This window comes from Sphingobacterium chuzhouense, from assembly GCF_014692525.1.
In the GTDB taxonomy this organism is placed as follows: domain Bacteria; phylum Bacteroidota; class Bacteroidia; order Sphingobacteriales; family Sphingobacteriaceae; genus Sphingobacterium; species Sphingobacterium chuzhouense.
Window position 1 is genome coordinate 461,372 of sequence record NZ_JACNYL010000001.1, and the last position, 115,343, is coordinate 576,714.

General features: G+C 41.0%; 97 protein-coding genes and 1 pseudogene (1 of these 98 cut by a window edge). 36 read left to right on the forward strand and 62 right to left on the reverse strand.

Annotated elements, in window-relative coordinates:
* Positions 1–31: 31 nt before the first annotated feature.
* Complete coding sequence (locus H8B21_RS01995) at positions 32–1,648, reverse strand: DUF6377 domain-containing protein (protein ID WP_190312110.1); 1,617 nt, start codon at positions 1,646–1,648, stop codon at positions 32–34.
* An 11-nt stretch (positions 1,649–1,659) separates the two neighbouring features.
* Entirely contained in the window at positions 1,660–2,064 is a 405-nt protein-coding gene (locus H8B21_RS02000; RefSeq protein ID WP_190312111.1) for an RNA-binding S4 domain-containing protein, read from the reverse strand.
* Between the two features lie 141 nt (positions 2,065–2,205).
* On the opposite strand from H8B21_RS02000, the gene H8B21_RS02005 reads away from it, so the two are divergent.
* From H8B21_RS02005 to brnQ, 4 genes are read left to right on the forward strand one after another with little or no spacing between them, the layout of a single operon-like run.
* Positions 2,206–3,027, forward strand: coding sequence for a 2,3,4,5-tetrahydropyridine-2,6-dicarboxylate N-succinyltransferase (locus H8B21_RS02005; RefSeq protein ID WP_190312112.1), 822 nt, complete (start codon positions 2,206–2,208; stop codon positions 3,025–3,027).
* Positions 3,027–3,608, forward strand: a complete 582-nt coding sequence (locus H8B21_RS02010) for an L-threonylcarbamoyladenylate synthase (RefSeq protein WP_190312113.1) — start codon at positions 3,027–3,029, stop codon at positions 3,606–3,608. The genes H8B21_RS02005 and H8B21_RS02010 overlap by 1 nt, the downstream gene beginning before the upstream one ends.
* Before the next feature lie 18 nt (positions 3,609–3,626).
* Positions 3,627–4,466 (forward strand): dihydropteroate synthase, encoded by an 840-nt coding sequence (gene folP / locus H8B21_RS02015; RefSeq protein ID WP_190312114.1) that lies wholly within the window; start codon positions 3,627–3,629, stop codon positions 4,464–4,466.
* A 9-nt stretch (positions 4,467–4,475) separates the two neighbouring features.
* Positions 4,476–5,771, forward strand: coding sequence for a branched-chain amino acid transport system II carrier protein (brnQ, locus tag H8B21_RS02020; protein WP_223814776.1), 1,296 nt, complete (start codon positions 4,476–4,478; stop codon positions 5,769–5,771).
* A gap of 76 nt (positions 5,772–5,847) precedes the next feature.
* Here the strand turns inward: brnQ and H8B21_RS02025 are convergent, their stop codons facing one another.
* The 11 genes from H8B21_RS02025 to metG form a co-directional block, all read right to left on the reverse strand.
* Positions 5,848–7,569, reverse strand: coding sequence for an FAD-dependent oxidoreductase (locus H8B21_RS02025; protein ID WP_190312115.1), 1,722 nt, complete (start codon positions 7,567–7,569; stop codon positions 5,848–5,850).
* Between the two features lie 49 nt (positions 7,570–7,618).
* Positions 7,619–8,461, reverse strand: a complete 843-nt coding sequence (locus H8B21_RS02030; protein ID WP_190312116.1) for a phosphodiester glycosidase family protein — start codon at positions 8,459–8,461, stop codon at positions 7,619–7,621.
* 89 nt (positions 8,462–8,550) lie between these two features.
* Entirely contained in the window at positions 8,551–8,898 is a 348-nt protein-coding gene (locus H8B21_RS02035) for a hypothetical protein (protein ID WP_190312117.1), read from the reverse strand.
* Positions 8,895–9,956 carry a DUF4855 domain-containing protein gene (locus H8B21_RS02040; protein WP_190312118.1) on the reverse strand — a complete coding sequence of 354 codons (1,062 nt, stop codon included), beginning with the start codon at positions 9,954–9,956 and terminating at the stop codon, positions 8,895–8,897. The genes H8B21_RS02035 and H8B21_RS02040 overlap by 4 nt, the downstream gene beginning before the upstream one ends.
* A 38-nt stretch (positions 9,957–9,994) precedes the next feature.
* Positions 9,995–11,638 carry a DUF5018 domain-containing protein gene (locus tag H8B21_RS02045; protein WP_190312119.1) on the reverse strand — a complete coding sequence of 548 codons (1,644 nt, stop codon included), beginning with the start codon at positions 11,636–11,638 and terminating at the stop codon, positions 9,995–9,997.
* A gap of 20 nt (positions 11,639–11,658) precedes the next feature.
* Positions 11,659–12,480 (reverse strand): DUF1735 domain-containing protein, encoded by an 822-nt coding sequence (locus tag H8B21_RS02050; protein WP_190312120.1) that lies wholly within the window; start codon positions 12,478–12,480, stop codon positions 11,659–11,661.
* 28 nt (positions 12,481–12,508) lie between these two features.
* Positions 12,509–14,473, reverse strand: coding sequence for a RagB/SusD family nutrient uptake outer membrane protein (locus H8B21_RS02055; RefSeq protein WP_190312121.1), 1,965 nt, complete (start codon positions 14,471–14,473; stop codon positions 12,509–12,511).
* A gap of 12 nt (positions 14,474–14,485) precedes the next feature.
* Complete coding sequence (locus H8B21_RS02060) at positions 14,486–17,851, reverse strand: SusC/RagA family TonB-linked outer membrane protein (RefSeq protein WP_223814869.1); 3,366 nt, start codon at positions 17,849–17,851, stop codon at positions 14,486–14,488.
* A gap of 307 nt (positions 17,852–18,158) precedes the next feature.
* Positions 18,159–19,304, reverse strand: coding sequence for a FecR family protein (locus H8B21_RS02065; protein ID WP_190312123.1), 1,146 nt, complete (start codon positions 19,302–19,304; stop codon positions 18,159–18,161).
* A 92-nt stretch (positions 19,305–19,396) separates the two neighbouring features.
* Positions 19,397–19,999, reverse strand: a complete 603-nt coding sequence (locus tag H8B21_RS02070; RefSeq protein WP_190312124.1) for an RNA polymerase sigma factor — start codon at positions 19,997–19,999, stop codon at positions 19,397–19,399.
* 153 nt (positions 20,000–20,152) lie between these two features.
* Positions 20,153–22,222 (reverse strand): methionine--tRNA ligase, encoded by a 2,070-nt coding sequence (gene metG, locus H8B21_RS02075; protein ID WP_190312125.1) that lies wholly within the window; start codon positions 22,220–22,222, stop codon positions 20,153–20,155.
* Between the two features lie 105 nt (positions 22,223–22,327).
* Here metG and H8B21_RS02080 point away from each other — a divergent pair, with 105 nt between their 5' ends.
* Entirely contained in the window at positions 22,328–23,230 is a 903-nt protein-coding gene (locus tag H8B21_RS02080) for a S66 peptidase family protein (protein WP_190312126.1), read from the forward strand.
* 10 nt (positions 23,231–23,240) lie between these two features.
* Here H8B21_RS02080 and H8B21_RS02085 read toward each other — a convergent pair whose 3' ends face one another.
* From H8B21_RS02085 to H8B21_RS02160, 16 genes are all read right to left on the reverse strand, one after another.
* Positions 23,241–23,705 (reverse strand): ABC transporter ATPase, encoded by a 465-nt coding sequence (locus H8B21_RS02085; protein ID WP_190312127.1) that lies wholly within the window; start codon positions 23,703–23,705, stop codon positions 23,241–23,243.
* A 35-nt stretch (positions 23,706–23,740) separates the two neighbouring features.
* On the reverse strand, positions 23,741–24,277 hold the full coding sequence (locus tag H8B21_RS02090) for a DUF420 domain-containing protein (RefSeq protein ID WP_223814777.1): 537 nt from the start codon (positions 24,275–24,277) through the stop codon (positions 23,741–23,743).
* A 10-nt stretch (positions 24,278–24,287) separates the two neighbouring features.
* On the reverse strand, positions 24,288–25,007 hold the full coding sequence (locus H8B21_RS02095) for a photosynthetic protein synthase I (protein ID WP_190312128.1): 720 nt from the start codon (positions 25,005–25,007) through the stop codon (positions 24,288–24,290).
* Positions 25,008–25,028: 21 nt separating this feature from the next.
* Positions 25,029–25,409 carry a cytochrome C oxidase subunit IV family protein gene (locus H8B21_RS02100; protein ID WP_190312129.1) on the reverse strand — a complete coding sequence of 127 codons (381 nt, stop codon included), beginning with the start codon at positions 25,407–25,409 and terminating at the stop codon, positions 25,029–25,031.
* 37 nt (positions 25,410–25,446) lie between these two features.
* The gene (locus H8B21_RS02105; RefSeq protein ID WP_190312130.1) at positions 25,447–26,184 is read right to left on the reverse strand and encodes a cytochrome c oxidase subunit 3; all 738 of its coding nucleotides are present in this window, start codon (positions 26,182–26,184) and stop codon (positions 25,447–25,449) included.
* Positions 26,185–26,192: 8 nt separating this feature from the next.
* A complete protein-coding gene (locus H8B21_RS02110; protein WP_190312131.1) occupies positions 26,193–26,780 on the reverse strand; it encodes a cytochrome c oxidase subunit 3 in 588 nt (195 codons plus the stop codon).
* Positions 26,781–27,689, reverse strand: coding sequence for a heme o synthase (gene cyoE, locus H8B21_RS02115; RefSeq protein ID WP_190312132.1), 909 nt, complete (start codon positions 27,687–27,689; stop codon positions 26,781–26,783).
* A 72-nt stretch (positions 27,690–27,761) separates the two neighbouring features.
* Complete coding sequence (locus H8B21_RS02120) at positions 27,762–28,805, reverse strand: COX15/CtaA family protein (RefSeq protein ID WP_190312133.1); 1,044 nt, start codon at positions 28,803–28,805, stop codon at positions 27,762–27,764.
* A 34-nt stretch (positions 28,806–28,839) separates the two neighbouring features.
* The gene (locus tag H8B21_RS02125) at positions 28,840–30,717 is read right to left on the reverse strand and encodes a cytochrome c oxidase subunit I (RefSeq protein ID WP_190312134.1); all 1,878 of its coding nucleotides are present in this window, start codon (positions 30,715–30,717) and stop codon (positions 28,840–28,842) included.
* 61 nt (positions 30,718–30,778) lie between these two features.
* Positions 30,779–32,128 carry a cytochrome c oxidase subunit II gene (locus tag H8B21_RS02130; RefSeq protein ID WP_223814778.1) on the reverse strand — a complete coding sequence of 450 codons (1,350 nt, stop codon included), beginning with the start codon at positions 32,126–32,128 and terminating at the stop codon, positions 30,779–30,781.
* 44 nt (positions 32,129–32,172) lie between these two features.
* The gene (locus H8B21_RS02135; RefSeq protein ID WP_190312135.1) at positions 32,173–33,408 is read right to left on the reverse strand and encodes a quinol:cytochrome C oxidoreductase; all 1,236 of its coding nucleotides are present in this window, start codon (positions 33,406–33,408) and stop codon (positions 32,173–32,175) included.
* Between the two features lie 19 nt (positions 33,409–33,427).
* Entirely contained in the window at positions 33,428–34,057 is a 630-nt protein-coding gene (locus H8B21_RS02140; protein WP_317170355.1) for a c-type cytochrome, read from the reverse strand.
* Complete coding sequence (locus H8B21_RS02145) at positions 34,050–34,586, reverse strand: DUF3341 domain-containing protein (protein WP_190312137.1); 537 nt, start codon at positions 34,584–34,586, stop codon at positions 34,050–34,052. The genes H8B21_RS02140 and H8B21_RS02145 overlap by 8 nt, the downstream gene beginning before the upstream one ends.
* Before the next feature lie 6 nt (positions 34,587–34,592).
* Complete coding sequence (gene nrfD, locus H8B21_RS02150; RefSeq protein ID WP_190312138.1) at positions 34,593–36,077, reverse strand: NrfD/PsrC family molybdoenzyme membrane anchor subunit; 1,485 nt, start codon at positions 36,075–36,077, stop codon at positions 34,593–34,595.
* Positions 36,078–36,105: 28 nt separating this feature from the next.
* Positions 36,106–39,120, reverse strand: coding sequence for a TAT-variant-translocated molybdopterin oxidoreductase (locus tag H8B21_RS02155; protein WP_190312139.1), 3,015 nt, complete (start codon positions 39,118–39,120; stop codon positions 36,106–36,108).
* Positions 39,121–39,159: 39 nt separating this feature from the next.
* Positions 39,160–40,443 carry a cytochrome c3 family protein gene (locus H8B21_RS02160; protein WP_190312140.1) on the reverse strand — a complete coding sequence of 428 codons (1,284 nt, stop codon included), beginning with the start codon at positions 40,441–40,443 and terminating at the stop codon, positions 39,160–39,162.
* Between the two features lie 292 nt (positions 40,444–40,735).
* Between H8B21_RS02160 and H8B21_RS02165 the strand changes: the two genes are divergently transcribed.
* Positions 40,736–41,221: a methionine-R-sulfoxide reductase gene (locus H8B21_RS02165; protein WP_190312141.1), complete on the forward strand. Its 486-nt coding sequence runs from the start codon at positions 40,736–40,738 to the stop codon at positions 41,219–41,221.
* Here the strand turns inward: H8B21_RS02165 and H8B21_RS02170 are convergent.
* Positions 41,211–42,209 carry a LacI family DNA-binding transcriptional regulator gene (locus H8B21_RS02170; protein ID WP_190312142.1) on the reverse strand — a complete coding sequence of 333 codons (999 nt, stop codon included), beginning with the start codon at positions 42,207–42,209 and terminating at the stop codon, positions 41,211–41,213. The two genes, H8B21_RS02165 and H8B21_RS02170, sit on opposite strands and share 11 nt — an antisense overlap.
* A 78-nt stretch (positions 42,210–42,287) precedes the next feature.
* Between H8B21_RS02170 and H8B21_RS02175 the strand changes: the two genes are divergently transcribed.
* Positions 42,288–42,620 (forward strand): DUF493 domain-containing protein, encoded by a 333-nt coding sequence (locus H8B21_RS02175; protein WP_190312143.1) that lies wholly within the window; start codon positions 42,288–42,290, stop codon positions 42,618–42,620.
* A 68-nt stretch (positions 42,621–42,688) separates the two neighbouring features.
* Here the strand turns inward: H8B21_RS02175 and pnp are convergent, their stop codons facing one another.
* From pnp to H8B21_RS02190, 3 genes are all read right to left on the reverse strand, one after another.
* Complete coding sequence (gene pnp / locus H8B21_RS02180; RefSeq protein ID WP_190312916.1) at positions 42,689–44,863, reverse strand: polyribonucleotide nucleotidyltransferase; 2,175 nt, start codon at positions 44,861–44,863, stop codon at positions 42,689–42,691.
* Positions 44,864–45,034: 171 nt separating this feature from the next.
* The gene (gene rpsO / locus H8B21_RS02185) at positions 45,035–45,316 is read right to left on the reverse strand and encodes a 30S ribosomal protein S15 (protein ID WP_190312144.1); all 282 of its coding nucleotides are present in this window, start codon (positions 45,314–45,316) and stop codon (positions 45,035–45,037) included.
* An 80-nt stretch (positions 45,317–45,396) separates the two neighbouring features.
* On the reverse strand, positions 45,397–46,608 hold the full coding sequence (locus H8B21_RS02190) for a heparan-alpha-glucosaminide N-acetyltransferase domain-containing protein (protein WP_190312917.1): 1,212 nt from the start codon (positions 46,606–46,608) through the stop codon (positions 45,397–45,399).
* A 235-nt stretch (positions 46,609–46,843) separates the two neighbouring features.
* Here H8B21_RS02190 and H8B21_RS02195 point away from each other — a divergent pair, with 235 nt between their 5' ends.
* The 5 genes and pseudogenes from H8B21_RS02195 (at position 46,844) to bla (ending at position 55,614) form a co-directional block, all read left to right on the forward strand.
* Positions 46,844–48,043: an ROK family transcriptional regulator gene (locus tag H8B21_RS02195; protein ID WP_190312145.1), complete on the forward strand. Its 1,200-nt coding sequence runs from the start codon at positions 46,844–46,846 to the stop codon at positions 48,041–48,043.
* Positions 48,040–51,138: a SusC/RagA family TonB-linked outer membrane protein gene (locus tag H8B21_RS02200; protein ID WP_190312146.1), complete on the forward strand. Its 3,099-nt coding sequence runs from the start codon at positions 48,040–48,042 to the stop codon at positions 51,136–51,138. Before H8B21_RS02195 ends, H8B21_RS02200 begins: the two co-directional genes overlap by 4 nt.
* An 11-nt stretch (positions 51,139–51,149) precedes the next feature.
* On the forward strand, positions 51,150–53,039 hold the full coding sequence (locus H8B21_RS02205) for a SusD/RagB family nutrient-binding outer membrane lipoprotein (protein ID WP_190312147.1): 1,890 nt from the start codon (positions 51,150–51,152) through the stop codon (positions 53,037–53,039).
* Between the two features lie 103 nt (positions 53,040–53,142).
* A pseudogene (locus tag H8B21_RS20855) lies at positions 53,143–54,180 on the forward strand (alpha-L-fucosidase); the annotation flags it as partial.
* A 723-nt stretch (positions 54,181–54,903) separates the two neighbouring features.
* Complete coding sequence (bla, locus tag H8B21_RS20860) at positions 54,904–55,614, forward strand: BlaB/IND/MUS family subclass B1 metallo-beta-lactamase (protein WP_190312918.1); 711 nt, start codon at positions 54,904–54,906, stop codon at positions 55,612–55,614.
* A 328-nt stretch (positions 55,615–55,942) separates the two neighbouring features.
* Here the strand turns inward: bla and H8B21_RS02220 are convergent, their stop codons facing one another.
* The 7 genes from H8B21_RS02220 to H8B21_RS02250 all read right to left on the reverse strand — a co-directional run bounded on the left by H8B21_RS02220 (position 55,943) and on the right by H8B21_RS02250 (position 60,904).
* A complete protein-coding gene (locus tag H8B21_RS02220) occupies positions 55,943–56,590 on the reverse strand; it encodes a hypothetical protein (RefSeq protein WP_190312148.1) in 648 nt (215 codons plus the stop codon).
* A 156-nt stretch (positions 56,591–56,746) separates the two neighbouring features.
* Complete coding sequence (locus H8B21_RS02225) at positions 56,747–57,100, reverse strand: helix-turn-helix domain-containing protein (RefSeq protein ID WP_190312149.1); 354 nt, start codon at positions 57,098–57,100, stop codon at positions 56,747–56,749.
* Positions 57,101–57,102: 2 nt separating this feature from the next.
* Complete coding sequence (locus H8B21_RS02230) at positions 57,103–57,396, reverse strand: type II toxin-antitoxin system HigB family toxin (RefSeq protein ID WP_190312150.1); 294 nt, start codon at positions 57,394–57,396, stop codon at positions 57,103–57,105.
* A gap of 142 nt (positions 57,397–57,538) precedes the next feature.
* A complete protein-coding gene (locus tag H8B21_RS02235; RefSeq protein WP_190312151.1) occupies positions 57,539–58,810 on the reverse strand; it encodes a hypothetical protein in 1,272 nt (423 codons plus the stop codon).
* Between the two features lie 17 nt (positions 58,811–58,827).
* The gene (locus H8B21_RS02240; RefSeq protein ID WP_190312152.1) at positions 58,828–59,979 is read right to left on the reverse strand and encodes a hypothetical protein; all 1,152 of its coding nucleotides are present in this window, start codon (positions 59,977–59,979) and stop codon (positions 58,828–58,830) included.
* The gene (locus tag H8B21_RS02245) at positions 59,960–60,325 is read right to left on the reverse strand and encodes a HEPN domain-containing protein (protein ID WP_190312153.1); all 366 of its coding nucleotides are present in this window, start codon (positions 60,323–60,325) and stop codon (positions 59,960–59,962) included. Before H8B21_RS02245 ends, H8B21_RS02240 begins: the two co-directional genes overlap by 20 nt.
* A 12-nt stretch (positions 60,326–60,337) precedes the next feature.
* Positions 60,338–60,904, reverse strand: coding sequence for a hypothetical protein (locus H8B21_RS02250; RefSeq protein ID WP_190312154.1), 567 nt, complete (start codon positions 60,902–60,904; stop codon positions 60,338–60,340).
* A 588-nt stretch (positions 60,905–61,492) separates the two neighbouring features.
* Between H8B21_RS02250 and H8B21_RS02255 the strand changes: the two genes are divergently transcribed.
* Positions 61,493–62,245, forward strand: a complete 753-nt coding sequence (locus H8B21_RS02255; protein WP_190312155.1) for a hypothetical protein — start codon at positions 61,493–61,495, stop codon at positions 62,243–62,245.
* A 57-nt stretch (positions 62,246–62,302) separates the two neighbouring features.
* On the opposite strand, the gene H8B21_RS02260 is transcribed toward H8B21_RS02255, so the two are convergent.
* Positions 62,303–64,078, reverse strand: a complete 1,776-nt coding sequence (locus tag H8B21_RS02260; protein ID WP_190312156.1) for an aminopeptidase P family protein — start codon at positions 64,076–64,078, stop codon at positions 62,303–62,305.
* A gap of 103 nt (positions 64,079–64,181) precedes the next feature.
* Between H8B21_RS02260 and dacB the strand changes: the two genes are divergently transcribed.
* The 3 genes from dacB (at position 64,182) to ruvA (ending at position 68,555) form a co-directional block, all read left to right on the forward strand.
* A complete protein-coding gene (gene dacB, locus H8B21_RS02265; protein ID WP_190312157.1) occupies positions 64,182–65,606 on the forward strand; it encodes a D-alanyl-D-alanine carboxypeptidase/D-alanyl-D-alanine endopeptidase in 1,425 nt (474 codons plus the stop codon).
* Positions 65,607–65,691: 85 nt separating this feature from the next.
* Entirely contained in the window at positions 65,692–67,968 is a 2,277-nt protein-coding gene (locus tag H8B21_RS02270) for an NADP-dependent malic enzyme (RefSeq protein WP_190312158.1), read from the forward strand.
* A gap of 2 nt (positions 67,969–67,970) precedes the next feature.
* Entirely contained in the window at positions 67,971–68,555 is a 585-nt protein-coding gene (gene ruvA, locus H8B21_RS02275) for a Holliday junction branch migration protein RuvA (RefSeq protein WP_190312159.1), read from the forward strand.
* Positions 68,556–68,560: 5 nt separating this feature from the next.
* On the opposite strand, the gene H8B21_RS02280 is transcribed toward ruvA, so the two are convergent.
* From H8B21_RS02280 to H8B21_RS02330, 11 genes are all read right to left on the reverse strand, one after another.
* Entirely contained in the window at positions 68,561–69,475 is a 915-nt protein-coding gene (locus tag H8B21_RS02280) for a WD40 repeat domain-containing protein (RefSeq protein WP_190312160.1), read from the reverse strand.
* A gap of 14 nt (positions 69,476–69,489) precedes the next feature.
* A complete protein-coding gene (hisIE, locus tag H8B21_RS02285) occupies positions 69,490–70,074 on the reverse strand; it encodes a bifunctional phosphoribosyl-AMP cyclohydrolase/phosphoribosyl-ATP diphosphatase HisIE (RefSeq protein ID WP_190312161.1) in 585 nt (194 codons plus the stop codon).
* 18 nt (positions 70,075–70,092) lie between these two features.
* On the reverse strand, positions 70,093–70,845 hold the full coding sequence (gene hisF, locus H8B21_RS02290) for an imidazole glycerol phosphate synthase subunit HisF (RefSeq protein WP_190312162.1): 753 nt from the start codon (positions 70,843–70,845) through the stop codon (positions 70,093–70,095).
* Position 70,846: 1 nt separating this feature from the next.
* Positions 70,847–71,599 (reverse strand): 1-(5-phosphoribosyl)-5-[(5-phosphoribosylamino)methylideneamino]imidazole-4-carboxamide isomerase, encoded by a 753-nt coding sequence (locus tag H8B21_RS02295; RefSeq protein ID WP_190312163.1) that lies wholly within the window; start codon positions 71,597–71,599, stop codon positions 70,847–70,849.
* Between the two features lie 75 nt (positions 71,600–71,674).
* The gene (hisH, locus tag H8B21_RS02300; RefSeq protein ID WP_190312164.1) at positions 71,675–72,265 is read right to left on the reverse strand and encodes an imidazole glycerol phosphate synthase subunit HisH; all 591 of its coding nucleotides are present in this window, start codon (positions 72,263–72,265) and stop codon (positions 71,675–71,677) included.
* Between the two features lie 80 nt (positions 72,266–72,345).
* A complete protein-coding gene (hisB, locus tag H8B21_RS02305) occupies positions 72,346–73,473 on the reverse strand; it encodes a bifunctional histidinol-phosphatase/imidazoleglycerol-phosphate dehydratase HisB (protein WP_190312165.1) in 1,128 nt (375 codons plus the stop codon).
* A 4-nt stretch (positions 73,474–73,477) separates the two neighbouring features.
* Positions 73,478–74,536: a histidinol-phosphate transaminase gene (gene hisC / locus H8B21_RS02310; protein WP_190312166.1), complete on the reverse strand. Its 1,059-nt coding sequence runs from the start codon at positions 74,534–74,536 to the stop codon at positions 73,478–73,480.
* Positions 74,537–74,671: 135 nt separating this feature from the next.
* Positions 74,672–75,586 (reverse strand): ribonuclease Z, encoded by a 915-nt coding sequence (locus H8B21_RS02315; RefSeq protein WP_190312167.1) that lies wholly within the window; start codon positions 75,584–75,586, stop codon positions 74,672–74,674.
* Complete coding sequence (locus tag H8B21_RS02320) at positions 75,573–75,959, reverse strand: STAS domain-containing protein (RefSeq protein ID WP_190312168.1); 387 nt, start codon at positions 75,957–75,959, stop codon at positions 75,573–75,575. Before H8B21_RS02320 ends, H8B21_RS02315 begins: the two co-directional genes overlap by 14 nt.
* Before the next feature lie 9 nt (positions 75,960–75,968).
* Positions 75,969–76,916, reverse strand: a complete 948-nt coding sequence (locus H8B21_RS02325; RefSeq protein ID WP_190312169.1) for a phosphoribosylaminoimidazolesuccinocarboxamide synthase — start codon at positions 76,914–76,916, stop codon at positions 75,969–75,971.
* Between the two features lie 11 nt (positions 76,917–76,927).
* The gene (locus tag H8B21_RS02330) at positions 76,928–77,890 is read right to left on the reverse strand and encodes a PhoH family protein (protein ID WP_190312170.1); all 963 of its coding nucleotides are present in this window, start codon (positions 77,888–77,890) and stop codon (positions 76,928–76,930) included.
* Positions 77,891–78,112: 222 nt separating this feature from the next.
* Between H8B21_RS02330 and H8B21_RS02335 the strand changes: the two genes are divergently transcribed.
* From H8B21_RS02335 to H8B21_RS02410, 16 genes are all read left to right on the forward strand, one after another.
* Positions 78,113–78,898, forward strand: coding sequence for an SAM hydrolase/SAM-dependent halogenase family protein (locus tag H8B21_RS02335; protein ID WP_190312171.1), 786 nt, complete (start codon positions 78,113–78,115; stop codon positions 78,896–78,898).
* Position 78,899: 1 nt separating this feature from the next.
* The gene (locus tag H8B21_RS02340) at positions 78,900–79,448 is read left to right on the forward strand and encodes a hypothetical protein (protein WP_190312172.1); all 549 of its coding nucleotides are present in this window, start codon (positions 78,900–78,902) and stop codon (positions 79,446–79,448) included.
* A 54-nt stretch (positions 79,449–79,502) separates the two neighbouring features.
* Positions 79,503–81,341 (forward strand): ABC transporter ATP-binding protein, encoded by a 1,839-nt coding sequence (locus tag H8B21_RS02345; RefSeq protein ID WP_190312173.1) that lies wholly within the window; start codon positions 79,503–79,505, stop codon positions 81,339–81,341.
* Positions 81,342–81,433: 92 nt separating this feature from the next.
* Entirely contained in the window at positions 81,434–81,829 is a 396-nt protein-coding gene (locus tag H8B21_RS02350) for a hypothetical protein (protein WP_223814781.1), read from the forward strand.
* Between the two features lie 58 nt (positions 81,830–81,887).
* A complete protein-coding gene (locus H8B21_RS02355; protein ID WP_190312174.1) occupies positions 81,888–82,547 on the forward strand; it encodes a heme exporter protein CcmB in 660 nt (219 codons plus the stop codon).
* 39 nt (positions 82,548–82,586) lie between these two features.
* Positions 82,587–83,252, forward strand: coding sequence for a cytochrome c biogenesis protein (ccsA, locus tag H8B21_RS02360; RefSeq protein ID WP_190312175.1), 666 nt, complete (start codon positions 82,587–82,589; stop codon positions 83,250–83,252).
* Between the two features lie 20 nt (positions 83,253–83,272).
* On the forward strand, positions 83,273–83,470 hold the full coding sequence (locus tag H8B21_RS02365) for a CcmD family protein (protein ID WP_190312176.1): 198 nt from the start codon (positions 83,273–83,275) through the stop codon (positions 83,468–83,470).
* Positions 83,471–83,477: 7 nt separating this feature from the next.
* On the forward strand, positions 83,478–84,461 hold the full coding sequence (locus H8B21_RS02370) for a DUF6427 family protein (protein WP_190312177.1): 984 nt from the start codon (positions 83,478–83,480) through the stop codon (positions 84,459–84,461).
* A 131-nt stretch (positions 84,462–84,592) separates the two neighbouring features.
* Positions 84,593–85,915, forward strand: coding sequence for a porin family protein (locus H8B21_RS02375; protein WP_190312178.1), 1,323 nt, complete (start codon positions 84,593–84,595; stop codon positions 85,913–85,915).
* Positions 85,916–85,971: 56 nt separating this feature from the next.
* A complete protein-coding gene (locus tag H8B21_RS02380) occupies positions 85,972–86,523 on the forward strand; it encodes an LptA/OstA family protein (RefSeq protein ID WP_223814870.1) in 552 nt (183 codons plus the stop codon).
* A gap of 114 nt (positions 86,524–86,637) precedes the next feature.
* Positions 86,638–88,737 carry a peptidylprolyl isomerase gene (locus tag H8B21_RS02385; RefSeq protein ID WP_223814782.1) on the forward strand — a complete coding sequence of 700 codons (2,100 nt, stop codon included), beginning with the start codon at positions 86,638–86,640 and terminating at the stop codon, positions 88,735–88,737.
* A gap of 61 nt (positions 88,738–88,798) precedes the next feature.
* On the forward strand, positions 88,799–89,314 hold the full coding sequence (locus tag H8B21_RS02390) for a DUF2480 family protein (protein ID WP_190312181.1): 516 nt from the start codon (positions 88,799–88,801) through the stop codon (positions 89,312–89,314).
* 31 nt (positions 89,315–89,345) lie between these two features.
* A complete protein-coding gene (locus H8B21_RS02395) occupies positions 89,346–90,134 on the forward strand; it encodes a DUF3108 domain-containing protein (protein WP_190312182.1) in 789 nt (262 codons plus the stop codon).
* 5 nt (positions 90,135–90,139) lie between these two features.
* On the forward strand, positions 90,140–90,703 hold the full coding sequence (locus H8B21_RS02400) for a DUF3109 family protein (RefSeq protein WP_190312183.1): 564 nt from the start codon (positions 90,140–90,142) through the stop codon (positions 90,701–90,703).
* A gap of 108 nt (positions 90,704–90,811) precedes the next feature.
* A complete protein-coding gene (locus tag H8B21_RS02405; protein WP_190312184.1) occupies positions 90,812–91,783 on the forward strand; it encodes a polyprenyl synthetase family protein in 972 nt (323 codons plus the stop codon).
* A gap of 9 nt (positions 91,784–91,792) precedes the next feature.
* Positions 91,793–92,839 (forward strand): TerC family protein, encoded by a 1,047-nt coding sequence (locus H8B21_RS02410; protein WP_190312185.1) that lies wholly within the window; start codon positions 91,793–91,795, stop codon positions 92,837–92,839.
* On the opposite strand, the gene H8B21_RS02415 is transcribed toward H8B21_RS02410, so the two are convergent.
* The gene (locus tag H8B21_RS02415) at positions 92,836–94,113 is read right to left on the reverse strand and encodes a hypothetical protein (RefSeq protein ID WP_190312186.1); all 1,278 of its coding nucleotides are present in this window, start codon (positions 94,111–94,113) and stop codon (positions 92,836–92,838) included. The genes H8B21_RS02410 and H8B21_RS02415 overlap by 4 nt on opposite strands.
* Positions 94,114–94,512: 399 nt before the next feature.
* On the opposite strand from H8B21_RS02415, the gene H8B21_RS02420 reads away from it, so the two are divergent.
* Positions 94,513–96,183: a glutamine--tRNA ligase/YqeY domain fusion protein gene (locus tag H8B21_RS02420; protein ID WP_190312187.1), complete on the forward strand. Its 1,671-nt coding sequence runs from the start codon at positions 94,513–94,515 to the stop codon at positions 96,181–96,183.
* A 40-nt stretch (positions 96,184–96,223) separates the two neighbouring features.
* Here the strand turns inward: H8B21_RS02420 and H8B21_RS02425 are convergent, their stop codons facing one another.
* The 5 genes from H8B21_RS02425 to H8B21_RS02445 form a co-directional block, all read right to left on the reverse strand.
* Positions 96,224–99,238: a glycosyltransferase family 117 protein gene (locus H8B21_RS02425; protein ID WP_190312188.1), complete on the reverse strand. Its 3,015-nt coding sequence runs from the start codon at positions 99,236–99,238 to the stop codon at positions 96,224–96,226.
* Positions 99,239–99,329: 91 nt separating this feature from the next.
* On the reverse strand, positions 99,330–100,286 hold the full coding sequence (gene metF / locus H8B21_RS02430; RefSeq protein ID WP_190312189.1) for a methylenetetrahydrofolate reductase [NAD(P)H]: 957 nt from the start codon (positions 100,284–100,286) through the stop codon (positions 99,330–99,332).
* Between the two features lie 126 nt (positions 100,287–100,412).
* Positions 100,413–100,940 carry a ribosome maturation factor RimM gene (rimM, locus tag H8B21_RS02435; protein ID WP_190312190.1) on the reverse strand — a complete coding sequence of 176 codons (528 nt, stop codon included), beginning with the start codon at positions 100,938–100,940 and terminating at the stop codon, positions 100,413–100,415.
* 434 nt (positions 100,941–101,374) lie between these two features.
* On the reverse strand, positions 101,375–101,944 hold the full coding sequence (locus tag H8B21_RS02440) for a 30S ribosomal protein S16 (RefSeq protein WP_190312191.1): 570 nt from the start codon (positions 101,942–101,944) through the stop codon (positions 101,375–101,377).
* 125 nt (positions 101,945–102,069) lie between these two features.
* On the reverse strand, positions 102,070–103,068 hold the full coding sequence (locus H8B21_RS02445; protein ID WP_190312192.1) for an RHS repeat protein: 999 nt from the start codon (positions 103,066–103,068) through the stop codon (positions 102,070–102,072).
* A 129-nt stretch (positions 103,069–103,197) separates the two neighbouring features.
* On the opposite strand from H8B21_RS02445, the gene H8B21_RS02450 reads away from it, so the two are divergent.
* Complete coding sequence (locus tag H8B21_RS02450) at positions 103,198–106,596, forward strand: UvrD-helicase domain-containing protein (protein WP_190312193.1); 3,399 nt, start codon at positions 103,198–103,200, stop codon at positions 106,594–106,596.
* Positions 106,593–109,466 (forward strand): PD-(D/E)XK nuclease family protein, encoded by a 2,874-nt coding sequence (locus tag H8B21_RS02455; RefSeq protein ID WP_190312194.1) that lies wholly within the window; start codon positions 106,593–106,595, stop codon positions 109,464–109,466. The genes H8B21_RS02450 and H8B21_RS02455 overlap by 4 nt, the downstream gene beginning before the upstream one ends.
* On the opposite strand, the gene H8B21_RS02460 is transcribed toward H8B21_RS02455, so the two are convergent.
* A complete protein-coding gene (locus H8B21_RS02460; protein ID WP_190312195.1) occupies positions 109,467–111,551 on the reverse strand; it encodes a biosynthetic peptidoglycan transglycosylase in 2,085 nt (694 codons plus the stop codon). It lies immediately after the preceding gene.
* Between the two features lie 72 nt (positions 111,552–111,623).
* Between H8B21_RS02460 and H8B21_RS02465 the strand changes: the two genes are divergently transcribed.
* A complete protein-coding gene (locus H8B21_RS02465; protein ID WP_190312196.1) occupies positions 111,624–112,646 on the forward strand; it encodes a LacI family DNA-binding transcriptional regulator in 1,023 nt (340 codons plus the stop codon).
* A gap of 42 nt (positions 112,647–112,688) precedes the next feature.
* Here the strand turns inward: H8B21_RS02465 and H8B21_RS02470 are convergent, their stop codons facing one another.
* From H8B21_RS02470 to H8B21_RS02480, 3 genes are all read right to left on the reverse strand, one after another.
* Positions 112,689–113,987 (reverse strand): sugar MFS transporter, encoded by a 1,299-nt coding sequence (locus tag H8B21_RS02470; RefSeq protein ID WP_190312197.1) that lies wholly within the window; start codon positions 113,985–113,987, stop codon positions 112,689–112,691.
* Positions 113,988–114,003: 16 nt separating this feature from the next.
* Entirely contained in the window at positions 114,004–114,735 is a 732-nt protein-coding gene (locus tag H8B21_RS02475) for a glucosamine-6-phosphate deaminase (protein ID WP_190312198.1), read from the reverse strand.
* A 97-nt stretch (positions 114,736–114,832) separates the two neighbouring features.
* On the reverse strand, positions 114,833–115,343 hold the final stretch of the coding sequence (locus H8B21_RS02480) for a Gfo/Idh/MocA family protein (RefSeq protein ID WP_190312199.1). Its footprint extends 917 nt past the window's final position; the window shows 511 of its 1,428 coding nt (coding positions 918–1,428); its start codon lies beyond the right edge, outside the window; the stop codon is at positions 114,833–114,835.

Consider the following 115,343-nt stretch of genomic DNA (forward strand, 5'->3'; position numbering starts at 1 on the left):
AAAGAAAGTAAAAAGTAAATGGAATACTGTTTTAAAAAGAGCGAATGGTACCTATATCCCGAATTTTATCTTCAAATTCATCTTTCGAACCGGCGACTTTGTTGCGTACTTTCACACGATAGTTGTATACCGTTCGTAAAGAGTATCTAAGAAAAGACGCAATCTTAGCAGAGTCTGTTATGCCGAGGCGGATCAGGGCAAAGATACGCAACTCGGTATTTAGCTCACCTTTATTTGTAGCCATGCGCTCCTCCGGTCGAAGCAGCATGTTAAAATCGTCAATAAACGAGGGATATAAGTTTAGGAAAATAACGTCGAAATTGCGGTACAGATCTTCCAGTTCATGTTTCACAACGTCCTGCGATTTTAACATTTTGCCGATGTCGTCTAATTGCCCTTGCGTGAACTTCTTTCGTATAGCCGCACGTTGTTCTTCAATCTTATCGATATAGCTGGAACATATATCAAAAAATTGTGCGATGTATTCTTCTTTAATATGGTTGGCTTCCGAAAGGTCGGTATTGACGGACAACAATTGCTCGTTGAGCTTTTGTAATGATTGGTTGGCGTTATGTAGATCTACCCGTGCGATTTTCAATTTTTTAATTTGCTGATACAAAATAAATAGAACTGCGATCAACAACACGGTCAGTATACTAATAATAATCAAGTTCTGCCGTAACACGCGCTTTTGTTCTGCTTCCTTTTCTTGAAAAGAAGCGTTGATAATAGAGTAAAAGGAAGAGTTTTCCAGTGTTCGATAACGTACGTTAGAAAAAACTGCATCGTCAATGGCTTTCTGAATAAACACAAAAGCCCTATCGATATCTCCTAATTCATAATAGCACAATGCCAAGCTTTGTAACGAAGCATTGTCTTTCACCACCTGTTTGATATCGGTTATAGCCGAAATCGAGAAATAATACAGTTGTTTTTCGATTTCGCCTGCATTTTTATATATAATACCCATAAGATAGGCGATTACAGCACGCTCCGGCTGTTTATCAGTCGTTCGCCGGAGTAACTGTGCTAATATTTCCTTCGCTTTATCTTCTTCATTATGGAAAAGGTATTTTGTAGCTAGCGCTATATTGTAGTCTAATGATGAGGAATCCAGTACCGCCAGTAACGAATCCCGATACACTTCACTGCGCACAAAGTATTGCTCCGTATTGCTGCTTTGCCCATAATGACTATTAAATTCTGTAAAAGCATCAAAATAGGTCGGCAGTAACGTCGTTGCCAAGTTGTTTCGATTGATTTTATCTAACAAATTTTCGGATTCAATAAATTTACCGGCGGATGAAAGCAGACGAGCCAACAAAATGACGGCTTGGTTTGTCCGTACCGGATCATCCTGTTGTTCCAGTATATCTTTATATTGCCGTGTATAGCTGATGGCAGAATCAATCTGATACTTTCGGTATTCTTGAATAAGCTGGAATAGAAGATCCGTTCGTTGCGCTATCGCTTGGTTACGTCTTAAACGATTTTTTATTCCCTCTATTCTTTTCAGCTTATGCTGTTCGAAACGTTCACTGTTTCGAAGAGTCTGCTCCAATTCTCGTTGCACCGAATCTACATTGGTTTGTGCGAAACAAAAAAACCAACAGGAAAATAAAATAGAGAACAGGAGTTTAATATTCATAAAAAGGAGCGCTAGACTTCATCATCGTCCAACCAATCCGATTGCAGATCATCTATCTCACGACGGTCCTTCTTGGTTGGTCTACCCGTGCCGCGATCACGTTTTAACACCGGGGCATGAAATGCTGATTTATAAGCATAGGTTTCTTCTACCGGTGTATGGTCTTCATAGAACTGTACGGCTGTTTTGGCATCTACCCGTCTCTCCAATAACCCTATTACGTGAATCACTTTGCGTTCGATACCTTTTTGAATCGAATAAGTTTCTCCTACTTTTACGACATAAGAAGGTTTTACATTCTGTCCGTTCAGTTTGACCCTCCCCGCCTTACAGGCTTCGGTAGCCAAGCTTCTTGTCTTGAATATACGAATTGCCCACAAGTATTTATCTATCCGTAGTTTTTCCGTTACTGCCATAACACAAAAATAAGGTTTTCTTTCTCATTTTTGCTGTATAAATAGCGAAGTGCAGCGGTTTTTACAATTAGGTATTCGGGAATCAAAGCATTTTATATAAGTTTGTATTCGACCTTTCATTTTATAACATTATAATTAAAAATGGACTTACACAAATTGCAACAATTAATTGAGGATGCTTGGGAAAACAGGCAATTATTAGAATATAAAGAGCATTATGAGGCGATCAAAGTGGTGATTGACAAGCTTGACAAGGGTGAGATACGCGTGGCTGAGCCTATTGGTAGCCGTTGGCATGTAAACGATTGGATAAAAAAAGCAGTTATTCTTTATTTTCCTATCCAGGAAATGAAAGAAATAAACAACAAGCCCTTCGTTTACCATGATAAAATGGAGCTAAAGACCAATTACAAAGCACTTGGAGTACGTGTTGTTCCTGGAGCAAGTGCGCGTTATGGCGCTTATCTTTCGAAAGGTGTTATCATGATGCCTTCTTATGTTAACATTGGTGCTTATGTAGATGAAGGAACAATGGTAGATACGTGGGCTACTGTAGGTTCCTGTGCGCAGATTGGGAAAAATGTCCATTTAAGTGGTGGTGTGGGTATCGGCGGTGTCCTGGAGCCTGTACAAGCGGCCCCCGTCATCATTGAAGACAATGTATTTGTAGGTTCTCGAGCGATTGTGGTAGAAGGTGTACACGTGGAAACAGAAGCTGTTTTAGGTGCAAATGTGGTATTGACGGCGTCAACAAAAATTATTGATGTATCGGGACCTGAACCGGTGGAATATAAAGGTCATGTCCCCGCTCGTTCTGTTGTTATACCGGGTTCTTACACCAAAAAGTTTGCCGCTGGCGAATACCAAGTACCTTGCGCCCTGATTATCGGTCAGCGTAAAGAGTCAACAGACAAAAAGACCTCTTTGAACGACGCGCTACGCGACCACAACGTCGCTGTTTAATGAAACATACTACCGTACTTAGAGAAGATTTAAATAAAGCCCTTGAAACGTTGAAAAACGGAGGGCTTATTCTTTATCCTACAGATACCATTTGGGGTATCGGATGTGACGCCACCAATATAGAAGCTGTAGAAAAAGTTTTTGCCTTAAAAGGACGTGAGCAGCATAAAAGTTTGATTGTCTTACTACACAACGACAATCAACTCGCTGGTTATGTCAATGATATCCCTGAGGTTGCCTATGACTTGATTGAATACACAGAGAGACCTTTAACCATTGTATATTCGAATGCCAAAAACTTAGCACCGAATGTCATAGCCGCTGATGGTAGTATCGGCATCCGTATTGTACGCCACCCTTTTTGTGAGCAATTACTGCAACGGTTTCGCAAGCCTATAGTCTCTACATCTGCAAATATAAGCGGAGAAGCCTCCCCCTCCCATTTTGAAGAAATTTCCGAACCAGTCAAAGCCGGTGTAGATTATATCGTGGAGTACGGGCAATATGAAAAAGGGGATGGCAAGTCTTCCACTGTAATGAAACTAGATCCAAGTGGCAAATTTGAGTTTCTACGGAAGTAAAGTTGAGTGGATCCAATCATGAAGCATTTACAAACAACACCTACACAAACGATCAATGCAGGAGGACGTTTAATTACATTCGAAAACCCCCTCATCATGGGAATCCTGAATGTAACACCAGACTCTTTCTACGATGGCGGAAAACATAATAATGTCGAACAGGCTTTGGCACAAGCAGAGCGGCTTGTTATTGACGGAGCTGATATAATCGATATCGGTGGCTACTCTTCCCGCCCGGGTGCGCCTCCAGTCTCTCCGGAAGAGGAAATAAATAGAGCCATACCCGTTATCCGGGAATTGGTGAGGAGGCATCCCGACCTCATCCTATCTATCGATACTTTTCGTGCTGATGTTGCAGAGGCGTGCATAGAAGCGGGTGCGCATATTATCAACGACATTTCGGGAGGCACACTCGATAAGAATATGTTTGTTACGGTAGCGCGGTTACAGGTTCCATACATTTTAATGCACATGCGTGGCACACCGGAAACGATGCAGACCTTAACAGATTACGACGATGTCGTCATCGATGTCGCTACCGCATTGGGAGAAAAGATTTCCGCGTTACGTGCTTTAGGTGTTAAGGATATTATCCTTGATCCAGGTTTCGGATTCGCCAAGACCTTGGAACAAAACCATGAACTCTTGCATCGGGTAGATGAATTACACTATTTCGGTTTGCCTATATTAGGCGGAATTTCCCGTAAATCGATGGTTTACAAAAAACTGGGTATTACTGCAGAAGAGGCATTGGCAGGCACAATCGCACTAAACACCTTATTGCTTTCAAAAGGAGTACAATTACTCCGGGTTCATGATGTAAAAGAGGCTAAGCAATTGATTGCATTATTATTTTAGCATATTATTTTGAAAAGATTACGAGATATTACCACTATAGGTTTTGCCTTATTTGCTATGTTCTTTGGAGCGGGGAATTTGCTGTTACCTCCTTTTATCGGCCTGCAGATAGGCAACCATGTTTGGATAACCATCTTGGCATTTGGGCTTACGGGCATCTTGCTCCCTTTTCTGGGTATCTTATCCGTTACTAATTCCGGAGACAGCTTTGATGACCTCGGTCATCGTATCAATAAAAACCTTGCCGCTATTCTGGGATCCGTTATCATGATTTGTATTGGTCCGCTGATTGCTCTTCCACGAACCGCAGCGACAACATTTGAAGTAGGGGTACTCCCCTCTTTTCCGAATAGCAATCCGGTATGGACATCTATTCTCTTTTTTTCTATCACTTGGCTTTTTTCCATTGTACCCTCTAAGGTTGTAGACTTGGTGGGCAATATTTTAACCCCCTTCTTACTCTTTGTACTTATTATCTTAATTGGTATGGGTATCGCAAACCCAATCGCCGATCTACAACTGGAAATGCTCTCCTCACAAGAAGCATTTACGCTGGGGTTTATTGAAGGCTATCAAACCCTTGATGTATTAGCGTCCGTGATATTTGCCGGCATTATTATCTCTGCGACCAAAGCCAAAGGGTATGATAGCATTGCCGAAAAGAACAAAGTCGTCATTGCATCGGGAGCGCTCGCCGCGGCTTGTTTATTCTTTATTTACGGCGGATTAATCTACCTCGGTGCTACTTCCAATATCGAAAACACCGACATTAGTCGCTCAGCCTTGCTCATTCATATCTCGAACAGTATTCTCGGAAAGTATGGTACGCTAGCTATTGCCATCAGTATCGCATTAGCTTGCCTGACAACCGCCATTGCACTGACTACCGCCGTGGGTACATTCTTTAGCAAACTGACCAACGGCAAACTCGGTTATAAACTACTGGTAACAGCATCTTGTCTCGTCTCCGGAGTTCTTTCTGTCACGGGTGTGGACAATATCATCCAGTTTGCTTATCCGCCATTGGCTTTCGTCTATCCTATTGTCATTACACTGGTCTTGTATATCGTTATATTCGGCCGGTTCGTCAAAACCAAATTACCGTATATCTTGGCATTAATTGCCTCAACTGTCATAGCTGCATTAAATGTGATGAAGATACTGGGTGTCTTACATGCTGACATTTTAGCTTGGTTCAACCATATCCCTTTCTTTGCTTATGAGCTAGGATGGGTAGTGCCTTCATTTGTGTTTTTTGTTATTGGTATAATTATGGAATCACTATCCTTTCGACATAGCAGGTAATGCAAAACCATTGTCAATAGACAAAATGTCGATAACATCACTCAAGGAAATACACAGGACAACTATACTTTAATCTCTAACTTTTCCATGCTGTTTCTACCCCTTCAGCATGAAGAACATCTTGAAATGCAACCAATAATTCCTTATTACGACGAATCTCTTTAGGCAATACCTTTTTCTCCATAGAAAATGCCAGCAGCAGTCCAACAGCTTCGCCTATACTCCATTCTACAGGATGCAGCCGATAACAGCCATTCGTGATATGAGTTGTCCCAATATTTTTATTTGCAGGAAATATATTGTCCATTCTTATCGGCAATAATGCCCCTAATGGAATTTGAAAAGGTAGGGAAGCAAAGTCAACATAGTTGGCTTTCGTAGTCGGATGTAAGTCAATATGATAATATCCAACTCCTACACTATCATAAAAATAAGCCGCTTGAGTAGCATCTTCTCCAGCATTTGCCACCAGTGTTCTATTTTCCTTTCCAACATGTTCCTCCAATATGGTGAACAATGCTTTTATTCGACGCGATTCCCGAACATATGGATATTTGGCAAAACCATCTTCTGTACCCATAAGATCTTTACGCAAACGTAAGCCGCGCCATCCTTTCTTACCATCTGGTCTTGGCGCCTCTGTCTGCAACCAATAAAGTAACGACAAACCCAATTGCTTAGAAGAAGCTAGATGTTTTTTAAATTCCAAATCCGACACGCCTATCAAGTTCCCCAACATGTAATCATTTTGAGGCCAATTGACCAGGGTTATATCCCCTTGATAAAAATCAGGTTGAAAGTTAGAACGGCTTATAATCTTCCTATAATTCCATAGATTTAAAACCGAACCTGTAGACTTCCCAGTGGGATTAAACCCCAGTTTCTTGGGCTCCAATGTACGAGGATTAGAATACGACAAATCAAGTAGCCTGCCCGACCAGCTCGGTTGTATAGCGGGTATATATGCCGACCAAAAATGGTAATCTTCCGGTTTTTGCACAAAATCCTCCCCAGGCACATAATCCAATGCAAAACAAGTTGTAAAAGCTTGCTGATTATCGGGATCGCCTGTAAGTGGCGCATGCAGCTCATGTGTTTCCTCTTTAGATTCTGTTCCTATTACAAATTCAGTTCCTGTCAGTGGGAGTACATCGCCCAATTCAGTAGCGTCTACAAAATAAGGTGCCTCTAGCATGCATCGCTGGCCAGTTATCGATGACTGGACAATAATTTTCTTTACAAATGTATCTGAAACATCGGCCGAAATGGCTTTACAGTCCAATTGTAATATGAGTTGACCATTAGATTGATATGGAGCCAATAAGTCCATGAGAACAGCCAATGCAACTTTAGGCTCATGGCATATCCTAGAAACCAATCCACCCCCTGGGTTGAGTAGCGGGTTTGACTTTGCTTCTTCCGTAAGCGGATAGTTGTTTCGGTAGTAATTTCGGATTCTTTTCCTAAAATCCCGATATGACTTAGGAGCGCCATGGGTCTCAATCCATTGATGCTCATCTGCTGGTACACCTTGTTGAGTTAGCTGTCCACCTATCCAGTCAGTCTCTTCTGTTAATATCACCTTTTTCCCTTTTTTTAACAAAGAGAGAGTTGCTGCTACGCCACCTAAACCGCCACCAATGATAACGACATCCGCTCGTATAATTGATTCGTTAGCGTATTGCTCTATTATCATCTGATTACTTTGATCCCCCAGATGAGAGAAGCCTAATAATGGGGGAGCCATCATCGCACCGCCCACACAGGTTAAACCATTAATAAAATCTCGACGTTTCATTTTACGTATTTTTCGCTTTGGTTATTATCACAACAGCGTGTTTTTACTTCTAATTCTTTCTAATTATCGAAATCGCATTAGGTACAGGGCGAAACCAAGTTGTTCCAGCTGGCTGTCCCAACACGCTATTACCTATGACTAACATCGTTGAACCACCACCATCTAAGTTCACCGCATTTGTCACTTCAAAATGTTTCAGTAAATACGAGAGTTCTTCTATGGTCACACCATCAGACACAGGAGATCTGCCCTCCACTACAAGTATATAGAAAAAATCATCAGAATGTCCAATAGCTGACCTTGTTTCTCTATTATTTGGATTTCCAGACACAGAGTTTATTTGTTGTATAGCGCCATTTAGCAGGATTGGATAAGAAGCTCCTATTGCATTCTTCACATCATAACTGTTTCCTTCTTTTCCTTTCGGTTTAGACACTTTTATGTTAACCATATCCCCTTTTTTATATCGGTTGCAAACGGCCACACCCACTCCGTGACCAGACAGGACAATATGGCCCTCAGGAATGGCAATCCCACCATCGACAGCCATTGGATTATTGGAGATTACCTCGCACACAACATCGTCATAGCTTTCCAAGGTCTCCCAATCACCATCTATTGGTTTCAACAAAATTTCAGACCCCCACATATTGGCACCAGTTTTCGCACCTTTCACTGATGTATATAACACCAACTGATCCCCTAACCGTGGACCATTAATACTATTAACCGGATAATTGTCTTTATCTACGCTAATCGTATAATTTAGTTCATCTATAAAAAGTTTGTTGTCTTTTGTCACCCCATATGTTACAGTCCAGTCATTGTCCGCCGTTTTTATGATAGATCCATTGCTCACCATATTCCCCAAAAACGTACCTCCTTCTTCCATAATAAAAAAATCTCCGTTTATAGTTGCTAAAACAGTTTGATTGCCAATGCTTTCTCGCTTAGCGATGTCAAGGGGAGTTGATCTAGTTGTTAAATATTTCCGCCCAGTAAACTTTGAAAAGCGATATCCTCAGATAGTTTTCTTCTTTCTAAACGCACCAGATGCGCTAACAATTTGAACCCACCCTCAGTTTCTTCTTGTTCTATTGCTAATTTCATATAGTCCATTCCATCCGTTATACCCTCTTTTCTAAATGTACTGATGGGAAACTCCTGTGTACCAATTACGATTGTTTTACCATATTTTTCTCGATCCCCATCACTCCTAAGAACTTCTTCCGGTTCATCGTCTGATACAACTGGTGCTGGATTTTCTCGACTACAAGATACTGCAATACTAGCAAGCAGTATCATGAATATTATTTTATTCGCTGTCATTCCTTTACCAATCTATTGTAAACTTTTCTTTTCTTACGCTCGACGATTTCTGTCGCTAATATATCTGCGATCTCCCTATCTTTTATTTCAGTAGATGTAGCTAACTTATAAAACGAATCTCCTCCTTGATAATAGGCAATCGACGATGTTTTCCAGACATCGTTCTTATGAAACGACTCCATATATCTTTCCAAACGAAATCTTTTGTTTTCATCTGCTCGATAAAGAGCCCTATCATCAAATTCCATTTCCATCCCCATATTGAATTCTCTAGCTTTTGTACATGCTTCATCTATTCTCGTATCATCAACTTTGTTATTAAAAAAATGATTAGGCTGTAACCAAGCAAAATCAAACTTAAATTGTTTCCAATCAAAGTTGCCCGGCGCATTCCAGTAGGGTATCCAATAGAATTGGTGTGCCGTTGAACGGATGTAGTCCCCAATCGGTATTAAAATTTCTTTTCCATCTCGAACGTCTTCGTCAACCCAATAAAACCCTGCTAATTCTAAATTCTCCAATTGCTCTTGTTTAAATCTCGTCAAAAAAGTTTCAATATACCATTTGGATGCTTCTACACGATCTTCGATTTTTGAAAAATCCAGTTCCTTACTATGTAACCTGCCCCAATCTTTCTGATTACGGATGGGGGACGGAATTCCCACCACCAACTTATGTTTAAAATGTGGTTTACCCAAAACACCTATTGCATCTGCAATAACTTCATTCAAGGCGTGCAAAGCTTTGTTTTTCTCAAAATGTCGATCGATGAGCCACTCCCATTCTATTTTTCTTGCATTCAGTTTGTCGTATCCGGGGGCGTAATTACGTCCTTTGCCGTCTTTAAATTCTAAAAATAAAAAACCATCAAACAACCAATTTTTCTGTCCTTTTAGATTTTCATACATCACATAAGGTGCAAACCTCTCTTTGGTCCATTCGTAGGTATCCCTATGAATGCCCCCATGGTAAATTAAAGCCAAATCTACAATGTTTGTTTTTCCATACGATTGAGCTTCACTACGGAAAGGAAAAAGAGTAAACACAATAAACATCATAAAAGATGTCTGTTTTATTATAAAGGATTTATTCATAGTTATAAGGTATTAAAATCTATACAATCAAATTCATATGCCGTCACAGAACCATTGGTTAGCAAGCAATACATATACAATTTGTATCCGTCGTCCGATACATTCAAAACCACATCGCTGGTTCTATTTCCATTACTATTAGATACTAGATCCGTGGTTCGGAAAGCGAGAAGCTGCTCCAGAGGCTCTCCAACAAGACTTAAATTGTCTGGCTGGGTAACATCAAACAGGTAAAACTGTCCATCACGATCTCCCACTTTTCCAAAAGACACATAATGGGCATTATTAAACGCTGCAAAATCCAGCGCATTATTGTTTTCTAAGCCTAATCGTGAAGCAGGTAGTTCCGTTAAAATAGTATTATTTTTGAAGTCCCAGTACGAGATATTTCCTGGCTGACCTGTAACAATCAACGGATCATCCGCTTGATTGCCCAATGGGGCGACATCAGCCATCAACGTCCAAGCTGTTGAACCTGGAAATATTATTTTTTCAGGTTCCTGACTTACGATCCGCCCGTTTCTGACCGTCCATCTCAAGATTGTTCTTCCAGAATTACTAGCAGCAAGATAAATAAGGGCATCTCCTTCCAAATCTCCAGCAATCGACATTTTCCTACCGACCTGCCAAGCTTCATCCATCGTCCAACTGATAATCTTTATTGGATTTCCATCGAGGCTATTTTTCCATTTATATATTGCTAAGGAATTTCCGCGAGCCGTCACCAAGTTCGATATAAGCAACTGTCCTTTTTGATCGGCCGTTAAAAAAAAGTTCTGGAAATTCTCCTGCGTAATGCCCCCCATCGTCATTTGCCCAATCAACGTTCCATTAAATCGATTAATAATCTTATTTGGTTGTTCGCGAGTATTGACGATCAAGTGTTGATCCGATACGGCTATGGAAGTCGTCATATGGTTGACAGGGTCAATCCCCAATTCTCCAAGTGTCTTCGTCCACAATAAACGGCCGCTATTTGCACGAATGCCAAGTGGAATTTTGCTTGGGTTTGCAAACTGAACAGTATATGTTTTTTTTGTAACACCATCTTGTGCAGTTACCTCATATACTACCGGAGAATTAAAATCTTGTGGCACATCCAGAGTAGGAAAAATACTTGCTTTATTTGAAATCAATATCTTAGGCACCAAATTAGCGAGATCAGCTCCGCCGGCTATCAAATTTATTTTATTGCCTTGAATATATCCCTCTATATTCATCCCGGGCAAAGAGAAGCTAAGAAGTTCCGCCTCAACACTTTTCTTTATAACCCCTTTTACAATGTGCTTACTACTTTTCCCATCTCCGCGGTGGATAATAACAGGTATCTCCTTAGAAAGGTCTACAATACTTGTAGATTGACCGACAATCTCTATACGTGATGGATCTCTTGTAGCAAGTACTAACTTTGTTATATCCAATGGATTTTCGGAGTCCATCGGAAAATGTGTAGGAAATTCAAAAAAAATAGTATCCTTATATGGTGTGGAGTTTTTTGGATTAAAAAAACCTTTCCCATCCAAAAAAGTGATATAGATAGCTCCTGGATCTTTTTCCGATTCCGCATAGTTAACTTCTTCTTTACTACAAGACAAAAATTGACATATCAACAATGCGATTGCAATGGTTTTAATATATAGTCTCATTTCAAAAAAATTATGGTTGATTATAAATTAAAATTCAGCTCTATTTCCGCTTCATAAATACGACTATCGAACTCGTAACTGAATGACAGATCAAAGACTCCATAAAACCGTTGATGCTTCAGATCAAAATCACCCCGTATATGACTGCCTTTATCTTGAATCCTAAATCTATTGGTATTCCCCGATTCTTTTACAAGCAGTTCATCGCCTACCACTTCAATCCATAGCATCATATCATTAACATGACTAGGTATCTGGAAGATATTCGCAGTCACCGTTTCCGCCTGTAAAGCGTAATCGATTTTTTCCGTCTCCGTTTCGTTATATTTCAGATAATATTTTCCCGATGCCTTAAGCTTGCCTTGATACGGATTTCTATATTTCTTCAGTGTCATCAGCACTGTTTTTTTCTCTTCCAATATTTGTTGAGGTTGCCCTACCCGTAATGATATAGGAAGAATATAATTTTTCGCGATAAATTCTTCGTCGACCTGTTTAAAGTGTATATATGCTTTTTTCTCCAATTCATCCGGTCCAAAAGTAAAATTTACCGGTTCGATCGAATACATACTTTCGGGAAGCAATAACGCTCCTGAGTTGGACAACAGATATTGCGCATATGCATCGCTATCTACAAATAAGCTTACGTCTATCTGCCCTTTACTGTTAATACCTGACTTATATACTGTTAATTCATAAACAGATTCTCCTAAAAGTGGCTGTACTTCCACTACGCCGGAAAGTGGCAGATAAACCTTACTTCCGTATTCGATGCTATCCACTCCTTTGCTACAAGACATTATAGCTATTACGAGCGATAACGCAGTTATAATTTTTTTCATAATTTAATATATTAAGCTAGTAGATCAATTACCATCCGGGGTTTTGTACAATGGCCGGATTACGGTCTATTTCCGTTTGATGAATAGGAAACAAATTCATTTTCTTATCAAAGACCCTCGTCTCGAACGGCACTCTCTTATAAAACCCAGTAAATTCAAAACTATTGGTAGCTGCGTTTCCGGCATGTATATCCATTCCCCACATCTTTCCACCGTCGCCATATTTTCTTTTTGGGTCGCCATTATCCGGTGTGGCGGACAGTAGTCTACGTCGGGTAGTAAAGTATCGATCTCCTTCAAACGCTAACTCTACTTGTCTCTCTTGGAGAATATATTCTCTTTGTTGTTCTTTATCTCCTTTGATACCCGGATAAACATGGTATATGGAGGGAATACCTGCACGCTCTCGAATCATATCCCAATATTTCTGAATATCTGCATGGGACGGATCATACTCGTTGAGTGATTCGATATAGTCTAGCAGTACTTTTGCATATCGTATAAATGTATCGTGTCGTGGGGTGTTCACAAAAACCCGATCCCGCATATTGCTTTGTGGATCTGCATTCTTTAAAACCAGGTACCCTGTCTGTGGATAAAAGGTATACGACCCTGATTGTCTAGACATTCCGCCGTAATATAACTCTACCCTTCCATACCCATTTGCCTGCCTCACGGTACTGTTATTTGTAGAATAATAATCTCGTTTTACAATATCTGATGGTAACTGCGGGATAATCCGCTTGTTGTATAGCACGGATACATAAAAACGAGGCTCCCGATTCGCATACATATTCCATTCCCCAGGCCAATGCCCCCAAGCGTCCCCATTTCTGATCATTTCGATCATGTTGACACGATCATTCGTTACGTCAAAGTTACGAGGATTCCAAAATTCTCCTCCTTGTGTGGCGAATCCATCTTCGACATAACCTGAACTCGGATCATCAATCGTTTTACCATTTTTCATAAAAAAAGCATCAACTGCCCTTTGTGTAGGCCCCACACCTCCTAGGTTATTAGGACCTGGAGAGGTATGCACTTCCCAGCCATTATGATTAAAGGCCGCTTTGGCCCATATTATTTCACAATTCCATCTTCGAATATGGACATCACGCAAGGATTTATATGGACTAAACGTGGATCCATCTCCATTTTCATGATTTTTATATAGTCTGACGTTGGCATTCGCATTATCTTCAGCTGTTTTTATGACATCGTAGCTTGCATCTGCCGCCCGTTTCCATTTATTTTCGTCATAAACGATAGATGCAAGTGCCGTTCCATCATGATTTTTAAAATTTATATAATCCGAGTTACCATTCCACTGTGGACTTGCCGCCATTGTCAATACTTCCGCCTTTACTGCTTTGCAGACTATTTTAGTAGGCTTACCTAACCACTGTTTGTCATTTTGCCAATGAAGAGGCAAATCTCTTTCAGCTTCATCCATCATCTGAACAATATAGTTTACACATTCGTCATAAGGAGATCTAGGAAATTGGTTCCAATCCGTATCCAAGGGAGGAAGTTCCTTGATCAATACAACCGGACCGTATTGTCTAAGTAGCAACCAGTAATAATATCCTCTTAAAAATTTGACTTCCGCTTTGTATTGTGTTTTAAGTTGTTCGCTTAATTCGTGATTCCGATCTACATTATTTTCAAATACGAAAGAAGCACGAATGGCTCTATACCAATTCGGCCATTTCTCGTAAAATCCGCTGGTTGTTGTCCAGTTCCCTAAATTTATCTGGTAAGTGTTGTAAACATTCCACGTTAAATCAATCTCATCCGACAAGCCCAACCAAGGGTCGTCTTGATATAAATTGGATGTCGGAATCTGCGAATAGACGTTATATAGATACGCTTCTGTCTCCCGTCTGGATTTCCAGATCATATCATCTGTCTTCATATCATCAGGCTTTTTTTCCAGAAAATCGGAACAAGACACAAGTCCTAATAACATCAGTATAACTAAAATATTTTTCATCTTTCAGTACCTTTAAAATGTTGCTCTAAAACCAAAATTGAATTTTCTTTGTAATGGATAGTTTCGTCCGTCCGAAGATCCTGTTTCTGGATCCCACATTGTCCATGAGGAGAAGGTCGCCACGTTATTTGCCAACGCGTAAATTCGTAGATTGCTCACTTTCAATCGCTGTAAAAAAACTGGTTTTATCGAGTATCCCAATTCCATTTCTGTTAGCCTCAAGAAACTACCGTCATAAATTGTTCGTGTGGACCGTTGCCAGTTATTGGCCGACGTTCCATTGGCAATTCTTGGGTATTGAGCGTGCTGATTCGGATTATCCACCGTCCATCTATCTAATGCTTCTACGAATAAATTTCCTTTACCCACGCCTTGGTTAAACGGGATATAAGCTCCTCCCAGCGCATATGAAACACGCCCCTGTCCACGAAAAAACATTCCGATGTCGATGCCCTTCCAATCAAACTGGAAACCAAAACCATAGTTTATCTCCGGAAGGTTAGAGTATCCTATCGGAACTTCATCATCAATAGTAATAAGCCCATCTCCGTTAATGTCCTGATATTTTACATCACCTGGTCTGACAACCCCAAAAGTTTGTTCAGGGCTGTTGCTAATCTCTTCTTCACTTTCAAATAAGCCTAAAGCCATTAATCCAAACTGCTGCCCAAATTTGTGCCCCGTACGCATCCGATATTCGTAATTTTTCTGTGCCTCATCCTGCTCGAGTATTTTATCCTTCGCGTAGGTAAAATTACCATACAGCCGCACACCGCCCCATTCATAGCGTTTGTTTGCCTCAAGCGTTCCATCTATACCCTGGTTGATCATCTTTCCCATATTCGCAAAAGGATTTGAGTTGAATCCTGCTACCCAAGGTAATGAAGCCCGTTGCAAGAGAATATCCATTCTTCTTTCATAAAAATAATCCGCATCCAAACGGATCAAATCATTAAAAAAGGAGAGCTCAACCCCTACGTTATGTTTTAAGCCTTTTTCCCACGTTAGGTTAGTCACCCCTATTCTATCTTCACCTGTTCCTACATAACTTTGTCCATTCTCACCAAATACGTACCCTCCCAAACCAGAACCATATATAGATAAATAGCCATATCGTTGCCCTCCCGGAAGAGCTTCCGACCCTACCAGTCCCACAGATCCTTTTAGTTTCATTAAGCTTACCGCACTATTGGGCGACCAAAAACTTTCATTCGTTAGAATCCATCCGACCGCTGCGGCTGGGAAGAGACCAAATCGCCGCTCTTTTGGGAAATTTTCAGAACCATTATATCCCAAATTAACTTCGGCAAAATACCGATTATCAAAATCATAAGTCGCACGAGCCGCCAAGCCCTGTCTTCGATACGGCAATGATAAAATAGCAGATGCAGCATTACCATTTACAAAATCACGTTGATAATACATCGACATAGCACCTACATTATGCTTGCCAAAACTTCTATTGTATGTCAACTGTCCTTTTAATTCTTTTGCTCTGTTACTTCCTAAAGCACGGGAATATCCAAGAAATTCTTGTCCTTGGTCCACTTCGGTAAACAAAAGTTCGCCTGTTTCCGGATCACGTCCTCGAACACCATAGGTATAGGAGCCCTTACGACGCTGTATATCGGTTTGGTTATATGCATCAAATGAAAAAGAGAATCTAAATTTCAATCCATTTACAAAACTCCCCAAATCCTGATTTACAGAAATTTGGCTCATAAATTGGTTCCGAAACTCTGTATTAAAGCCGGATCCCAATAGTCGCTCCAACGGATTCTTCTCACCCACCTGTGTTGGAGCTCCCCATCCCCAGATATCTTTCCCATCAAGATCCTTTCCTATCGGTATGCGTACAGGGTTAGAAATAGGAGTCGCCAATGACGCCCAGTAAAAAAGCTCTCCAGCCGGTGTATAATCCGTTCCGTAGATATGGGAACCGACGCCGGGAGAGTGCAAATCCGTTAAACTACCCCCCACCTCCAATTCCACGGTTGTTGATTTAGTTAATGAAATATCAACATTAGATCTAAAATTATACCGTTGTAAAGACAGGTTTGATTTATATTCGTTTTCATCGCTGTTTCGTAAATTTCCAGACTCATTAATATAGCCAAATCCTACGAAATAACGTGCTACCTCCCCACCACCTCTCACATTTAAAGAAGCCTGAGAGTTATGAGAGGTTTTCTTATATATTTCGTCGTACCAATTCACATTCGGATACAGGTAAGGGTCTTCATAATTCCTTGTTTTTTCTATATATTCATCAGAATAATTATCCCTTCCCAGCGCCTCATTATATAGCATAGCATAATTTGCACCATCCAAAAAACGGGGTAGACCCGGTAGATCTGACAGGCCGTGCTCTGCACTAAATTGTATGACCGGCTTCTGTGCAATCCCTCTCCTAGTCGTAACCAGAACAACACCATTCGCCGCACGTACTCCATATACTGCCGTGGCGGACGCGTCTTTCAAAATAGAAACAGATTCGATCTCCTCAACAGAGAGATCCTGCATTTCTCTTTCTACTCCATCTACTAGAATCAGTGGACTTCGATTATCACTAAAGCTGGAAATTCCGCGAATCCATATTCCACCGTTATCTCTCCCTAACTCTCCAGTACGCTGAACCACAACTGCTCCAGCCATCTTGCCAGCCATAGCGTTAGTCAGCGAACGTTGTGGCATTCGCAGATCGTCCATTTTCACAGAAGATATCGCCCCAATCACGCTAGCCTTTTTTTGCTGCCCCATTCCCACAACCACAACTTCATCTAACGAAGACAAATCCTCTTGCATAATAATGTCAATGGTAACACCGTCTTCAACATCCCTCTCTAAACTCTTGTATCCTACATAGGAAAATAACAAACGATCACCTTTTTTTGCGTTAATCGCATAAGATCCACGTTCATCTGTAGAAGTAGCTGCCTCGGTTCCGACTACGGCGATACTCACCCCGCTGATCGGTCGACCATTTTCATCTAATACCCTTCCTCTAATAATTTGCTGTACAGCAGTCTCTATGAATTGTTTTTGCCATTCGTCAGATGTAGGTAGCAAGTTTTTTTTAGTTTCCTGAATTTCAATTGCTGAGATCACCTTACCTCTCACCACGAAACTGAAAGGTTGATTTTTGAAGAGCAAAGGCAAAACTTCCAATATATCCTTATTTGTCGCATGGAGTGTGACGGGTTTTGCCTTGTTAAAGAACTCGTTTTTAATAATGAACGAGTAACCTGTCTGCTTTTGTAGGTTCTGTACTACCGTTTTGAATGGCACACTTTTTACGTCAATATTGACTTTCTGTGCTGTCACGTTTCCATATACGGTAAATGAAAATAGGAGAGTCAAAATCAGAAATAACTTCATCACCAGTAACATTTTTTGTAAAACAAAATCTTTTAGCTGATTTCCCCGAAACACTTGAAACGAGAAGATAGAAAGCGCAAAGGCTTTTTTGCTGTAATTCATAAATGGATTATATCAGTACAAATACATCTACACTCCAAGAAAGAGCGACGCAAAATCTGCTTTCATTTGTAGCAGGTTTTACTTAAGTTTGTACTGTCAGATTTAAAATTTGATTACTTAACTCCGTAATTTAAATTATTGGCGATCGCCGGAAATAGGTCGAAATATTTCCGGCACTTTTAATTCGCGATATTAACCTATAAACTTACATAGTCGCTATCACCCTCCTTCCTTCTATCTTGAAGTTGACATTAAAATTCATTTCCAGAGCATCTAGTACTTCTGACAATTTGGTATCCCTATTTAATGCAACATAGGCCGTCACCGAAGGCCATGATTTGACTTCAAATATGACATCATACCATCTTTCTAGATGAGGGATAATCTCTTTCAGACTTGCCTCTGTTAGAATAATATATCCGTCTTTCCATGCAATAAATTCACCGGGATTGTCCACTTGGCCGATACTCGTTTTCTCCGTTTCCACTATGGACTGCTGACCAGGTTTTAATATTTTCTTTTCTAAAGTGCTATTATTCTCAATTTCTACACTTCCAGAGATAAGCGTGGTTATTTCTCCCGATTGTCCGGCGTAATTGCTGATGTTGAATTCTGTGCCCGTAACCCTTACCTTCTGCCCTTGCGACAACACTATAAATGGTTTTTCCGAATCATGCTTAATCTCAAAATAGGCTTCGCCAGATAATTGTACCTCCCGTATATCTCCTATAAACATCGTAGGATATTTTAAGGATGAGGCGGCGTTGAGCCACACATTTGTACCGTCTGGTAATTGAATTTGGTACTGCCCGCCTTTCGGAGTAGTCAATGTGGCGTAGTGGGATTTATTCTGCGTGAGCGGCGTGCCATCACTATATACTATTTGATCTGACACCACAATACCACTTTTGCTTTCATCGAGAACAACGCTTTCTCCATCGTCCAACGTGATTATAGCTCTATTTCCTCCAGGTAGCACATCATCGCCATATCTACTCTCCAACCTGTTTCTATCTGTCTGCCATTTAGAGTTGAATAGATACACTGCGGATCCTGCCATCACAAAAAGTAGAAGGGCGACTGCTATCTTTAATGGGGAATAAAGCGGGAGAATAGGTCTATCGATTTTTTTAAATAGTTTCTCACCAATCTCGTCAGCAAACTCTTGTACGCGTTTGTACTCTTCATCTAAAAGGGAACGATCTAATTCCTTTTCAATCATCTGGGTTAAACTAGATGTCTCCTCCTCTGGTAGATCAAAGTAAGTCAACAGCGTTTCAAGATCACTTTCGGAATAGTTGCCGGAAAGGTATTTCTCAAACAGATCGTTGATGTCAGATTGGTTATTCATCTTGCCCTTTATAAGCTAATACCCGCTATTCGGAAAATCCAAGTAGGCAGCAATTAAAAAAAAAGCAACACCCTGTATTTCAGCGAGAAAAATTAAGGTAAGTTGAAAATCAGAAAAAGACCAAACATACCGGACAAGAACTCCGGGTCTTTCGCCGTTAGGTCTCTTAGCACAACATTGGCATTGCGGATATGGGTGTTAACAGTTGTTTCACTAATCTGAAGAGCCTCACTGACTTCCCTATAGCTCTTCCCCTCTATCTTACACAATGTATAAATGGTCTTTTGTTGTGGAGATAACTTGTCGAGCAAGGATTGGAGCAGTTCCTTGTTTTCTCTATGGTTGAACAACTCTTCAATGTGGTTGTAATCCTCCTGCCAATGCGGTAACAGAAAATTCTTAAACTTCTGCTCATTTGCCGCCTTACGAAAAATATGTTTTGCCTTGTTCGCCGCTATCCGGAAAAGATAGGGTTTTAGTGAACGTTCAGTATCAATACTTTTCCGGTTCATCCACAAACTCATGAAAATATCCTGTATCACGTCCTCTACCAGTTCGCGCGATTTAAGCATCCGTAAAAGATTTCCTGTTAACTTAATTTTATATCGATTATAAATCTCTTCAAAAGCAGATTTATTCCCTTCTCGAAATCTTACTAACAGTTCTTTTTCATCAATAGTGTGATAGGATTTCATGATTAGCCATAACAAAGTATAGAGATAAAGGTAGAAAAGAAAAATTAAAAATGAAAACTATGTCGTCTAAGCGCATGCTATTTACGCCTATGTGACCACGATAGTATACTTCATGGTTATTCATCATTCCTCCAACGGAAGTCAGGGAATCAACTACCTCACGGAACTACCCGGTTTGATAGACGACGTTGGATTAACAAAATCCAATCTGCCATCCGCATCTTCCGCCATCAAAATCATACCTTGTGATGTAATGCCCTTAATAACGCGGGACTCCAGATTCACTAGGATGGATACTTGCTTACCCACAATATCTTCGGGACTGAAAAACTCAGCGATGCCAGAAACAACTGTGCGCTGATCGATACCTGTATCGATTTTAAGTTTCAACAATTTCTTCGTTTTGGCAACCTTCTCTGCCTCCAATATAGTACCCACACGGATATCCATCTTTAAAAAGTCGTCATAGCTGATATTCGCTTTTGCCGGTTCGGCGTGTGCAGCTACTGCCGCATTCTTCGCTTTAGCCTCTTCCAGTTTCTGCAATTGGAAATCCACTTGCTCGTCTGTAATCTTTTCGAATAGCAGTTGCGCTTCGCCTAGCACATGCCCTTCCGGGATAAGGTTTTGTTGCCCTGCTTGCGCCCAATCTTGCGATAAAAGGTGTAGCATTGCAAACAACTTACTAGCCGTTTTCGGTAAAAACGGCTGCGACAATACCGCTAGATTGGCGACAATCTGTGCAGCTACATACATCACGGTTTTGACGCGTTCCGGATTTTCCTTATACACTTTCCACGGTTCTTCATCCGCCAGGTATTTATTACCCAAGCGTGCCGCATTCATGAAATGGCTCAAAGCTTCCCGGAAACGATATTGTGCAATAGCCTGACCGATCAGTCGTGGATAGCTTGCCAAGTCGTCCAATGTAGCTTGGTCAGCATCCGTCAGTGTATCTCCTATAGAAACCCGACCTTCAAAATATTTTTGGGAAAGCACCATCACACGGTTCACAAAGTTACCTAAAATGGCAACCAGCTCATTATTTACACGTGCTTGAAAATCTTTCCATGTAAATTCACTATCGGATGTTTCCGGCAGAATCGACGTCAGTACATAACGTAATTCGTCCTGCTTTCCGGGAAATTCTTGCAGGTATTCATGCAGCCATACGGCATGATTTCGGGAAGTAGACAATTTATCTCCCTCCAGGTTTAAAAACTCATTCGCAGGAACATTTTCGGGTAATATATATTCGCCATGTGCATGGAGAATAGCAGGAAAAGTAATACAGTGAAAGACAATATTATCTTTCCCTATAAAATGAATCAAGGTCGAGTCATTTTCCGTATCAGCTTGTTTTTTCCAATACTTTTCCCAATCTTGATGATTATCAAGAGCCCATTGTTTCGTAGCCGAAATATACCCTATAGGCGCGTCTAGCCAAACATACAATTTCTTACCTTTCGCTTCCTCGAGCGGAACATCAACTCCCCAATCTAAATCACGTGTCATGGAACGTGGTTGCAGACCGAATTTCAACCAAGACTGGCATTGCCCGAAAACATTCGATTTTAACACCCCTTTTTTTCCTTCGATCAGCCACTTTTCCAACCAAGGTTGGTATTTATCTAATGGAAGATACCAATGTTTGGTCTCTTTCAATACAGGTGTTTTTCCACTCAACGTTGATTTAGGATTAATTAAATCCGTTGGATTCAACGAAGTACCACATTTCTCACATTGGTCACCATAAGCGCCTTCATTATGACAATGCGGACACGTTCCTACAATATAGCGATCAGCTAAAAATTGATGATATTCTTCATCATAATACTGTTCGGAAAACTTTTCTATAAACTCCCCCTTTTCATAGAGATTCATAAAAAACTCCTGCGACAGCTCGTGGTGCACTTGTTCCGATGTACGATGATAAATATCGAAACCAATACCAAACTCTTCGAAGCTCTCTTTAATCTGTTTATTGTACTTATCAATAATCTCTCGCGGCGTTATCCCTTCTTTCTTTGCTTTAATAGTAATAGCCGCTCCATGTTCGTCGGAACCACAGACAAATACAACATCTTTATGGTTCAAACGGAGGAAACGCGTAAAAATATCAGCGGGAACGTACGCTCCAGCGAGATGCCCGATGTGTAAAGGGCCATTTGCATAAGGCAAAGCCGATGTAATAGTAAAACGATTTTTAGATAAGATACTCAACGTATAACGATTTTTAAGTTGACAATAACAGTAAAAAAATAAACAAAATTCTTGTTTCTTTGGCAAAGATAACTCAAATTGCGCGTATAATAATAAGGGTTTGGCATGAAAACACCTGAATTTCTTAAGAAAGGCGATAAAGTTGCCATTGTCTGTCCAGCAAGCTACATTAAGGGCAATATAGAGGTTGCTCTAGCGGTCTTAAACAGCTGGGGGCTCGATGTAGAAGTAGGCAAAAGCGTTACCTCCCAATTTCACCAATTTGCAGGGACGGATGAGGTACGTAGACGGGATTTACAAGCTGCACTTGATAATCCGGAAATTAAAGCTATTTTCGCTGCACGTGGCGGGTACGGTACGGTCAGGATTATAGATCAACTAGACTTTAGAAAATTCAAAAAGCATCCCAAGTGGATTGTCGGTTTTAGCGATATTACCGTTCTCCATAGCCATATTCACAACAAAGTTGGCGTATGCAGTATACACGGACAAATGCCAAAAGCTTTTAGCAAAAGTACTCAAGCTGCCTTAACATCTTTAAAGAACGCTCTTTTTGGTAAAAAAAAGGATTTCAAATACAGTCAAACTACATTTCCTAACCGCTCCGGGAAAGGAGAAGGTCGCTTGATTGGCGGTAACCTCGCTATCCTTCATAGTATCCTCTCCTCTCCGTCCGATGGGAAATATGATAATAAGATTCTCTTCATTGAAGACGTTGGCGAACAACATTATAACATTGACCGTATGTTGTGGACGCTTAAGAGAGCTGGTAAACTTGTTAAGTTACAAGGGTTGATTGTAGGTGGCTTTACTTCCTTAAAAGATAGCGACCCTCCGTTTGGGCAACGGTTTGAAGAAATTATAATGGACAAAGTAAGAGAATATAATTTCCCTGTCTGCTTTGATTTCCCTTCTGGGCACATCGACAATAACCATAGTCTTATTTTTGGAAAAAAAATACAGCTAAGCGTAAAAGACAAAGAGTCTTCGATTAACTATTTGGAATAAACTAAAAGGGCTATAAAAATACCCGGGCATGCCAACTTGCTTTCATTGGCACTTCCCATTTTGTATCCAATTCCTCTACAGAAGTTAGCATATTATTGAAAACGAGAGCCGTATCTGGATCGATCTCCCCTTTCAACAACAAGTTTCGGAAATCATCTTGAGGTACTACTTGAATAGGTTTGTCCACACCTTGTCGAAAAGCTATTTGTAAGCGATCAAATAACGATATACCTAACGCTTGCTCTATTTTCTTTAAGAGATGAACCGATTTATCAATAGAACATCCCGTTACCATCGCTTGTTCCTCGTCTACCATCAGAACAATAAACAAGTCGTAACGAATTTCGAATGATCCAGCCAATTGATTGCCATGTGCAGTCCATTGTGTTACAAATTCCTGCAAGATTTGCTCTATTTTGCGAATCTCATCCTGCTGTAAAAAACGGTTGCTTTGATAAATCCAAACTCTTTTCATTTTTTTATTATTGTGAAGTTATTGATTTACACCTCTCAACTATAATAAGGTGAAATCATCAAATAGACAACAACTCCTGTTATTGCTACATATAGCCACATAGGATAGGTAATACGCGCGAGTTTTTTGTGTCGCTCATAGGCTCCTGCGATACCACGTACAAATGTAAACAGTACAAATGGTATGATTATAATAGATAAAAGAATGTGGGTTATCAATATAAAGAAATAAATATACCGTATTACCCCCTCACCACCATAAGAAGTAGATTCAGAAGTCATATGATAAGCAACATACATCAACAGGAATGCTATGGAACACCCCATACATACCTTGATAAGATTTTCATGTAATTTTACTTTACCTCTTTTGATGGCCGATATCGCTACAATCAACAATATAGCAGTAATCCCGTTTATAGTCGCATAAATTGGAGGCAAAAAGCTTAGCGGTTCTACATCATAACCCAATTTCCTCAAATTCACCCCAAATAGCACTGCTACCGCTAACGGTATAATGATAGAAAGCGCCACAATCCACTTTTTATACTTCTTCTCTTCTGCTGTCATCATATTGCTTAATTTATTTTTTTTCCACTTTCAATGGTTTATTCCGGATTTCCTCTACCGCAAGTAACTTTATTTCATCTTCCAAACGATCAACTTCTCCCTTTACACTTATATCGTAAAAACCACGAATACGGCTTTTGGAATCCAGCAACACCAATTGGTTACTGATCAAAAAGCGAGTGGAATCAGCCGGATCAGGCATGGCATCAATCAGCAATCGTTCCCGGGCGTATGTAAAAATATCGACGGAGGGGTTATACAGAACATGCCAGTGTTTTTGCGCCATATTTCTATATGGGTTTATAAATGCTTTCACATCAGCTTGCGTTTCCATACTGTCTACCGAAATAGAGAAAAAATTGATCATAGCATTTCCCTGAAAACGTGTTGCCAACATATCTACATGGTCCAGCATCAATCGCGAAAAAGCAGCATCTCGGGTATAAAAAAGATGCGCTACGCTAATACAGGTGTCCGGCGCAGGAAAACCTACTTTTGCACCTTCCGCATTTTCAAAATGAATATCGGGCGCTGTATGAAAAATAGTATCGGGATATTCTCTACCCCAATTTCGCTTCATCTCGCCACTCAACTGTTTTTCACCGAAAACAGGTAGAGAAGCGTATTCATTAAAGCCCAGTCTATTAACCGCTATATATAAAAATCCTGGCACAAGTAAGATTAATGCCAGGATAATTATCTTTGATTTACCCGTTTGAGTACGCTTACTCATTTAAAGCCTCCTCGTTATCACTTAATTATTCGGAAATAATGGATGTTCTTGAAGATGATATAATAAGAAATCCCCCTCAATTAGCATCAACACGATGAAGTAAACAATAAAAATAAATCCAACGCTCGCTGTCACGATAAAACTAGATTTCTCAAATTTCAAGTGCATAAAGTAAGCGATAATATAATAAGCTTTCAATAGCGTCAGCGCAATATAAATTACGTTGACAAACATTCCCTTTTGAATTATTCCCCAATGGTGTACAAATCCCAACGCGATTAAAAATTCTAAGGCGGTTAATGCAAGAAGAACAAAGAAAATTCTCCAGATTCCTTTTTTATCCATACCACCGTGATCGTGATGGTCATGTGCTGTAGCTATATTTTCGTGATGATTAGACATTTCCTTTTTATAGTATGTTAAGAATTTCCGAAATCAATTAAATCAAATAGAAGAATGTAAATACGAACACCCAGACCAAATCTACAAAGTGCCAATATAGACCCACTTTCTCTACCATCAAGTAGGTTCCTCTTCTTTCAAATGTGTTATTTAACGTCATACTTAAAACGATGATATTCAATAGAATCCCGATAGATACGTGGAACCCGTGAAAGCCTGTTATTGTAAAGAAAAGATTAGCAAACTGTAATGCGGCTGTATAAGATATATCCTTCGTAAAATAAGGTGCCAACGCTTCGGCCACCGCTTCGCCTTCTAAACCCGTAGCCGGGTTTCTACCAAACCAAAAGCCTTGATGATGTAAGTGTGTCCATTCGATTGCCTGACAGCCAACAAAGGCTAAGCCACCTAAGATTGTCCAAAGCATCCATTTCACGACCTCATCTTTCCTGTTCCGATGTCCGGCATCAACGGCCAACACCATAGTTACAGAAGACATAATTAGGATAAAGGTCATGAGCCCTACGAACACCAAAGGCTGTCCGGATTCGGCAATACCAGGAATAGATTGAAACACTTTATCCGCATCGATCCAAGTCGGCTGCGCAAATTTTTGCGCTCCATAGTAAATCAGAAACGCAGAAAATGTAAAGGCGTCTGACACTAGGAAAAACCACATCATGATTTTCCCATACTCCAAGTTCCAAGGCGACTTGCCACCACTCCAAGGGCCGTCTTTTACCTTATCCAATTGCGATACAGTTGTTGTACTCATTTTTACTATTATTGATTCAAAAGTAAGAAAACATAAATATAAATCCACAAAAGATCGAGAAAATGCCAAAAAATAGTGGCTAAATTCATGCGGAATTGGTTATCCGGAAATGAGATAGGTTTCATAGTCCCCCATAAACATCTTACCAATACGATCAAACCCGCAATAATATGTGCCAAATGCATCCCCGTAAACACATAAATAAACGACTGTGATGCATTATTATTTACAAAATAAATACCTCTATCTGCTAATACAGACCAAGCATCTGTCTGCAATACAAAAAATGCGACGCCCAATGCAATAGTCAATAACAAATACAGTTTTTGCTGGCCTACTTGCTCTCTTTTTGTTGCACGATAAGCCAAATGCAACGTTATGCTACTTATTAAGATAACAATTGTGCTATATATAAAAGTATCAGGCAAAATTGTCTTTATTCCTTTGTCTACTCCACTAGCTGTATACACGATGAACCCACTGGACAATGCGGCAAACATCATAAACATACCAATCATACCCAACCAAAGGTTAAATTTCTTGGCCTTTCTTGATTGAATCAATTCTTCTGTTGTATAATCGTCCGTATGCTCCATCTATTTCAAAGGAATAAAATCAAATAATAAAACCAACTGCGTCAACGGCAAATAAATAAACGATGTAAACATCACTTTCTTCGCCGTAACATCGGTTCGTTCTTGTACATGCTTAAAACCATAATAAGCAAATAACAAACCACCTAACAGCGACACCACTGTAAATACCCAACCAGCAAAACCATAATACATCGGTAACACACCAACGGGAACCATCAATACTGCCGAGATAAAAATCATCCAAGCTGAAATGGTATCTTTTTTTGTCGTTGGTAATAGCCTAAACCCCGCACGCTTATAATCCTCATCCGCTACCCAAGCAATCGCCCAAAAATGCGGAAATTGCCAAAAAAATTGGATCAGAAACAATACCCAGGGTGTGATGACAATCGCTGCTTCACTAACAGCTGCATATTCGAAACCGAATCCCGCAGATTTAAAAGCGGCGTAATAACCAATCAATGGAGGTAATGCACCTGGAAATGCTCCCACAAACACCGCTATAGGTGATTTTTGCTTTAATGGCGTATACACAAAGGCATACAGAATGATAGCAAAAACAGAAAGCAGACCCGCTAAAAAATTAAGCCGGACAAGCAATAAGGTTCCAAAAATCCCCATAAATAAGCTCAATACCAATGCCTGTCCGGTGGTCATCCTACCGGCAGGTAACGGTCTGTCTTCGGTACGCTTCATCAGCTTATCGAGGTCGCGCTCAATAATTTCATTAAAACCATTCGCCGACCCCGTTATCAGAAATCCGCCGATTGTCAAAATCAGCCAATTTATCCAAATAATATCGCCCTGTTGACTGGCTCCAATCAAAAATGAAATAGAGGCCGAGAACACAACGGTTAACGTCAACCTAAGCTTAACTAATTTATTGAAATCAGAGATGAACTGCTTCATGAAAATCTTTATCCTCTTCTAAAAATGAACAAATATGCGTTAAAACCACAAATGTCTGCAACTTTGTTCACACTATCGTTTTAGTTTTGTCATTAATAGCATCAAATAATATAAGGCGCCAAAAAACAAGCTAGCGATAACCAAATGTGTGGTTTGTGCAATCGCCGGCACATTAAAACGAGCTAGAATAATTCCGGACATCATCTGAATACCAACCAAGATCAGTACAATCCAAGCGTATTTACTTTGTAATGTCAATGAACTAAACTTATTTTTTACCAGGAAGAACAGTAATACTGTCGTTCCCAACGATACATAAGCTAAAACACGATGTATATCGTAAGACGAACCCAATCGGGAAATCCATTCCTGACGAGAAACGCCTTCATCATTCAAATGATCTATAGCTTCCCTAACTCCTGTGCCATACACGACTTGGATCACCGTCAATACCAATAGGAATATCGCTATGCCTTTTAGCAAATCAAAACGATGATTAATCAAAATGCTTTTATTTCGCATGGTTGTAGCTAGATAAAATGTATATATACTAATTGCTACAATAACCAATGCCAACAGCATGTGTACCGTAATAATCCAAGGCATCAAGTTCGTCGAAACAACAATAGAACCGAGCCACGCCTGGATAATTACCACAAAAAGATTCAGAACGCTCCACCAAACTATGGATGGCTTACTTTTCCAGTACGTAAAAGAGAATAAAGCGGAAAATAACAAACAAAAACCAACGACAACACCAGCCAAGCGGTTAATATACTCTGTCCAAGTTTTTGCTGCATTAAACTCTTCGTGCAGCAGAATAGATTCGTCATGGCGTATCTTATCCGCCATTTCCGGATAACCAAAGAATTCTACGATTTTTGCAAAACGCTGATTCTTTTTAGCCCTTCCTTCAACATAATGTTCCTCGTACCCTTCAGGGAGTTGCGAAACATCTGTTGGCGGAATTATACGGTTAAAACATTTCGGCCAATCTGGACACCCCATTCCTGATCCCGTACTCCTAACGATTCCTCCTGCCGTGATAACAAGGAACAAAACAAAAATCGTAATTCTGTTTGTTTTAATGAATCGCTTTTCTGTAGCGGGATACATAACACACCTCTTCTCTCTACTTCTACGTTAACACCTATCCTTCTATTACTTCTCTATTATTTGCTTTGTTCCATTCTTCCTGAATACGAATAGCTTCCTCATTTCCTTCAAAATCATGCGGTAGATTCGAGCTCATCGTTTCAGAAAATGGTACCGTCTGTGGAATAAAATCCGTATCGTGTCCTGGCTTACTATAGTCATAAGGCCAACGATAAACGGTAGGAATTTCTCCTGGCCAGTTTCCATGTATATGTTCTACTGGAGTAGTCCATTCCAATGTATTGGAACCCCAAGGATTTTGTGTCGCTTTCTTGCCTTTCCAAATAGAAGCAAAGAAGTTCCAAAGGAATGCCACTTGTGCCAAACCAGCAATAATAGCAGCCCAGGTAATGAGTAAATTAACAGAAATCCATTTATCCATGAAAGGAAATGCCGTAAATGTATAATAACGACGAGGTACGCCATCTATTCCCATAAAGTGCATTGGGAAGAACACCAAGTACGCACCTATAAATGTTAACCAAAAGTGAAGATAGCCCAACTTTGTATCCATCATACGCCCAAACATTTTCGGATACCAATGATAGACACCCGCCAGCATACCAAAAATGGACGCCGAACCCATCACCAAGTGGAAGTGAGCTACAACAAAATACGTATCATGTAAGTTAATGTCTAGTGCAGCATTACCTAAATATAGACCTGTAAGACCACCGGATACGAAGAATGAAACCATACCGATAGCAAACATCATTGCTGGGGTAAAGCGTATATTACCTCTCCACAACGTAGCTATATAGTTAAATGCCTTTACCGCAGACGGAACCGCAATAATCAATGTCGTAATCATGAATACCCCACCTAGGAAAGGATTCATACCCGTTACAAACATATGGTGACCCCAAACAATAAACGATAGCACCGTAATACCAACCAAGGAGTACACCATGGCATGATATCCAAAAATCGGCTTACGAGAATTTGTAGATATAATTTCAGAAGTCAGTCCCAATGCAGGCATCACCACAATATATACCTCTGGGTGTCCCAGGAACCAAAACAAGTGCTGGAATAAAATAGGTGAACCACCTTCGTTTGGTAAAATTTCACCTTGTACAACCAAATCCGAAAGGTAGAAAGACGTACCTACCGAACGGTCGAAGAACAAAAGAACAACAGCAGAAACCAATACAGGGAATGATAACAAACCAACGATGGCTGTTAAAAAGAATGCCCATATCGTTAGTGGCATTTTCCAAAGATCCATCCCTTTTGTACGCATATTTAACACGGTACTGATATAGTTTACCCCACCCAAAACCTGCGATACGATAAACAACGTCATACTAATCAACCACAATGTCATACCCAGCCCAGACCCGGGAATGGAAGTCGGAACAGATGATAGCGGAGGATAAATGGTCCATCCCGCAGACGCAGGCCCACTTTCGACAAAGAATGACGCTGTCATGATAACACAAGCAGTGAAAAAGAACCAATAGGACAACATATTCATCAAAGGCGACGCCATATCGCGTGCACCTAACTGATAAGGAATCAATAGGTTACTGAATGTACCAGACAGACCTGCTGTCAATACAAAGAACACCATCATGGTACCGTGAATAGTCACCAATGACAGGAAAAACTCGGGTTTTATCCGCCCACCCTCGGCCCATTTACCTAAGAAGACTTCTAAAATAGGAAAATCTGTATCCGGCCAAGCTAATTGGATACGGAATAAGATAGAAAGCAACATAGCGAAGACTGCCATCACAATACCTGTGATCAAAAATTGCTTCGCAATCATCTTGTGATCCTGACTGAAGATATACTTCGTCAAGAAGGTCTCTTGATGATGATCATGTGCGTCATGATGCGCTGCGCCGTGCGATATAACTGTACTTGACATATTCGTTTAATAAATTTCTTCTATTTACTTTTTCCTCAATGGTTGAAGAAAACGTGATGTATTAGTTTAATGAAGCTGTAGTGAATTCTTTTGGATCCCCTGAATTTGTCGCAGCAAACTCTTTCTGCAAATCTTCAGTAAAATACTTGTTCTGCGTACTCAACCATTCTTTATATTCCTCTTCCGTAACCACTATAACTTTCTTCTGCATGTTGTAGTGTCCCGATCCACAGATCTTGTTACAAAGCATAATAAAATCATACTTCGGATCGTTCATTTTTTCACGCATATCCTCCGTTGTCATGGTCGGCGTAAACTGGAAATAGTTAGTCATTCCTGGAACCGCGTTTATCTGCACACGGAAATCAGGGATATAGAACGAGTGAATAATATCTTTTGAAATAATATGGAAACGCACTGATTTATTTACCGGAATGACAATGTCCGATGCCTGAATATCATCCCACGCATGTTTGTCATTAAAATCAATACCATAAGAGTTCATCGGTGTTGTCAATTTATAATTACGCTTACCTATCACACCATCATTACCCGGATAACGAATTTGCCACTGGAACTGCTCTCCTAAAACTTCCACTTGAATAGCAGATTTCTGCAGATCCTCCGGAACATTGGTAATAGACCTCCAAGTAAAGAAACCGAACAATACCAAAACCGTTAAGACAACAGCTGGTACAATTGTCCAAATTTTCTCTATCGTATCATTATGTGGATAATAGTACGCTTTTGTTCCTTTACGCATCCGATAGATATACGGAAACGTCAGTAGTAAAATATGCACCAACACCAATACAATTGTGATAATCACCGTCGTAATGATAAACATGGTGTCAATACGCTCCCCGTGCTCAGTAACAGCTGCACGCCACGCCCAATCTCCCCAAACCGCATATCCGTAGTATACAAAAGCTAAAAAGGCAACTAAGAATATAATAAATAAGGTAGCTTGAAAAGTATTGTTCGCAAACGGATTGTACTTTCCATTCATCTTACGAGTAAGCTCGTAAATAGACAATACTTTACCAACAACTGCCACAACCGTACACACAATTAAGAATAAAAGAATGTAGTAGGTCAAGTTTTTATAAACCTGTGGATCTATCTGAGGTCCCTCATCAACTACCGTAGCTGATGATGACGACGATGATGACCCCGATGTTGTCGCGGCCGCAGCCCCTCCTTCTTCTGCTGTAGCCGCCGTATCCGCCACCGCACCTGCTGCAGCTGTATCAACCTGCCCCTCCTCAACTGTATCAGTAGCGGCTGAGACAGCGGTATCTTGGGCTAACGAATCTTGCTGAAACGCAAAACTTGGTGTGGAGAACAACAACCCTACGGCTAGTAAGCATCCCAACACGGCTCTGAATCTGTTATTAATTTTAAATTTCATTTCTTATTAAAACGTTTAAACGTATTATATGCAATGATTAGAAACTATATCTGATGATGTAAACTTTCTTCCAAAAACGGATGATTCTTTGGTGCCAACGCATGTTTACTCAACTTACTCATCACGAGGAACGTGAACAAACCAACGAAACCGATAGCTGTTCCGATCTCGATAAACCCAAACCCACGATGACTTTCCACGGTACCTGGCATAATCATAATATAATAATCTAACCAGTGACCGCATAGCAACAGGATAGCAACGAACAACATCATTCCTTCCTTACGCTTCACATCGCGATCCATCAACAATAACAACGGTGCTAAAAAGTTAATAATAACATTCAACCAGAACCAAGGTTTGTACTCTGGTTCCCATCTCTTATAGAAATACACTGTCTCCTCTGGAATGTTGGAATACCAAATCAGCATAAACTGGGCAAACCAGACATACGTCCAAAAGATGGAAAAACCAAATAACAATTTACCCAAATCATGTAAGTGGTTTTCGTTTACCCAAGCTAAGTAACCAGCTTTTCTTACCAATACCAAAATAATAATAATCGCAGCCAATCCACTGACCCACATGGCAGCGAAATTATACCATCCGAACATCGTTGAGAACCAATGCGCTTCTAAGGACATTACCGTATCAAAAGACCAGATAGGTGTTGTAAAGCCAAAAATAACCAAGAAAATAGCAGACAATTTAAAGCTCTTTTTATAAGAGTTCAATCCACCCTCCAAATCTTCTTTATAAGACAGCTTCGCCAAAATAAAAGCAAAGATACTATATGAGCCCATGAACAAAATCTGACGGATCAAGAATCCCGGAACATTCAAAAATGCCTGTTTACCGGCGACCAAAGCATCATAGTTCGGACTGTTTTCATCCATTAAGCCATCTGCATGCCAATGGTGATATAAATTGTGTGTGAATAATCCTAAACCAACAATTAAAAGCAAGATAATTGCGGCTATGGGTAGTACACTAGCCATTGCTTGTGGAATGCGGATTAAACCTGCAGACCAGCCCGACTGTGTGACAAATTGCAACGCCAAGAAAAAAGCGCCCGCGGCACATACACAAGTGAAATAATAACCCATCAATAATAGGTTAGCGTATGTACGTTCAACCATAATATGGTCACTTGACATTAGGCCTATAGCGACAGCTACAACACCTACAGCAATTCCAACCAAGCTGAGTATCTTAGCGATACCAGCGAATTGAAATTTTTCGCCGAAATTATAATCGTGATGATGATTGTGAGTTCCCATTTACTATATTGATGTTAGATTATTTTTTTTGTAATTCCTGTACGTACATGACAACCTGCCAACGCTCCTCTGGTGACAACTGCGAAGCATGCGACCCCATAGAGTTATGACCATAATAAATTGTATGGTATATTTTACCCGCCGAAAGCTCGCTCATCGCTCCCCCGCGAGAAGAATTCGCACCATCTGATTTCTGATAAGACGGTGGCGGAGGGAAGTTCTCCAGCTGACGAGAGCCGCGTGAGTCCTCTACCGTACGATCTTTCGTTATCGGACCATCACCCTTACCATCCTTGCCATGACACACCGCACAATAGGTATGATATAAAGCATCTCCTTTTGCTAAATTTGCTTCTGTAACGGTTAACGGGTTGGTCAACTCTCTGCCCGCACGTTCATATTCCTCTAACGAATTATCAAATTCAAAACGTTCAAAACCAATCGGCGTTGTATTTTCCGGTGGTATTTGTGCCGTCATTTTATTTTTAAAATTATTGTTGGGCTGATCCGGATTGTAAGCAATCGGATCATACATATTTCTGGAGAATTCCCATCCTGTACTACGCGTCTTTCCATCGCCACAGCTGGAAACTACCGCCGCTAAAGCAAATGCGGCGCATACAGATCCAAGAAAATTCTTCTTATTCATAGCTAACATATTTTCTTTCATTGTATTTAACTTCAACTGCACCGGCGTCCTTTAATAACGATTCAATTAACGCGTGGTCTGCATTCTCATGCGCGTCTATCGCAATAATAAAACGATCATCTGAAGCTCTCAAGTCCATCACGCGTGGTTCGCGACCAGGAAACAAATGGTTGCGGAAGAAGAACGTTGCCACCATACCTAAAGCACAAAGGAGAATCGTTACCTCAAATGTGACTGGCACAAAGTTAGGCAACGGCAGCGAAGGTTTACCCCCGATATTCATAGGCCAATCGTATGCCATTGTATAATACAACAAGCTGAAACCTAAAATTGTACCTAGTGCGCCAAAACAAAACGCTGCAATCGGTAAGCGCGATGGTTTAACACCCAACTTAGCCTCTATTCCGTGAATAGGCATGGGCGTAAAACAATCATATATGCTAATATTGTTCGCTTGCAATTTGTCGATACCGTGCATCATTTCATCGGGATCGGCAAAACTACCTAATATATATTTTGTATTGCTCATTGCTTATTATTTTCTAACGTCTAATGCCTTAATATCTTCTTCTGAAACCGTATCATATTTATCTAATGAGTTCTGGAAGAATTTCACTTGTTCCTCTGGGAATGCTCCCTCTTGCACCAACTTTGTTTTCTGTTGTAAACTTGCAGATTTCAATAATAACTTAACTTCTGCAATAGCAATACCAGGTAAGAAACGCAAGAACAACAAGAACAATGTGAAGAACAAGCCAATAGATCCCACAAAGATACCTACATCAACCCATGTTGGATAGAACATTGCCCATGAAGATGGTAGATAATCGCGGTGTAAAGAAGTTACGATAATTACGAAACGCTCAAACCACATCCCGATATTCACCACGATAGACAATACCCAAGAAATAGGAATACTGGTACGAATCTTCTTGAACCAGAACAACTGTGGTGAGATAACGTTACAAGTCATCATCGCCCAATAAGCCCAAGCATAAGGACCGGCAATACGATTTGCAAAAGCATACATCTCATATTCGGAACCTGAATACCATGCGATAAACAATTCTGTCAGATAAGCGATACCCACGATAGAACCCGTTACCATGATAATCTTATTCATCGATTCGATGTGGAACATGGTAATATAATCCTCAAAGTTCATCACCTTCCGAAGAATCAGCAAGAGCGTCTGTACCATTGCAAAACCGGAGAAAATAGCTCCCGCAACAAAGTACGGCGGGAAGATGGTCGTATGCCATCCAGGAATCACCGAAGTAGCAAAGTCCATGGATACAATCGTGTGTACTGAAAGTACAAGTGGAGTAGAAATACCCGCCAAAATCAAAGAAACGATTTCAAAACGTTGCCATGTCTTAACCGAACCATTCCATCCGAATGATAACACTTTATAAACTTTTTGTTTAAGCCCTGTAGCACGGTCACGTACAGATGCAATATCGGGTAAAAGACCGCAATACCAGAACACTAATGAGACCGTGAAATAGGTGGAGATCGCAAACGCATCCCACACCAACGGAGAGTTAAAGTTTACCCAAAGAGATCCAAATTGATTTGGCAATGGGAAAATCCAATATGCCAACCAAGGCCGTCCCATGTGCGCGACAACATACGTAGCGGCACAGATAACCGCGAAAATGGTCATCGCCTCTGCGGAACGGTTAATAGAGTTACGCCAGTTTTGACGGAAAAGTAACAATACGGCTGAAATCAACGTTCCTGCGTGACCGATACCTACCCACCATACGAAGTCGGTGATATCCCATGCCCAACCTACCGTTTTATTCAGACCCCAGGCGCCGATCCCCGTCCAAAACGTATACCCGACACTCACTACCCATAACATGGCTCCCAGAGCAGCTACAATAAAGCCGATCCACCAAGCTTTGTTTGGTTTATTTTCAACCGGAAGCAAGATATCATCCGTCACTTTAGCATAAGTGATATTCTTGCCGGTTACTAATGGTTCTCTTAATATTGATTCGTTATGCGATGACATAGTTTTTTTATTTCAGATTAGAATAAAATTACGCTTCAAATGTGTTTCTAACTTTCGTCATATAACCAATGTTAGGTTGAACGTTGATCTCTTCCAACACATAGTATACACGTTCGTTACGTAAAGCTTTTGAAACCTCTGATTCCGGATCATTAACATCACCAAAGATGATAGCATTTGCCGAACAAGCTTCCTGACAAGCCATTTTCACGTCGCCGTCTCTCAACTTGCGATTTTCCATCTTCGCTTGTAATTTACCACCTTGAATACGTTGGATACACATCGAACATTTTTCCATAACCCCACGTGAGCGCGTAGTCACATCCGGGTTCAACACCAATTGGGTAAATTCATTGTTCAAATAGTTATCAAAACGAGAATCATTCCAGTAGTTGAACCAGTTGAAGCGACGCACTTTATATGGACAGTTGTTCGCGCAATAACGTGTACCGAAACAACGGTTGTAAGCCATATGGTTAAGACCTTCTGACGAGTGAACGGTAGCCAATACCGGACATACTGTTTCACAAGGTGCGTGATCACAGTGCTGACATAACATTGGTTGGTGAACAACTGTAACGTTCTCATAATCGTAGTCCGTAGCTTTCGCTATTTCCTTCTCTTTCGTTAACTTCGAACCATCTTCTTGCTCTAACGTATAGTAACGGTCGATACGCAACCAGTGCATCTCACGACGACGACGAACCTCATCTCTACCGACAACAGGAACATTGTTTTCTACACTACAAGCCACGATACAAGAACCACATCCTGTACAAGCATTCAAGTCGATTGCCATGACCCATTTATGACCCGGAGATTCAAATTTGTTCCATAAGTCATACGTTTTATGGGAATCTGCAAAACGACCAGATTCTGAATTCGGATCTTTCAAATACTTGGCAAATGTCGTTTCACGTATAATGTTACGACCTTCAATAGTATGGTGTGTTTGGGTTTGTGCCAATTCGTAAGTACCGCCTGCTTTCGCAACATTAGCTTTTGCTTCAAGCTGAACAGTACCGTTAATCAAACGGGCAAACGGATAGGCATTTTGCCCTACGTTATTTCCCGCTTTACCAACTTTCGTACGACCATAACCAACAGCAATAGAAACGGTGCCTAAAGCTTGACCAGGCTGCCATACAACAGGTAGCTCTACAGAATACCCGTTGGCTTCTACCGTAACCTTACCGTTCTCTCCTAAGCCCAACTTCTCTGCATCGCGTGGGTTCAATGCCGCATAGTTGTCCCAAGTTACTTTTGACACAGGATCAGGTAACTCTTGTAAAAATGCGTTGTTCGCGTAACGACCATCACGTATAACAGTCGATTCGTATAATTTCAATTCGAAATCGCCAGCGATAGCTTTTGAAGTAGTGCCTATAGCATTTACTACTGCACTAACATCAACATTAGCCGTATAGGAAGATCCTACCGACGAACCTTTATAGATAAAGCCCGTTTGTAAAACATCATTCCATGACTTACCTGTACCAGCGAGAATATTTTCTTCCCAATTCTTTCTTACGAAATCATAGATATTGGTATTGTCACCTGCCCAAACCAACAAGCTCTGCTCTGCTTGACGCGTATTGAAAACAGGGTTGATAGTTGGCTGTATAATCGTAAAGTATCCTTCTTTAGCAGAAGCATCACCCCATGATTCTAAGAAGCTAGAAGCTGGAGCAATTGCTTTCAATGTGGATGCTGTTTCATCAGCACGATCAGCAAAAGAAAGTGTAAAATCTATTTTGGAAAGTGCATTGGTTACATCTGCTGCTTTAAAGTAATCGTAAACAGGATTACTGTTTAGGAATAGAGCCGCACCTATCTGTCCCGCTGCGGCTGTTGACAAGAACTGCTGGAATGCTGCATCAGAACCTTGATATTGCTTTGAGTAATTATCTAAATCAATAATGGCTCCGTAAGCACCCAAAGCACTGTTGATTGCATTCGCCAAAAGTTGAATATTGACATCGTTAGAACCTGCAACCACAACAGCATTTCCTCTGTTGTTGGTCAGTTCTTTTGCCGCAAGGGCTATTGCTGTTTGTGCCTTTTTATTGGAAACACCACCAGCTAAAGACTGTCCGGTAATGGCATTGTATAACGAAACCAATACAGCACCCTCTTCGGAAGGCTTGATAGCAATACGCACATCTGCATTAGAACCAGTCATGCTCAATCCCGATTCAAACTGAATATGACGTGACATTCTACCATTTTTCAATGATTTGTAGTCACGATTCTGAATGTAATCTTGTGTATGTTCTTCACCCGCTAACCAAGCACCTAAAAAGTCGGCCGCTACCGAAACCACGACATTAGCGTTTGCAAAGTGATAAGAAGGTATTACAGCTTTTCCGAAACTCGTCCTATTAGCTTCTATGATACCGCTGTACGATACCGCATCAACCTGTATATGTGCTGCTGTCGGATATTTAGCTATAAATGCGGCAATAGCAGCTAGTGCAGATGGACTATTTACCGTATTAGAGACAATCGCAATTTGTTTTCCTGCCGTTGCGGCTTTATTTAAAGCATCTATTACTGTTGCGTCTAATGTAGACCAGTCTACATCCTTACCATCCAATTGCGGGTTTTGCAATTTGGACATATCGTACAAATCCAAAACAACAGCTGCAGTAGTTGCGTCTGTACCTTGGTTTAAGCCGATAGAATTTGGATTTGCAGCAAGAGAAATCGGACGTCCTTCACGGGTTCTTACCAATACACTCTGACCATTAAAAGAAGAAGCATAATAGTTCGGGATACCCGGTGTTACTTCCTCTGGTTTGATTACATACGGTACTGCTTTATGGACAGGTGTACGATTACACGCTGCCAACGTTACAGCCCCTAAACCGAATCCTAAAGCTTTCAAAAAGTCACGACGAGGTGTTCTCGTGCTTAAACCTGCTTCATTTAATACATCTTCTACAGGAATAGGTTCAGCAAACTCCCCCTTATTGTTCTCTATGAACGCAGGTGTTTGTTGCAATTCTTCCAAACCTTTCCAATATTTTTTATTGCTATCCATTTAAGCTGTATATAAGATTGCGTATTTCTAAATTAATTATTAATAGTGACACTTACCACACTCCAAACCACCAATCATTGCAGCGGTCATCTTCTCACCCTTCTTCAATTTCTCGTGTGCTTCGATCAACTGGTCGTAGTATTCATTGTTAGCGTCTACTTCTGTGGTCTTATGACAATCCACACACCATTTCATAGTTAAAGGAGAGTACTGGTAAACCTCTTCCATTGTCTCTATCGGCCCGTGACATGTTTGACATTCTACACCAGCCACAGATACGTGTTGTGAGTGGTTAAAGTAAGCAAAGTCAGGCAGATTGTGAATCCTTACCCATTCAATAGGTCTTGGATTATCTCCATATTCCCGTGTAGCTGGATCATAATCCAACGCTTTATATATTTTTGCGATTTCCGGAGAAGTCTCGCCATCATAATGATCCGCAGCAGTAACGGTGTTATGACAGTTCATACATACGTTAGCTGAAGGGATAGATGCATTTTTCGACTTATATGCTCCTCCGTGGCAATATTGACATTCGATTTGGTTAACCCCCGCATGAATTTGGTGAGAAAATTTAATAGGTTGCACAGGTTGATATCCCGTATGGACACCTACATTCCACATTACATTCCATCCCCACACACCTAAAAATGCCACCAGCATCAGAACAGCAAAACCGACCAATTTCTTATTACGCACAAAAGCTTTGGCAAATTTACCGAAACGGTCTTCCTTATATACCTCGTTCTCAGCTTGTGCCGCTTCGATCGCAGCCTGATTGCTTGCGATCACCTTCTCTAAAGTAGAGATTACGCGATTTAAGACAACAATAACAATAATTGCTAAAACGACGATGGCAAGCAAACCAAGAATCATTAGCGTATTAGCATCGCTTGATTGTGCAGCACCAGCACCGCCAGTACCGGCATCACCTCCACCCTCCGCAGCTTTCGCTTCTTCAGCATCTACATAGGCAATGATACTTTTGATTTGGTCATCAGACAAATCCGTAAAAGATGTCATTACCAATTTATTCCAATCATTGAAAAGCTGAACTGCAGTCTCATCGCCAGAAGCAATCATTGCCTGCGAATTGTGAATCCAGGATATCAACCACTCTTCCGAATGCCTTTCTGACATCCCCGCCAACGCCGGACCTACCATGTTTCTTGTCACACTATGACAAGTTGTACATTTCGATTTGAAAAGGGTCTCCCCCTCTTTAACATCCTGCGCATGCGCCATTGTAACGGCAAAGAACAACATCATTCCAACTGACACTGTCTTTGCAAGTCTTCCCAAAACGGATGAGATATTTCTCATATTTAGCACTTTATACTATTTATTTATGATATAAAACTTTTAAAATACTCGTCTAAGCGGTTTAAACCCTCCAAACAATGCACAAAAGTATAACTATTTAAGCAATCAGTGACAATTTAATGACGCAAATTAACAATTTAAAACCATTCTAAATAATTCAAGAAAACCCTATAAAAATGGCTCATTTCCCTATTCGAAAACTATAAGTTTTTAAGGCTAACGATCTAAAAAAAGAGAAATTCTTGACATATACTAAACAAAATTATAAGGAAAGTTCACGAACTTAGATTCTATGTTTAATTATCGGGTACTCTTATTGTTATTATCTGCTACAATATATGCTTGTAGCCAGGCATCCGTATCACACACAAACAAGGAACAAACATCAACTTTTAAAACTATGGCAGACAGCACAAAATACAACAAACTTACACCTGAAGAAGAGTATGTCATTGTACATAAAGGCACAGAAAGACCTTTTACGGGCGAACTGCTTAACAATAAAGAAGAAGGGACATATATATGCAAGCGATGCAACGCGCCCTTATATCATTCGCACGACAAATTTGAGTCACACTGTGGTTGGCCAAGTTTTGACGATGAGATTCCGGGCGCAGTAAAGCGTGTTCTCGACGCCGACGGCCGACGTGTAGAAATTCTATGTGCTAAATGTAACGCTCATCTTGGTCACGTATTCGAAGGAGAACGATTCACGTCCAAAAACACACGCCATTGTGTAAATTCCCTATCCATGAAATTCATACCTGCTAAGAAATAGATGATTCACGCACAATTAACGTAGAAGGAACAAGCACGCTACGCACCTCTTTCAACTTTCCTTCGATTTCCATCGTCAATGTCCGCATCAGTTCCTCGGCTATTCGCTCCGCATCTTGTGCCACCACGGAAACGGCAGGTGAGTGAAGCGCAAACAGCATATGGTCGTCAAAAGCTACCATTCGTGGCAAAACAGCAGTTTGTCCCTTAATAGCTTTTAATCCGTTAATAGCTAAATGATAGCTGGCAAACAATACGGCATCTAGTTTATTATCCACGATAAACTCTATCATCTGTTCCCCCATCTCACTCACCGGACTTTCAGCGCTCAGTTTTCGAATAAAAGGCTGCATACGAAATTCATCCATAGCATCCATGTAACCGTCCAGTCGGCTCCGTATGTGTGTCTGATTAGAATATAAGGACACCAAGCCTACCCTTTTGTTTTCCTGTTCCAATAGGTGCTTAGTTGCATCATAAGCTCCTTGTCTGTTATCGGAAACAACGTAACTCGTTTCGACTGTTGGTAGAAACCGATCGAACAGTACCATGGGAATAGGTGGCTTCATCTTACCGATTGTTTCTTCGAAATCTTCCGGCGGAACAACGATCAGTCCATCAAACTCCTTTTCTATACATAATTGAATATATTGCCTCGTCTTATTTATATCATTTGATGTATCATAATAAAGAACATGATATCCAGATGCAGCACCCATTTTCTCAATGTGCTTACCGACCTCTGAAAAGAGCGGATCCGTGATATTCTCCAACAATAACGCAAGCACTTTAGTTCGTCCTACGGACTTCCTTATCAACTGGCTTGGCTTATAACCTACCTTTTTCACATAATCCAACACCCGTTTATTCAGCGCATCGCTGATTCTTCTTTCTTTAGCTTTGCCGTTCAAAATAAAAGACACCGTGGTAATGGACGTCCCCATTGCTTTTGCTATATCACTAATCGAAATCCGTTTTTTAGTTGCCATAACGGATTCCAATCTACTAAAAATTTTCCAGACCCCATGGTACGCTTATTGATAAAGTATAACAAAGGAGAAAAAACAATGAGTGAATTTAATAATGATATTCATATTCAAGACCTTCCTGATGACGGAGGCAACAACTCAACAGAATTCTATGACAACTTCCGTGCGAAGTTAAATTCCGTAGAACAGTTTCCCTCGATATATACTTTCAAATTTATAGTAAAAGCTAAAAACAACACGGAAGACGATGTAAAACAAATATTTACACACGATAGCACAAAGTTTTCGGAAAAAGAGTCATCTGGCGGAAAGTATAAATCCATTACTGTGGAAACGTTCGTAAACAATGCGGAAGATGTGATCGATTATTATAAAAAGGTGTCGAAGATAGAGTCGGTCATTATGCTTTAGAGAAGGCTAACAAAAGGAGAGGGCTGTCAAATTGACAGCCCTCTCCTTTTTTATAAAAGACAAAAATTTTATGCTTTCGGCACATCCTTGGTCTCTGTTTCTGATTTAGGCTTATCTTCTCTCGGCGGGCGAGGTAACAATGCCTTACGGGATAATTTTAGTTTTCCTTGTTTGTCAATATCCAACAATTTAACTTTTACTATATCCCCTTCTTTCAATACGCCGTCCATGCTTTCCAGGCGTCTCCATTCAATTTCAGAGATATGCAACAAGCCATCTTTACCCGGCATAATCTCCACAAATGCACCAAAAGGCATAATCGATTTTACTTTGCCCTCGTACACCTCTCCAACTTCTGGTTTAGCAACAATGGCTTTAATACGTGAAACAGCTGCATCAATAGACGCTTTGTCATCTGCAAACACCTGTACGATACCTTTCCCGTCAACTTCCTCAATCGAGATGGTCGAACCTGTTTCACGCTGCATTTCCTGAATAATCTTTCCACCCGGCCCAATAATAGCACCGATAAACTCCTTGTCGATCGTAAAAGATACAATACGAGGAGCGTGTGGTTTATAATCTTCACGAGGCGCGGCAAGCGTTTTCTTCATCTCACCCAAGATATGTAAACGAGCTTCTTTCGCTTGGTCTAAAGCTTGCGTCAACACTTCCCACTTCAACCCGTTAATCTTCAAATCCATTTGACAAGCGACAATACCGTTCTCCGTACCGGTTACTTTGAAGTCCATATCACCCAAGTGATCCTCATCCCCCAGAATATCCGAAAGGATAGCATATTTACCGGTTTTTTCATCGGTAATAAGCCCCATGGCAATACCTGAAACTGGTGCTTTTAATTTTACACCTGCATCCATTAGCGCTAATGTCCCTGCGCATACAGTAGCCATAGAGGACGAACCGTTGGACTCTAAAATATCAGAAACCACCCGAATCGTATATGGATTATCGTTGTCTGCAGGAAGCACCTGTTTCAGCGAACGCATAGCTAAGTTACCGTGCCCTACTTCACGACGACCCGGCCCGCGATTTGGACGTACCTCGCCCGTAGAAAATGCAGGGAAATTATAATGTAAAATAAACTTGCTGTATCCATGAATGAATGCGCCATCAATCATTTGTTCATCATCTTTCGCACCGAGTGTAACAGATGTTAATGATTGTGTCTCTCCACGAGTAAAAACAGCTGACCCATGTGCCGCTGGCAGATAGTCTACTTCAGACCATATCGGACGAACGGTACGTGCGTCACGACCATCCAGACGGATTCCTTCGTCCAAGATTAAATTTCGGACAGCCTCATACTGGACGTCGTGGTAGTATTTCTTCGCCAGAAATTCTGTTTCCTCGTCAATCTCCTCACCCAATGTGATAAAAAACTCATCACCTATTTCCGCAAACCTGTCTGAACGCTCATGTTTTGAAGATCCAGATTTCGCCACTGCATATACCTTATCATAGGTAGCCGCAAAAACAGCATCCCGTAAATCAAGATTCGAAGGCTCATGATTACCGTCACGTTTTACACTAGCTCCAACCAAATTAGCCAATTCAATTTGTGCAGCGACTTGCTTCTTTATAGCCTCATGAGCAAAAGCAATAGCTTGCACCATTTCAGCTTCGGAAATCTCTTTAGATTCTCCCTCTACCATAACGATATCTTGAGCAGAACCCGCTACAATATATTCCAATGTAGCATTTTCCAATGCAGATAAACGCGGGTTAATAACCAATTCACCATTAACTTTCGCCACACGAACTTCCGAGATAGGACCGTTGAAAGGGATATCGGAAACTGCTATCGCCGCCGATGCTGCCAAACCAGCCAAAGCATCCGGCATAATATCTTTATCCGCAGAAATCAAGGAAATCATCACTTGTGTATCTGCATGGTACGTATCGGGGAACAAAGGACGTAATGCTCTATCCACCAAACGGGAAATCAAGACCTCATAATCTGATAATCTTGCCTCACGGCGTAGAAAACCGCCGGGAATACGACCTGCTGCTGCATATTTTTCTTGATAATCAACTGAAAGCGGAAGGAAATCCACACCTTCTTTTGGTTCTTTTGCCGACACTACCGTTGCCAGCAACATCGTATTGCCTTGCTTTAATACTACTGAACCATCAGCTTGCTTTGCTAATTTGCCAGTAGACAACTCGATCGGGGCTAATCCATTGCCCAAGTCGATCGTAACTTTTTTTTCGTTATAACTCATTTGTAATTTCAATTCGACATACGGGTTCATCTTTTTTACTATTCTTCGTATGCCATCTTATTTATAGACCTTTAAAATCCCTACAAAGGTAAATAATAAAAACAAAAAATTCACACGTAAAAAAAAGCCGCTCACAATCGTAAACGGCTTCTTCTTTAATTTCCTAAAAGCTTATTTTTTGATGATATCACGCAAGCCCAATCCTTTGATAATAGCACGATAGCGCTCGATATCTTTTTTGTACAGGTAAGCTAATAATGAACGACGCTTACCCACTAATATTTGCAGGGAACGTTGTGTGTTAAAATCTTTTCTGTTTTTTTTCAAATGCTCCGTTAAGTGAGCGATTCTTTTAGTGAATAAAGCCACTTGGCCCTCTGTAGAACCAGTGTTTGTTGCTGAACCCGCAAATTCTGCGAAGATATCAGCTTTGTACTCTTTACTTAAATACATTTCTTGAATAATATTAAAGCGTTAAAAAATTATTAATCGAGCGCAAAGATAGAGATTAAAAACTGAAAATTAAAAATCCCTCACACTTTAATATATATCTTCTTCTTATCTAATATGTAGCAGATTCCCCACATGATTCCCAAAAAACAAAGGGAATAAACAAATGATCCCAATTCTGGCGGACCAGGAATTTTTGCACACACATATTTGTAAAACCAAGACAAAGCCGTTAAATACTGTGGCACGCCCTCTGGAGAAACACCATCAGAAACACGAAACAGGCCTAAAAATCGTGGCAACAGGCCACTAAGCACAAAAATAAATAGCGGGTTCTTGCCAAAAACATCAAAAAACCTTGTCAAGGTATTCTTTATTTCTTGTACTTCAATAAACCAAATCATCACGCCCAATGAAAGAATACCCAAACCTGTCGTATAAAGCACATAAGAACTTGTCCATATTTTCTTATTAATTGGGAAACCCAACGACCAACTCCATCCTAGTACCAAAAGGATAAAACCTGTCATCATGAATGCAGCCAACAACTTGAAATGAGCTTCTGTAGTCTTGGGCGCTTTCGCCCATAGCCAATCGACTTGTCCCTGTTTTCGAATAAATGTTCCTGCCAGACAACCAAAAACCACTTGCACGATAGCAGGTATGGTGCTCATTAAACCTTCGGGATCGAAAGGCACTCCTTCTCCCTTATACATATGGGCAACACCCAATACTCGCTTGTCGACAGCCGTCCCAAACCATCCTTCCAACGAATACGGATCCCCCTCTCCCAGAAATGCACAAAGCCCCCAATAACCCAGCAAGATTAAAGCGGATAAGTAAACTAAGCTTTTTGGTTTAAAGAAATAAACCAAAATAGAAGCAAAAAAATAAGACACAGCGATACGCTGCAAAACACCGAATATACGGACACCACGCTCTCCATTACCCGAATCCACCCACTCCCGAAACCGCAAATCATCCCCTACCCATTGCACAAACGGCCACCAGTTTAAAAATAGGCCAATGGCAAAAATCAATAAAGTCCTTTTTATCACTTTCCTCCAAAACACTGCCTGTCCCGCATCTTGCAACCTGGGAATAACAAACGCCATTGCATTTCCAACAGCAAACAAAAAGAAAGGAAAAACGAGATCCGTAGGAGTACAACCATGCCAGGCAGCGTGCTTTAAAGGGGCAAACATATAACCCCACGTTCCGGGGTTATTAACCAAAATCATTAACGCCACAGTTGCCCCTCTAAATACATCTAGGGAATAATAACGTTGCTTCATCATCGTCATTTAGATTATAAAGAATATTAGAAAACGAAGCTATGAAATTACTAGAAAACCTCTCTACCCAACCACAGTTTTGTTACAATAGCCGAATTCTTTATGTAAAAAGAGTCTATTTAACACATACTTTTAAAAAAAATTAAAAAGTATTTTGAAGTTATTAATTAACAATCATATATTAGCCATCATAAATAATTTAAAAAGCTGACATAAACTATAATTAAGACAAGCCATGGAGAGCCTACAACTATCTATCTTACGGGCTTTATATTTTTCTCCCAACCAATCCATTGCGGAGTTGAGCGATTGGATCGGTAAGAGTATCCCGCTGATTACAAAAGCAATTAATGAACTTCTTGATGCCGAACTGGTTATAAGTTGTGGTTTGCGTGCGTCTACCGGTGGCCGGCGGGCGGTGCACTTTATGCTAAACAGCGAAAAACACGGCTGTATCGTCGTTGTCGCGATGGATCAGTACGCCACGAACATTACTGCCGTTAATCTCGCCAATCAGCAACTCCTACCTACGAAGAAAATAACGACCCTTTTATGGGATGACCCCCATACTTATAGTAAGATAATCGATTCGTTAACTACCGTTATTTCTGAATTCCCAAAAGATAAAATTCTAAGCATAGGTATTACTATGCCTGGTTTCGTGGACTCAAAAAAAGGCATTAACAATTCTTTTTCACCACAGTCTCCACTATATAAGCTTCAGGAAAATATTCAATCGCATTTTGAAATTCCTACTTATCTAGAAAACGACTCGGCTGGCATCGCGATTGCCGAAAAGAATTTTGGTTTAATCAAAGATGTTGCTGATGCGCTGGTTGTTAATTTGAACTGGGGAGTTGGTTTAGGAATGATTGTCGATGGCAAACTCTTTCAGGGGCACAGCGGATTTGCGGGAGAGTTCAGCCATATCCCTTTGGCTAATGAAGATAAACTTTGTTCATGTGGCAAAAAGGGCTGTTTGGAGGTAGCAGCATCGTTATTATGCGCCATTGAATATATTGTCGAGGCTATCCAAGAGGGGCAGCGCTCATCTCTCGAAAAAACGTATCTAAAGCATAAAAACCTTACGCTAGAAGACGTTTTCGAAGCTTATTTAAAGGGCGACCAAGTGACTATTATCGCCATTAGGAAAATAGCTTACATGCTCGGAAAAGGGATCGCAACGCTCATCCACATTCTAAATCCCGAAACTATTATTATTAGCGGAAAAGGGGCCATGTTCGGCGATGTATTATTGCCCCAGATTCAATCTTCCATACAAGAATACTGCATACCGCGCCTAGCAAAATGCACGACCATACAAATATCAGAAATTAAAGACATCCAATTGCTTGCATCCACCTGCATAGCAGTGCAGCAGATGCATTGGGACATAAACACACAAAACAAACAATTAACTAAAGTAAAACGATGAGCAAACTTTACAGACAATGTTGCAGTTTGGCGTTGATTATGCTGCTTAGCGTAACGATGTTATTTGCACAGCAGACCGTTACGGGGATAGTAACGGATGCAAATGGGGCACTCGCCGGTGTTACCGCAACCGTAGTTGGCACGACGGTAGCCGTACAGACTGATGCAGAAGGACGTTATTCTATTCAGGCAAACAACGGGCAAACCCTAAGATTTTCCATGATTGGCTACCTACCACAGGATCTACCTGTTTCTGGAACAACATTAAACGTCACTCTACAGGAAGATGCTGGAGCGATTGATGAGGTTGTAGTGACGGCGATGGGTGTCAAACGCGAGCGAAGAGCCTTAGGATACTCATTTCAAGAAGTACAGGGTACGACGCTAACCGAATCTCGGGAAAACAACCTTGCTAATGCACTAGCCGGTAAGGTAGCGAATTTACAGGTAGTAAAAGGATCAAACGGACCATCCTCCTCCTCGAAAATTATTTTGAGAGGATTTAACTCCATAGCAGGAGACAATCAACCGTTGATTGTTGTGGACGGCGTCCCCATGGACAACTTCGTCGGTGCAGATAACAACAACTTTTGGAATCCGACAGCTGATATGGGAAGCGGTTTGGGCGACATTAATCCCGAAGACATTGAAAGCATGTCCGTTTTAAAAGGTGGTGCAGCCTCTGCATTGTATGGTTCACGTGCATCCAATGGGGTTATCCTCATTACCACCAAAAGCGGACAAGCCAAGGAAGGTGTTGGCATTTCATATTCAACCATTACAGGTATCGAAAATATTTTCATGACGCCGAAACTGCAGAACAATTTCTCCCAAGGAGAAGGCGGCGTATATGGGGAGCTGTCAACCTATTCTTGGGGCTCGAGGATTGAAGGACAACAAGTGAATATGTGGGATGGTTCTACAACAAACTTGCAAGCCTATGACAACATGGGTAATTTTTTCCGGACGGGTCTCAGTACTACTCAAAACGTCAATTTCCAACAAGCTATTTCAGACAAAGTAAATCTGTATTCATCAGCCACCTATTTACATGATAACAGCAAAGTGCCGGGCATGAAACTAAATCGGCTGAACTTACTAAATCGCGTAAACGCCAACTTCGGCTCCAGAAATCAATGGAGTACAGACGTGAAAGTGCAGTATATGCGAAACATGGCATACAACCGTGCCGTTGGGGGACAAAATGATGGGAATTATTATTCCCAAGTCCTTCTATTTCCACGTTCGTTTGATCTTTCGCAGTTTGAGCCAGGAATGGATCAATTGGGCGCCCCTCAGACGTGGTTTCTAGACACAGGCATAAACCCTTATTGGGCCGCCCACAATAAATTAAGCAACGATACACGTGATCGGTACCTGATGAACGCAACCGTCAAATACGATTTCAACGATTGGTTGAGCGCTGACGTCCGGTTTGGTTCTGACAACTATTCTACGAAATACGAATCGAAGACCTACTCGGGTAGCAACATCAATAATTCTTATTCGACTGGAACAGATCGGTTTTTTGAAAACAATTATATTGCCAGCATTCATGCACAAAAGGATAACCTCTGGGGGAAATGGGGCGGTAGCGCTTCATTGTATGGGCAGATCATGGAAAGAAATAGAACAGGTCTACACGCCACTGCTGGTGAATTGCGGATTCCAGATTTATTCACTATCGGTAACTCCGTAGGTAACCCAAGTATCGAAGAAACTATCAACAAAAGCCAGATTAATTCCGTTTATGGAAGCGTAGATATTAACTACGATAACGTTTGGTACATTACATTGACAGGTCGTAACGATTGGACGTCCACGCTGCATCCAGACAACAAAAGCTTTTTCTACCCTTCTATCAGTACCTCATTAGTTGTATCGGACTTAATCCGGGAAAATATGCCGACCTGGTTTAATTTCGCGAAAGTTAGAGCCTCCTATGCCGAAACGGGTAGAGACATGGGGGCCTATCAGTTGTATAACGTCTATGCGGTTGGCAATGACCCAAGAGGTGTTACCACCTCTAACAGAGGAAACATTTTGTTCGACCCCTCAGTGGTTAACGAGCTTCAAAAAGGCCTCGAATTTGGGCTGGAGACACGGATGTTCGATAGCAGGATCGGATTAGACTTGACTTACTATAAAAACAACTCTACAAATCAATTGCTTGATATTCCGATGAATAATCTCTCTGGATATGGTTTCTTCAAAGCTAATGCCGGAAACATCCAAAACGAAGGATTTGAGTTTGTGCTTAACGCAGATATTTTGAGAAACCCAGATGGCTTGCGTTGGAACGCTTCGGCAAATGTGTCCAGAAATGTAAATAAAATCATTGAATTACATCCCGAAGCTGATCGCCTCGTACTTGGAGGTTATGATAATGTTCAGATATTTGCACAAGCTGGACAACGGTATGGCGCTATCTATGGCACAAAATACCTCCGTGTGGAAGATGCGAGCAGCCCTTATAACGGACAGTTGATTTTAGAATCGGAAACGGGGCTTCCGCAGATGGCTCCAGACACACATCTATTGGGAGATCAGACGGCACGCGCATTAGTGGGTTTGACGAATACCTTTGCCTACAAAAACTTCGGCTTGAGTTTCCAAATTGACGGGCGTTTCGGCGGCAAGATCTTCTCCGGAACAAACCAAAGACTGCAGTTTTTTGGAAATTCCGCGGAAACTGTTGTTAATGGGCAGCGAGAAAATTTTGTTGTAGATGGTGTAATTTGGAATGGCAGTGAGTACATAACCAATACAACTGCTGTGAGACCAGAAGACTATTGGAGTGCGGTAGCCGGCGCCAATAACCTAGGAATCACAGAAGCCAATCTATACGATGCTACCAATATTCGTATCCGAAACTTACAGCTGAATTATACTATTCCAGCCCACCTTTTGAAATCTTCCGTTGTAAAAAACGCTAGATTCGGATTATCAGTCAACAATCTCGCTATGCTTAAAAATAACGCCAACGGTATAGATCCGGAATCAACATTTGCATTGAGTTCAAATGCTGTCGGGTTTGAATATCTCGCTTTCCCAACATCCAGATCTTATTTCTTTAACATATCAGTAGGTTTTTAAATTAAGGAAAAATGAAAAGAATAACTTCTAAAATAGCTATCGCCATCATGATCAGCACGCTCGCAACTTCTTGTAATAAGTTTGAAGAGATGAATATCGATCCTACGCTGGCAGATGAGCAACAGGTCAGACCTGAATACTTTTTGAACAATGCTATCATCGGAGCCCAGCAGGATCCACATATCGGTGAGCGTGTCTATATTTATTATTGGAAAACAGCCGCCCATCATCACTATATGAATGTATTGAATATAGGTGCAGATGACGATACTTATAATGTTGACTACTGGCGCTACTTATCTGAATGGTTAAATAACGCAAATACAGCAATGGAAATTGCTGACGTTAAAGAAGAAAACGGTACGGCCGAAGTATACAACCAAAATCTCAAGCAGGTTGCGCGGATTTGGCGTATATATTTGATGAGTGAATTGACCGACAATTTTGGTCCGGCGCCTATTGAAGCCTTTCAAGGCATCAATCCAAAATTCGATTCTGTAAAAGATGTTTATTACCACATGTTAGAGGAATTGAAAAATGCACCTGCGCAGATAGACGAGTCTATTAGCGCCGCAGATATAAGTGATTGGGATGCTGCGTATGGTTTCGATTGGGACAAATGGATACGTTACGCAAATTCGATGCGCATGCGTTTAGCGATGCGTTTGTCAGAGATAGATCCCACTAAAGCGAAAGCCGAATTTGAAGACGCTGTCGCTTCGGGTCGTTATATTCAAGACGCTTCACATGATTTTAGTGTACAAGAGAAAGATGGTTGGGATCCGTTGGCAGGTGTCATGTCGCGTTCTTGGAATACACAGATTATCTCAACAACGCTCAACAACCTTTTTATTGGATTAGGAGGGATTGAAACGGCGGATCAGTTTACAAACCCTGAAATTCTTGGTGCCATCAAGAACGAGAACGATATGGGCATCCGATACCTAAATAACTTTTCAACAAGATCAAATGACCCAAGCCAAGGTTATTATTTAGATGGACTGCCTAATAAAATGGATCCTCGCGCTTACAAAGCATTCTTCGTTCCAGGCAACACCACCGATCCGGAATATTGGTCAGAAGCCTCCAATCAGCGAGCAACCATCACCGTGTCCGATTCAAGAACAGACGAACTGGATACCAAAAACACATGGAATGCCTTTAGCGCCGGAACATGGGGAGCAAAAGGTGCGGCAATGGTATTTCGTGGCCAGAATGGCAGACAACCAGGAATGATTAACAAATTCAGGAATCACTCACAAAGACGGCTATTCTTTGCTTCATGGGAAAGTTATTTCTTAATTGCGGAAGCCGCTTTAAGAGGATGGGCTACGCCCATGTCGGATAAAGCTGCCTACGAAAGGGGTATTGCAGAAAATTTCGCCTACTGGAACGTATCTGAATTTGTAAACGAATACCTGAGTTCCACCGATTATAACAGAGCAGGGACATCCGTAAATTACGATCATGTCACTGAACCTCCTGCAACATTCACTGCTAGCTACAAGGATGCTTACACAAATCAGACGGGAACTGTCCAAATCGCCTATCCATCTAATACGATTTATCAGAATGGTAATGTAAAAAACGACAAGTTGACCAAAATTATCACACAAAAATACATTGGTACATTCCCGTATCTGGCATTGGAAGCGTGGAGCGATCACAGACGGTTGGGGCTGCCTTTCTTTGAGAACCCTGCTGTAGAACAACCGATCCCATCGATACCACAGTTGACTGCTTCTAACTATACGCAAAACCAGGTAAACTTTTTCCCACAAAGATTAAGGTATCCTTCAAGTTTTAGAAATGCAGACCAAAAGAACTATAATGAAGCTGTATCATTATTGGGTGGAGCTGACAATTTATTTACACCACTTTGGTGGGCCAAACAAAACTAAGGCTTGTATTAAAACCCTTACACAAATAGGGCCGTCTAGATTTAAACGGCCCTATTTTATTTATTAATTTCATGTATATTAGGAATTGTCAATCCCATTTAACATGGTACAACATAAGCAATATAAAATCTTTGGATTTATTATAGCACTTTATCTTTTAACCCTTTCGTTTACACAAGCCCAACCTCCTCGTACAGCATGGTTCGAAGACGCACGTTACGGCATGTTTATCCATTGGGGATTGTATAGTGCGGCCGAAGGGTTATGGAAAGGAGAGAAACTCCGTTATGCCAATAATTATGCGGAATGGATACGCTACCGCAACCGTATATCTAAAGAAGCGTATGGCGAATTGGCAAAGCGTTTCGTCTGGGACAAAATTAATCCGGAGGAATGGGTCGTGTTAGCGAAAGAATCCGGTATGAAATACATTATCATCACATCGAAACATCACGACGGCGTAGCACTATGGGACACGAAAGTTGGTGATTATTCCCTACCGAAACTGTCGGGCACAAATAGGGACATTATTAAGGAAATTGCTGATGCTTGTCGTAAACATGAGATGAAACTAGGCTTCTATTATTCGCATTGGCTTGATTGGGAACATCCTTACGCTTGGGACCATAATCAGGAATTAACAGGTCATGTTACGGACGAACAATTCAATCAGTATTGGCAGGAAAAGGCCATTCCACAAATGCGGGAACTCCTAACGAATTATGGTGATATCGCTATGATGTGGTTTGATATGTGGATACCCTACGAGAAGACCATATTCAAAAGAGAACAATTGGAACAAGCCGTTGCTCTTATCCGGGAATTGCAGCCTAATTGCCTAATCAATTCCCGTCTCGGACTACCAACCGACGCCAAATATGTTGACTTTGAAACACTAGGCGACAATCAGTTTGGTACAAGCTATGTCGGCCATCCCTGGGAAACTCCCGGCACGATTGCTCATTCATGGGGTTACAACGGACAAGAAAAAAATTGGAAATCAACAGGTCAACTTTTTGAGTCGCTGATCAGTAATGTAGCCCTCAATGGAGGTTTTACATTGAATATTGGACCAAGAGCTGATGGCACGGTACCTTACGAAAGCATTAGCCGCCTTCATGATATTGGTAAATGGTTAGGTCGATACGGCGAAGCTCTTTATGGCAATACCGGACTTGATCTGCAAGTCAGTCAACATGATTGGGGTAAAATCACAAAAAATAGAAAAAGCAATACCATCTATCTCCATGTATTCAACTGGCCGCTGGACGGAAAGCTACGATTATCAGGTATAAACAGCCCTCCTCAAAAAGCTGAATTGCTATTGGTGAACGGAAGCCAACCGCTGGATTTTGAACAATATGGTCCTCTGACGCACATAAAACTCCCTCAGCAACAAAGTGATCCCTTTATATCCGTTATCCGATTGACATATAAAGATATCGTAACTGTTCCTTCTATTGTCGCCGAGTCTACTTTCGGAGGATTTGCTCTATCGGGAGATAATGCCTCCAATAAGAAAGACATTAACCTTATCCAGCACGACCAAACACGCCCTACATACGTACAGACAACAGGTGAGAAAATATCCTGGAATCTGTATCTTCCAGAGGCCGGAATGTATAATTTAGACTTGTCAGCCCACAACCCTACGAACGAAGATATTCCCATCTCGGTGCGCTTGGGTGACCATATATTGCAGGCCTCTATTGCTCCAAACGGAAAGGTAGTCGCCGAACCAAATGAAGACAACTACACGGATGAGTTTGTAGACAACCGCATTGGTGAAATTACCGTCGATCAAGCAGGTCAATACAGCGTAGAGTTTCAAGTAGAAGGAAACGAGGAGCTATGGCTAAACCGGATCTGGATAGAAAAAGAGAAAGGTACCAAACAAGTCAAACTATCTGGGCAAGAAAAGCCCTTGATCATAGAACAGATCAACCCTAACCTCTACCTTTACACCACCTATCAAGAATATGAAGGCACAAAAGTTTCAGCGAATGCGTTATACCTCATCACAAAAAAGGGTGTATTGCTTTTCGATACCCCGTGGGATTCTACCCAATATCAACCGCTTTTAGATAGTATACAGGAAAAGCACGGTCTGCCAGTCATCGGTGTATATGCCACGCACTGGCACGAAGATCGTGCGGGAGGTTTCGGGTATTATAAAAAAATCGGTATCCCGACTCACGCTACAGCGCGCACCAACGAACTATTGCGTGCGAACAGTAAACCGCTGGCCACACATAGGATCGAAGAAGGTAAGATGTATTCGGTTGGTGGAGAATCTTTTGTATTTGATTTCTTCGGTCCGGGACACTCCATGGACAATGTAGTGGTCTGGTTTCCCGATTACAAAATTCTGGACGGCGGTTGCTTTATCAAAAGTGCCGACGCCAAAAATCTCGGTTTCACTGGTGACGGTAAGGTGGAGGAATGGAAGCCGTCCCTTGCTAGATTACTAGCCCACTATCCAGAGATCAATTTGGTTATACCCGGACACGACGACTGGAAAGCTTCTGAGAAACATATTGACAACACCTTTCAGCTTTTGGGAGAGGAGCATTAAAATAGCAACTTACACTTAGAACAAAATAAGCCCTAAATACGATCGTATTTTAATTGCGGCGTGAAAGGTAGAAAACATTGTTCCCTAGGAGTATACGCTTACCAAAGTGTCGTACTTTTGCGTCAAAAGTGATTACTTTTAACACAAAATGACATACTGATAAACCAGAAGTAATATGCTTTGGGACAACGTGCTATACCGTTGAATCATACGTAATGCTTTTTGAGACATCCGTATTGTCAGATGGGCCAATGGGGATATCTTATCAACTGGAACACGAACAATGCTCACGACTGCACTGACCAGTATCATAAGTGGTAGAACTAGGTTATACCTTGTAAAAGTATCGATCTAGCAGCTCCCAAAAAAACTCTTCGTCCGTGCCGTACTGGTCCAGGATACGTTGCCAGGTTGCTTGACCAAACTGAATCTCATTCCCAAAACTATCTTTATAAATCCACTTATCGAATATATCTTTATCAAAAGAAGCCTTATGCTTATCCCGAGTGTATTCTAGACCTCCCCTCAGGTTTCTCTTGAGTTGTGCTTGAGAGCCATTCACCCGTTCTTCTACATTGATGTTCCCAAAGATATCCTTCCCTTTCTCCAGCTTATAGCCTTTATTATCCTCAATTATTGTCTTATCAAAGATATCTACCTTAAAAGTAGCGCTATAGTCGGTACGTCTGCTATTTTCCCTTACCAACCTCCATAGCAGCCTGACTTGAGCATCCTTATTCCCGCTCAAACCAGGCTCAGCCTTATCTAGATATTTCTTTTCGTACTGATGTTTATTATTGCGACTATCTTTAAATATCAAGTCATCAAAGATATTTTTTTCGAGACTGGCTCTATAATCTCCATCGGCGGATGTATACTGGAGTGCTCCAAAAATATCCGTTTCTATAGCACCCCGCTGTGCAAACAGAACAGAAAACGACAACACTAACGCCACACAAACGATAAATTTCTTCATATCAACAAGGTCTTTACGAGGATAGACTATCTACTTTAGAATTGGTTTATTTATTTCGATAAAAACATTCGCACGAACTCAATTAAGGATACAACCTCGGCCACTTGTCTATGTTCCAGATATAGATGAGAATTGCTCGATTGCTTTGACTCTCTCTTAAGTTTTCAATTCATATTCCTGCACCAAAAAACCCGTTGGAATTTTCAACAATTTTGAAAAGTGTCTAATCATACTAAGCGTTAGCGGTCTTTTATAATTAAGCACCTTGCTGACAGAACTTTTATTTCCTAATTGATTTGGAGTAAACCCGAAATCTTTCATTCTAATTTTAATCATTTCGATTGGATCGATATCGGATACAGGAAAAGTTTTTGCCTCATAGTCAGAAATAAGTGTAACGAGCAACATTTTTTCTTTATGCTCGACAGTTCCCCGTTTGACATACTTTATTTCCTCAAAGCGATTCAATGCTTTTTCGTAATCTTTTTTATCTTCTAATAAATACCACATAGTTATATCGTTTTAGCGTTGATTTTATCGTATTCCTCATGTGTCCCGATGAACCTGATATCAACGTATTTATCCAAATATTCAACTTCAATAATCAATCTATATTTATTTCCTACAATTTTAAATCGCGCCCTGCTTGCGGTAACAATCTTTGAAGTAGGAAAATCTTGCAAGATATCTTGACTTTTCGTCCATTCAGCCAATCTTACTAAGGTTATCCATGCGTCTATGCTTTTCCGACTATTGGCATGCTTCTTCTTAAAAGCGTCCAATAGGCTTAATTTCAATATAATCATATTTTGTACAAAAATAAGGAATAGTTTCCAAATTGGAAACTATTTAATCTACGACTTTACGTCTCCTCTCAAGAGGCTAAGGGGTTGCTAAGAAAAAAAATGGGCGCATACTCAGGAGGCAGATTGCGCGTAAATGGTATAGCTACTTCTTTTCTTGTAACATAACCATATAAATGAAATGCGTCAGCTCTATCAATTTAGCACAATTCGTTTTTAAATCCTTTATCATGGTATCGTTAAGTAGCGACGATTTACTTTGAAAAGACGCTTCAAACGTCCATCTTAATACAGATCTAAGTGAACCCAGGTCTCTATTATAGGTAGCGAAAACCCAATTAAGAGCATATAGCGGACGCTCTTTCTCTCTTGGATCCAAATATTGGTTGTGATAGCTTAATGTTTCAAAAAAAGATGCGTAGTAGGCATTTTCATCATTCTCCGCACGACTTTTCAGACTCGCTCCCTTTCTAACATAAGGTTTAAATATCCAACAAAACTCCGCAAGTTTTATGATGGCTACGTATATATTATACGTCCGGCTGAAATCAGCTGTGTATGCACCATTAAGAACAGAATCCACCCACCAAAAAAACTCATTAATAGTTTCTTCTTTGGTCCTATTTTCAAACATACCAAATAGTACCAGTTGTGGATTTATAATTTCGTCTATCGACAGACTAGAAGGGTATTCGCAAAAATCCAAATACAAGAACGTTCTTGAATCCGGGACGTAATCTTCATAATGGTGTATTAAGTAAGCCATTTCCGTCAATTTTTGAAAGAGTACATAATTATCATATACTTCGCCTCCGTCCATTGCATGGCAAATACTTTTTGGTAAAAATGTATACTCTCCCCAAATCGTGAGGAGTTGTATCCAATCTTGATGTGTCTTTTTATCAAAAGCTGATGCATAAAATGAATAGGGGTCGGCGATCTCATCCAACGTTAACCATCGCACTTTTCCTTTAAATCTAGAAACTACTTCGTTGTAATCATCCTCCTGTTTAAATGGATCATGGTCCTTATCGAATTCCATTCCTAACCACGAATAATCGTCGAAGTAGTATGTACTTTCATGACTATAGTCAAACTTTGGGCGATACTCTTGCTGCTTAGACACGTTATTTATTTCACTCGCAGCACCTTTTTCTTCCTTGTACGTTAAATATAACCAACCCAGGTCTATTAATCTTCTATTCAATTCCAACTGGTAGATCGCATTTCCAGCATATAAATCAGGATAGATGTCATTTGACATCACTGTTCTTAAAAGCTTGTCATTTGCAAGCAAATGGCTTTCATATCCTGCGGCATCAAAAAACTCCCAATATAATGTCAGCATGCTTTCATAAGACATATCACGTTTACTCGTCTCTAAATCGATGAGGCCAATTTGTTTTAATAAATCCATAATATTTATATTTTAACCTACCAATCTATTTGAATCCTATCTAGCATCAGGAGATAAAGCGTTTCCATTAATTTTTCCAATTCTTGGAATAACAGAACTGCTCTCCGTCCGTCTTCCTCCTCAAAACTTCCATCTTTTCCGCTTAGTAGAAGTGCATACTCGTGAAGCTTTCTGTGCAATAAATGATAATCGTATCCTCTCAAATTATTAATTAGATTTGCTACATCGGTCTCTAATAAATAGTGAAGTGGATAAAAATTATATTCAGTAGAGAAGTCTCCGACGTCGGAATAATTCATTGTAAAATGTTTCTCTTCTTCAAAATATCTATTATCCTGTAACGATAGTGTATGCGCCAATCCGATCAGTTTATGATAAGTGTGTATAATTCCACATCGACTTCCCATGATTCCCTCCTCAAGACCACAATGAGTATGCATGGTATAAAAGAGGTCTCGAAGAAGTTTCTTCAAATCTTCATATTCCCATTTGCTGAAGATTTTCATCAGTGTCTTTGCCGGGTGCTTTGCTTCTTCCAAAGAAAGGTAAGCACTTGCTGCATATAGATTAGTTTCTTCCCTCATATAATTACTTTTATAAATAAAATACATTAGTTCGATCATCAGCATAAGACGCCTAAATTCAGGGATTTCATTCCCTACCTGGCACCTGTCACCAACATCTAGATGTCGCCAATCTATACCCAAATCCCACCAATGTCTCAATACATTCATAAACCCCTGAAGCCCATCTTCTTCGTTAAATAATTGCGTAATTGTGGTCTTCAATGAGTTTCTTGTTTCTCCTAAGAAGATACAGTAAATAGTATTTCTGAAAGTCTGAAAGGAGGTATCATTGCATGGAATCAATAACTGCGAGCAACTAAATTCCTCGTCTATAAGCCATGCAACATTAAGAAGCTTTTGTAGTCTACACTTGAAGTGATAGAGCGTATGCAATCCATTTCCAAAAGAAAAAAGATACGGTCTATAATGGCAGTGTTTCCACTCCCAAAGTAAGTATTGACAATCCGTAAGTGAATAATGTTTAAAAATATCTTCTAAAGCCAGTGAAGGGTTTTTAAGCTCTTCTTGTGTTAATGAATACGGGTAGTCCTCGTCCCAAATCCATATTGATTTTCGAGGCAATTTAGATTGCGTTGTTTCCATATAATAATGCAATTTGTTTTTCAAAAGTTGCCTTTACAAGCCCTAGTACTTTAGTTACTTCTTCCATTACAACTTGTACATCCCAGATGTCTCCTATATCGTAGCCTGGAGCAGTTATCCATCTCGTATCATCGAGCGCATTAATAGTGCCCTTGCTCATTTGCGAACATACCTGTGGTAAAAATTTTTTCACTTTAGCATGCAGCCGGCATAAAAGTTTAGTCTTGTAAAATTTGTGCTCATATTCATACAAAATATTCTTATACAGATATTCCATACACTGATGAAGCATCAATGCCGCTAGGTTAGCTGATTGTTTTTTTGTCAATTGCTCTGCTTCCGACAAACATAAACTAGTTTATGCGAAGAACTTTTCAAAGCGCTGGGGCAGTTCTTGATTCAGTTCAGACAATGCGTTATCCGAAACTTTTGGAAGTCGGTAGGGACTATTCGAAAACACGAGGTTATCTTCTGTGCAAAACTTACAATAGTAAGGATGAGCATTTTCAATACCGCGTTCAACTATGCCGGAGGTTTCGAAATGAATCGCAACGTTCTTTTGTTTGAAACATGCCATATCGAGAATACCTTTCGTGAGTTTCTTTGAGCTGATTTGCGATTCATCTATAACCACAAGAATCTCTACCCAAGAGTCTATATCAAAATCAGACAATGCAGAATGGTCTATCACAAACAGTCGGGTGGGTTCAAATAACGCTACAATAAGCTCCAGAGCGGGTTTTAGCGCTTCATAGTCAGAGCCCACCTGTAATAGGGATCCAATCCTTCTCACCCAGTCATCAAATTCACTCTGGTTGGAACTGGGATGAAGATAGATGTGATTGATGGTTTGTGCATTTTTATTTGAAGAAAAATCGTTATCCTTGGCTATTCCGCCGCTGTTCATATGGAAATTTGAATTCATATCGTTCGTTATGTATAGTTTTTCTATACAAACATATAAATAAACCTTCAATAAACAAACTATTTATATATTTTTTCTATACATATACGCTATTTAACCAAACCATTGAATAGAAAATATAACAAAGATAGGCGATTTGTCAACAAAGCCTTTACATGTGAAATCTAGATAAACTTTATGGTCATCGGCAACAGAACCTCATTTCAAGCGTTTATCTATTGATACGGCCTAACAGCTCACGCTCCAATACGCCGACAATCTTTCCCAGATGATCCGATAATCATCTACCCCTCATAGTAGGTGTGTCCGCCGTGAGTCCATGTTCTCTCCATGTTGAGTCCAAGTTTATATCGTTGACAAGTTAATTTCACGGTGGTTATACCCTGTATACAGCTACTGGTATTAGCGAAGCAGGGGTATGCCATAGGTACAGCATTAGCGGATCGTAGCAGAAACTCATTATCATTTTCATAATCGTCCGTACTTCACGATTATAAAAATGATAATGCCCGGTACCTCACGATTTTCATTTTTAGAAAAATTCACAAAAACTTATCTATCAACAACATAAAACAATACATTTGGGGTATGGCAGTAATTGATAATGGATATTTGAGAGGCCAGATTGGGAATGTGGTCAATCGCAAAGTCGGCACACAAAATGTTGTGCAGACCAAACCTACGGGTAAAATTCGGCAAACACAATGGACAGAAGCGGCTGCTTCCGATTTCGGTACCGCAAGTTCTGCAGGATCGCTTATCCGAAGGGCATTCATCGTTGCTCACAGGAAAGTACACGATGGTCAGATGCACAATCGGCTTGTGAAACTTATGCAACGTGTTTTACGGGGCAACGGGAAAGCAACCAAAGGGTTTATGCAAGTTAAGGATGGTAACATCAAACGGTTAGTAGACTTTCAATTCAACGAAAAGTGCCATATTTATGATTATGTGTATTTTGATCCTAAAGTATCGTTTGATGAAGTGGGGAACACATACATACAATTGCCCGCTTTCGAAACACACCGTAACCTTTATGTCCCCAAGCAGTGCAGTCACATTGTACTTAAATTTGATGTAATAGGTTTTAATTTTCCCCGGAAATCCTACGAAACCATCGGTAGTCACGAAATGGAATTACCTTTATATGATAGAGACCAAAAAGAGTACGATAAACAAACACTTCTCTTTGATACAAAAGATAAACTTTTTGACAGTCTATTAGTTTCACTGTCTACCCTTTATATATATAAAAATCGCACTTACGCTTACCTACTCAACGACGAAAACTTAAATCCGGCAGGAATCATTGCAGCTTTTAATCCAAAAAAGAATCAATAGATCAAAATAACGGGCAACCGTTCCGGTTGCCCTACAATTCATTCATTCAAAACTAAATTATATCGCTTTCGTCTTTTCCTTCAACCACTCCGTTTCATCCGTATCCAAATGAGGCGCTAGCTTCTCGAATACCCATGCGTTATAGTTATTTAACCATTGCACATGCTTATCATCCAATAAAGATTTATCAACGAGATCCGTTGCAATATAACAGATCGTTAAGGTTTCAAAATGCATAAAATCCCCAAATTGATTGGATTCAAAACCTTTACTCAAAACGAGATTTTCAATACGGATGCCGTACTCTCCTTCTCGATATAATCCCGGTTCGATAGAAGAAATCATCCCCTCTTCGACAGGTATATCAACATTCGTCGGATTAAATACATGCGGTCCTTCGTGTACATTTAGGAAAAAACCCACGCCATGCCCCGTGCCATGCCCATAATTGCGTAACGATTCCCAAAGTGGACGTCTTGTAACCGCATCTATCTGATACCCTCGTGTTCCTTTAGGGAACACCAGTTGGGAACCTTCAATCAGCGCTTTCAAAACGAGGGTATAGTCTGTTTTTTCTGCTTCCGTGATATTGCCAAGCGATACGACCCGCGTAATGTCCGTTGTACCATCTTCGTATTGTCCACCCGAATCCACGAGCAATAGTCCCGTTGGTTTCAAAACAGCGTTACTTTCCTCGGTGGCTTTATAATGCGGTAACGCACCATGCGCTCGATAGCCTGCAATAGTATCAAAGGAAATATCAACGAAATCATTTCCTTTGGCACGTATTTTCTGTAGTTTATCTGCAATCGAAATTTCTGACAACGCTCCGTGTGTAACTTCCTCTTCTACCCATTTGAAAAAACGAGTCATTGCCACACCATCTTTAACCATCACATTCCGCGTATGTGCAGCTTCCACTTTGTTCTTCACAGCTTTCATTGACGTGGATGGATTGAGATCCTCTATTATTTTAGTAGATTTCGGAACGGAGTCATACATCGCGAAGCAGGTCCGTTTTGGATCCAGCAAGATAGCGTCAATGTCTAATAAAGAAACCGCTTGAAAAGCTTCCGCATAAGGTTTTATCTGCACTGCCGATCCCTCCAGTGTCCCTTTATCTTTATCGTTCAATTTATTAAGATCGATAAATAAAGTGGTTTCGTTCCCCACTAACAATACAAATCCTAAAACCACAGGATTACATGGCACATCGTTCCCCCGGATATTTAACAACCATGCCAAATCATCTAGGGATGAAACGAGATGGGCAGAAACACGTTTAGATTTCATTTTCTCGCGGACACGATTTAATTTGCTTATCGTGCTTTCTCCCGTAGTGGATTCATCCAATAAAAATGCAGGAGCTGTCGGTAATATCGGTCTGTCGTTCCAGATCGTCTCTAAAATATCCACATGACCGTCTACTACAATTTCCAGCGGTAACAACGCATCTTTAACTGCCTTCGCCAATGCTACCGAAGCTAGATTTCCATCAAATGCCACGCGGCTAGCAGCAGGAAGCTGCTCCGCCAACCACGTTGCATATTCCGCAGCACCTTGCGTTTTCAATTTCACGAGTTCGAATCCCGTTCCTTCCAATTGTTCATTTGCCTGCACAAAATATCGCGCATCCGTCCACAATCCTGCAAAATCAGCCGTAATGACCAATGTTCCTGCTGATCCGGTAAAACCAGAAGCCCAGGCAATACACTTATAACGATCCGGTAAATATTCACTAATATGTGGATCTGACGACGGAATGATATAAGCATCAATCCCTAGCGACTTCATCTCTCTCCTAATAGCTTCTAAGCGTTCTCTATATGTCATATGCATTCGTTTCTATTATCTACGCAAGTTAGAAAATATGTAATGAAATAGCCAAAAGTGGAAACAAAAATCGTTTTCTTTATGTTTGCATAAAAAACAAGATATGGTAAAGAAGACAATCTATACAATATTAATCCTATTTACATTTTTGTCCACGCACCCAGGTTACGGACAAGCGCTCCGAGACAACATCAACAACGCCTATCAACAGTTTATAAAAAGTGGCAAATTCCCTAATGGAATCGCGGCCTTCACGGTATTGGACGGCAAAACAGGGCAACCGATATATACAAATAATGCTTCCATCGGATTACCGACAGCTTCCACGATGAAGGTCATCACCTCGATCACCGCATTAGATATTTTAGGACCGGATTATATCTATCAAACCAAGCTGGCCTACACCGGTGAAATTGACAGCTTGGGCGTCCTACATGGTGACATCATTGTCATCGGTTCCGGCGATCCGACGTTAGGTAGCGACCGCTATACCAACACAAAAGCAGAAACCCTGCTGAACAAGTGGGTATATAAAGTTCAGCATGCTGGTATTAATCATATCAACGGGCGTATAGTAGGCGACGATCTATATCTAAACGGCAATGATGTTCCGCCCACGTGGAACTGGGTGGATATAGGAAATTATTACGGCGCAGGTATTTCGGGGTTAAATTGGCGTGAAAATAAAGCTGGTATTACGTTCTCGCCAAGTACTATAGGACAACCCGCCAACATTGCCTCTACCAATACCCCGTTTTCTGGAATTACATTAATCAATGAGGTTACGACAGGAGCAAATGGTTCCGGTGACAACGTCTATGCCTATTCTGCACCGTACTCTGATATGGTATATTTACGTGGAACTTACGGAAGAGATCTAAAAAAGGTAATCGAAATAGCAATACCGGATCCCGCTTTGGCATTAGCACAGCAATTGACAACCTCGTTATCAGATGCGGGTATTACTGTAGATAGCATACCGACCACAGGAAAACGTCTATTAAATCAAGGGATAACACTAAATCAACAAAAACATGAACTTGACACACATCAATCTCCTGCTTTGAAAGACATCGTACACTGGTTCAATCAAAAAAGTATCAACCTATATGGTGAGGTGATGCTCAAAAGTTTCGGTATCATCAGCCATAACGAATCTACTACCCAGAAGGCAGCATCATTGCTAAGCAAGTATTGGGAACAAAAACTGCGCATACCGAACAGTGAACTGAGTATCCAAGATGGTTCCGGGCTTTCTTCGCAAAACCGTGTTACGACATTAGCCATGGCCAAAATCATGCATTATGCACAAGGCAGGCCGTGGTTTGCCGATTTTCAAAAAAGCCTGCCCACTATCAATGGTATAACGATGAAAAGTGGCACTATTGGCGGAGTTTTGGGATATACCGGTTTCCATACAGGTAAAACAGGTACGCCGGTTACATTTTCGCTTCTGGTTAATAACTACACAGGAAGCACGTCCGCCATGCGGCAAGAGATGTTTAAATTATTGAATAGTCTTAAATAACATTAAAAATTCGCTAATCTTCTTTTGAAGTTTTAGCTTTGTAGCCGTACAATTTAAAGTTCATTTTTACTTTTTATTTAAACAAATGAGTATCAATAGAAAAAAAGACGCTTTGGACTACCACTCCAAAGGTAGACCTGGAAAAATTGAAGTTGTTCCAACAAAGCCCCACAATTCACAACGAGATTTATCATTGGCATACTCACCTGGTGTAGCTGAACCATGTTTGGCCATTGCTGAAAATAATGAGGACGCATACAAATATACTTCCAAAGGAAACCTGGTTGCAGTTATCAGTAATGGTACTGCTGTATTGGGATTAGGTGATATTGGTGCACAGGCTGGTAAGCCTGTAATGGAAGGAAAAGGTTTATTATTCAAGATATTCGCTGATATAGACGTTTTTGATATTGAGCTTGACACTAAAAATGTCGACGAATTTGTCAATATCGTAAAAGCGCTTGAACCGACTTTTGGGGGCGTGAATTTAGAAGATATTAAGGCTCCTGAGTGTTTTGAGATTGAGCGTCGTCTAAAAGAAGAAATGAATATTCCGGTCATGCACGATGACCAGCACGGAACAGCTATTATCTCGGGTGCTGCCCTTATCAACGCTTGTGAGTTGATCAATAAAGACATCAGCCAAGTCAAAATCGTCGTAAATGGAGCCGGGGCTGCAGCCATTTCCTGTACGGCCATGTATGTAGCCGTAGGAGCCTCCAAGGAGAATATTGTTATGTTGGACAGTAAAGGGGTGATTCGTAAAGACCGGGAAAACCTAGGTTCGACAAAAGCTGAATGGGCGACAGATCGTGATATTCACAGCCTCGCCGACGCTGTAAAAGATGCTGACGTATTCATCGGGCTATCCGCCGCAGACGTGTTAACACCGGAAATGCTGCTTTCAATGGCGCCAAGACCGATTGTATTGGCCATGGCCAATCCTAACCCCGAAATTGCCTACGATTTAGCCTTGGATACACGGACTGATGTAATTATGGGCACCGGACGTTCGGACTATCCGAATCAAGTAAACAACGTATTGGGCTTCCCCTACATCTTTAGAGGTGCATTGGACGTTCGTGCGACCAGCATTAACGAAGAAATGAAAATTGCTGCTGTTAACGCCATCGCTACGCTAGCAAAACAACCTGTACCCGAAGAAGTAAATCAAGCTTACGATACGAACAACTTGAAATTTGGTCCCGAATATATCATACCGAAGCCAACCGATCCTCGTTTGATCACAGAAGTATCCGTAGCTGTAGCAAAAGCAGCCATGGCTTCTGGGGTTGCTAGAATAGAAATACAAGATTGGGAACAATATAAAGAAGATCTTCGCAAGCGTTTGGGTAAAGACGATCGGATTATCCGTAATTTAACTAGCAGAGCCAAGAAAAACCCAAAACGGGTCGTTTTTGCAGAGGCAGACAATTACAAAACACTCCGAGCAGCACAGATCGTAAAAGAAGAGGGAATCGCTTTCCCTATCTTATTAGGAGACAGAGAGAAGATCCAGAGCTTGATCCAAGAATACAACTTCGATTTCGACGATGTAAAAATCATCAATCCTGCTGAAGAAAAAGACTCAGAACGTTTCAACAAATTCGTACAGCATCTTTATACCAAGAGACAGCGCCGCGGTCTGACAGAGCATGAAGCTACCAAATTGCTAGCAACCAACCGCAACTATTTCGCGGCTAGTATGGTGCAGTTTGGCGAAGCTGACACCTTGATTTCAGGATTGACCCGAAATTACGCAACGACGATACGTCCAGCATTACAAGTTATCGGCGCAAAACCAAACAGCCGCGTTGCAGGGATGTATATTATGCTCACGTCCAAAGGTCCTCTTTTCTTTGGTGATACGACTGTTAATGCAGACCCTACACCGGACGAATTGGCCGACATCGCCATTTTATTGGATGAAGCTGTTAAACGTTTCAATATTACTCCGCGCATTGCGCTATTATCTTATTCCAATTTCGGCTCAAACGAAGGGTTCACTGCTACAAAAGTACGTGAAGCAGCAAAAATATTACGAGAGAAAGCACCTCACATCATTGCAGACGGTGATATTCAAGCAAACTTCGCATTAAATAGTAATTTATTACGTTCCAATTTTCCATTTAGTACCTTAAATGGTGAGCCGGCAAATACCCTGATATTTCCTAATCTAGAATCGGGAAATATCGCTTACAAATTGTTGCAGGAAGCAGGAGATGCAGAAGCGTTAGGACCAATCCTACTGGGCATGAACAAGCCTGTGCATGTATTGCAACTAGATAGTTCCGTTCGTGAGATTGTTAACATGGTTACCATTGCTGTGGTGGATGTGCAAGAACACGAGAAAAACAAATAAATATGTACGATTATTTTAACGGAAAACTAATATTCAAAGCCCCCACCCATGTTGTCCTTGACGTGGGTGGGATTGGCTATCATGTCCATATCTCACTGACGACTTTTAGTCAGATCAAAGATCAAGAGAACTGTAAGCTGTATATTTCTTTTCAAGTTAGAGAAGATTCCCAAACGCTTTATGGTTTCGCGACGGAAGGAGAGCGACAATTGTTCAACCATTTGATTTCCGTGTCAGGTATCGGCCCAAATACAGGGCGTATGATGCTTTCTTCCATTACACCCGAAGAAATCCAAAGTGCGATCATTAATGGTCAAGTTCAGGTTATCCAGAAAATAAAGGGAATAGGGCCGAAATCCGCGCAGCGTGTTATCCTCGAACTGCAGGATAAACTAAAAAAACAAGGGCCGGACGCACTCATTCCGCTTCCTATTGCCAAGCAGTCTGTACCTGAAGAGGCACTATCGGCATTGGTTATGCTGGGTTTTGGTAAACCCCAGGCGGAAAAAGTATTAAACAGTTTAGTAGCAAGTGATCCCGAACAAACAGTAGAACAACTTATTAAAGCCGCATTAAAGCGTTTATAGGTAAATTAAATATCTTGTAAAGACACATCCCACACTTTCACGAGCTTATCGTCGCCGGCGGTAATTAATTGGTTTTCCACCCAAGTGGCGGTATTAATAGAGAGGCGATGGGCATCAAATCCACGTTCTATACTGATGTTTTTAAGCAGCGATAACGATGATGCATCCCATATCTTGATGGATTTATCCCGACTGATAGTAGCGATAATCGGCAACGTAGGATGAGGAAGTATACCATATACAGTAAACATATGTGGGGTTATCGATTGAAGAACCGACAAATCTTTTTTTGCCAGTCGGACAAGCTTTGCATCCCTTCCTCCCGAAAGCAAGCTTGTATCTGTCGTTGCCAATGCGGTAACAGGCAGACTGTGTACCTGCTGTTTCGCTATTTCCCGGAAATCAGTCGTATCATATAAATGCACAAAACCATTTTTATCCCCAAAAGCTATTTGATTCACTTTAGTATAAGGTTCGATGACACGCACCGTCGTGTCCGCTACATGGAATCTATACAACAACGTATAGGTATCCAATGACCATACATAGGCGACACCTTCTTCCCCCGTTGCAATGATTTCCCTTTTTTCTGGGAGTACTTTGATAGCAAATACAGCACCTTTTTCTGTCTGCGTCTTACCAACAAGCGCTTGTTTTTCTATATCCACGAACCATACCTCGCCATTACGCAAACCGATGATCAAAACTCCCTCTTCCGGTAGAAGTTGCAGTGCATATACCGATGCCGGGACAGCACATAAAATACGCCTGAATTTACCACTTTCCAAATCCCACTCGACTACCCCCTTATCGTTTCCACCTGTAAAAATAGTCGTGGAATCCAACCCGCCGGATATCGTGAAAATTGGGTTTTGATGACCCGAGAGCGTATTAGCTAAAGAAATATCGATTGTGTACATGACCCGCTTCCTTCTTATTGATGCCGGCTTTCCAGATTCTTGGCAATCGTCTGTAAATCCAATCCTTTTTCCCGAAGTAACACCAAGAGGTGGAAAAATAAATCCGAAGATTCGTTAATAAAATCATGTTCGGTCTCTGCTAATGCAGCAATGACTGTTTCCACAGCCTCCTCGCCTACCTTTTGCGCAATTTTATTTAACCCCCGCTGTCGTAATCTATTCACATAGGATTCCTCGGTGGGCATGTCGTAACGCTGCTGTACGATACGTTCCAATTGCAGTAGGAAGTTCTGGTTATATTCCGTTTGGAAGCAACTGCGGGCACCCGTATGACAAGTAGGACCAGCCGGCTTAACCTTGATCAACAGCGTGTCCTGATCACAATCTATGTGAGAAGACACTACTTCCAGAAAATTACCGCTCTCTTCTCCTTTTGTCCACAAACGATTTTTGCTTCGCGAATAAAAGGTTACACGTCCCTCCTGTTGGGTTTTTACCCACGCTTCCTCATTCATATACCCCAACATCAGCACTTCCAGTGTCTGATTATCTTGTATAACAACGGGAATTAATCCGTCTCCTTTTGCGAAATCTAACATTATTTTAATATTAAGTATTTATCTCACCACAATTCCGTGCGTCCGCAATTTTTCTTTCAATTCCGGAATCAGAATTTCTCCATAATGAAATACCGAAGCCGCCAATGCTGCATCCACATTTGTTTGCTGAAACACATCTACAAAATGCTGTTGTTTTCCTGCACCACCTGAAGCGATCAATGGAATATGTATGGTGTCGTTAATCTTCTTTAAGAATGTATTGTCGAAGCCATTTTTCGTTCCATCATGATCCATCGATGTTAACAAAATCTCTCCTGCTCCGCGTTGCTCAGCCTCCTTGATCCAGTCCTCCGTCTGTATGTCCGTTTTATCTCGTCCGCCGCGCAAGTAAACAAAGTTCTTCCCCTCAATGACACGCGTATCTACTGCCACCACAACAAACTGTCGACCAAACGAGCGGGCAAGTTCATCAATCAGCGTTGGATTACGCACTGCAGCAGAATTAATCGAAATCTTATCAGCTCCCGAATTAAGCAACACCTCAGCATCTTTCAACTCATTGATCCCCCCACCTATCGTAAAAGGGATATTGACCTGTCTTGCTACTGCCTTGACCAGCTCTATCGTTGTCTTCCGTTTTTCATGTGTAGCCGTAATGTCTAGAAACACCAGTTCGTCCGCTCCTTGTTCCGAATATTGCCAAGCGAGCTCCACGGGATCACCTGCATCTCGAAGATCGACAAAATTAACCCCTTTTACTGTACGGCCATCCTTTACATCCAAACAAGGGATGATACGCTTCGCCAACATACTAGATACTAATGAGTGTCTTCAGATTCCAATCTTTAATCTCATCGATGGAAATCTTGTTTTCGTAGATGGCTTTACCCACTACGCAGGATTCCATTCGGCCTAATGCATTTAAGGCACGGATATCATCCATGGAACTAATTCCACCCGAACCAATCAGTTTGATAATTGGCGAATGATCCAGAAGTTTCTGATATAGTTCAACACCGGCCCCTCCCAGTTTACCATCTTTACTGATATCGGTACAAAGAAAACGGAAGAATCCTAAAGAAAGACATTTATCTATGTATGAAATCAACTTAATAGGCGAACTTTCCAGCCAACCGGAATATTTGATGACTTCGTCCAACACGTCAATCGCAATAACGATATGCTTCGCATATTTTACGCGTCCCTCATTTAGTTTGGCTAATTCTTCCAAAAAAGTAGGGTTGGTAATTGCCTGCGTTCCGACGATGACCCGATAAATACCTGCGTCAACCAATTCCTTTACTTTCTCAATACTTCTTACTCCCCCTCCATATTGCACCTTCATATCCGTTTTACGAATAATATCAAATAGATAGTCCTGATTGCTGAAATCGCCCTTTGCACCATTCAAATCGATAATGTGCACGAGTTCGGTACCGTTGGCATGATACATTTTAATTTGCTCTTCCAATGATATGTCATACGTCGTGACGTCATCGTAATTGCCCTCTCTCAGACGGACAACCTTTTTATCCAAAACATCAATAGCAGGAATGATATACATATTTTAAAGTAATAAGTTAAAAGTCAAAAATCGTAAAGTCGATCATTAATAATCGACAAGTATAAACAATATCCCCTATAATCGGGAAAAATTAAGCAATATCTGCTCGCCAGCTTTTCCGGATTTCTCCGGATGAAACTGTACACCATAAAAATTTCCTTTTTGTATCGCCGCCGAAAAAATAACATCATACGTGCAAAATGCACATGTATATTGCTCATCCGCCTCAATAAAATAGGAATGTACAAAATAAAAATAGCTATTATCAGTAATATTCTCAAAAAGAGGACAATCCTTTTTAGGCGATATACTGTTCCATCCCATATGAGGGACTTTTTTGCCGATACGCTTATCAAAATGTAACGTCTTTAACGGAACGATATGCAACAGCTCGGCATCACCTTCCTCCGAAAAAGAAGTTAACAACTGCATACCTACGCAGATTCCCAATACAGGTTTTTTTAGGGATATGATATACTGTACCAGTCCGGTTTCGTCAAGCTTTCGCATAGCAGCTCCAGCATGCCCGACTCCCGGGATGATTATACGGTCGTACTGGTCAAAATCATCGACATTATTGATCATACCATAACCTATCCCGATTCTGTCGAGTGCCGCTGTCAACGAAAAAATATTCCCTGCTCCGTAGTTTACTATTCCAATCATTTTGATTCGTGATTCGTGATTTATCTAAAGATCAGCCCCTCGGGGTTCGTTATTAGCTCCGAATTACGGGTCACGAGCTACTATAATACCCCTTTTGTACTTGGCAACTGCATATTTTCCGCATCTCGCCGTACCGCTTTCTTTATTGATTTTGCAAAGGCTTTAAAAATAGCTTCGATTTTATGGTGTTCATTATCGCCTTCCGCTTTGATATTCAAATTCGATTTTGATGCATCGGAGAATGATTTAAAGAAATGGAAAAACATCTCCGTCGGCATATCGCCTATTTTCTCCCGATTGAAAGTTGCATCCCATACGATCCAGTTCCTACCACCAAAATCTATGGCCACTTGTGCCAGGCAATCGTCCATTGGTAAAGTATACGCATAACGTTCGATACCACGTTTATCGCCTAACACTTTCAGAAAGATTTCGCCTAATGCGATACCCGTATCTTCGATCGTGTGATGCTCATCGATATGTAAATCACCTTTAGCCTTAACCGTAAGATCGATTGCGCCGTGTCTGGCGATTTGATCTAACATATGGTCGAAAAACGGCAATCCAGTATCTATATCCGATTTTCCTGAACCATCAAGATTCAATTGGATAAAGATATCTGTTTCATTTGTTTTACGATGGTGCTCACCCGTACGCGTACCTAATTTTAAAAATTCATATATGGATTTCCAATCCGTTGTTTCCAGTGCGATGAATTGGCTTTGTACGTCTAAGTTTTCGGCCTTCCCCAGGTCATCGTTATTACGCAACCAAATGGCCTTAGCACCTAAATTCTCGGCTAGTTTTACATCATTGATACGATCACCTATTACAAAAGATTCAGCCAAATTATATTGCGTAACATCAAAATATTCGCTCAGCATACCAATGCCAGGCTTACGCGTTGGTGCGTTCTCATAGGGAAATGTACGATCGATGTGTTCTTTCACAAAACGGACACCTTCTCCAGCAAACGTATCGACGATAAAATGATGTACGGGCCAAAAGTTTTCTTCCGGATGAGAGGCTGTACCCAAGCCATCTTGATTGGATACTAAGATCAATTCAAAATCCAATTCGTTTGCAATACGTGGTAAATATTGCAACGCTCCCGGGTAAAATTTGAGCTTGGCAAAAGAATCAATCTGCTCGTCTTCCGGCTCTAATATCAATGTCCCGTCACGGTCTATAAACAATACTCTTTTCATCTATTTATTTATAAAACTCCCGAATATTTTCTAATAGCACTATATTTTCTTTAGGCGTGCCGATAGTCAAGCGCAAGCACCCCTCACATAGCTCCACTTTAGAACGGTCGCGTACGATAATCCCTTTCCCCACCAAAAAATTGTAGAGGGCTCGAGGCTCTTCCAACTTAACCAATATAAAATTGGCATCCGATGGCGTCACGTGTGCAACTTGGGGCAACGTCCGTAAAGCAGCAGATAACTTCTCTCGTTCTTCGACTACTTCCTTAATCCATTCGTTTACTATCTCCACACCGTCCAGCGCCTCCAAAACAATATCTTGGGTGGCTTGATTAATGTTATAGGGTGGTTTAATCTTGTTGAATACCTGGATAATTTCATTGCTGGCAAAAGCCATACCCAGTCGCAAAGCCGCTAATCCCCAAGCTTTCGAAAGTGTCTGTAAAACTACTAAATTCGGAAACTCGGCCAAATCTTGAGTAAAGGACGGTTGCCTCGAAAAATTGATATAAGCTTCGTCTACCACCACAATCCCATCAAAATTGACCAAGATTGTCTCGATATCTTGACGATGGATGCTATTTCCCGAAGGATTATTGGGTGAACAGATAAATATCAGCTTTGTATACGCATCGATTGCCTCCGCAATACCGTCTAAATCCAACTGGTAATCCGCTGTTAAATTTACTTTTTTACAGGCTACATTATTGATATTCGCCGAAACTTCATACATGCCATAGGTAGGCGGCACAAGAATAACATTATCCCTTCCTGGTTCACAAAATGCACGAAAAAGAATATCAATAGCTTCATCGCTACCATTGCCTAAAAAGATATTTTCTACCGGAACGCCCTTAATATGGTGCAATTTTTCTTTTACCCGATTCTGCAACGGGTCTGGATAGCGATTATAATTTTTACCATAGGGCGAACCGAATGCATTTTCATTAGCATCCAATAAAACAGAGGCTTCTCCTTTGAATTCATCTCTTGCCGATGAATAAGGTATTAATTTCTTTATGTTATCCCTCAGCAGCAGGTTCAGGCTAAAAGACGTCTTCATATTTTTCATTAGAATAATGTGTTCTTTATGGCAATGAAGCTTGCATGAGCTAAGTTATTCTAGTCCTTTTCTTAGCGGCGGCTCATGCAGGTTTTCATTTGAGCGTGTAAAGATGGGGAAAAATCTACAAAAACCCTATACTAAAAACCACTTACCTTCTTCAGACAGCTCTGTATGGGGAAAAATTGCTCGAGATTCGTACAAAAGAGGTTGTAAATCTTTATAACGGGCGGAGAAATGTCCAAGCAGAAGTTTCTTTGCTCCTACAGTCTGGGCAATCTGTGCTGCTTCCAAACTGGTAGTGTGAAATGTTTCTTTGGCACGTTCTACCCGATCGTGAAGAAATGTCGCCTCGTGGTATAATAAATCCACTCCGTTAATTGCTTCAAAATAGTCTTCATTCATCACCGTATCAGAACAATAGCCATAGCTTCGTGGGCGCGGTGGCGGATAAGTTAAATCTTTTGCTCGGTGCACCGTGCCATCATCTGCTACATAGTCTATGCCTTTTTTTAATAAACGCAAGTAGGGAACAGGTATATTCAGTCGTTCTACTTCTTCTTTTTTTAGGGATGCAGACCGTACTTTTTCTTCAAACCGGAATCCCGTGCAGGCAATACGATGCCGCAAAGGGAAACTGCTCACGCTAAGCTGTGTATTTTCGAATATCACTTCTTGGCGGTATTCATTTGTAGGATGAAAAATCAATGGATAGCGCAGCCGCGTATCTGAATGCTTAAATTGCAAATCTATTATCTCTTTTAACGCCGGAGGGCCATAGAGATGCAATTCGCCTCGACGCCCAACTAGATGTTGCGAAGAAAGTAGCCCGACAAGACCCAAATAATGATCTCCATGCAAATGGCTGATAAAAATATGGCTTATCCGGCTACCTTTAATTCCGTAACGGAATAACTGCATTTGTGTGCCTTCACCACAGTCTATTAGAAAGAGCTGTTCGTTAAAGTTTAGAACTTGGGAAGTCGGATGACGACCGTATATGGGTGTTGCCGAGCTATTTCCCAATATCAAAACCTCAAACTTTGTCATGCTGGCTTGTCCTTAAATCCAATCGCAGCTCGTTGCCGAAAATCATGTCTTCGGCATCAGAAACTGTCAGTGCAGTTTTAAAATACCCTTCCATATTGGCCATTTTGAGTAAGTTTACGAGTCTCTCGCTTAATCCCGTAAGAATAAAGAGACCACCCGAGGCTTTACATAACCTGCGCGCCAATAATCCCATACGCAATCCATCTTCATCCGCATCGGATACGTGGCAAAGATTTAACACAATATTACGTTGGCCGCCGGTATGGCGCAACATAAACTCACCTTTCAATTTCGCTGCCGCTTCTCCATCAAGGAAATCTGTAAGTGGTTCAATAACCACATAGCGCTCATGCTTGTCAACCGTAAATTTCATACATCTAATCTATAACAATTTATTTAAAGCTTTTGTCACATTTTGTTCTACCCGCAAAACAGTGTCTTCATTTGCCGAATATTGGAATCTCTCTCCCGTGATATGTTCATAAAGTTCAATGTAGCGTTCCGATATAGATCGAACGATATCATCGGTCATTTCGGGCACGATCTGCCCGTCTTTTCCTTGAAAACCGTTATCCATTAACCATTCCCGTACAAATTCTTTAGACAACTGCCGTTGCGGCTCGCCATTCGCTTGTCGTTCTTCGTAGCCTTCGGCATAAAAGTAGCGGGACGAATCCGGTGTATGGATTTCATCCATCAAATATATTTCACCATCTTTTTTGCCAAATTCATATTTGGTATCCACCAGTATCAATCCTCGCTCTTGCGCCATTTCAGCACCTCTTTGGTACAACGCATGGGCGAAGTTTTCTAACTGTACATAGTCTTCTTCACGCACAATGCCCTTAGCCATGATGTCTTCTCGCGAAATATCTTCGTCATGTCCGACATCTGCTTTCGTCGTTGGCGTTATAATAGGCTCGGGAAGCTTATCATTTTCTTTCAACCCTTCTGGTAAAGTTACACCACAAAGGATTCTTTTCCCATCACGATAAGTTCGCCACAAATGCCCTGCCAGGTATCCCCTGATAACCATTTCCACCTTAAATGGTTCGCACTTATACCCTATAGTCGCGTTTGGATCAGGTACGGTGATGACCCAGTTTGGAATAATATCTTTCGTAGACGACAGAAATTTTTCCGCAATCTGGTTCAACACTTGTCCTTTATAAGGAATAGGACGTGGCAACACGACATCAAAAGCAGAAATCCTATCCGAAGCCACCATCACCAGATATTCATCGGCTATGGTATATACATCACGTACCTTACCTTTATAAAAGGCGGTTTGTTTATCAAAATTAAATGTTGTTTCTTTTATTGCGTTCATTGTATTCAATCCTAAATATCCCCATACGCTTCCAAAATACGTCTTACCAGTTTATGTCGAACGACATCTGATCCACTTAGATGGATAATATCTATGCCATTAATATTTTCTAAAAGCTTTACCGCCGTCGCTAGCCCAGACTGTGTTTTCTTTGGCAAATCGATTTGCGTAAGATCGCCCGTAACGATAAACTTGGCTGTTGGCCCCATCCGGGTAAGAAACATCTTTAATTGCATATCGGTCGCGTTCTGTGCTTCGTCCAAAATGACAAAACAATTGTCCAACGTGCGCCCGCGCATAAATGCCAATGGCGCCACCTCTATTACCCGGCGCTCCAAATAATCTTTCAGCTTATCGGAGGGGATCATATCATCCAATGCGTCATAGAGCGGACGCAAATACGGATCTACCTTCTCTTTGAGGTCACCCGGCAGGAAGCCTAGATTTTCTCCGGCTTCAACGGCCGGACGTGTCAAGATAATACGCTTTATCTCCTTGTTCCTTAATGCTCGAACCGCTAACGCTACCGCCGTATAAGTTTTACCAGTACCTGCTGGCCCGATGGCAAACAGAATATCGTTTTTACTTATACTCTCCACCATTTTCAGTTGGTTCGGGGTACGAGCACGAACAATCAAGCCGTTAGGCCCGTAAACAATCGGCTCTCCTTTAAAAGCAGAAGATTCCCCTGTTTTCTTTTCTGCCTGTTTTTCAGCCGTGCCATTTATCCCTACCAAATCCTCCAATGCATTGGAATCCAAATTTTGAAATCGGTCAATATGCTGCAATATGCCTTCGAACACACGTTTAAATCGTTTCTGTTCCAACTCCTCTCCCAACACTTTCAATTCATCCCCCCGTGCTACTAACCGAAGCTTCGGGAAGCCTTTTTTTATTAACTCAAAATGTTCATTTTGAGCTCCCCATAACGTTACTAGATTAACGTCCTCTAATGGTATAAGTACTTCGTTCAAATTGTTTGTTTTAATTTTTATGTAATAAAGATAGATGTTTTACAGCATTAATAAACCAAAAATACAAACTATAATTATCTATTTTCACACACATGATAAAAAATGGAAATTTAGCGATGCAACGATTCATATTGCACTTTCTTTTATTACTTTTGTAGTTCTTTTGCGAAGAGGGCATCACCGTATTTTAACGTTTTTAGTATCTTTACAGGTACATAGTGTATGGGAGTAATAACGCTTACAACAGATTTGGGGCACCGTGATTTTTATCAGGCGGCATTAAAAGGCAGTATCATATCGCAATTGCCTGATGTCCGTTTGGTAGATATTACGCATGAAATCCCGTCTTTTGATATACAACGTGCTGCTGTCGTACTCCGCAACGCTTTCCGTTACTTCCCTAAGGGTACGGTACATCTTATCGGGATCGACACTGTGTTTCAAGAAGATTCCAATTATGCCATGATGAAATTTGACGATCACTTTTTCGTCGGAGCCGATAATGGCATTTTTAGCATTATCCTTGGTGAAAGTGACCCACAGGAGCTGTACGAAATTGATATTATGCAGGATTTACGTTACCTGCATTTTCCTTTGGCTGATATACTGTCTAAAGCAGCCTGTCATATTGCTAAAGGGGAACCGTTGTCCGAAATTGGACAGCCTATCGACAAACCTCTTAAAAAGGTACTGGTACAGCCACTGGTTGGGTCCAACACCATAAAAGGTCACGTTTCGTATATTGACGCTTTCGGAAACGTCATCAGCAATATTAGCAAAGAGCTTTTCAACGAAGTTCAAAAAGGCCGAAGTTTCAAATTACATTTCAAAAGGAATGAAACCATAAATAAACTAAGCTGGCATTATAATGAAGTACCGGAAGGAGAAAAACTCTGTTTATTTGGAATCAGCAACTTCTTGGAAATAGCGATCAACAAGGGCCATGCTAGTCGATTATTGGGTTTGCAACAAGATGAAGTTGTCATGGTGGAATTTTTAGACAGTTAAGATGAAACAGCTTTCTTTACTTATTGTCCTTTTAGTCGGCATGCTCCACATGGGCAATTCCCAAACCAACATGGACGCCGATTCTATCAGCTTCGAACAGCAGCGAGAGCGTGTTAACAGCTTACTGGATAAACGCAGCAGGCGTTTCGGCGAGTTTGACAACAGTTTACGTCAAAAGACCGGTGTATTTGGCATTTTCAAAAGAAAAAAAGATATGCAGAAGTCTATCGATATCCTACGGGAGATTGTTTTGACAGACAACGACATCTTTCTGGAAACAAAGAAGTTACTGGACATAAAAGGCAGCGAAAGCAATAAAAATGAAAACCTAGCCGTGGAATATAACAAACAGGTTTCCGGCTACATGCACACGATTACCAAGCTCCAAACAGAAAATGAAAAACTACGCAATCAAATCGATGACCTGGAAGCTAAGCAACGAAACCGCCACACAACCATCCTCATATTGACCATTGTCATTTTGGCGTTAGGCTTTACCTTATATCTACACCTTAGACGGCGCAAGTCCCAAAATTTGACGCAAGAGTGATAAGGGCACATAAATAATACCGTATTTTTGCTCTCTAATAATTCGAGTTGAAGAATGGCGAGATCGCGTTTGAACAGTGGTAATACACAATCAGAAGAATTACCCAAACCCAAGCTTAGTAAAGAATTACTGAAGAAAGCGTTAAAAATTTTCACCTATTTAAAACCATATAGGGGAAAATTTATATTGGGCATGTTTTTCCTTATCCTGTCTAGCTTAACCATGCTGACTTTCCCGGCCCTGCTTGGTGCTATGATCGACGCAGCCCAAGGACAACAGAAATACCCTTGGCTACCTGCTAGCCTATTCAGCATTGGCGCGATTTCGATGGTGTTGCTCTTGTTTCAATCCATCGTGTCTTTCGGCAGGATACGGCTTTTTGTCGAAATCGCGGAGAAGGCCTTAGCTAGTATCCGTAAAGACAGTTATCATAAACTCATTACGTTGCCAATTGAATTCTTTGCCAATAGACGAGTGGGAGAATTAAACAGCCGTCTTTCTACCGATTTGGCTCAGATTCAAGATACATTAACAACAACGTTAGCAGAAATATTACGTCAGACGATTAGCCTGGCGTTCGGGATATGCCTCCTGGTATTTGTTTCCCCGAAACTGGCACTAATGAACCTTGCCATTCTACCCGTCATTATTGTCATCGCCATTATTTTTGGTCGCTTTATACGCAACCTGTCTCGTCAGGCACAAGATCAGCTGGCCGACTCCAATACCATTGTACAGGAAACATTGTTAGGCATCAGCAATGTCAAAGCATTTGTAAATGAGTATTACGAGACCAACCGTTATGCCCACAAACTGAGTGCTGTCGTGAAACTGGCTGTCAAAGGAGCAACCTACCGGGGCATCTTTGCTTCTTTTATCATTTTCTGTATTTTCGGAGCCGTTCTTGTGGTTATTTGGTATGGTGCCTCGCTTGTTTCGCAGGGGGAGATTTCCGTAGGAGACCTTACCACTTATATTTTATATTCGATGTTTGTCGCCGGATCGATGGGCAGTTTTCCGGAGCTATATGCCAATATACAGCGCTCCATCGGTGCGAGTGAACGCGTGCTTGATATTTTGGAAGAACAACCGGAACCGATAGACATATCAGCAAACAACAATGATATCGAGATACCCATGCAAGGTGCACTTACCTTCAACCATGTGGGCTTCACTTATCCCTCCCGTCCGGATATACCTATCTTAAAAGATATTTCGTTCCATGTGGATGCCGGAAAAAAATTGGCGTTAGTTGGGCCAAGTGGCACAGGAAAATCAACTATTGCCTCGCTTATTTTACAATTTTATACACCGACATCGGGATCTATCGCTTACGACGGAAAAGATAGTTCAGCCTATTCGCTGACGGACATCCGTAATCAAGTGGCCATCGTTCCGCAGGACGTGTTATTATTTGGCGGCACGATCCGTGAAAACATTGGATATGGTCGCTTGGATGCAAACGCGGAGGATATCATAGAAGCCGCGAAACGGGCAAATGCGCACGAGTTTATTATGGCTTTCCCGCAGGGCTACGATACGCTTGTGGGGGAACGCGGTGTAAAACTGTCGGGCGGGCAACGCCAGCGTATTGCCATTGCGCGCGCATTATTGAAAGACCCTGCCATTCTCATCCTGGACGAAGCAACCTCCTCTTTAGATTCCGAATCTGAGCGGTTGGTGCAATTAGCCCTGGAAGAACTTATGCGCAACCGTACATCTGTCATCATCGCGCATCGGTTAAGCACCATTAGGGATGCAGATCAAATTGTAGTCATCGAAAACGGAGAAGTATCCGATGTAGGAAACCATGTTGAGCTTATGTCAAAAGGTAGCGGTCTTTATCACCATCTTTATTCCTTACAATCTATACAACAAGTAAAATTGAATTAGCAAAAATCTTTTATAAAAAAATCATCCTCACTAAAACATTTTTCGAACTTTATCTGTTAAGATAACAAAGAGTTACGTATAAATATTATTAAATGAGTAAAAAAAAGGATATTATGAAAAATAAAAATGGACTAATCACATTTGCGCTTGTTGGTTTAGCTGCTGGTGCAGCTGCCTATTATTTCTTAGCAACAGATGATGGTAAAGAACAATTGGAGCGGGCGAATAAAGGTGTTAAAGACCTCACGAAGTCCATTAAGGAACTCTCTAAAAAAGAAGCGAAACGTGCAGCTAAATTTGCTAAATCAGCTAAAGACGAATTAGAGAACTTAAAGGGCAAGGCTGTTGAAAAAGGAAAACAAGTAGCAGACGCAGCCTCTGAGAAGGCTGGAAAATGGGCTGATAAAGCTTCAAAAGCTGTAAATGACGCAGAAGGCAAGGCCGAGGACGTTATTGATAAAGCAAAATCAGAATTAGACAAAGCTTAGTACTTAATTTGGGGTCGGCGCGGTTTCGAGCACAAGTATTTGTATCTTTGCTGCGCGCATGAATACACTCCAACAGGTAAAAACTTTAGTTTATAAAGATATCATTCTTGAATGGCGTTCGAAGTACGCGATAAATGGTATCTTATTATACGTTGTATCTACAGTATTTGTTTGCCATCAGGCATTCAAATCTGTAGATACACTTGTTTGGAACGCCCTGTTCTGGATAATTATGTTGTTTGCCAGTGTCAACGCTATCAGCCGAAGTTTTATTCAAGAGAGCCAAAACCGACAGCTCTATTATTATACACTAATCAGTCCACACGCTATTATATTATCTAAAATAATTTATAATACGCTGGTGATGGTTCTTTTATCGATAATTGCTTATATAGCTTATAGCATCACGTTTAGTAATCCCGTAGGTGATCCTTTCCTGTATATAGCAGCGGTTTTATTGGGCAGCATTAGCTTTGCCTCGGTATTCACCATGGTGTCAGGCATCAGTGCCAAAGCAGGCAATAATAGCACTCTTATGGCGGTATTGAGCTTCCCCGTTATCATACCCCTGCTTATCGTCTTAATTACCCTATCTCAAAATGCGCTAGCCGGGGTTCCAAGAGGCGAAAGTACCAATGAGATACTCGTCTTGCTGGCAATTAATGTAATTACGATTACCATTTCTTTACTGTTATTTCCTTATCTTTGGCGTGATTAATTCTATAGCTTCATCACGTTTAAAATAGATTACATATAGATGAAAAAATCTTGGTGGAAAATTTTAGGACTGGTCATGGTAGCCGCTAGTATTGTAGTGGGCTTCCTCGGCCCGGTTCCCGCTTTATTCCTATTACATGAGACTATCCGCAATGTATATTTCCATGTACCAATGTGGTCCGCCATGTTTGCCCTTTACCTTATTTCTGTTATTTATAGCATACGTTATTTGAATGGCAGCCGTGTCAACGACGACTTAATGGCTGTCGAAGCAGTCAATACAGGGATTGTATTCTGTATCATAGGTTTACTAACGGGTATGCAATGGGCAAATATCACCTGGGGAGACTTTTGGCCTAACGATCCTAAAACAAATGGTTCGGCGATCGCAACACTTATGTATTTGGCCTATCTCGTTTTACGAAATGCATTAGAAGAAGAACAGAAAAGGGCTAAAATATCCGCAGTATATAACATTTTTGCATTTCCGATCATGATTGTACTGATGTACATCATGCCTAAAATGACAGACTCGCTACATCCCGGAAGTGGTGGTAATGGAACGTTTGGCGATCTCGACATGGACAACCAAATGCGTCCCGTTTTTTATACGGCCACTATTGGCTGGATTCTGATAGGCGTATGGATATGTACTTTGCGTTATCGTGTGCGTCTTCTGGAAAATAAAAGAAACTTCGTCGATTAATCTCACAAACCACAATCATCATGAAAAAGATAACCACGTTTTTAGTGTTTCTCATAATAAGTAATTATACATTTGCCCAAAATCAAATAGAAATGGCGACCGGCCTCCGTAGCTCCGGAAAGATATACGTAGTGGTACTTGTGTTGCTAACCATCTTTGTCGTTTTGGGTATATTCTTATTTATGTTGGATAGACGTATAAAGAAACTAGAGAAGTAATCGGACAATGATCATAAGCCAACATCGAAAATTTACGCCAATCAATATTGTTTTGGTATCGGCTATCGGTTTGGTTTTATGTTTAGGCATTTTCCTTAGCCTTCCGGATCACATCACTCCTATATTATTTGAGCCTGCAATCAACAACCTTATCGGGATACGGATAGGCTCTGGCCTAGCTCCTGGAGAGAATGTGATGATTACCTTGATCCTTACATTACTACAGGCATTTTTCCTAAATCGGATAGTTAATAACTTTAACCTTCTGGGCAAGCCCAATTTTACCCCAGCATTAATGTATATGACGCTGGTTAGTTTGTTTACGCCATTTTTGGTGCTTTCTCCTCCCCTTATTTGTAATTTTATTACGATATGGATGCTTGGCAAACTGTTTAATATTTATAAGCAACATGATATAAAAGGATTGATGTTTGATTTAGGGATGATTGTTGCCATCGGAAGCCTAATTTATTTCCCGTTTATGGTCATGATGTTGCTTTTGTGGATAAGTTTGCTGATCTTTCGCCCTTTTAACTGGAGAGAGTGGATAACGCCGCTATTAGGTTTTTCGACTATATATTTCCTTTTGGGCGTTATTTATTATTGGATAGGGCGTCTACAAGAATTCTTTGCCATTTTTAAACCGCTTGGTTACGCATTTCCTACTGAGTTGTCCCTTAATATGTATGACTACCTCGTTATTATTCCGATAGCCATCGCTTTGTTATTTTTTCTTGTTGTGCTGAAGGAACATTTCTTCAAGAGTGTTGTCCATTTACGCAAATCTTTCCAACTTCTATTTTTTATGATATTGTTGACCTTAGGTTCTTTTTATCTTAACAATCATATCACCATCAACCATTTTTTGCTTTGCGCCCCTCCAATTGCAATTTACCTTGCATTTTATTTCACTAATTCAAAATCAAAATGGATATACGAAACATTATATCTTGTTATTGTAGCCGCTATTATCTATTTCCAGTTTATTTAATATTAAAAGGCTTATGCCTGCTATGTAGCCGTTGCTACACAAATCACTAAGCACCAACCGATTAACCTTTTTTAACAAATAGAACTAACGGAATAGTTAAAAATTAGATAGTTTTGTAGCAAATTTTGACCATGCACAGAAATTCAATAGGAAGTTTTACCAAAATAGCCATGCAGCTGTTGTTAGGATTAAGCTTATTTGGCATCCAACAGGCATATGCACAAAGATCTACCTCCCATTCTCCTTATTCACAATTTGGTTTGGGACAAATGCGAAACGACTTATTGCCACAAACACGTGCTATGGGCGGTATCTCCACCGGTGTAAGATATCTAACGGGACTTCCTACATTGAACATTGCCAATCCTGCATCCTACTCGGGGCTGAACCGTACGGTTTTAGAAGCGGGTATGTATGGTAATTTCACACAATTATCAAGAAATAATTTGAGCGATAATACCGCCGATTTTGCCTTTGGACATATTGCTATTGGGATACCATTACAAAAATACGGCGGATTTTCTTTTGGGTTACTACCGTTTTCGGATGTTGGATATTCATCAAAAAGTGTAGAATCTATAGATGATTTAGTTTACGAGAAGCAGATATTTGGAGAAGGTGGAATCAATAAAGCCTATTTAGGTTACGGTGTATCACCTGTCAAAGGGTTAAGCATAGGTGCTAATGCCGGTTTTCTTTTTGGAAATCTTTACGACATTACTGAAGTGAAGTTTCTAAGTGATCTCTCCGCCTATCCGGCAGAGTTAAAAGAGACTCGCAACATCAGGGGGGCAACTATTGATTACGGGATTCAATATAGCAAATCCATCAACAGGAAATATAACTTAACATTGGGTTATACGGGAACGTTAAATAACAAGATCAATGCGAAACCAAGCCGGATCATTACAATCTCTCAAAATAATTTTGACGAAGACTATATTGCCCCGCCACTAGATACCATTAGCACTGGAACTTTTGCTACCAAAAAGATCCAACTTCCTTTAAAGCATAATGTCGGCTTCACCTTGTCAAAAGGATATAATTGGTTGGTAGGCGCTGATTTTAATTATGCTGATTGGTCGAAGTTCGAAGTTTTGGAAGGCCAAAGCAAACTAGAAAAAAGCTATGGTTTTGCCGTAGGAGGACAAATTAAGCCTGATCCCACTTCAGTACGTTATTGGAATCAGGTAGATTACCGTTTGGGATTCCGTTATAACCAAACGCCGATTGTATATAGGAACCAACGGATTAACGATATGGCTGTTAGCATAGGATTAGGCTTACCTCTACCAGAAACAAATTTTGGACGTACCTTCTCTCAAATCAATATCTCCGCCGAACTTGGACAACAAGGTTCACTTAACCACAATTTGGTAAGGGAACGGTATATCAACATTAATTTTGGTTTCACGATTAACGACTCTTGGTTTATTCGCCGAAGTTTAGATTAACGATGCATTTCTTGCCTATCCATAAAAGTTACAAAAAACTGTCCTTAACGATATATATGTTGTTAGGGGCGCTTTCATTTATGGCTTGTGAGAATGATCTACGTGATGTCGAAAAGATCGCGAATATACAACAAGAAGAGAATGTCAACATTTCTAGAGACGTGACGGTAATCTATAGTGATTCCGCGAAAGTAAAAGCTGAGCTGACAGCGCCCGAACTGCGGGAATATCCAGACAGCATTGCTATGTACGAATTTCAGAAAGGTGTATTGATACGCTTTTTCGACGAACATGGGGGCGAGTCCCAGCGCATACGCTCGGATTATGCGGTCCAAAAGATAAATGAAGGGCTAACTGAATTTAGAAAAAATGTGGTTGTTAATATGGTCGATGGCTCGGTGATTAAAACAGAAGAACTTTATTTTGACGAGAAGAAAAACATTTATTATAATTCTGTTCCTATCACCTTCGACTTCAAAGATCAACGCGGAAGTTTACAAGCGACTTCCTTCATTTCGGACACGGATTTCAAAAAGATTGATGGTCAAAATATGACCGGTTTCTATATCCCTTCGGGCGACCAACAACTTCCTTCTTTCGGTAATTAAGATGTCGCAAACAATTTTTTATATTTTTTTTCATAAAAGTCGTATCTTGCGCCTTGTTTTTAATAAAGGTCAATTAAGTAACTGAATAAACAGAGTATATAGACTATGGGATTAATGAGCTATTTGCGGAACCGAGCGGGGTTGGTAGTAACTGTCATTGGTTTAGCAATTATTGCGTTTTTATTGGGAGATATCATCAGCTATGGAACTCCTTTTTGGATGAAGAATCAAAATCAAGTGGGCAGCGTTAATGGAGAATCTATTGACTACCAGCTATTTAACATGCAGGTTGACCAAACTACAGCAATGTACCAACAGCAAATGGGAGGAACAGCATCGCCACAAATGCGTAACTATGCGGTACAGCAAGTTTGGAATCAATTTATCTCACAAGAACTCTTGAAGCAGGAAATCGAGAAAATAGGGCTTTCTGTTGGACGGGATGAGCTAAACAATTTGGTGTCCGGCACCAATCCTTCGCCACAAATTGTTCAAGCATTTACCAACCCTGAAACGGGCGTATTCGATAAAAACCAGTTGAACACGTTCCTTTCACAAATTAATAGCCAGGGAACACCGGAAATGCGCCAACAATGGGAGATGCTTTTAGAAAACATCCGCAATGAGCGTTTGAATGAAAAATATTCGAACTTATTGACCAACAGCGTATACGTTACTTCATTGGAAGCGCAAGAAGAGTATAACCAACGTAATAAATTAGCAAACTTTAAATATTTAATGCTTGATTATTCTTCGGTGAAAGATTCAGAAATCAAATTAACCGATTCGGATTACAAAGCATACTACGACGCGCATAAAAATGCTTTCGAAAATCAAGAGGAAAGCAGAGCGATAGAATATGTATTGTTTGACGCCCGACCTACTGCTAACGATACAGCAGCCACCAAGTCTGTTATTGAGCAATTGAAGTCAGAACTCGTAAACTCGACTACAGACTCATTATTTGCAACAGTCAACTCGGACACTAAATATCCGTATACTTATCTACGTAAAGGACAAGTAAGCCCGGCATTGGATTCTGTTATTTTCAATGCACCTGTTGGCGCAACAGTCGGACCTTTTTTATCTAACGACAGATTTGAAATCGCAAAGGTTGTGGATGCTAAATTCAGTCCGGACTCTGTAACAGCTTCTCACATTTTATTGAATACAACAGCAGAAGGCGGTATAGATAAAGCCCAAGCGAAAGCGGATTCCATCAAAAGGTTGATCCAACAAGGAGAAAGTTTTTCCGCACTTGCTGTGCAATTTAGTTTAGACGAAGGCAGTAAAATAAATGGCGGTGATTTAGGTACTTTCCCACGAGGACAAATGGTTCCAGAGTTTGATGAAGCTGTATTTTCAGGCAAGGCTGGTGACGTAGTTATCGTTAACAGTCGTTTTGGAACACACATTATCCGAATCGAAAAACAAATTGGTAATTCGAAAATTGTTAAAGCGGCTATTGTAGATAAGGTGATCAACAGTGGCAAAGCGACAACGGATGCCGCATACGCGAAAGCAAATAACTTCTTTGGTGAGGCAAATGGCAAAAACTTTACAGAAGTTGCAAATAAACAAAGCACTACGGTACATAAAGCAGAACGTGTCGTACCGATGGATAATACCTTTAATGGTGTTGAAGTCCCACGGGATCTTGTTCGTTGGGCTTTTGAAGCTAAAAAAGGAGAAGTTTCAGAACGGATATTTGACACCGAAGATCATTTTGTTATTGCACGCGTGGTTGATGTGCAAGCTAAAGGCACGCTTTCGTTAGAAGCTGTGAAACCACAAATCGAAGCTCGTGTACGCAATGAAGTAAAAGCAAAAATGCTTACAGAAAAGCTAAACAATGCGTTGAGTGGTGCGTCATCGATAGATCAAGTGGCACAAAAACTAGAAAAAACAGCCGTTGACATTGAGAATATCGTTATGGCAAACCCGGTACTTCCAGGTGTGGCGATGGAGCCAGCGGTGGTAGGGGCAGCATTTGGTTTACAACCGAATAAACTGTCTAAAGCGGTAAAAGGCGAGCAAGGCGTATTTGCTGTGCAAGTGACTGGTTTTGTTAATCCTGCGGAACTTGTGGCTAGCGATATCAACAATCAAAAGCAACAAATGCAGACGGCAAAAGCACAGCGCTCTTGGGGGGCTATTTACCAAGCTCTCCAGCACAAAGCTGATATTCATGACAATCGCATTAGATTCTATTAGGATATAATAAGTAACTTTATAGCCGGACATATTGGTGTCCGGCTTTTTGTTTTGATATCGTATGGACATTCAAGAAAATATCGTCAATAAAGTAGCCCAAAGCGGTCTAATTACCATTGATTTGGCGCATTATGCGCCAAAAGAAGAAATTGTGGTATATGACATTAAAGACAATTTATTTCACGGGCTTATATTAAAGGAAAAAGATTTTCGAACATTTATTAAGGAACACGATTGGAGTCAATACCAGAATAGACACGTCGGTATTATCTGCTCAACAGATGCTATCGTTCCTACTTGGGCTTACATGCTTCTTGCGAATAAACTTGAACCGCATGCGCTTTCGGTACATTTTGGAGATAAAGAAACCGTGTTGGACAATTTGTTTACGCAGGCATTAGACCAAATTGATTTTAGTACCTATCAAGATGGACGGGTTGTAGTAAAGGGATGTGGAGATATCTATGTGCCGGAATCAGCGTTTATTAAATTTACCCTTGGATTAAGCAAAGTTGTCAAGAGCATCATGTATGGTGAGCCTTGCTCTACTGTACCCGTATATAAGCGTAAAAGTTAAACTATTGCCCACTATCTATGTCCATTACTATATGAAGAAAATTTACACGTTTATCGCGTTTTTCATTTGTAGCATAGGGTTTACCATCGGACAGACGTTACCATATTTGCCGCAACCTACATATCAGGCCGGAGAGAACTTAACATATAAGTTAAAGTATGGGATTTTGTCTGTTGCAACAGGTACATTAAAAGTAGAAAAGTCGAAGCTACGTTTTAGCAATCCCAATGCCTTCCATTTATCTGCTTTTGGCCAGACTTCCGGAATATTTGCGGTTTATAAAGTAAGGAATAAGTACGATTCCTATATTGATGGCAGTACATATCTTCCATATCTCTATATCGAAGATATACATGAAGGTAATTATACCCGTGAGGAATATGCTACTTTCGACCATCAGAATAAAAAAGTTTCGGGTAAGAAGGGTACATTTACCAGCCCTACCTCCCAATTTTTCGATTTACTATCAGCCTATTATTTTTCCCGTAATCTAGATCTATCTTCTCTAAAAAAAGGAGATTCATTTAAACTTACGTACTTCTTAAACGATGAAGTGGCTCAGCTGGGCATCAAATATGTCGGTATCGAAAAAATCAAGACATCGTTAGGAGAGCTGGAATGTATTAAGTTCAGTCCAGAAATCACACCCGGTAGGATATTCAGAAAAGATAGCCAACTTTTCCTATGGGTTACCAACGATGGTAATCGTATCCCCGTAAAAGCACAAGTAGAAATTTTGGTGGGTACCGTGACCATGGAGTTGATCAGTGCAAAAGGCTTAAAGCACACGCTTGGAAAGCGCGTTAGTTATTCAAAATAAACAACATGATTGAAGTAGGCAACGTATTAGTGCACGAGGATATCATCAAGAATGATTTTGTTTGTAATTTAAACAAATGTAAGGGTATTTGCTGTGTAGAAGGAGATTCAGGAGCGCCTCTAAATGAAAAAGAAACCGAGATTCTCCGTGAAATCTACCCGAAAGTAAAACCTTATATGACCGAAAAGGGCATCCAGGCCATCGAAGAACAAGGCACACACGTTATCGATATGGATGGCGATCTAACAACGACTTGTGTGGATGGCAATAAAGAATGTGCTTATGTAACCTGGGACAACGGTATTACGAAATGTGCAATTGAAAAAGCCTATGAACTAGGCGAAATCGATTGGAAAAAACCTATATCCTGCCACCTCTACCCTATCCGCACGACACGCTATCCCGCGTTTGATGTTTTACATTACGATCGTTGGCATATTTGTAGCGACGCCTGTACATTTGGTAAAGAACTGGGTATCCCGGTATATAAATTTGTCAAAGAACCCCTTATTCGTGAATATGGTGAAGAATGGTATAAAGAATTAGAATTAGCTATCGACGCTTTATAATCATTTCCAGATTATTTCATCCAGTTTTGTGTTTATCCTACATGGATATTTCTTATATTTATTGCAATTTTAACTGCTTTAAAAGCCATGGTGATTTAGCCATTTTTCATGCTGAAATTAAAAGATATACAAAACCCAATAGCACAAGAGCTAAAAGAATTTGAAAGTCGGTTTAAAGAATCGATGCATAGCTCTGTACCCTTGTTAAACCGCATTACACAATACATCTTGAAACAGAAAGGAAAACAAATGCGCCCTATGTTCGTTTTTCTTTCAGCCGGATTGTGTGGGGACATCAATGATTCTAGCTATCGGGCAGCGTCATTGGTCGAGTTATTACATACGGCATCTTTAATACATGACGATGTAGTGGACAATGCGAATGAACGCCGCGGGTTCTTCTCGGTCAATGCCTTATGGAAAAACAAAATAGCCGTGTTATTGGGTGATTTCCTACTTTCAAAAGGCATGTCACTTTCTGTGAAGCATAATGAACTCAACCTACTAAAAGTCATGTCTGACGCCGTAGAAGAAATGAGCGAGGGCGAATTACTGCAAATAGAAAAGGCACGTAAACTTGATATTGAAGAAAGCGTATATTTTGAGGTGATCCGTAAGAAAACTGCTTCCCTTATCGCGGCATGTTGTGCCTGTGGTGCCTCTTCTGTAAAAGCTCCGCAAGAGACTGTCGACCGCCTACACCTGTTTGGAGAAAAGGTAGGAATAGCCTTTCAAATAAAAGATGACCTTTTCGACTTCGGCCTGGACGATATCGGAAAACCAGTAGGAAATGACATCAAAGAAAAAAAGATGACCCTACCACTCATTTACGCCCTAAGAAATACAAACCGCGCGGAGAAGAGGCGTATTATCAACCTGGTAAAAAACCATAGTGAAAACAAAGATAAGGTCGCCGAAGTTATTACTTTTGTACGGAGCAGCGGCGGAATGGATTACGCAAGAAATAAAATGTTGCAGTACCAACAGGAAGCCTTTGATATATTAACAGCATTTCCTGATAATACGTATAAGGTTGCGTTAGAACAATTAGTCAGATTTACAACAGAAAGAAATAAATAGAATCTACATATGAGCCACGAATTGTTATTTTTTGGAGGATTTATTATATTCATTGTCCTTATGCTCGCCATTGACTTGGGATTGTTCTCCAAGAGTGACAAGCCAGTATCATTCAAAGCTGCTGCCATCATGAGTGCGGTTTGGGTTTTCTTTGCGCTAGCATTTGGCTTGGTACTATATATTTGGGGAAATGAGCTACATAACGTCCATGATTTTGCCCGCCTCAAAGAGATCATTGCGAAGCACTACCATAATATCCGCATCAATGAGAACGATTTAGCAGCAAGTATCCAACTATATAACAAGACGTTAAGTATAGAATACCTCACTGGTTATGTGGTGGAATATGCGTTGTCCGTGGATAATATCTTCGTTATGGTGCTTCTATTTTCTTCCTTTGGTATTCCGGAAAAATACTATCATAAAGTACTGGTATGGGGAATCATCGGCGCAATCATCCTCCGTTGTATATTCATCTTTGTTGGGGCGGCATTAATTGCAAAGTTTGGATGGATACTCTATGTTTTCGGCGCTTTTTTAGTGTATACCGGTATCAATATGTATATGAATCGTAACAAGGAGGAAGAGGTTGACCCGCAAAATCACCCTGTGGTCAAGTTTGCGTCGAAATATTTTAAGGTTACTCCCCGTTTGGATGGTGGCCGTTTCTTTCATATCGAAAACGGCGTAAGGTATATGACGCCTTTGTTTTTAGTATTATTGGTTATCGAATTTACGGACTTGATTTTTGCTGTGGATTCTATCCCCGCAATCTTTTCTGTAACAAAAGATCCTTACATTGTATTTTTCTCTAATATCTTCGCTGTCTTAGGATTACGCTCTATGTTCTTCCTTTTGGTGAATATCATTGATAAATTCCATTATCTGAAAGTCGGTTTAGCATTTCTATTGATTTTCATCGGAGCAAAAATGTTGCTGCATAGCTGGCTGGAAGAATTCGGTTTCCAAACAGTTCACTCTTTAATCATCATTATATCCATTCTGGTGATCAGTATTGTGGCGTCGTTGGTGTTTCCGAAAAAAGAAAAAGTTTAATTTATAAAATCTCCTTGTTGATTGACCGCTTTTACGTAAGGGTTAGCATATCTGTCCATAATAACAGCAAATTGATAGCGGCTAACAAAAGCTTCTTCGTCAAAGCTGCCCTCAAATTTTAACTTTGCCGACCATTCTTTCTCTATCTGTTTGCTTATTTCGTCTCCACGAAGTCCTACGAATTTAATTAAAGACAGGAAATCTTTCCATTGGAAATCATCCCCCTTATTATCTAAAAACCACAATTGACTTCTGGAATACAACCGGTCAAAAATGGGTTCAACTTCATCAAAACTTACGCGTTCATCTTTTTGGAAACGAAAATCATCATCTTTATGTAGATTTGGTAATACGCCGGCTAATCCAAAACGTTGTAACGCGTAAAAGTGTACCTCATTAACCGCAACATCTTGATAAGGTAAAATACGGGCGTTATATGTCATTAACTCTGTTTGCAATTTTCGGATGTCTACTTTGTCAGCAGAAGTCTTGAAAAATGCCAGATAAGCTGCTGTTGCACCGACTGCTTGTCCAACGGCCGTACGAAAAGGGCTTAATTTTATATCTTCATGTAGCAATTCTTCTAAACTTCGAAAATTAAAGAAACCATCTCTTTCTCCTGCTAGAATATTTCCCAATTGTGCTCCATATAGCGTGTCGCCGATTTGTCCTGCTGCCACTAACGTACGGACTTGCGTTAAAGACAATGTGCGAAGTGGTTGCATTGGCTCGATATTATTACCCCAAGATATGTCAACTAAATTAGATAATTCTTGTTTCCCGGATGCGTCGACTACACACCGTACAATATATCTGTGTTTACTAGACACTTGGACTTCCCAATCGCGCTTCCGTCGCTTGATTGACAATATATCTTCTCCTCTCATTATTGTTAATTGCGGTAACTTTCGCAATACTTTCTCTACAGCGTTTTGAAATAGTCGGGGATTCATTTCTCGTTTAACAACCGTCGCCAGCGAATCATCCGGAGTCTTTGCAAGAGCCATTTCCATTAAAATTTCCATCCATATTCCACCATCTAGATGTGGCATATTCTCTATCTGAACCTGCCCGCTGGAAAATTCAGGCATCAGCTGTTCCCCCTCAACTAACCATATTGTTGGAACACTCGATTTGGCGCTCTGTACCGCCACTGAAAATGCTAAAAGATCTGATCCGTATACAATAACTTGAGGTTTCTTAGCTTTTTGTCCAAAACAAGGTTGTACAATAACAAATAGTAAAAGAAAGATAATGCGGGATATTTGTTTCATATTCGAAAATACAGAATTTTTGTCTTTCTTTTTTTCTTGACAAAAAAAGAAACAAAAAAGTCAAGGCTTAATATGGTTTTGCTATTTTCCATCTGCTATTCCTAAACAGCATGGAACTCGCTTCGCTCAAACAACATGCTGTTTTAAACGGAATAGCCTTCTGAAAAATGGCTGCAAAACAATATAAGGCCGATTTAGTCTACATCACCGCGATCTATTAGTGACCACGTTCATCTATGCGGTGCACTATCCATCCTTAACCTTCAAATGTCGCATCCAAATGTTTTACGGCTGTACAAACTCATCCTTAGTACTATCCCTAATGTAAAACATTTGAAGCGACGAGGTTTTGCTTCTTTTTACGGGAAAAAGAAGACAAAAAAAAGTAACTTTGTAGTTATGTTAAACGAAGAAAAACCACTGAATTTTATTGAGGAGATTATCGAAGAGGATCTCCGCAAAGGTACACGTGACGGACGTGTTTTGACACGTTTTCCGCCTGAGCCAAATGGTTATCTCCATATCGGTCATGCAAAATCCATCTGTTTAAACTTTGGACTTGCAGAAAAGTATAATGGAAAAACCAACCTCCGTTTTGATGATACCAACCCTGTAACGGAAGAAACAGAATATGTGGACAGCATCAAACAGGATATACAGTGGTTAGGTTTTCAATGGGCTGAAGAGCTATACACTTCCGATTATTTTGAGACATTGTATACATATGCCGTTGATTTGATAAAAAAAGGACTCGCTTACGTAGACGATAGCACTTCTGAACAGATTGCTGCTTCAAAAGGTACGCCGACCGAACCAGGTATACCTACGCCATATCGCGACCGTACCATCGAAGAAAACCTACAGCTTTTCCAAGAAATGCGAAACGGTAAATATAAAGACGGTGAAAAGGTGCTCCGTGCTAAAGTTGATTTGGCAAGCCCAAACATGCATCTACGTGACCCCTTACTATATCGTATAAAACACGCTCATCATCACCGTACGGGGGATAAATGGTGTATTTATCCTATGTATGATTTTGCACACGGTCAATCCGATTCCATTGAAAAAATCACACATTCTATTTGCACATTAGAGTTTATTCCACACCGTCCGTTATATGATTGGCTTATTGAGAAACTGGAAATATTTCCATCTAAACAATATGAATTTGCACGTTTGAATATGACTTATACCGTTATGAGCAAACGTAAATTATTGCAACTGGTCAACGAGAAATATGTAGAAAGTTGGGACGATCCGCGCATGCCCACTATTTCGGGTTTGAGGCGTCGTGGCTATACACCGGCATCTATCCGTAATTTTTGTGAACGAATCGGTGTGCAAAAGCGGGAGAATATGATTGACGTCGGTTTATTGGAGTTCTGTATTCGTGAAGACCTTAATGCTACAGCTTGGCGTCGGATGGCGGTACTGAATCCCATTAAACTCGTTATCACGAACTATCCCGACGGACAAACGGAGGATCTAATTGGCGAAAACAATCCGGAAGTAGAGGGAGGAGAAGGCTCGCGTACTATTCCTTTTTCTAAAGAGCTCTGGATAGAACGGGACGATTTTATGGAAGAACCTCCGAAGAAGTTTTTCCGGTTAGGCCCTGGTCTTTCCGTACGCCTAAAGCATGCCTACATCGTGCAATGCCATGATTTCATAAAAGATGAAAACGGTAATATAACTGAAGTACATTGTACGTATGTGCCTAATTCGAAATCCGGTGAAGACACATCTGGACTAAAAGTAAAAGGAACCATTCATTGGGTGTCGGCTGCACATGCCAAAGAAGCCGAGGTGAGACTTTACGATCGCTTGTTTAATGAAGAAAACCCTGCCGCTGCAGAAGACTTCAAAGCATCTATCAATCCGAATAGTTTGCAAATTATCAATAAGGCTTATATAGAGCCCGATTTGGCAACAGCAGAGTCTGGTAAAGGTTATCAATTTATCAGATTAGGATATTTCACTATAGATACGAAATCTACAGCAGAACGTCTTGTGTTTAGCCGGACAGTCACATTAAAAGATAGTTGGGCTAAAGAAGTTAAGAAAGGATAACAATAGAAAGGAGGCGTTTAGAGTGCCTCCTTTCTATTTGTTATTCACTTATATATTTATCTCGATAGTAAGTGAAAGTTTTATTCACCTGCGCGTATAACTCCCTTTCGTTTGTTCCTTCCAAAATAGCATCATACATCTCTAAAGCTGCCAGAGAAAATCTTATCTTACGCACATCCAAAGCGTCAGGTTTATCCCTGACGAGCGATTCCGAATAATCGAGGTAATCTTTAACCAAACTGACGTTTCGCTTCACTACCCGATTAGCCAATTCAATTTCTTCTGTTTTATACAATGTATCCACAATATCCGTATAGGTAAGCGCCTCATTTAAGCTATACGTCCTTTTTGGTAAAATATCAACAGCTTTCACAGCAACGGCTTTCGCACGTTCCATATCCCCTTGTTGTTTCAATAATTGTGTCGTTTGTGCATAAACATCTGGATAGATAAAATTCTCCATCATACGACGGGAATCTACATCCACAAAGTTCATCGAGCCATATTTTCCCCATCTAAAATTTTGTGTCGCATTCTCATAGAGCTTTTCCATATTCGCCATTAATTGCCCCTCTTGTTGCTTGGGAAGCTCCACTGGCATCAGCTTACGAACGATACCTTCATCTACAATATATTTATCCAGTCCTGCCATGAGATTTGTCGGTGTGTAATTGGTAAAGTAAATCGGTCTTTCCCAATTGTTCGTCAAAACAATGGACATCAAACTTAATTCCGCCCGCGAAACATGATTTTGAGGATAGTCCCATTTCATTTTGTCCACAACATACTCAGACCATTTCGACGGAACGACCTGATGATTTATAACGGCCTGTTTATCTACCGCCATTTCTATCTTCTTCGCCGGCAAATAGCTCAACATCTTTCCATTCTGGGTCTGCACCTGATTGGTCGGATTATCCGACAACAGGAATTCCAATAAGGTATCGAGATGGACATAGTTTTCTATCCCTTGATCCACAAAGGGCATATAATCCCGCACACCCTCTGCCAGTTTAGCTGTATCAAAATTCAATCTGACCGGAGCAGCATCATTCACTTGGTTAGACAATTGCCTTACATACCAATGCGATTGCAGATAACTTAAATTAACAATGCGTACATCGGTACGGATACCCTCCACTTCCTGTAAATACCACAGTGGAAAAGTATCATTGTCGGCATAGGTAAACAAAATGGCATTGGGTTTGCAAGATGCGAGATAATTATACGCCATATCCCGCGCCAATGATCTATCTGACCGATCATGGTCATCCCAGTTTTCTGAAATCAAAAGAACAGGCGCTGCCAATAAACAAACCAGACCCGATGTCATGACTGAAGCTCTTAAACTCACCTTCCTATTCATAAAGTCTGCAAGCCCCAACACACCTAGACCTATCCAAATGGAAAACGCATAGAACGATCCGGCATAGGCATAATCACGTTCCCGGGGTTGTATGGGTGTCTGATTAAGATAAATAACAATAGCTGCACCTGTAAAAAAGAAGAGTAACGCGACGATAGATGCAAACCGCTTATCTTTTCGAAAATGCCATATTAAGCCAATCACTCCTATAAATAGCGGAAGAAAATAATACACATTGCGGCTCGGATTGGTATACATTGATTCAGGGAGGTCTGTTTGACCACCGACCAACCGACTGTCTATTGTTTTTAACCCCGAAATCCAATTGCCCTCACTATATCCACCATAATTTTGCTCATCATTTTGCCGACCGACAAAATTCCAAAAGAAATAACGGCTGTACATATTTCCCAATTGGTATTTAAAGAAAAAATTCAGATTATCAGAGAATGTGGGGTTTTCGTTTGGTGCCAACCCCAGGTAACTTCTATAATAGTCCGCGTGTTTCTCACTGTAAAGACGCGGAAAAAGCATTTCATTACTATAAGTATATTGAGAGATACCTTCGATTTTTTCGTATTTTGTCGTTCCTTTTTTATAGGTTTCCGTTGGCTTTATCCCGGTTACTTGCGCATCGAAAGTCTGCCCCCTTAATAAGGGTTCCTTACCATATTGTTCTCGATTGAGATAACCGAGAAAAGCGTAGACATTATCGGGTGAATTGTTATTTAAAGCAGGGTCAGCATGTGCGCGGATAGCAATCATCGCGTAGGACAAGTAACCAAAACAAATAAAGCTCAAACTCAACAAACTGATATTTAAAATAGGTCTTCCTTGAAGCACACTGTATCGGATACCCCACACCAAACCACCAACAAGAAGCAAGAAGAAAAATACAATTCCAGAACCGAATCCCAAGCCGAGTTGGTTCACAAAAAACACATCAAAAGTAGCAGCTATCCGTATAGAATACTGGATAAGACCCCAAAGTATAAGCGCCAACACCGTAATACCTATTGTTAGTGCTTTTACCATCCCTTTCCAAGTGATTTGCTGGTTTTTCTTAAAATAAACAACTAGAGCAATCGCCGGAATAGTCAATAAGTTTAGTAAATGCACGCCGATAGATAAACCCATGATATAGGCTATCAAAATCAGCCAGCGGTTAGCATCAGGTTCTTCCGCTCTTCTCTCCCATTTCAAAATCAACCAAAAGACGACTGCGGTGCATAAAGAGGACATGGCATATACTTCCGATTCGACCGCAGAGTACCAAAACGTATCCGTAAAACCGTAGGCTAACGCTCCGATTACCCCCGCCAGCATAATTTGGATCACCATCCAATTCGTTGGTGTTCCTCCCCTTCCAATAAGAATCTTTCTTGTAAGTGCCGTGATTGTCCAGAAGAGGAATAAAATGGTGAGTCCACTGCATACTGCCGAACCTATATTCATCCAATAGGCAATTTTTGATACATCCCCTAAAGCAAAATTGGAAAATATATTCTGTATCATTAAAAACAGAGGTGCCCCAGGCTGATGGACGATTTGGAGTCTATAAGCAGAAGCTATAAATTCCCCCGTATCCCACCAACTAGTAAAGCGATCTGCAGTTATAATATAGACAACGGTTGTAAGGATAGCACAAAGCCATCCAAATAAATTGTTAATTTTATCGTAGGTTTTCATAAAACACGCTTTGTTAGCCTAATTTAAAACTACATATAACTGCTGTCAAAATCTGTATATTAACAAATTTTAACAACCCAAAAAGCTATCATTATACCAAACGTTCCACAATTTTCTTCGTCGGTCCGGGATTACTCATGGTATAAAAATGTAACACAGGAGCCCCAAATTTGATTAATTCTTTACATTGCTCCACTAACCATTCTTCCCCTACCTGCCGCACATCCGCATTTGTTTTGCAATCCTCTACCGCCTCGCTTAATTCCTCTGGGATATCCAAATGGAAAATCTTAGGTAGTGTAATCAACTGCCTCTTGGTAGTCATTGGCTTTAAACCCGGGATAATAGGTACATGAATACCGTTATCCCTACATTTCGTGACAAATTCTTTATACTTTTCGACGTTGAAAAACATCTGTGTTACAATAAACTCCGCGCCCATCTCCACTTTTTTCTTCAACCATTTAAAATCGGTATTGAAATTCGGTGATTCAAAATGTTTCTCCGGATAGCCCGCCACTCCTATACAAAAATCTGTTTTTGCTGAACTTTCGATATCTTCATGCAGATATTTCCCGTTATTCATATCAACAACCTGCTGTAGCAAGTCGGTGGCATAAGCGTGTCCGCCGGGTGTAGGAACAAAATCGGGATCTCCTTTTCTTGCGTCACCACGAAGCACGAGTACATTGTCAATACCCAGAAAATTTAGATCAATAAGTGCATTTTCCGTTTCCTCTTTCGTAAATCCTCCACAAATCAGATGAGGCACAGCGTCCACTTTGTATTTGTTCATAATAGCTGCACAAATAGCGACGGTACCGGGTCGCTTTCGGTACGCAACACGCTCTAACAGTCCGCTTACATGTTGCTTATACATGTAATCTTCTCGATGATAGGTCACGTCAATGAACGGAGGTTTGAATTCCATAAGCTCATCCATCGTTTTGAAAATACTTTGAATACCTTGCCCTTTTGCGGGAGGCAATAACTCGAATGAAAACAAAGTCTTTCCGTTTGCGTTTTTTATATGGTCTACGATTTTCATCTTGATAAATTCTTCTTAAAGGTGGTATGCCCCGCCAATTGGCGGATCATGATGGTTTCATTTTTAGCTAAAAGTTACGAAAGATATGGAAGTTAGGGGAGTTATTAAAATGAAATTCATTTTTGATTATATTTCGCGATATAGATCAATCAAACCTTCTGGCAACTCCACTTCTAGAACCTGCTCTTCTGCATCGATTCCCAGAATAAGATCTTCACTTAAAGGAAACATCAACTCCTTCCCATCAAAATCAACGGTAGCAATAAATTGCTGCGGAAACTCTTGCACATCGATTATTTCACCGATCTCACCTTCATGTTCATCCACTACAAGATATCCGACAAAATCGGTGTAGCGAAAATCATCCGGGTCTCTTTCGGGCATTTTATCCTTGGACAGATAGACCTTCTTTTTTATAAGCTCTTTCGTTTTGTCCACATGATCTATGTCTTCTAGATTTAAGTACGCCGTGCTGTTGTTGTGTAATTTTATACTATCTACAAAATAAGGTATCAACTTTTTGTTTATCTCCAAAAAGAGCACATTCAAATCTAATTCTGCATAATCGGCGAATTCAAAATAAAGTTGCAATTCACCTTTTAATCCACGTGTCTTCGTGATGTAACCAATATAAAAAGCGTCGTTGATGTTCATAATAATGTATTTAATCTCCTTTTTTCTTGATAAAAAAGGAGACAAAAAATCAAGGCTTGCATGGTTCCGCTACCTTTACTTGACTATTCCTAAACAGAATGGAACTCGCTGCGCTCAAACAACATTCTGTTTTTAACGGAATATTCTGCATAAAGCTGCCCGCGGAACAACGCGAGGCCGTTTTAATACGCGTAACTGCAATCCATCAATAATCACGTTCATTTACGCATACGCACTACCCCTCTTTAACACGTCAATGTCGCATCCGGATGTTTTACAACTGTACAAATTCACCCTTAGTACTGTCCCAAATGTAAAACATCCGAAGCGACGAGGTTTTTGGTTCTTTTTTACGGGAAAAAAGAACATAAAAAAGGTATTAAAAAAGCCGAATTTTCATAAACTCGGCTTTCTTGAATCTGTATGAATAAGATTTATCCTTCAGTTTCTTCTGTGTTTGCAGCACTTTCTGCTGTTGCTTCAGGGGCTTCCGCAGGAGCTTCTGTTTCCGCTTCACCTTCTGCAGCTTCAGTTTCTTCTGCAACTGGAGCATTTTTAGCAGCAAGAGCGGCAGCTTTTTCTGCATTTTTCTTTGCTTCCGCAGCAAGAGCAGCTTTTTTAGCTTCTTCTTTCGATTGATCTAAGCCTGTTTTCTTACCTTCAATCTTAGCGTCTTTTTCTTCCAACCACTTAGCGAATTTCTCTTCCGCTTGACCTTCGTCAAAAGCACCTTTCTTCACACCACCTTCTAAGTGTTTTTTGTAAAGAACACCTTTGTAAGAAAGGATAGCACGAGCTGTGTCAGTAGGTTGTGCACCTACGTTCATCCAGTACAATGCTCTGTCGAAATCCAAAACGATAGTCGCCGGGTTTGTGTTTGGGTTGTAAGAACCTAAACGTTCAATGAATTTACCGTCACGTGGAGCACGTGAATCTGCTACTACTACATGGTAAAAAGGTTTTCCTTTTTTACCGTGTCTTTGCAATCTGATTTTAGTTGCCATTCTTTTTTAATTGTTTATGTATTCAACATATCCCCCGTGCTTCGCGCAAGAGGGGACGCAAAGATAGCAATTAAAAACTAAAAAGGAAAAAATTAAATACGGCTAAAGATTAACTTGATTAAATACTATTCGTAAGTGACTACTATAAGCTCCTTTCGACGGTTACCTTCACCAACGATTTCAGTAGGTAATTCTAATGCATTGAAACGATAACTATATGTTGTTTTTCCATCAAATAAGAAAGGTAGATTATCTGTATTATTATCTATACCCAAATCTGTCCAATTAATATCATCTCCTTCAGGTAGTGTCCAATTAATATCTTCATCCCCTTCTATTTCAGCATCGGCCTGGCTTCTAGCAATACTATTAGCACTTACTACTTCAGCTAGATCATAGGGATGGAAGCCTAATTGCGCATAAATTTTAGTTAAATAATGTGGGTTTCCCAAATAAGTATTGGAAACTTCTTTTTTGTACGGAATCAGGCTTATTAGCGGATCTGTTCCAAGCTGAGCGTGCTTTAAATATCCATCAAGCTGAGTGGATATAACATTATCGTCTTCGTATAAATAGCGCACTTCTTCTTCCTTTCCTAAAGTAACAAATGGAGATGGCAGATCGAAACTCATTTTACGATAACGAATGGATGAAGGCTTACGATTCGACCCCTCATAGCTAAACGTCGCTAACAATTCGTTTTCCTCTTTACTCTCCTTATCCTGTTCCCAAACGGGATGTTTCGAGGTATAATTATATTTTTGGTATAACAAATCTACATATACTTCTTTCAGCCTTCCTTGTGCATCCCAATGATAACTTAAGTGCTCGACATATTCTTCATCTCTATATTCATCTTTAGCCCTTCGCTCTATTCGAGAAAATTCGACACGCCCGTTAGTTCCATAATAAAACTCTTTATCGTTGACCTTTTTTAAACGTCCCATGGCATCGTATTCAAACCTATAGGTCGTACCAGTTGCAGATGAGCCATATCCTCCTGTAGCCGTGACAGTATTTATTTCTATGCTTGAAATCCTATCAGATAAAAGGTCTTCCATATCATCCGATTTGCACGCTGCAAAAAGTCCGCAAACCAACAATATATAGAGTAGTCTCTTCATAACTTTAATTAACTAGTAGTCATTGCAATACACAAATATATGAAACAAAGTTTATTTCCACTATCTTTTATTTTTTCTTTCTAATATTTCCTTTTTTGCCTTTTTCATTTTTACTCCTTACTTTGTAGCATGAACACTGTTGCTCCTTTAAAAATATTGAAAGCCTCGGCTGGTTCGGGGAAGACGTTCAGCCTAACGCTCCATTACCTTACCTTATTGCTGTCCAACGAAAACAGCTATCGGGAGACTCTCGCTGTAACGTTTACCAACAAAGCCACGGCAGAAATGAAGGAACGGATACTCCATGTTCTGCAAGGACTAGCGACAGCTGACAAAAGCCAAAAAATCGAGGACTTCAGGCAGCTCCTACTCGAACAATTTCCGGAATGGGATACATCGCAATTGCAACAAAAAGCACATCGCGTATATCGTAAGATCCTACACGATTACAGTCGCTTCACCGTCAGCACGATAGATGGTTTTTCACAAAAGGTTATCCGCAGTTTCACCTATGAGCTCAACCTTGACGCAGCTTATAAAATAGAGATGAATACCTCCAAGGTAAAACAGGATTTATCTATTATGCTCAATCAATTACTGGATGAACGTCCCGATTTGCTCGAATGGATTATCGAATATGCGGAACAAAAAATAGCCCGTAATGAAAACTGGAACTATCGGCAACAGCTTCTTAGCCTTGCTAACTTGATTTTTACCGAGAACTTCCAAGAGTTTAATGCTTACTTGGCCTCTGCCAAGGCTGGCGATGTATTTACGCTACTCAACAAAGATGTCCAGGAGAAAACAAAATTTTTCCTAGATACCTTAAGCCAGACCATACAAACATTTACGGCGACATTTCGCTCGTTTGATATCGCAGCCGATGAACTTAAAGGAAAATCCCGAAACAAGCTTATCGCCGCTAATAAGGTTAACGATAATATATATAAAAAATCGCCTTCTGATCTACAGAAAGATTTTGATCGCTTTTTGGCATTATTGGATGATGATGATCCCTATACCACAACGGATAAAAGTGTACGTTATGATATCCAACAGGCATTGCAACCTATTCTCCAACAATTTGCGGATTTATACAGATTGTTTCCAACGTTCATTGCGTACCAGTCCGTACAGAATAACCTGTATTACCTACGGTTACTTAAAGAGATGAGTGATTTGCTGAGCCAATGGCGAAAGGAAAACGGCGCACAACTCATTTCTGACGCCCAAATATTGCTAAATCGGCTGGGGTTAGACGAACACAACGATCCAACGTTCATTTGGGAAAAAATTGGCAATCGTTACAACTATTTTCTGTTTGATGAGTTTCAGGATACGTCCCGTATTCAATGGAAAAATTACAGCCCGTTGTTAATCAACGCGCTGGGGAACGCCAAACAGAAAATCAACGAGCACCTCCTAGTTGGTGACGTGAAACAGAGCATCTATCGCTGGCGTAACGGCGACTGGCGTATCTTATTACAGCAGGTAGAGGATCAAATCGCACAAGCTTTCCATTTGTCTGAACAGCAACGTTCCGCCTTTATTGAAAGCAGTTCCTTAGAAACAAATTTTCGGAGCTATCCTCACATCATTGCATTAAACAATTACCTGTTTGGTGCCATTCCCCAGAAACTACAGGATGTTCTCAACGAGAAAGTAATGGAATGTCTCGATGAAGAAGGACAACATTGGTGGACTTCTTCCGGCAATGCCGAGATGCTCATAAAGGCCTACAAAAACAGCACACAACAAGTACCTTCCCACCGACACGATGATCCAAACAAGGTCGGTTCTATAGAAATTCAGTATTTGCCCGTGGCGAATGGGATGAGGAGGCGAAACCAAGTCATGGAAGATGCTTTGCAACTCCTCTGTGATAAAATCCACTCTTGGATATCATCGGGTCGATACAAAGCAAAGCAAATTGGGATTCTAGTCAGGAGCAATGCGCAGGCACGTCAAGTCATTGAAACATTAATGCTTTATAAAAACAGCACAGAACTGGAATTTGATGTCATCTCCGGCGACGCACTATATCTCTCCTCCAATGATGCCGTTTTATTGCTTATCGAGACACTCAAAGCACTGGTATATACGACGGACAAACATGTTATCCACCGTGCAAAAATGGCTTACCTTTACCAGCTAGTCAATGGCCGACAAAAATTTGATGATGCCTATTGGCTGGCGTTTAAAAATAATAATCTCCACGATATCGAAGCCATTTTACCTACTCATTTACCAGAACAATGGTCGAGACTGCAGCAATCGCCCCTTATACACTTAGTCGAACAATTGATCGAAATATATGGGCTTCATGAAGCCGACAGCATACATATTCCTTATTTATTGGCCTTTAAGGATATAGTCTCCAATTTTTCCGCAACGGGTGAACGCGGCATTACCCAATTTCTACAATATTGGGAAGAAGACGCTAGCAACGCTTCGTTGCCGGCAAACGGAAAGATCGATGCGATTGAAGTGACGACTATACATAAATCAAAAGGACTGGCGTACGATGTCGTCATGCTTCCTTTTTGTTCCTGGGATCTGGATGGTATGACCAATGGCGATTTTTGGATTGATACGGCCGGCTCGCCCTTTGAAGCATTGGGCAAAATACCCATAAAATACAGTAGCACCATCGGAAAATCGATTTTCTACAAGCAATATTTTGAAGAAATGTTGTTCAACTACATGGACGCATTGAACACATTTTATGTAGCGACCACCAGAGCCGTACAGCATCTATATGTATTAGCACCATCGTTCAAGGAAAATGTAGATAAGAAAACAGGCGAGGTACTCGGATTCGATATAAAAAACGAATATATCAGCGATGTGCTTTACCAAGTTTTATCCGATGAACATGCCCCGTTTCCGTTTCACGAGAATCATGTTTTGGCAGATCATCCTGTTCCCAAAACACCCGACGAAGCATTATCCAATCAAAAAGAACGTGAACATACATCTACGGAGACAAAAATTGAATACCGCAACGTCAGCTTGTCAACCTATCCAGTCTCCTCCGAATTGCAAAACGCCTTCGACAAATCCAATAAACGGAGCATCAATAACATCCTCATGTTGGAGAAAGCTGCCCAATATGGTATTCTCGCACACGAGATCATGTCGGAGATTAACAGCGAGCAGGAAGTAGATAAACTCGTCAACGATTACATCGAAAATGGAATATTGACGGAAGAAGATCGCCCGTTTATCCTACAAGAGATCCACCAGATATGGCATCACCCGATGATCCATCAATGGTTAACAGGTAACTATAAAGTATGGAACGAAGCGAGCATCATCCTGAAAAATGGCGAAACGATTCGACCGGACAAGGTGTTTACAAGCGATAAAGAGACCATCGTACTCGATTTCAAATTCACAAAAGGCGATTACGCCGACCACCAATGGCAAGTGGATAATTACAAAAAAGCATTGCATCATCTCGGATACACCAATGTCAAGGGGTATCTTTATTATGCTAAGATTAACGAATTAGTTGAAGTGAAATGAACAAACCTTTCTTACATATTGTAGCAGAAGATATTTACAATCGCTTTGGAAACGACCTGACGGACATTGCCATTATATTCAATAATAAACGCCCTATTACTTATTTGAAAAAACACCTGGCGGATGTATATGGCAAAGCAATATGGTCTCCACAGTTTTTTACGATACAAGAATTTTTCAAACAAGCTTCTGATGCTGCGGAGGCTTCACAGCTCAGCCAATTCTTTTATCTTTTCCAACTGCATAATGAACAGTTGGTTGCCGAAGGTGCTGAACCGGAAACATTGGAAGAATTTTATCCGATAGCGGAAATTATCTTGAGCGATTTCGGGCAATTGGACTATGAGCTCGTGGATATTGATCACATCTACATGGAGTTGTACGATACTACAAAGATTGATATCACCTTTCAACATTTTACGGCCGAACAGCAGCACTTCATCCGTCAGTTTTGGCAATCGTTCAGTATTGCTGGTCATAGCGGGCTACAACAACGTTTCCTGAAACTATGGAAACGGCTGCCTAAACTCTATAAAGCTTTCAAACAAAAGTTAACACAAGAAAAGCAATTAAATTATCCTACGTTATATCGTAATCTGGTGGAGGGGCATGTTGCCCATCCGGATTTTATACAGCGTTATAAAAAAGTATTATTCGTCGGTTTTAATGCCCTCAGCAAAGCAGAAGTACATTTATTCCAAAAATGGCAGGAAGAGGGGCGTGCGCTGTTCTATTTTGATGCGGATGCCTATTACATGGACGATGTACAACAAGAGGCCGGCTTGTTTATCCGGCGTAATATCAAAAGCTACGGACTGGTAAATGCACTAGGCGAAAGCCCGAACATATTGGGCAATAGGAACACAACCGTGCAGTTGTATGCCTGTACAGGAAAAAATAGTCAAACAAAGATTTTACATGATGTCCTGGAAGCTTCTGGATTGCCGGATCAGAGCGCAGCTATTTTACTTGCAGATGAAAGCCTGCTCGTACCGCTGTTACAAAGTCTGCCGGACGTCAAACCTAATATCACGACTGGCTATCCCCTTACACAATCGCCGATATACGGGCTTTTAAATCTATGGATGGATGTACAAGGAGAAATTTCACATCACCACAGACTCAAAATCCCCTTTCAATATATAGAAACCTTCGTCAACCATCCCTTGACGAGCGTTTCGATGACCGAAAGAGAACGTTTGCTAAAGGACATAACAGACAAACAACTTTTCGAGGTGGATATTGATATGATAACCATCGCAAGTAGTGTATTCCCTCGATTCTTCAAACCATTAACGAATCCATCCGCGCTTATACCAACACTGGTGCACTTATTAGACAGTCTGCTGGCTTCTATAGCGGCACACGACCGCATCAGCCAAATTGATAGCAATCTCCTTATCGAAACAAAGAAAGTCTTGAATCAGTTAAAACAGGGGATAGACAATATCGCACCTACCTCTATCGCTTTTCAGATTGGGTTAATTCGAAAAGCGATAGCACCTATTAATTCAGCTATAGAAGGAGATCCCTTAAATGGTTTGCAAATCATGGGGTTATTAGAAAGTCGCTGTCTGAATTTCGACCAGGTGTATATACTCGGCGCAAACGAAGGTGTCTTGCCAAAAACTTCAAGTTCCCCTACTTTTCTACCGAACAGCTTACGCCGAGCGTATGACCTTCCGGTATTGGAAAACCAAGATGCGCTTTCCGCTTATTTATTTTATCGTCATTTTCAATACAGCAACAGGCTCCATGTGTTTTATAATAGCTTAGTTGATGAGAGCAGTACGGGAGAAGAAAGTCGTTTCATTAAACAATTGCAATTCGAAAGCAATTTCCACTTTGTTGTTCACACGCAGCAGCAGACCATACGTTTCCCCGAAAACAGTAAAGAATTAGTCATACCGAAAGAAGGGGCTATATGGCATCAATTGTGGAATACGTTTATCGTAGAGAAGAAAAAACTGGCCGCTACGGCATTGACTACCTATCTGCAATCTCCCCTACAGTTCTTTTTGAAGTATGTCGCCGAAATCAAAGAGCCGCCCACTATTTCTCACGAATTCGAAATGAATAGGTTAGGTACTGTTATCCATAATGTGATGGAAACGATCTTGAAACCTTATAAGGGATTAGCAGATTTCACGCCCACAAAAGTGTTGAAAACGAAGCTACCCGAAATCGATGAACTGGTCGTTCGGGAGATCGGTTTGCAATATCATACCGAAATAACATCCGTGGATGTACTAAATAGCATGCAGCGTATTATGCACAAGATCGCCTCGGCATATATCAACGTGTATTTACAATATGATATGGAACATTATAAGGCATTTCGTATCATCGAATTGGAGAATACGGAAGACTATACGTTCGACTTCCCGATTCTAATAAACGGAAAGGAGGAAACCATCCGCCTGTTCGGTATCATTGACCGGGTGGATGAGGTGCTCACGCATGATAACCAGGTGAGGACACGTATCGTGGATTACAAAACGGGAAGTGATAGTGTCGAATTTAAAAACCTAGAAAAGGTGTTTTCACCTAATACAGAAAACAAAGCGTTGGTACAGACCTTGTTTTATGCTTATGTATTTGAACAGGTAACAGGTCGCAAGCAGTTGGAACCTCATCTATATGTTGCCCGACGCATGCGCGAAGAGGGTACGTTATTCCGTGGCAAAGAAATTTTGGAAGCGGAAACACTAACCTTTGTTAAGGAAGAATTTATAACGTTTTTGCGCAACACCTTAGAAGAGATTTTTAATTCGGATATCCCGTTCAGACATTCCCCCGAGAGTATGGTTTATCCGTCAGATCCATATACCTTGTTTTATCGGAATGCCGTGGAAGATGTCGAAGAGTGATTATTCTTCACGCTCTCCTTCTTCTTCCTTGCCAAATAGTTTTTCCAACAAGCTTCTGCGCCTTGCTTCATCTCTTTCCATCTCTTGCATGATGGCTTCCTGTTCCGGATCAATCTCCCGGAACGCGGTATCTACCAATCCTTTTGGTCTTGGCGGTCGCAACCCAGGTTCCAAAACAACGCCGTAAAAGCCATAGGCTTCCGGCACCTGTTCGTCCTGCAATTGGCCAAGTTTATTCATGATATAACCGTAGGTGTTGAAATGCCGTTGTACCCATGGTTTCAAATGCCCGGTGTAATCAAAAGAAGAAAGACCTGTCTTCGGTCGTGGAATAATACTGGAAAGGTATAAGCTCTCTCCGATATTTAATTGGGCAGGTGTTTTTCCAAAATAGTAGGAAGATGCTTCTTGGATGCCGTATACATTTTTTCCCCATTCTATCACGTTGAGATATACCTCAAACATGCGATCTTTGCTCACTTGTCCCGACGCTTCCAACAACCAAACCAATAAGATTTCCTCAAATTTCCGCATCATGGTTTTATTCCTATTCAAGAAGACATTTTTCACCAACTGCATGGAAATCGTGCTCGCTCCCCGCTTAAATGCACGTTCCTTGATATTCGTCGCTATCGACAATTTAAAGGCTTCCTCCTCAAATCCATTATGTTGATAGAAATAAGGATCTTCGGTATTCAGCACTGTTTTCTTTAGTATAGATGCCACTTGATTTAACGGTGTGAATTTTGGATTTTGCGTACCGACCACAATCTCCCGCATGAGTACTGTATCTTCATAGGCTTTATAGGTAAACGCATTATTCAATGCGCGCACATCTGCTTTTCCCCACTTCACTATTTTCAGTTCCCTGTCGTCCATTTTAGAATTAAACACCACACTGTCCGGCTCAGCGAAATTCACGGAGAAATCAAGGTCATACGCTATTTTCCCTTCCACCTGAATGCCGTCCAACGTTTCAAACAAGCCCTGCGGAATAGCATCAAATAATTTTTGTGCTTCGAACTTACCTGTATGAACGGACAAACTAACCACTTTATCGGGTTTGGGAATAAACTTGACATAAGGTTGAAATTCAAATTCCTTCACCCGGATTTTACTCTTCGGATCAATTTCTATAGCAGCTTTGCCAATATTGAGTTGGCCTTCGCCAATAGCTTCGGGAAGAACAACCTCATCTTCCGAAAGCCGGTGGTGATGCACATGCAGGTTATCAAAAGACCATTTGCCGGCAAGTGTTAGAGAATCTTTCGTGACACGTTTCACTTGCGCAAGGTCAAACATGACTTTATCAAAACTTACCCGCAAGCCAAATTTCCGACGTAGGAAAGGAAGTTCCACATTTTCTTCCTCGGACGATACTTCCACACGCAATTGCTGTTTATCGGGATTTACACGTCCGCTCAGATTCCATTGCGCATCATGGTCATTCAGAAAAAGGCTTGTCTCGAAATCGCCCCCATCCATCACCGCTTCCGGCAATCGAATCCGTTGGTGGACACTATCGTCTTGATAAGAAAGCTGAAAGTTTTCCAATTCCATATTTCGAGGAATCTTAAAAAACACCTGCTTTATCACCCCGTCAATCAACGAAGCATAATTACTTTCGGTATCTTCCGCTACCTTAACCGTCGTATCTTTTGCTTGCTTTTGAAATAGAAAATCATAATTACTGATCGAGTCACGCTTTAGCAGGGTTACATCTGCATTTTGTAAAACCAGATTACCAATTTTCACGTCTCCGAACAGCAACGGAAATAAACGAACCGAAACAGCCATCCGTTCAATCTTTGCGAGCGTGTCCCGTTGTTGCGGTATAACTTCAATATTCCGGAAAGTTACGGTAGTCAAACCCGTAAACGAATATTCCTGCACATTAAAATCAGTATGATACCGCTCAAGCAAGATGTTTTCTACTTTCGTCATTGCCTTATCCAACATTCGCGTGCGGACGGACAAGGCTATGATAAGTCCTATTACTAACAGCAAAAGAAAAACACCTCCGACTATGAAGGTAATTTTCTTTTGCTTTGCTGTTAAAGAAGGCAACTTTTCAAATATGCTCATACCAATCTATTTCCGTTTTAAAAATAGAATATTTTTTCTGAAAGCGTATGTTGTTTTTGATTAACTTAGAGCATGAAGCAACAATACGGAATTAAAGATATTGCGAAAATGCTGAATATTTCCGTTTCAACGGTATCCAGAGCCTTACGGGATGCCTACGACGTCAATCCAGAAACCAGAAAGAAAGTTTTAGAATTAACGGAAAAATTAAATTTCAAGCCGAACAAAAATGCAGCTGCCTTGGCCTCTGGCAGCACGAAGAATATCGGAGTCGTTATTCCTTTTATTACCAACTATTATTTTTCCACTGTTATCTCCGGAATACAAGAAGAAGCCTACAAACAAGGCTATAACATTATACTTTTTGTTACCAACGACGATCTCGACAGAGAAAAAACTTTATTGAGAAATATTGCAACGACGAGCCTGGACGGGCTATTGATTTCTATTTCCTCTAATTCAGACACGCAAGATCACTTCGAACAATTAATGGAACAGGGCGTTCCGATGGTGTTCTTTGATCGAGTTCCCCATCATATTCACGTTTCAAAGATTATGCAAAGTGACTTTGATGGTGCTTTTATGGCTACAAACCATCTTATCGAAAACGGATATCAAAAAATTGCGCATATCGCAGGCCCCAAAGAGCTAAATTTCACCCAAGAACGAATGAAAGGATATTTGTCAGCATTGGAAAATGCAAACTTACCCAGAAACGATGACCATATTATTTTTTCAGGTTTTTCTCAAGGAGACGGATATACCGATACCTTAACGTTACTATCTTTAGAAGAAAAACCCGATGCCATTTTTGCCGTCAATGACCGGAAAGCAGTTGGTGCCATTCAAGCATTAAAAGCAAACGATATTCAGGTTGGAGTAGAATTTGCCGTAATCGGTTTCACCAATGACCCTATTGCTACGGTGATAGAGCCTAACTTAACCACGGTAGAAGAACCTGCGTTTGAAATTGGACAACAAAGTTGCAACCTCCTCATCAAACATATTAAAAATAAAAATCATGAGCCGCACGATATATTGTTACCGGGAAAGCTCATTATACGGCAATCTGTTCGATTATTTCAAGACACCTAACCTACTCCGTTTACAATCTTCATCTTAGCTATATTTTTTGTATCATTTAACCGACCAGGATTTGATCCGGTGCCCCCAAAAGGCATAATACACGATATATAGAAAACACGGCACCAGCACCCAATACGCCTGCTTTACGTCCAGTGTGTCCGCCAATGCACCGTAAATTATAGGCAGTATCGCATTCCCACACAGCCCCATGATCATCAGTGCCGAACCTGATTTCGCATATTTTCCTAAACCGGCAATCGCCAGCGGCCATATCCCCGCCCATATCAATGCATTGGGCAGGCCGATGAACACCAGAAACCACAGCGACACGTCCAGGTGCATATTGAACCAACCGACCTGTCCCTGGGCAACGCAAATCAGGACGGAAAGGCAGAGCCCCAACAAAGCACAGATCTGCAGCATCCTTTTTTGGCCAATAAACCGCGGTATCAGCGAGATTCCCAATAGATATCCGATGATCGTTGCCGTCAGGGTATATGAGGGCAGGGCCTTAGCTTCCACCAAGGACAGTCCCATCGAGCCTGCATAACTGATCACCGTGTCGATGGCAATGACCTGTGTACCCACGTGCAGGAATATCGCGATGGCCCCCAGTACCAGGTGCGGAAACTGCAGTACACCCTTTTTCTGTTCCTTTCCATCTTCTGCATCCGGATTCGCTATTTCCGGAAGGGGGGAATAGTTCACCAGTACGCCGATCAGAAATAGTACGATGGCGACGACCGTATAGGGTGTCACCACCCGCAGTATCAGTTCATCCAGCACCGCTGTCCGCTGTACTACCTCCATCAGTGGAATCTGTTTGAACAGTTCATTGTCCGTTGGCCGCAGGACTGCCCAGGAGAAGGCCAGCGGAGCCAGTATTCCAGCCCCTTTATTGCATATCCCCATCATGCTTATCCGCTGGGCGGCACGTTCCCGGTCACCGATCAGCGTGATGTAGAGGTTGGCCACTGTCTGCAGGACTGCCAACCCTGTTCCCAATGTAAAAAGCCCTGCCAAAAAAATCATGTACGTACGTCCATATGCAGCCGGAACAAACAGCAGTGCACCCAGGGCCATAATCCAAAAACCGATGACAATGCCCTTCTTGTACCCCACCCGCTTTAGCAGGTAGGAAGAGGGCATGGACATGACCAGGTAGGATATATAGAACGCAAAGGCCACCAGATACGACTGAAAATTCGTCAGTTCGCAGGCTATCTTAAAATAGGGGATCAATATCGCGTTCACCCACGATACAAATCCAAAGACAAAGAACATCATGCCGATGATCCCGATGGATATGGCCGTTCCCCGCCTGTCCAGTGCATATGTTGATGTTGCCATGATAAGGTACGTTGCGTTACAGTAGTGAAGCTGACCCTTCATCCAGAAAGCATACACAGTCCGGATGTTCCTGCAGGATACTGGCCGGATGCAGGTTCGTTACCGGCTGTGTCAGGCAGTCCTTCACGGCCTGTGCCTTTCTCTGGTCGGGTACCGCACAGATAACCTGCCTAGATTTCATGATCTGCCTGATCGACATCGAGATTGCCTGCAGCGGCACTTCATCCACATGGTTGAACCAACCCTCTCCCAATTGCTGCTGCCGGCACTGCAGGTCAAGGTTGACCACCAGGTATGCGTCCTCTACATCAAAATCTGCCGGCGGATCGTTAAATGCCAGATGGCCATTCTCCCCTATCCCCACGAAGGCCACGTCTATGGGGTACTGCCTGATCTGCTTTTCCAAACGCTTACGTTCCTCTTCTGGATCGCTTTCGCCGTTGATGAGTACCGCTTCTTTCAGTCCATCCACCTTGTCGATGAACCGTTCCGTCAGGTACTTCCTAAAACTGGCCTTGTGGGTGATCGGCATACCTATATATTCATCCAGATGGAACATCCTCACTTTAGACCAGTCGATGCTCTTGTCCTGTACCAAGGTATCGATGGTCTCGAACTGGCTCTGTCCCGTTGCTAGGATGATATTAGCTTCACCCTTTTCCGCAATCGCTTCCTTGATCCATTCCGCACCTAACTTTCCCGCTGCCTGTCCTAATTCCTCTGCGGTTGCATACTTTTCAATTTTCATCTGTATAAATTATTTATATGTGTTAAATTTTCAATTGTATAAATGAACTCGTTGAGCCCGGTTTTCCTACCAATGGCAATGAACTTGGATCATTGCATCAAGCTTTGATGACATTGGTCTTTCCGCCCGATTCCAGGTGTATCTCATGTACCTTATTTTCTTTCCATCTGCCCATCGTAAAATCCGGGATGGCAATAGGCTGCGACCCGTTGGCGACCGACCACTCACTGAGTGGACCTATGGCGCTCCACGTTGCCGCATCGTACACATCCATGTCCACCGGAAGTCCGTTCCGCAGACAATCGATCAACCGCCAGTCCATCATAAAGTCCATCCCGCCATGCCCACCGATGCTCTTTGCCAGTTCGCCAATATGCTTCACGATCCCGGGGGTATATTCCTCTTCTAGTCTCTTCATTTCCGTCTGTTCCAAAAAATCGTCGTGTCCCACCGCTATCTTGCCTGGTAGTGGATATTTCTGCGCGAAAGCTTTCGTTCCACTGATCAGGTGCAGCCTAGAGTAGGGTCGCGGTGTGCTGACGTCATGTTGGAGCATAATCGTACTGCCACTGTTGGTCATGATGCTGGAAACATTCATGTTTCCCCGC

What these genes read in the sequence shown, in the direction of transcription:
- H8B21_RS02385 (WP_223814782.1), top strand. Translation starts at nt 86,638, where the DNA reads ATGAGCTATTTGCGGAACCGAGCGGGGTTGGTAGTAACTGTCATTGGT.
- H8B21_RS02345 (WP_190312173.1), top strand. Translation starts at nt 79,503, where the DNA reads ATGGCGAGATCGCGTTTGAACAGTGGTAATACACAATCAGAAGAATTA.
- folP (WP_190312114.1), top strand. Translation starts at nt 3,627, where the DNA reads ATGAAGCATTTACAAACAACACCTACACAAACGATCAATGCAGGAGGA.
- rimM (WP_190312190.1), bottom strand. Translation starts at nt 100,940, where the DNA reads ATGAACATCAACGACGCTTTTTATATTGGTTACATCACGAAGACACGT.
- H8B21_RS02220 (WP_190312148.1), bottom strand. Translation starts at nt 56,590, where the DNA reads ATGAAGAAATTTATCGTTTGTGTGGCGTTAGTGTTGTCGTTTTCTGTT.
- H8B21_RS02235 (WP_190312151.1), bottom strand. Translation starts at nt 58,810, where the DNA reads ATGGATTTATTAAAACAAATTGGCCTCATCGATTTAGAGACGAGTAAA.
- H8B21_RS02455 (WP_190312194.1), top strand. Translation starts at nt 106,593, where the DNA reads ATGAACAAACCTTTCTTACATATTGTAGCAGAAGATATTTACAATCGC.
- H8B21_RS02415 (WP_190312186.1), bottom strand. Translation starts at nt 94,113, where the DNA reads ATGAAACAAATATCCCGCATTATCTTTCTTTTACTATTTGTTATTGTA.
- H8B21_RS02420 (WP_190312187.1), top strand. Translation starts at nt 94,513, where the DNA reads ATGTTAAACGAAGAAAAACCACTGAATTTTATTGAGGAGATTATCGAA.
- H8B21_RS02055 (WP_190312121.1), bottom strand. Translation starts at nt 14,473, where the DNA reads ATGAAAAATATTTTAGTTATACTGATGTTATTAGGACTTGTGTCTTGT.
- H8B21_RS02155 (WP_190312139.1), bottom strand. Translation starts at nt 39,120, where the DNA reads ATGGATAGCAATAAAAAATATTGGAAAGGTTTGGAAGAATTGCAACAA.
- ruvA (WP_190312159.1), top strand. Translation starts at nt 67,971, where the DNA reads ATGTACGATTATTTTAACGGAAAACTAATATTCAAAGCCCCCACCCAT.
- H8B21_RS02000 (WP_190312111.1), bottom strand. Translation starts at nt 2,064, where the DNA reads ATGGCAGTAACGGAAAAACTACGGATAGATAAATACTTGTGGGCAATT.
- ccsA (WP_190312175.1), top strand. Translation starts at nt 82,587, where the DNA reads ATGAAAAAATCTTGGTGGAAAATTTTAGGACTGGTCATGGTAGCCGCT.
- H8B21_RS02240 (WP_190312152.1), bottom strand. Translation starts at nt 59,979, where the DNA reads ATGGAAACAACGCAATCTAAATTGCCTCGAAAATCAATATGGATTTGG.
- hisF (WP_190312162.1), bottom strand. Translation starts at nt 70,845, where the DNA reads ATGTTGGCGAAGCGTATCATCCCTTGTTTGGATGTAAAGGATGGCCGT.
- H8B21_RS02030 (WP_190312116.1), bottom strand. Translation starts at nt 8,461, where the DNA reads ATGGAAGAAGGAGGTACGTTTTTGGGGAATATGGTGAGCAATGGATCT.
- H8B21_RS02470 (WP_190312197.1), bottom strand. Translation starts at nt 113,987, where the DNA reads ATGGCAACATCAACATATGCACTGGACAGGCGGGGAACGGCCATATCC.
- H8B21_RS02295 (WP_190312163.1), bottom strand. Translation starts at nt 71,599, where the DNA reads ATGTATATCATTCCTGCTATTGATGTTTTGGATAAAAAGGTTGTCCGT.
- H8B21_RS02380 (WP_223814870.1), top strand. Translation starts at nt 85,972, where the DNA reads ATGTTGTTAGGGGCGCTTTCATTTATGGCTTGTGAGAATGATCTACGT.
- metF (WP_190312189.1), bottom strand. Translation starts at nt 100,286, where the DNA reads ATGAAAATCGTAGACCATATAAAAAACGCAAACGGAAAGACTTTGTTT.
- cyoE (WP_190312132.1), bottom strand. Translation starts at nt 27,689, where the DNA reads ATGAAGCAGTTCATCTCTGATTTCAATAAATTAGTTAAGCTTAGGTTG.
- H8B21_RS02405 (WP_190312184.1), top strand. Translation starts at nt 90,812, where the DNA reads ATGCTGAAATTAAAAGATATACAAAACCCAATAGCACAAGAGCTAAAA.
- H8B21_RS02270 (WP_190312158.1), top strand. Translation starts at nt 65,692, where the DNA reads ATGAGTATCAATAGAAAAAAAGACGCTTTGGACTACCACTCCAAAGGT.
- H8B21_RS02460 (WP_190312195.1), bottom strand. Translation starts at nt 111,551, where the DNA reads ATGAGCATATTTGAAAAGTTGCCTTCTTTAACAGCAAAGCAAAAGAAA.
- H8B21_RS02165 (WP_190312141.1), top strand. Translation starts at nt 40,736, where the DNA reads ATGTTTAATTATCGGGTACTCTTATTGTTATTATCTGCTACAATATAT.
- H8B21_RS02080 (WP_190312126.1), top strand. Translation starts at nt 22,328, where the DNA reads ATGAAAACACCTGAATTTCTTAAGAAAGGCGATAAAGTTGCCATTGTC.
- H8B21_RS02125 (WP_190312134.1), bottom strand. Translation starts at nt 30,717, where the DNA reads ATGTCAAGTACAGTTATATCGCACGGCGCAGCGCATCATGACGCACAT.
- H8B21_RS02050 (WP_190312120.1), bottom strand. Translation starts at nt 12,480, where the DNA reads ATGAAAAAAATTATAACTGCGTTATCGCTCGTAATAGCTATAATGTCT.
- H8B21_RS02375 (WP_190312178.1), top strand. Translation starts at nt 84,593, where the DNA reads ATGCACAGAAATTCAATAGGAAGTTTTACCAAAATAGCCATGCAGCTG.
- H8B21_RS02355 (WP_190312174.1), top strand. Translation starts at nt 81,888, where the DNA reads ATGAATACACTCCAACAGGTAAAAACTTTAGTTTATAAAGATATCATT.
- H8B21_RS02350 (WP_223814781.1), top strand. Translation starts at nt 81,434, where the DNA reads ATGAGTAAAAAAAAGGATATTATGAAAAATAAAAATGGACTAATCACA.
- H8B21_RS02040 (WP_190312118.1), bottom strand. Translation starts at nt 9,956, where the DNA reads ATGATGTTTATTGTGTTTACTCTTTTTCCTTTCCGTAGTGAAGCTCAA.
- H8B21_RS02370 (WP_190312177.1), top strand. Translation starts at nt 83,478, where the DNA reads ATGATCATAAGCCAACATCGAAAATTTACGCCAATCAATATTGTTTTG.
- H8B21_RS02390 (WP_190312181.1), top strand. Translation starts at nt 88,799, where the DNA reads ATGGACATTCAAGAAAATATCGTCAATAAAGTAGCCCAAAGCGGTCTA.
- H8B21_RS02440 (WP_190312191.1), bottom strand. Translation starts at nt 101,944, where the DNA reads ATGGCAACTAAAATCAGATTGCAAAGACACGGTAAAAAAGGAAAACCT.
- nrfD (WP_190312138.1), bottom strand. Translation starts at nt 36,077, where the DNA reads ATGTCATCGCATAACGAATCAATATTAAGAGAACCATTAGTAACCGGC.
- H8B21_RS02130 (WP_223814778.1), bottom strand. Translation starts at nt 32,128, where the DNA reads ATGAAATTTAAAATTAATAACAGATTCAGAGCCGTGTTGGGATGCTTA.
- H8B21_RS02060 (WP_223814869.1), bottom strand. Translation starts at nt 17,851, where the DNA reads ATGAAGTTATTTCTGATTTTGACTCTCCTATTTTCATTTACCGTATAT.
- rpsO (WP_190312144.1), bottom strand. Translation starts at nt 45,316, where the DNA reads ATGTATTTAAGTAAAGAGTACAAAGCTGATATCTTCGCAGAATTTGCG.
- hisC (WP_190312166.1), bottom strand. Translation starts at nt 74,536, where the DNA reads ATGAAGACGTCTTTTAGCCTGAACCTGCTGCTGAGGGATAACATAAAG.
- H8B21_RS02195 (WP_190312145.1), top strand. Translation starts at nt 46,844, where the DNA reads ATGGAGAGCCTACAACTATCTATCTTACGGGCTTTATATTTTTCTCCC.
- H8B21_RS02120 (WP_190312133.1), bottom strand. Translation starts at nt 28,805, where the DNA reads ATGTATCCCGCTACAGAAAAGCGATTCATTAAAACAAACAGAATTACG.
- H8B21_RS02160 (WP_190312140.1), bottom strand. Translation starts at nt 40,443, where the DNA reads ATGAGAAATATCTCATCCGTTTTGGGAAGACTTGCAAAGACAGTGTCA.
- H8B21_RS02005 (WP_190312112.1), top strand. Translation starts at nt 2,206, where the DNA reads ATGGACTTACACAAATTGCAACAATTAATTGAGGATGCTTGGGAAAAC.
- H8B21_RS02110 (WP_190312131.1), bottom strand. Translation starts at nt 26,780, where the DNA reads ATGGAGCATACGGACGATTATACAACAGAAGAATTGATTCAATCAAGA.
- H8B21_RS02320 (WP_190312168.1), bottom strand. Translation starts at nt 75,959, where the DNA reads ATGAAATTTACGGTTGACAAGCATGAGCGCTATGTGGTTATTGAACCA.
- H8B21_RS02200 (WP_190312146.1), top strand. Translation starts at nt 48,040, where the DNA reads ATGAGCAAACTTTACAGACAATGTTGCAGTTTGGCGTTGATTATGCTG.
- H8B21_RS02230 (WP_190312150.1), bottom strand. Translation starts at nt 57,396, where the DNA reads ATGATTATATTGAAATTAAGCCTATTGGACGCTTTTAAGAAGAAGCAT.
- H8B21_RS02170 (WP_190312142.1), bottom strand. Translation starts at nt 42,209, where the DNA reads ATGGCAACTAAAAAACGGATTTCGATTAGTGATATAGCAAAAGCAATG.
- H8B21_RS02315 (WP_190312167.1), bottom strand. Translation starts at nt 75,586, where the DNA reads ATGACAAAGTTTGAGGTTTTGATATTGGGAAATAGCTCGGCAACACCC.
- H8B21_RS02280 (WP_190312160.1), bottom strand. Translation starts at nt 69,475, where the DNA reads ATGTACACAATCGATATTTCTTTAGCTAATACGCTCTCGGGTCATCAA.
- H8B21_RS02010 (WP_190312113.1), top strand. Translation starts at nt 3,027, where the DNA reads ATGAAACATACTACCGTACTTAGAGAAGATTTAAATAAAGCCCTTGAA.
- H8B21_RS02255 (WP_190312155.1), top strand. Translation starts at nt 61,493, where the DNA reads ATGGCAGTAATTGATAATGGATATTTGAGAGGCCAGATTGGGAATGTG.
- dacB (WP_190312157.1), top strand. Translation starts at nt 64,182, where the DNA reads ATGGTAAAGAAGACAATCTATACAATATTAATCCTATTTACATTTTTG.
- H8B21_RS02070 (WP_190312124.1), bottom strand. Translation starts at nt 19,999, where the DNA reads ATGAAATCCTATCACACTATTGATGAAAAAGAACTGTTAGTAAGATTT.
- H8B21_RS02135 (WP_190312135.1), bottom strand. Translation starts at nt 33,408, where the DNA reads ATGGGAACTCACAATCATCATCACGATTATAATTTCGGCGAAAAATTT.
- H8B21_RS02450 (WP_190312193.1), top strand. Translation starts at nt 103,198, where the DNA reads ATGAACACTGTTGCTCCTTTAAAAATATTGAAAGCCTCGGCTGGTTCG.
- H8B21_RS02090 (WP_223814777.1), bottom strand. Translation starts at nt 24,277, where the DNA reads ATGATGACAGCAGAAGAGAAGAAGTATAAAAAGTGGATTGTGGCGCTT.
- H8B21_RS02035 (WP_190312117.1), bottom strand. Translation starts at nt 8,898, where the DNA reads ATGACAGCGAATAAAATAATATTCATGATACTGCTTGCTAGTATTGCA.
- H8B21_RS02100 (WP_190312129.1), bottom strand. Translation starts at nt 25,409, where the DNA reads ATGTCTAATCATCACGAAAATATAGCTACAGCACATGACCATCACGAT.
- H8B21_RS02400 (WP_190312183.1), top strand. Translation starts at nt 90,140, where the DNA reads ATGATTGAAGTAGGCAACGTATTAGTGCACGAGGATATCATCAAGAAT.
- H8B21_RS02475 (WP_190312198.1), bottom strand. Translation starts at nt 114,735, where the DNA reads ATGAAAATTGAAAAGTATGCAACCGCAGAGGAATTAGGACAGGCAGCG.
- H8B21_RS02025 (WP_190312115.1), bottom strand. Translation starts at nt 7,569, where the DNA reads ATGAAACGTCGAGATTTTATTAATGGTTTAACCTGTGTGGGCGGTGCG.
- H8B21_RS02145 (WP_190312137.1), bottom strand. Translation starts at nt 34,586, where the DNA reads ATGAGCAATACAAAATATATATTAGGTAGTTTTGCCGATCCCGATGAA.
- H8B21_RS02340 (WP_190312172.1), top strand. Translation starts at nt 78,900, where the DNA reads ATGAAACAGCTTTCTTTACTTATTGTCCTTTTAGTCGGCATGCTCCAC.
- pnp (WP_190312916.1), bottom strand. Translation starts at nt 44,863, where the DNA reads ATGAGTTATAACGAAAAAAAAGTTACGATCGACTTGGGCAATGGATTA.
- H8B21_RS02205 (WP_190312147.1), top strand. Translation starts at nt 51,150, where the DNA reads ATGAAAAGAATAACTTCTAAAATAGCTATCGCCATCATGATCAGCACG.
- H8B21_RS02085 (WP_190312127.1), bottom strand. Translation starts at nt 23,705, where the DNA reads ATGAAAAGAGTTTGGATTTATCAAAGCAACCGTTTTTTACAGCAGGAT.
- H8B21_RS02095 (WP_190312128.1), bottom strand. Translation starts at nt 25,007, where the DNA reads ATGAGTAAGCGTACTCAAACGGGTAAATCAAAGATAATTATCCTGGCA.
- H8B21_RS02425 (WP_190312188.1), bottom strand. Translation starts at nt 99,238, where the DNA reads ATGAAAACCTACGATAAAATTAACAATTTATTTGGATGGCTTTGTGCT.
- H8B21_RS02175 (WP_190312143.1), top strand. Translation starts at nt 42,288, where the DNA reads ATGAGTGAATTTAATAATGATATTCATATTCAAGACCTTCCTGATGAC.
- hisIE (WP_190312161.1), bottom strand. Translation starts at nt 70,074, where the DNA reads ATGTTAGATTTCGCAAAAGGAGACGGATTAATTCCCGTTGTTATACAA.
- H8B21_RS02225 (WP_190312149.1), bottom strand. Translation starts at nt 57,100, where the DNA reads ATGTGGTATTTATTAGAAGATAAAAAAGATTACGAAAAAGCATTGAAT.
- H8B21_RS02065 (WP_190312123.1), bottom strand. Translation starts at nt 19,304, where the DNA reads ATGAATAACCAATCTGACATCAACGATCTGTTTGAGAAATACCTTTCC.
- H8B21_RS02045 (WP_190312119.1), bottom strand. Translation starts at nt 11,638, where the DNA reads ATGAGACTATATATTAAAACCATTGCAATCGCATTGTTGATATGTCAA.
- H8B21_RS01995 (WP_190312110.1), bottom strand. Translation starts at nt 1,648, where the DNA reads ATGAATATTAAACTCCTGTTCTCTATTTTATTTTCCTGTTGGTTTTTT.
- H8B21_RS02465 (WP_190312196.1), top strand. Translation starts at nt 111,624, where the DNA reads ATGAAGCAACAATACGGAATTAAAGATATTGCGAAAATGCTGAATATT.
- hisB (WP_190312165.1), bottom strand. Translation starts at nt 73,473, where the DNA reads ATGAAAAGAGTATTGTTTATAGACCGTGACGGGACATTGATATTAGAG.
- hisH (WP_190312164.1), bottom strand. Translation starts at nt 72,265, where the DNA reads ATGATTGGAATAGTAAACTACGGAGCAGGGAATATTTTTTCGTTGACA.
- H8B21_RS02140 (WP_317170355.1), bottom strand. Translation starts at nt 34,057, where the DNA reads ATGAATAAGAAGAATTTTCTTGGATCTGTATGCGCCGCATTTGCTTTA.
- H8B21_RS02365 (WP_190312176.1), top strand. Translation starts at nt 83,273, where the DNA reads ATGAAAAAGATAACCACGTTTTTAGTGTTTCTCATAATAAGTAATTAT.
- H8B21_RS02410 (WP_190312185.1), top strand. Translation starts at nt 91,793, where the DNA reads ATGAGCCACGAATTGTTATTTTTTGGAGGATTTATTATATTCATTGTC.
- H8B21_RS02395 (WP_190312182.1), top strand. Translation starts at nt 89,346, where the DNA reads ATGAAGAAAATTTACACGTTTATCGCGTTTTTCATTTGTAGCATAGGG.
- H8B21_RS02260 (WP_190312156.1), bottom strand. Translation starts at nt 64,078, where the DNA reads ATGACATATAGAGAACGCTTAGAAGCTATTAGGAGAGAGATGAAGTCG.
- H8B21_RS02105 (WP_190312130.1), bottom strand. Translation starts at nt 26,184, where the DNA reads ATGAGTACAACAACTGTATCGCAATTGGATAAGGTAAAAGACGGCCCT.
- H8B21_RS02445 (WP_190312192.1), bottom strand. Translation starts at nt 103,068, where the DNA reads ATGAAGAGACTACTCTATATATTGTTGGTTTGCGGACTTTTTGCAGCG.
- H8B21_RS02190 (WP_190312917.1), bottom strand. Translation starts at nt 46,608, where the DNA reads ATGAAGCAACGTTATTATTCCCTAGATGTATTTAGAGGGGCAACTGTG.
- H8B21_RS02335 (WP_190312171.1), top strand. Translation starts at nt 78,113, where the DNA reads ATGGGAGTAATAACGCTTACAACAGATTTGGGGCACCGTGATTTTTAT.
- H8B21_RS02325 (WP_190312169.1), bottom strand. Translation starts at nt 76,916, where the DNA reads ATGAACGCAATAAAAGAAACAACATTTAATTTTGATAAACAAACCGCC.
- H8B21_RS02250 (WP_190312154.1), bottom strand. Translation starts at nt 60,904, where the DNA reads ATGAATTCAAATTTCCATATGAACAGCGGCGGAATAGCCAAGGATAAC.